Origin of the sequence: Paenibacillus qinlingensis (genome assembly GCF_013204845.1) — a bacterium.
Taxonomy (GTDB): Bacteria; Bacillota; Bacilli; order Paenibacillales; family NBRC-103111; genus Paenibacillus_E; species Paenibacillus_E qinlingensis.
Genome location: NZ_JABMKY010000014.1, coordinates 1 through 115,343 on the forward strand (window position 1 = coordinate 1; position 115,343 = coordinate 115,343).

104 protein-coding genes and 1 pseudogene (1 of these 105 running past the window's edge) are annotated in these 115,343 nt (G+C 45.8%); 42 read left to right on the top strand and 63 right to left on the bottom strand.

The window, feature by feature from the left end; all coding sequences use genetic code 11:
- Positions 1 to 221, top strand: a 221-nt coding sequence (locus tag HQN88_RS22515) for a transposase (protein WP_173116741.1), incomplete at its 5' end; no start/stop codon positions are given.
- Between the two features lie 492 nt (positions 222 to 713).
- On the top strand, positions 714 to 836 hold the full coding sequence (locus HQN88_RS38150) for a hypothetical protein (protein ID WP_276510218.1): 123 nt from the start codon (positions 714 to 716) through the stop codon (positions 834 to 836).
- Positions 837 to 920: 84 nt separating this feature from the next.
- On the opposite strand, the gene HQN88_RS22525 is transcribed toward HQN88_RS38150, so the two are convergent.
- Complete coding sequence (locus HQN88_RS22525; protein ID WP_173116743.1) at positions 921 to 1,289, bottom strand: DUF4180 domain-containing protein; 369 nt, start codon at positions 1,287 to 1,289, stop codon at positions 921 to 923.
- Between the two features lie 26 nt (positions 1,290 to 1,315).
- Positions 1,316 to 1,702 carry a winged helix-turn-helix transcriptional regulator gene (locus HQN88_RS22530; protein WP_173116745.1) on the bottom strand — a complete coding sequence of 129 codons (387 nt, stop codon included), beginning with the start codon at positions 1,700 to 1,702 and terminating at the stop codon, positions 1,316 to 1,318.
- 137 nt (positions 1,703 to 1,839) lie between these two features.
- Between HQN88_RS22530 and HQN88_RS22535 the strand changes: the two genes are divergently transcribed.
- From HQN88_RS22535 to HQN88_RS22545, 3 genes are all read left to right on the top strand, one after another.
- Positions 1,840 to 3,072 (top strand): MFS transporter, encoded by a 1,233-nt coding sequence (locus HQN88_RS22535; protein ID WP_173116747.1) that lies wholly within the window; start codon positions 1,840 to 1,842, stop codon positions 3,070 to 3,072.
- 20 nt (positions 3,073 to 3,092) lie between these two features.
- Positions 3,093 to 3,935: an aldo/keto reductase gene (locus HQN88_RS22540; protein WP_173117078.1), complete on the top strand. Its 843-nt coding sequence runs from the start codon at positions 3,093 to 3,095 to the stop codon at positions 3,933 to 3,935.
- Between the two features lie 145 nt (positions 3,936 to 4,080).
- Complete coding sequence (locus HQN88_RS22545) at positions 4,081 to 5,673, top strand: catalase (protein ID WP_173116749.1); 1,593 nt, start codon at positions 4,081 to 4,083, stop codon at positions 5,671 to 5,673.
- A 90-nt stretch (positions 5,674 to 5,763) separates the two neighbouring features.
- Here the strand turns inward: HQN88_RS22545 and HQN88_RS22550 are convergent, their stop codons facing one another.
- On the bottom strand, positions 5,764 to 6,720 hold the full coding sequence (locus tag HQN88_RS22550; RefSeq protein WP_173116751.1) for an NAD-dependent epimerase/dehydratase family protein: 957 nt from the start codon (positions 6,718 to 6,720) through the stop codon (positions 5,764 to 5,766).
- A 95-nt stretch (positions 6,721 to 6,815) separates the two neighbouring features.
- Positions 6,816 to 7,661 (bottom strand): MerR family transcriptional regulator, encoded by an 846-nt coding sequence (locus HQN88_RS22555; protein WP_173116753.1) that lies wholly within the window; start codon positions 7,659 to 7,661, stop codon positions 6,816 to 6,818.
- A 211-nt stretch (positions 7,662 to 7,872) separates the two neighbouring features.
- Between HQN88_RS22555 and HQN88_RS22560 the strand changes: the two genes are divergently transcribed.
- On the top strand, positions 7,873 to 8,232 hold the full coding sequence (locus HQN88_RS22560; RefSeq protein ID WP_216855790.1) for a FlxA-like family protein: 360 nt from the start codon (positions 7,873 to 7,875) through the stop codon (positions 8,230 to 8,232).
- A gap of 474 nt (positions 8,233 to 8,706) precedes the next feature.
- Here HQN88_RS22560 and HQN88_RS22565 read toward each other — a convergent pair whose 3' ends face one another.
- The 6 genes from HQN88_RS22565 to HQN88_RS22590 form a co-directional block, all read right to left on the bottom strand.
- On the bottom strand, positions 8,707 to 9,723 hold the full coding sequence (locus HQN88_RS22565; RefSeq protein ID WP_173116755.1) for an SDR family oxidoreductase: 1,017 nt from the start codon (positions 9,721 to 9,723) through the stop codon (positions 8,707 to 8,709).
- A 47-nt stretch (positions 9,724 to 9,770) separates the two neighbouring features.
- A complete protein-coding gene (locus HQN88_RS22570; protein ID WP_173116757.1) occupies positions 9,771 to 10,262 on the bottom strand; it encodes an SRPBCC family protein in 492 nt (163 codons plus the stop codon).
- 167 nt (positions 10,263 to 10,429) lie between these two features.
- Positions 10,430 to 11,812, bottom strand: a complete 1,383-nt coding sequence (locus HQN88_RS22575) for a sugar porter family MFS transporter (protein ID WP_173116759.1) — start codon at positions 11,810 to 11,812, stop codon at positions 10,430 to 10,432.
- A 244-nt stretch (positions 11,813 to 12,056) separates the two neighbouring features.
- On the bottom strand, positions 12,057 to 13,424 hold the full coding sequence (locus HQN88_RS22580; protein WP_173116761.1) for a response regulator transcription factor: 1,368 nt from the start codon (positions 13,422 to 13,424) through the stop codon (positions 12,057 to 12,059).
- The gene (locus HQN88_RS22585) at positions 13,399 to 14,859 is read right to left on the bottom strand and encodes a sensor histidine kinase (protein ID WP_173116763.1); all 1,461 of its coding nucleotides are present in this window, start codon (positions 14,857 to 14,859) and stop codon (positions 13,399 to 13,401) included. Before HQN88_RS22585 ends, HQN88_RS22580 begins: the two co-directional genes overlap by 26 nt.
- On the bottom strand, positions 14,856 to 15,845 hold the full coding sequence (locus HQN88_RS22590; RefSeq protein ID WP_173117082.1) for a substrate-binding domain-containing protein: 990 nt from the start codon (positions 15,843 to 15,845) through the stop codon (positions 14,856 to 14,858). Before HQN88_RS22590 ends, HQN88_RS22585 begins: the two co-directional genes overlap by 4 nt.
- A gap of 484 nt (positions 15,846 to 16,329) precedes the next feature.
- Between HQN88_RS22590 and HQN88_RS22595 the strand changes: the two are divergent.
- The 6 genes and pseudogenes from HQN88_RS22595 to HQN88_RS22620 form a co-directional block, all read left to right on the top strand.
- Positions 16,330 to 16,962 (top strand): annotated as a pseudogene (locus HQN88_RS22595) (ABC transporter ATP-binding protein); the annotation flags it as partial.
- A 159-nt stretch (positions 16,963 to 17,121) separates the two neighbouring features.
- Positions 17,122 to 17,847 carry an ABC transporter permease gene (locus tag HQN88_RS22600; protein WP_173116767.1) on the top strand — a complete coding sequence of 242 codons (726 nt, stop codon included), beginning with the start codon at positions 17,122 to 17,124 and terminating at the stop codon, positions 17,845 to 17,847.
- Positions 17,848 to 17,917: 70 nt separating this feature from the next.
- Entirely contained in the window at positions 17,918 to 18,619 is a 702-nt protein-coding gene (locus HQN88_RS22605) for a response regulator transcription factor (RefSeq protein WP_274319750.1), read from the top strand.
- A gap of 1 nt (position 18,620) precedes the next feature.
- Positions 18,621 to 19,556, top strand: coding sequence for a sensor histidine kinase (locus tag HQN88_RS22610; protein ID WP_173116769.1), 936 nt, complete (start codon positions 18,621 to 18,623; stop codon positions 19,554 to 19,556).
- A 15-nt stretch (positions 19,557 to 19,571) separates the two neighbouring features.
- A complete protein-coding gene (locus HQN88_RS22615; RefSeq protein ID WP_173116771.1) occupies positions 19,572 to 20,507 on the top strand; it encodes an ABC transporter ATP-binding protein in 936 nt (311 codons plus the stop codon).
- Positions 20,488 to 21,168 carry an ABC transporter permease gene (locus HQN88_RS22620; protein ID WP_173116773.1) on the top strand — a complete coding sequence of 227 codons (681 nt, stop codon included), beginning with the start codon at positions 20,488 to 20,490 and terminating at the stop codon, positions 21,166 to 21,168. Before HQN88_RS22615 ends, HQN88_RS22620 begins: the two co-directional genes overlap by 20 nt.
- A gap of 83 nt (positions 21,169 to 21,251) precedes the next feature.
- Here the strand turns inward: HQN88_RS22620 and HQN88_RS22625 are convergent, their stop codons facing one another.
- On the bottom strand, positions 21,252 to 26,636 hold the full coding sequence (locus HQN88_RS22625) for an Ig-like domain-containing protein (RefSeq protein WP_173116775.1): 5,385 nt from the start codon (positions 26,634 to 26,636) through the stop codon (positions 21,252 to 21,254).
- A 325-nt stretch (positions 26,637 to 26,961) separates the two neighbouring features.
- Here HQN88_RS22625 and HQN88_RS22630 point away from each other — a divergent pair, with 325 nt between their 5' ends.
- Positions 26,962 to 27,423 (top strand): MarR family winged helix-turn-helix transcriptional regulator, encoded by a 462-nt coding sequence (locus tag HQN88_RS22630; protein ID WP_173116777.1) that lies wholly within the window; start codon positions 26,962 to 26,964, stop codon positions 27,421 to 27,423.
- Positions 27,416 to 28,888: a DHA2 family efflux MFS transporter permease subunit gene (locus HQN88_RS22635; protein ID WP_173116779.1), complete on the top strand. Its 1,473-nt coding sequence runs from the start codon at positions 27,416 to 27,418 to the stop codon at positions 28,886 to 28,888. The genes HQN88_RS22630 and HQN88_RS22635 overlap by 8 nt, the downstream gene beginning before the upstream one ends.
- Before the next feature lie 73 nt (positions 28,889 to 28,961).
- On the opposite strand, the gene HQN88_RS38465 is transcribed toward HQN88_RS22635, so the two are convergent.
- The 4 genes from HQN88_RS38465 to HQN88_RS22655 form a co-directional block, all read right to left on the bottom strand.
- A complete protein-coding gene (locus HQN88_RS38465) occupies positions 28,962 to 30,644 on the bottom strand; it encodes an S-layer homology domain-containing protein (RefSeq protein WP_173116781.1) in 1,683 nt (560 codons plus the stop codon).
- Between the two features lie 70 nt (positions 30,645 to 30,714).
- Positions 30,715 to 33,405 (bottom strand): hemoblobin-interacting domain-containing protein, encoded by a 2,691-nt coding sequence (locus HQN88_RS22645; RefSeq protein WP_173116783.1) that lies wholly within the window; start codon positions 33,403 to 33,405, stop codon positions 30,715 to 30,717.
- 169 nt (positions 33,406 to 33,574) lie between these two features.
- Positions 33,575 to 34,171 carry a response regulator transcription factor gene (locus HQN88_RS22650; protein ID WP_173116785.1) on the bottom strand — a complete coding sequence of 199 codons (597 nt, stop codon included), beginning with the start codon at positions 34,169 to 34,171 and terminating at the stop codon, positions 33,575 to 33,577.
- Positions 34,168 to 35,970 carry a sensor histidine kinase gene (locus HQN88_RS22655; protein WP_173116787.1) on the bottom strand — a complete coding sequence of 601 codons (1,803 nt, stop codon included), beginning with the start codon at positions 35,968 to 35,970 and terminating at the stop codon, positions 34,168 to 34,170. The genes HQN88_RS22650 and HQN88_RS22655 overlap by 4 nt, the downstream gene beginning before the upstream one ends.
- 268 nt (positions 35,971 to 36,238) lie before the next feature.
- Here HQN88_RS22655 and HQN88_RS22660 point away from each other — a divergent pair, with 268 nt between their 5' ends.
- Entirely contained in the window at positions 36,239 to 37,417 is a 1,179-nt protein-coding gene (locus HQN88_RS22660; protein WP_173116789.1) for a beta-ketoacyl synthase N-terminal-like domain-containing protein, read from the top strand.
- An 11-nt stretch (positions 37,418 to 37,428) separates the two neighbouring features.
- Positions 37,429 to 39,426: a putative bifunctional diguanylate cyclase/phosphodiesterase gene (locus HQN88_RS22665; RefSeq protein WP_173116791.1), complete on the top strand. Its 1,998-nt coding sequence runs from the start codon at positions 37,429 to 37,431 to the stop codon at positions 39,424 to 39,426.
- Positions 39,427 to 39,514: 88 nt separating this feature from the next.
- Here the strand turns inward: HQN88_RS22665 and HQN88_RS22670 are convergent, their stop codons facing one another.
- The 6 genes from HQN88_RS22670 to HQN88_RS22695 are packed head-to-tail and all read right to left on the bottom strand — an operon-like array spanning position 39,515 to position 44,325.
- The gene (locus HQN88_RS22670; protein WP_173116793.1) at positions 39,515 to 40,459 is read right to left on the bottom strand and encodes an ABC transporter permease; all 945 of its coding nucleotides are present in this window, start codon (positions 40,457 to 40,459) and stop codon (positions 39,515 to 39,517) included.
- The gene (locus tag HQN88_RS22675) at positions 40,452 to 41,384 is read right to left on the bottom strand and encodes an ABC transporter ATP-binding protein (protein ID WP_173116795.1); all 933 of its coding nucleotides are present in this window, start codon (positions 41,382 to 41,384) and stop codon (positions 40,452 to 40,454) included. Before HQN88_RS22675 ends, HQN88_RS22670 begins: the two co-directional genes overlap by 8 nt.
- A gap of 20 nt (positions 41,385 to 41,404) precedes the next feature.
- The gene (locus tag HQN88_RS22680) at positions 41,405 to 42,484 is read right to left on the bottom strand and encodes a DUF4097 family beta strand repeat-containing protein (RefSeq protein ID WP_173116804.1); all 1,080 of its coding nucleotides are present in this window, start codon (positions 42,482 to 42,484) and stop codon (positions 41,405 to 41,407) included.
- A 2-nt stretch (positions 42,485 to 42,486) separates the two neighbouring features.
- Positions 42,487 to 43,230, bottom strand: a complete 744-nt coding sequence (locus tag HQN88_RS22685; RefSeq protein WP_173116806.1) for a hypothetical protein — start codon at positions 43,228 to 43,230, stop codon at positions 42,487 to 42,489.
- The gene (locus HQN88_RS22690) at positions 43,231 to 43,944 is read right to left on the bottom strand and encodes an ABC transporter ATP-binding protein (protein ID WP_173116808.1); all 714 of its coding nucleotides are present in this window, start codon (positions 43,942 to 43,944) and stop codon (positions 43,231 to 43,233) included.
- A 3-nt stretch (positions 43,945 to 43,947) separates the two neighbouring features.
- The gene (locus tag HQN88_RS22695; RefSeq protein WP_216855791.1) at positions 43,948 to 44,325 is read right to left on the bottom strand and encodes a GntR family transcriptional regulator; all 378 of its coding nucleotides are present in this window, start codon (positions 44,323 to 44,325) and stop codon (positions 43,948 to 43,950) included.
- 474 nt (positions 44,326 to 44,799) lie between these two features.
- On the opposite strand from HQN88_RS22695, the gene HQN88_RS22700 reads away from it, so the two are divergent.
- Positions 44,800 to 44,952, top strand: a complete 153-nt coding sequence (locus HQN88_RS22700; protein WP_173116810.1) for a hypothetical protein — start codon at positions 44,800 to 44,802, stop codon at positions 44,950 to 44,952.
- Positions 44,953 to 45,977: 1,025 nt separating this feature from the next.
- On the opposite strand, the gene HQN88_RS22705 is transcribed toward HQN88_RS22700, so the two are convergent.
- From HQN88_RS22705 to HQN88_RS22715, 3 genes are read right to left on the bottom strand one after another with little or no spacing between them, the layout of a single operon-like run.
- Entirely contained in the window at positions 45,978 to 47,831 is a 1,854-nt protein-coding gene (locus HQN88_RS22705; RefSeq protein ID WP_173116812.1) for a carbohydrate-binding domain-containing protein, read from the bottom strand.
- Positions 47,832 to 47,863: 32 nt separating this feature from the next.
- A complete protein-coding gene (locus HQN88_RS22710) occupies positions 47,864 to 48,544 on the bottom strand; it encodes a DUF4956 domain-containing protein (RefSeq protein ID WP_173116814.1) in 681 nt (226 codons plus the stop codon).
- Entirely contained in the window at positions 48,541 to 49,278 is a 738-nt protein-coding gene (locus HQN88_RS22715; RefSeq protein ID WP_173116816.1) for a polyphosphate polymerase domain-containing protein, read from the bottom strand. The genes HQN88_RS22710 and HQN88_RS22715 overlap by 4 nt, the downstream gene beginning before the upstream one ends.
- 221 nt (positions 49,279 to 49,499) lie before the next feature.
- Between HQN88_RS22715 and HQN88_RS22720 the strand changes: the two genes are divergently transcribed.
- The 6 genes from HQN88_RS22720 (at position 49,500) to HQN88_RS22745 (ending at position 56,177) form a co-directional block, all read left to right on the top strand.
- Positions 49,500 to 50,180 (top strand): response regulator transcription factor, encoded by a 681-nt coding sequence (locus tag HQN88_RS22720; RefSeq protein WP_171633466.1) that lies wholly within the window; start codon positions 49,500 to 49,502, stop codon positions 50,178 to 50,180.
- Positions 50,180 to 51,448: a sensor histidine kinase gene (locus HQN88_RS22725; protein ID WP_173116818.1), complete on the top strand. Its 1,269-nt coding sequence runs from the start codon at positions 50,180 to 50,182 to the stop codon at positions 51,446 to 51,448. Before HQN88_RS22720 ends, HQN88_RS22725 begins: the two co-directional genes overlap by 1 nt.
- 658 nt (positions 51,449 to 52,106) lie before the next feature.
- Positions 52,107 to 52,658 (top strand): response regulator transcription factor, encoded by a 552-nt coding sequence (locus tag HQN88_RS22730; protein ID WP_173116820.1) that lies wholly within the window; start codon positions 52,107 to 52,109, stop codon positions 52,656 to 52,658.
- A gap of 19 nt (positions 52,659 to 52,677) precedes the next feature.
- Positions 52,678 to 53,538: an ABC transporter ATP-binding protein gene (locus tag HQN88_RS22735; protein ID WP_246320411.1), complete on the top strand. Its 861-nt coding sequence runs from the start codon at positions 52,678 to 52,680 to the stop codon at positions 53,536 to 53,538.
- A gap of 78 nt (positions 53,539 to 53,616) precedes the next feature.
- A complete protein-coding gene (locus HQN88_RS22740) occupies positions 53,617 to 54,630 on the top strand; it encodes an extracellular solute-binding protein (RefSeq protein WP_173116822.1) in 1,014 nt (337 codons plus the stop codon).
- A 77-nt stretch (positions 54,631 to 54,707) separates the two neighbouring features.
- On the top strand, positions 54,708 to 56,177 hold the full coding sequence (locus tag HQN88_RS22745) for a methyl-accepting chemotaxis protein (RefSeq protein ID WP_246320405.1): 1,470 nt from the start codon (positions 54,708 to 54,710) through the stop codon (positions 56,175 to 56,177).
- Positions 56,178 to 56,639: 462 nt separating this feature from the next.
- On the opposite strand, the gene HQN88_RS22750 is transcribed toward HQN88_RS22745, so the two are convergent.
- The 6 genes from HQN88_RS22750 to HQN88_RS22775 form a co-directional block, all read right to left on the bottom strand.
- Positions 56,640 to 57,590, bottom strand: coding sequence for an NAD(P)H-binding protein (locus tag HQN88_RS22750; protein ID WP_173116824.1), 951 nt, complete (start codon positions 57,588 to 57,590; stop codon positions 56,640 to 56,642).
- Positions 57,591 to 57,698: 108 nt separating this feature from the next.
- Positions 57,699 to 58,220: a TetR/AcrR family transcriptional regulator gene (locus HQN88_RS22755; RefSeq protein ID WP_173116826.1), complete on the bottom strand. Its 522-nt coding sequence runs from the start codon at positions 58,218 to 58,220 to the stop codon at positions 57,699 to 57,701.
- Between the two features lie 122 nt (positions 58,221 to 58,342).
- Positions 58,343 to 58,519 (bottom strand): hypothetical protein, encoded by a 177-nt coding sequence (locus tag HQN88_RS22760; RefSeq protein WP_173116828.1) that lies wholly within the window; start codon positions 58,517 to 58,519, stop codon positions 58,343 to 58,345.
- 95 nt (positions 58,520 to 58,614) lie between these two features.
- A complete protein-coding gene (locus HQN88_RS22765) occupies positions 58,615 to 59,073 on the bottom strand; it encodes a hypothetical protein (protein WP_173116830.1) in 459 nt (152 codons plus the stop codon).
- A 52-nt stretch (positions 59,074 to 59,125) separates the two neighbouring features.
- Complete coding sequence (locus tag HQN88_RS22770) at positions 59,126 to 59,488, bottom strand: hypothetical protein (RefSeq protein ID WP_173116832.1); 363 nt, start codon at positions 59,486 to 59,488, stop codon at positions 59,126 to 59,128.
- The gene (locus tag HQN88_RS22775; protein ID WP_173116834.1) at positions 59,485 to 60,681 is read right to left on the bottom strand and encodes a ParM/StbA family protein; all 1,197 of its coding nucleotides are present in this window, start codon (positions 60,679 to 60,681) and stop codon (positions 59,485 to 59,487) included. The genes HQN88_RS22770 and HQN88_RS22775 overlap by 4 nt, the downstream gene beginning before the upstream one ends.
- 311 nt (positions 60,682 to 60,992) lie before the next feature.
- Here HQN88_RS22775 and HQN88_RS22780 point away from each other — a divergent pair, with 311 nt between their 5' ends.
- The 6 genes from HQN88_RS22780 to HQN88_RS22805 all read left to right on the top strand — a co-directional run bounded on the left by HQN88_RS22780 (position 60,993) and on the right by HQN88_RS22805 (position 67,236).
- Positions 60,993 to 61,937 carry a phosphodiester glycosidase family protein gene (locus tag HQN88_RS22780; RefSeq protein ID WP_274319781.1) on the top strand — a complete coding sequence of 315 codons (945 nt, stop codon included), beginning with the start codon at positions 60,993 to 60,995 and terminating at the stop codon, positions 61,935 to 61,937.
- Positions 61,938 to 61,955: 18 nt separating this feature from the next.
- Positions 61,956 to 62,966 carry a bifunctional glycosyltransferase family 2/GtrA family protein gene (locus HQN88_RS22785; RefSeq protein ID WP_173116836.1) on the top strand — a complete coding sequence of 337 codons (1,011 nt, stop codon included), beginning with the start codon at positions 61,956 to 61,958 and terminating at the stop codon, positions 62,964 to 62,966.
- A gap of 320 nt (positions 62,967 to 63,286) precedes the next feature.
- On the top strand, positions 63,287 to 64,357 hold the full coding sequence (locus HQN88_RS22790) for an iron-siderophore ABC transporter substrate-binding protein (protein ID WP_173116838.1): 1,071 nt from the start codon (positions 63,287 to 63,289) through the stop codon (positions 64,355 to 64,357).
- 4 nt (positions 64,358 to 64,361) lie between these two features.
- Positions 64,362 to 65,402, top strand: a complete 1,041-nt coding sequence (locus HQN88_RS22795; RefSeq protein WP_173116840.1) for a FecCD family ABC transporter permease — start codon at positions 64,362 to 64,364, stop codon at positions 65,400 to 65,402.
- On the top strand, positions 65,399 to 66,430 hold the full coding sequence (locus HQN88_RS22800; RefSeq protein ID WP_173116842.1) for a FecCD family ABC transporter permease: 1,032 nt from the start codon (positions 65,399 to 65,401) through the stop codon (positions 66,428 to 66,430). The genes HQN88_RS22795 and HQN88_RS22800 overlap by 4 nt, the downstream gene beginning before the upstream one ends.
- Positions 66,430 to 67,236: an ABC transporter ATP-binding protein gene (locus HQN88_RS22805; protein WP_173116844.1), complete on the top strand. Its 807-nt coding sequence runs from the start codon at positions 66,430 to 66,432 to the stop codon at positions 67,234 to 67,236. The genes HQN88_RS22800 and HQN88_RS22805 overlap by 1 nt, the downstream gene beginning before the upstream one ends.
- A gap of 104 nt (positions 67,237 to 67,340) precedes the next feature.
- Here HQN88_RS22805 and HQN88_RS22810 read toward each other — a convergent pair whose 3' ends face one another.
- Together HQN88_RS22810 and HQN88_RS22815 are read right to left on the bottom strand one after the other, a co-directional pair.
- Positions 67,341 to 69,467 carry a discoidin domain-containing protein gene (locus tag HQN88_RS22810; protein WP_173116846.1) on the bottom strand — a complete coding sequence of 709 codons (2,127 nt, stop codon included), beginning with the start codon at positions 69,465 to 69,467 and terminating at the stop codon, positions 67,341 to 67,343.
- 299 nt (positions 69,468 to 69,766) lie between these two features.
- A complete protein-coding gene (locus HQN88_RS22815) occupies positions 69,767 to 70,108 on the bottom strand; it encodes a winged helix-turn-helix transcriptional regulator (protein ID WP_173116847.1) in 342 nt (113 codons plus the stop codon).
- A gap of 135 nt (positions 70,109 to 70,243) precedes the next feature.
- Between HQN88_RS22815 and HQN88_RS22820 the strand changes: the two genes are divergently transcribed.
- Positions 70,244 to 70,597 (top strand): DoxX family protein, encoded by a 354-nt coding sequence (locus HQN88_RS22820; RefSeq protein ID WP_173116850.1) that lies wholly within the window; start codon positions 70,244 to 70,246, stop codon positions 70,595 to 70,597.
- Positions 70,598 to 70,655: 58 nt separating this feature from the next.
- Here HQN88_RS22820 and HQN88_RS22825 read toward each other — a convergent pair whose 3' ends face one another.
- The 6 genes from HQN88_RS22825 to HQN88_RS22850 form a co-directional block, all read right to left on the bottom strand.
- Positions 70,656 to 72,197, bottom strand: coding sequence for a lytic polysaccharide monooxygenase (locus HQN88_RS22825; RefSeq protein WP_173116852.1), 1,542 nt, complete (start codon positions 72,195 to 72,197; stop codon positions 70,656 to 70,658).
- Between the two features lie 264 nt (positions 72,198 to 72,461).
- Positions 72,462 to 74,111, bottom strand: a complete 1,650-nt coding sequence (locus tag HQN88_RS22830; RefSeq protein WP_173116854.1) for a stalk domain-containing protein — start codon at positions 74,109 to 74,111, stop codon at positions 72,462 to 72,464.
- Between the two features lie 141 nt (positions 74,112 to 74,252).
- Positions 74,253 to 74,714 (bottom strand): phage tail protein, encoded by a 462-nt coding sequence (locus HQN88_RS22835; protein WP_173116856.1) that lies wholly within the window; start codon positions 74,712 to 74,714, stop codon positions 74,253 to 74,255.
- Between the two features lie 138 nt (positions 74,715 to 74,852).
- On the bottom strand, positions 74,853 to 75,455 hold the full coding sequence (locus tag HQN88_RS22840) for a class I SAM-dependent methyltransferase (RefSeq protein WP_173116858.1): 603 nt from the start codon (positions 75,453 to 75,455) through the stop codon (positions 74,853 to 74,855).
- Positions 75,456 to 75,528: 73 nt separating this feature from the next.
- Positions 75,529 to 76,191, bottom strand: a complete 663-nt coding sequence (locus HQN88_RS22845) for a serine/threonine protein kinase (RefSeq protein WP_274319791.1) — start codon at positions 76,189 to 76,191, stop codon at positions 75,529 to 75,531.
- A 100-nt stretch (positions 76,192 to 76,291) separates the two neighbouring features.
- The gene (locus tag HQN88_RS22850; RefSeq protein WP_173116860.1) at positions 76,292 to 76,870 is read right to left on the bottom strand and encodes a TetR/AcrR family transcriptional regulator; all 579 of its coding nucleotides are present in this window, start codon (positions 76,868 to 76,870) and stop codon (positions 76,292 to 76,294) included.
- A 166-nt stretch (positions 76,871 to 77,036) separates the two neighbouring features.
- Here HQN88_RS22850 and HQN88_RS22855 point away from each other — a divergent pair, with 166 nt between their 5' ends.
- Positions 77,037 to 77,984 (top strand): ketopantoate reductase family protein, encoded by a 948-nt coding sequence (locus HQN88_RS22855; protein WP_173116862.1) that lies wholly within the window; start codon positions 77,037 to 77,039, stop codon positions 77,982 to 77,984.
- Between the two features lie 408 nt (positions 77,985 to 78,392).
- Here the strand turns inward: HQN88_RS22855 and HQN88_RS22860 are convergent, their stop codons facing one another.
- From HQN88_RS22860 to HQN88_RS22870, 3 genes are read right to left on the bottom strand one after another with little or no spacing between them, the layout of a single operon-like run.
- Positions 78,393 to 79,937: an extracellular solute-binding protein gene (locus tag HQN88_RS22860; protein WP_173116864.1), complete on the bottom strand. Its 1,545-nt coding sequence runs from the start codon at positions 79,935 to 79,937 to the stop codon at positions 78,393 to 78,395.
- A 59-nt stretch (positions 79,938 to 79,996) separates the two neighbouring features.
- Entirely contained in the window at positions 79,997 to 80,863 is an 867-nt protein-coding gene (locus tag HQN88_RS22865; RefSeq protein ID WP_173116866.1) for a carbohydrate ABC transporter permease, read from the bottom strand.
- Positions 80,864 to 80,879: 16 nt separating this feature from the next.
- Positions 80,880 to 81,773: an ABC transporter permease gene (locus tag HQN88_RS22870; protein ID WP_246320412.1), complete on the bottom strand. Its 894-nt coding sequence runs from the start codon at positions 81,771 to 81,773 to the stop codon at positions 80,880 to 80,882.
- Between the two features lie 333 nt (positions 81,774 to 82,106).
- Here HQN88_RS22870 and HQN88_RS22875 point away from each other — a divergent pair, with 333 nt between their 5' ends.
- Complete coding sequence (locus tag HQN88_RS22875) at positions 82,107 to 84,374, top strand: helix-turn-helix domain-containing protein (RefSeq protein ID WP_173116870.1); 2,268 nt, start codon at positions 82,107 to 82,109, stop codon at positions 84,372 to 84,374.
- 68 nt (positions 84,375 to 84,442) lie between these two features.
- On the opposite strand, the gene HQN88_RS22880 is transcribed toward HQN88_RS22875, so the two are convergent.
- Together HQN88_RS22880 and HQN88_RS22885 are read right to left on the bottom strand one after the other, a co-directional pair.
- Positions 84,443 to 85,276 carry a LamG domain-containing protein gene (locus tag HQN88_RS22880; protein ID WP_173116872.1) on the bottom strand — a complete coding sequence of 278 codons (834 nt, stop codon included), beginning with the start codon at positions 85,274 to 85,276 and terminating at the stop codon, positions 84,443 to 84,445.
- A gap of 444 nt (positions 85,277 to 85,720) precedes the next feature.
- Entirely contained in the window at positions 85,721 to 86,551 is an 831-nt protein-coding gene (locus HQN88_RS22885) for an SDR family oxidoreductase (protein ID WP_173116874.1), read from the bottom strand.
- 94 nt (positions 86,552 to 86,645) lie between these two features.
- Between HQN88_RS22885 and HQN88_RS22890 the strand changes: the two genes are divergently transcribed.
- Positions 86,646 to 87,059: a MerR family transcriptional regulator gene (locus tag HQN88_RS22890; protein ID WP_173116876.1), complete on the top strand. Its 414-nt coding sequence runs from the start codon at positions 86,646 to 86,648 to the stop codon at positions 87,057 to 87,059.
- 12 nt (positions 87,060 to 87,071) lie between these two features.
- Here the strand turns inward: HQN88_RS22890 and HQN88_RS22895 are convergent, their stop codons facing one another.
- Positions 87,072 to 87,695, bottom strand: a complete 624-nt coding sequence (locus HQN88_RS22895; protein ID WP_173116878.1) for a TetR/AcrR family transcriptional regulator — start codon at positions 87,693 to 87,695, stop codon at positions 87,072 to 87,074.
- A 145-nt stretch (positions 87,696 to 87,840) separates the two neighbouring features.
- Between HQN88_RS22895 and HQN88_RS22900 the strand changes: the two genes are divergently transcribed.
- Positions 87,841 to 89,262, top strand: a complete 1,422-nt coding sequence (locus HQN88_RS22900; protein ID WP_173116880.1) for an MDR family MFS transporter — start codon at positions 87,841 to 87,843, stop codon at positions 89,260 to 89,262.
- Positions 89,263 to 89,363: 101 nt separating this feature from the next.
- Here HQN88_RS22900 and HQN88_RS22905 read toward each other — a convergent pair whose 3' ends face one another.
- The 5 genes from HQN88_RS22905 to HQN88_RS22925 form a co-directional block, all read right to left on the bottom strand.
- Positions 89,364 to 90,584: a Fic family protein gene (locus HQN88_RS22905; protein ID WP_173116882.1), complete on the bottom strand. Its 1,221-nt coding sequence runs from the start codon at positions 90,582 to 90,584 to the stop codon at positions 89,364 to 89,366.
- A 483-nt stretch (positions 90,585 to 91,067) separates the two neighbouring features.
- Positions 91,068 to 91,535, bottom strand: coding sequence for a phage tail protein (locus HQN88_RS22910; RefSeq protein ID WP_173116884.1), 468 nt, complete (start codon positions 91,533 to 91,535; stop codon positions 91,068 to 91,070).
- A 23-nt stretch (positions 91,536 to 91,558) separates the two neighbouring features.
- Positions 91,559 to 92,038, bottom strand: a complete 480-nt coding sequence (locus HQN88_RS22915) for a GyrI-like domain-containing protein (protein ID WP_173116886.1) — start codon at positions 92,036 to 92,038, stop codon at positions 91,559 to 91,561.
- Positions 92,039 to 92,098: 60 nt separating this feature from the next.
- On the bottom strand, positions 92,099 to 92,521 hold the full coding sequence (locus tag HQN88_RS22920; protein WP_173116888.1) for a DoxX family protein: 423 nt from the start codon (positions 92,519 to 92,521) through the stop codon (positions 92,099 to 92,101).
- 22 nt (positions 92,522 to 92,543) lie between these two features.
- Positions 92,544 to 93,023 (bottom strand): GyrI-like domain-containing protein, encoded by a 480-nt coding sequence (locus HQN88_RS22925; protein ID WP_173116890.1) that lies wholly within the window; start codon positions 93,021 to 93,023, stop codon positions 92,544 to 92,546.
- A gap of 102 nt (positions 93,024 to 93,125) precedes the next feature.
- Here HQN88_RS22925 and HQN88_RS22930 point away from each other — a divergent pair, with 102 nt between their 5' ends.
- The 4 genes from HQN88_RS22930 to HQN88_RS22945 all read left to right on the top strand — a co-directional run bounded on the left by HQN88_RS22930 (position 93,126) and on the right by HQN88_RS22945 (position 98,989).
- A complete protein-coding gene (locus HQN88_RS22930) occupies positions 93,126 to 94,088 on the top strand; it encodes a helix-turn-helix transcriptional regulator (RefSeq protein ID WP_173116892.1) in 963 nt (320 codons plus the stop codon).
- 95 nt (positions 94,089 to 94,183) lie between these two features.
- Positions 94,184 to 95,830, top strand: coding sequence for a helix-turn-helix domain-containing protein (locus HQN88_RS22935; RefSeq protein ID WP_173116894.1), 1,647 nt, complete (start codon positions 94,184 to 94,186; stop codon positions 95,828 to 95,830).
- Positions 95,831 to 95,906: 76 nt separating this feature from the next.
- The gene (locus tag HQN88_RS22940; RefSeq protein WP_173116896.1) at positions 95,907 to 96,893 is read left to right on the top strand and encodes an ABC transporter substrate-binding protein; all 987 of its coding nucleotides are present in this window, start codon (positions 95,907 to 95,909) and stop codon (positions 96,891 to 96,893) included.
- A 182-nt stretch (positions 96,894 to 97,075) separates the two neighbouring features.
- Positions 97,076 to 98,989, top strand: coding sequence for a sensor histidine kinase (locus tag HQN88_RS22945; RefSeq protein WP_173116898.1), 1,914 nt, complete (start codon positions 97,076 to 97,078; stop codon positions 98,987 to 98,989).
- Here HQN88_RS22945 and HQN88_RS22950 read toward each other — a convergent pair.
- The 7 genes from HQN88_RS22950 to HQN88_RS22980 form a co-directional block, all read right to left on the bottom strand.
- A complete protein-coding gene (locus HQN88_RS22950) occupies positions 98,961 to 99,203 on the bottom strand; it encodes an NHLP leader peptide family RiPP precursor (RefSeq protein ID WP_173116900.1) in 243 nt (80 codons plus the stop codon). The genes HQN88_RS22945 and HQN88_RS22950 overlap by 29 nt on opposite strands.
- 250 nt (positions 99,204 to 99,453) lie before the next feature.
- Positions 99,454 to 99,705 (bottom strand): NHLP leader peptide family RiPP precursor, encoded by a 252-nt coding sequence (locus tag HQN88_RS22955; protein WP_173116902.1) that lies wholly within the window; start codon positions 99,703 to 99,705, stop codon positions 99,454 to 99,456.
- Between the two features lie 53 nt (positions 99,706 to 99,758).
- Complete coding sequence (locus tag HQN88_RS22960) at positions 99,759 to 100,010, bottom strand: NHLP leader peptide family RiPP precursor (protein WP_173116904.1); 252 nt, start codon at positions 100,008 to 100,010, stop codon at positions 99,759 to 99,761.
- A gap of 114 nt (positions 100,011 to 100,124) precedes the next feature.
- A complete protein-coding gene (locus tag HQN88_RS22965; RefSeq protein ID WP_173116906.1) occupies positions 100,125 to 100,376 on the bottom strand; it encodes an NHLP leader peptide family RiPP precursor in 252 nt (83 codons plus the stop codon).
- A gap of 76 nt (positions 100,377 to 100,452) precedes the next feature.
- Entirely contained in the window at positions 100,453 to 101,394 is a 942-nt protein-coding gene (locus HQN88_RS22970) for a hypothetical protein (protein ID WP_173116908.1), read from the bottom strand.
- A gap of 257 nt (positions 101,395 to 101,651) precedes the next feature.
- On the bottom strand, positions 101,652 to 103,424 hold the full coding sequence (locus tag HQN88_RS22975) for a diguanylate cyclase domain-containing protein (protein WP_173116917.1): 1,773 nt from the start codon (positions 103,422 to 103,424) through the stop codon (positions 101,652 to 101,654).
- Positions 103,425 to 103,633: 209 nt separating this feature from the next.
- The gene (locus HQN88_RS22980) at positions 103,634 to 103,996 is read right to left on the bottom strand and encodes a helix-turn-helix domain-containing protein (protein ID WP_173116919.1); all 363 of its coding nucleotides are present in this window, start codon (positions 103,994 to 103,996) and stop codon (positions 103,634 to 103,636) included.
- Positions 103,997 to 104,130: 134 nt separating this feature from the next.
- Between HQN88_RS22980 and HQN88_RS22985 the strand changes: the two genes are divergently transcribed.
- The gene (locus tag HQN88_RS22985) at positions 104,131 to 104,769 is read left to right on the top strand and encodes a nitroreductase family protein (protein WP_173116921.1); all 639 of its coding nucleotides are present in this window, start codon (positions 104,131 to 104,133) and stop codon (positions 104,767 to 104,769) included.
- A gap of 69 nt (positions 104,770 to 104,838) precedes the next feature.
- Here HQN88_RS22985 and HQN88_RS22990 read toward each other — a convergent pair whose 3' ends face one another.
- Both HQN88_RS22990 and HQN88_RS22995 read right to left on the bottom strand, forming a co-directional pair.
- Entirely contained in the window at positions 104,839 to 105,939 is a 1,101-nt protein-coding gene (locus HQN88_RS22990; RefSeq protein WP_216855794.1) for an FAD-dependent monooxygenase, read from the bottom strand.
- A gap of 120 nt (positions 105,940 to 106,059) precedes the next feature.
- Positions 106,060 to 107,253 carry an MFS transporter gene (locus tag HQN88_RS22995; protein ID WP_173116925.1) on the bottom strand — a complete coding sequence of 398 codons (1,194 nt, stop codon included), beginning with the start codon at positions 107,251 to 107,253 and terminating at the stop codon, positions 106,060 to 106,062.
- A 253-nt stretch (positions 107,254 to 107,506) separates the two neighbouring features.
- Here HQN88_RS22995 and HQN88_RS23000 point away from each other — a divergent pair, with 253 nt between their 5' ends.
- Positions 107,507 to 108,082 carry a TetR/AcrR family transcriptional regulator gene (locus HQN88_RS23000; protein WP_173116927.1) on the top strand — a complete coding sequence of 192 codons (576 nt, stop codon included), beginning with the start codon at positions 107,507 to 107,509 and terminating at the stop codon, positions 108,080 to 108,082.
- 66 nt (positions 108,083 to 108,148) lie between these two features.
- Here HQN88_RS23000 and HQN88_RS23005 read toward each other — a convergent pair whose 3' ends face one another.
- A complete protein-coding gene (locus HQN88_RS23005; RefSeq protein WP_173116929.1) occupies positions 108,149 to 109,888 on the bottom strand; it encodes an ABC-F family ATP-binding cassette domain-containing protein in 1,740 nt (579 codons plus the stop codon).
- A 454-nt stretch (positions 109,889 to 110,342) separates the two neighbouring features.
- On the opposite strand from HQN88_RS23005, the gene HQN88_RS23010 reads away from it, so the two are divergent.
- Together HQN88_RS23010 and HQN88_RS23015 are read left to right on the top strand one after the other, a co-directional pair.
- Positions 110,343 to 110,582: a hypothetical protein gene (locus HQN88_RS23010; RefSeq protein ID WP_173116931.1), complete on the top strand. Its 240-nt coding sequence runs from the start codon at positions 110,343 to 110,345 to the stop codon at positions 110,580 to 110,582.
- 75 nt (positions 110,583 to 110,657) lie between these two features.
- On the top strand, positions 110,658 to 112,115 hold the full coding sequence (locus tag HQN88_RS23015) for an MDR family MFS transporter (RefSeq protein ID WP_173116933.1): 1,458 nt from the start codon (positions 110,658 to 110,660) through the stop codon (positions 112,113 to 112,115).
- Between the two features lie 98 nt (positions 112,116 to 112,213).
- Here HQN88_RS23015 and HQN88_RS23020 read toward each other — a convergent pair whose 3' ends face one another.
- From HQN88_RS23020 to HQN88_RS23035, 4 genes are all read right to left on the bottom strand, one after another.
- Entirely contained in the window at positions 112,214 to 112,678 is a 465-nt protein-coding gene (locus HQN88_RS23020; protein WP_173116935.1) for an EVE domain-containing protein, read from the bottom strand.
- Positions 112,665 to 113,213, bottom strand: coding sequence for a DinB family protein (locus HQN88_RS23025; RefSeq protein WP_173117094.1), 549 nt, complete (start codon positions 113,211 to 113,213; stop codon positions 112,665 to 112,667). Before HQN88_RS23025 ends, HQN88_RS23020 begins: the two co-directional genes overlap by 14 nt.
- Positions 113,214 to 113,275: 62 nt before the next feature.
- Positions 113,276 to 114,223, bottom strand: a complete 948-nt coding sequence (locus HQN88_RS23030; protein WP_173116937.1) for a helix-turn-helix transcriptional regulator — start codon at positions 114,221 to 114,223, stop codon at positions 113,276 to 113,278.
- Between the two features lie 220 nt (positions 114,224 to 114,443).
- Positions 114,444 to 115,343, bottom strand: partial view of an InlB B-repeat-containing protein gene (locus HQN88_RS23035; RefSeq protein WP_173116939.1) — the 3' end only. Its footprint extends 4,131 nt past the window's final position; the window shows 900 of its 5,031 coding nt (coding positions 4,132–5,031); its start codon lies off the right edge, out of view; its stop codon occupies positions 114,444 to 114,446.

The window sequence follows — 115,343 nt, forward strand, 5'->3', positions numbered from 1 at the left end:
TTAAATCCGATGAACACTCCGAACAAAAGGCATTTCAGGAAAGCGAGTATTTCAAGGAGAAATCTAAGGAACGCTACAAGATTGAAGCGAAGAACAGTGAACTCAAACACGGGCACGGGTACGATGTCGCCACATCCTCGGGTCTGCTTGCCATGCAATTGCAAGGTGCAATGACCATTTTCGCAGTAAATCTGAAGCGGATCTTAAAGTTAGCGGATTAAAAATACCGAATGAAACAGCGGTCTTAGGAGTAAAAAGAAGACATCCGACCCCAAAGAGGGAACGGATGTCTTCTTTTTTGATACGTAAAGGCCACTGAAAAATGCGTAAGTTTTTCAGTGGCCTCGGGGTATCCTGCGCTGCTTTTTTGTTGGTTGGAAGGGGCACTCGCGGCAGCGCGGGGCAGAAACACAACGCCCAAAACATTGCATTGTCACCATCCATCAATAGCGTACACTTTTGCGCGCATCGATGCCAGCAGCAATTAGATGTAAAAAGTACAGCTAAATCAGCTGATTCCGCGGTAAAAATAAGATTAACTGGATTTCCTACAGCTAATTTCAGCGTTTCGAACTCATCCAGCTTGAAGCCGCCAAATTAGCTACATGTTTTCCAGTTAAATCATGTTTCGGCGAGAAAAAGGCAGGATTAGCTGTAGTTTTTCCAGTTATTCGTTGCCGCGGGGCGTGGAGCTTACGTTAGGGGCAGGGACATTGATATTCAGCTCTGGTGCTGGTGCTGGTGCTGGTGCTGGTGCTGGTGCTGGTGCTGGTGCTGGTGCTGGTGCTGGTGCTGGTGCTGGTGCTGGTGCTGGTGCTGGTGCTGGTGCTGACTAAGTATGCGTTCGAACCAATTAGTTGAGTAGCTAAATTTGTTGGTGTTAATTGGTGCGTGTTAGATGTTTGGCGTCAGCTAAGCACTTACTTCACGCCATGCAAAGCATCCAAAGCAGCCTGCTCGTCTGCGACGAAGAAGAATTGCTTGCCATGATTGCATTCGTAGATGAAATCGCGGAGGCTTTTGCTGTCATATTGATCGAATTCGCCGATTACGGCCATCTTTATCTGATAGTTCGTGTATTTCTGGAGAACATCACCTGCTAGCTTTGTTTTCAGCTCAAAAAAATCCTCCGTCAAATTCCACTGATTAATAATAAACTTATTGCAACCTGTCAAGTATTGGATCGATGCCATCAAATCTAGCGCATCTTGCTCATTGCTGATGAGAATGTCCGTGCTCTCCACGATAGCTACTTGGGAATCGCCCTTCTGATTGATCGATGTATTCATGTCATTTCTACCTCTTTCTCCATAAGTTAATCAACTAGGACCTCTTCGTCCCGTTTATTCAGCACATTTTCCTCCAGAACAACGAATTTATCTCCGTATTCTTTGATGATATGTGTTTCTCCCCAATTGCAGAGCGAATCCAAGATTGGTTTCAGGCTTGCACCATACTCGCTGAGCGCGTACTCCACTTTAGGCGGCACTTGATTGTACACGATCCGATCCACGATCCCATCGTCTTCGAGCTCTCTAAGCTGTTGTGTCAGCATTTTCTGAGTGATTCTAGGCATCAATCGCTTGAGGTCACTCGTTCTCCGTTTGCCATGAGTCAAATGGCAGAGAATGACGCATTTCCACTTCCCGCCAATCACTTCCAGCGTGGCTTCTACAGAGATGTTGTACAGTTTTTTTGCCATCTGATGATTTCCCTCCATCCCTTGCTATAGGCACTGAAAAGTACCTACCGTACTAAAAAGTACGTACTGGTCAATCTAACTATTATGTCTGATAATAGCACTTACCGGCCGGGACATACAAGTTTGGAGTGATAGCTATGAAACAAGAAACCAAAGGAAATACACTAGCGCTGCTTGCCCTTGCAGTTAGCGCCTTCGCCATTGGCACAACCGAGTTTATCAGTGTCGGACTGCTTCCGCTCATTGCTGAAGACCTTCATATATCCATCACAGGTGCAGGCCTAACCGTTACGTTATATGCGTTAGGGGTTACTTTAGGAGCCCCGATCTTAACTTCACTAACCTCGACCGTCTCACGCAAAACGCTGCTGCTCTGGATTATGCTCGTGTTCATCGCGGGTAATCTATTGGCTGCCACAGCAAGTGGCATCGTTGTGCTGTTGATCGCCCGCGTCATATCTTCCCTGGCGCACGGTATCTTCATGTCGATTGGTTCGACCATCGCCGCCGATCTCGTGCCCGAGAACCGCAGAGCCAGCGCCATTGCGCTGATGTTCTCGGGACTTACCGTCGCCACCGTAACTGGTGTGCCGATCGGAACTTATCTCGGTCAGCAGCTTGGCTGGCGCGCTGCGTTCTTCGCCATTGTCGCCGTTGGCGTGGTGGCCCTAATCGCAAACCTGATCTTGGTGTCCTCCGATTTACGCAAAGGAATCCGGACACCGCTTGGTACACAGCTGAAGCTAGTCACTAATGGCCGACTGCTGCTTGCATTCTCCATTACAGCCTTAGGCTATGGCGGCACATTCGTGGTATTCACGTATTTATCTCCATTGTTACATGAGATTACAGGATTTGCAGAACATACAGTAGCGCTAATACTACTCCTATATGGAGTTGCCATTGCGATCGGCAATATCATTGGAGGTCGCGCCGCGAACCGTAACGCAAGCAAAGCCTTGCTCATCATGTTTCTTTTACAATCTGTCGTACTGTTTCTCTTTATGTTCACAGCGCCATTTAAAGCTGCAGGCTTAATCACCATCTTTTTCATGGGATTGCTTGCATTCATGAATGTCCCTGGCTTGCAAATCTACGTCGTACAGCTTGCGGAACGATTCGCCCCAGAGGCCAAAGATGTCGCATCTGCCTTTAACATTGCGGCTTTCAACGCTGGTATTGCCGGAGGAGCATTCCTCGGTGGCATCATTACCGATTCCATCGGCCTCATCCATACCACATGGGTAGGCGGAGCGATGGTTTTCGGTGCCGTCATTCTCACGGTTTGGAGTCGCAAGCTTGAAAAATCAGATCAAAGAAAAACATCACAACCAACACAGGCAACTATTTTAGGAGGAATACCACAATGACAACTCATTCGCACAACACTATGCATAACAACCTACAAGCTATAACTACTCTTCATAACGGCGTAACTATGCCATGGCTAGGGCTCGGCGTATTTAAGGTAGAGGACGGCCCAGAGGTCGTGCAAGCCGTGAAATCAGCCATGAAACTCGGCTATCGCAGCATCGATACCGCGGCTATCTATGGCAATGAGGCCAGCGTAGGCCAAGGGATTCGCGAAGGCATGGCGGAGCATGGTCTAACAAGAGATCAACTTTTCGTAACTTCAAAAGTCTGGAATGCCGATCTCGGCTATGAGTCCACGATTGCTGCCTATGAAGCGAGCTTGGAGAAACTGGGCTTGGACTATCTCGATCTTTACCTCATTCATTGGCCTGTTCAAGGTAAATATGTAGAGGCGTGGCGCGCGCTTGAGACGCTCTACAAAGAAGGACGCGTTAAAGCAATCGGCGTGAGCAACTTCCAAATTCATCATTTGGAGGATGTAATGGGGTCTGGATCAATTAAACCAATGGTCAACCAAGTGGAGCTTCATCCTCTTCTCGCTCAAACGGACTTGCATGATTTCTGCAAAAAGCATGGCATCCAGTTGGAAGCTTGGTCACCGCTCATGCAGGGTCAGCTTTTAGAAAATCCCGTGCTCAGCGAGATCGCTGCTCAATATGGTAAATCCATCGCACAAGTCATCCTACGTTGGGATCTCCAGCGCGGTATCGTTACCATTCCTAAATCGACCAAAGAACATCGCATCTTGGAAAATGGTTCGATCTTTGATTTCGAGCTCACGAACGAGGATATGGCGGCGATCAGTGGGATGAATCAGAATCTGCGTGTCGGCCCGGATCCAGATAATTTTGACTTTTAAGCCATGTAAGATGATGAAACTATCGCGTAAATTTGCAAGCCCTCGCTCCTTCTTCGGAAGGTGATTGAGGGCTTTTTACTAGGAATAATTTCCCTCCTATTGGTAAAAGTTACTTGTAACTGCTGCTAGGAGGATGCTTAACGACATGAGCAAAGACAAAATTGATCCGAATCATGTATCTGATCCAACCAATATGACTCTAACGAACCGCCAAGGCCATCCGATATCGGATAACCAGAACATCCGCACAATTGGCAATCGCGGGCCGTCAACACTCGAGAATTACCATTACATCGAGAAGATTTCCCATTTTGATCGGGAGCGAATTCCAGAGCGTGTGGTGCATGCGCGCGGCGCTGGGGCCCACGGGTATTTTGAGGCGTATGGGACGGTCGGCGACGAGCCGGTCTCTACGTATACGCGGGCTAAGCTATTTCAAGAGAAGGGGAAGCGTACCCCTGTGTTTGTTCGGTTCTCGACCGTGATACATGGTACATACTCGCCAGAAACATTGCGGGATCCGCGCGGCTTCGCGACGAAATTTTATACCGAGGATGGCAATTGGGACTTAGTCGGCAATAATTTAAAAATCTTTTTCATCCGCGATCCATTGAAATTCCCAGACATGGTGCACGCGTTCAAGCCAGACCCGGTCACAAACCTGCAGAACCCGGAGAAAATGTTCGACTTCGTCTCGAATTCGCCGGAAGCGACGCACATGATTACTTTCCTCTTCTCGCCATGGGGCATTCCAGCCAACTATCGGCAGATGCAGGGTTCTGGCGTCAATACGTACAAATGGGTCAATCAGAACGGGGATGCCGTGCTTGTGAAATACCATTGGGAGCCGTTGAAGCAAGGGATGAAGAACCTGAAACAGTCAGAAGCCGAGGCGATCCAGGGCAAAAACATCAGCCATGCCACGCAGGACCTCTATGAAGCAATTGCGCGGGAGGATTATCCGGAGTGGGAGCTTTGTGTGCAGATTTTGAGTGACGACGAGCACCCTGAACTCGATTTCGATCCGCTCGATCCGACGAAGTTGTGGGATCATGAGAAGATACCTTTCCGTAAAGTTGGCAAAATGGTACTAGATCGCAATCCGGAGAACTATTTCGCTGAGGTAGAGCAGGTCGCTTTCGGGACGGGGGTTCTCGTCGATGGCCTCGATTTCTCGGACGATAAGCTGCTGCAGGGGCGGACCTTCTCTTACTCGGATACACAGCGCTATCGTGTGGGAACGAACTACCTCCAGCTGCCGATCAATGCGCCGAAGTCGCCAGTTGCCACGAACCAGCGGGATGGGCAGATGACGCTGATGGTGGACAAAGCTCCCGGGCAAAACCCGCATGTCAACTACGAGCCCTCTTCGCTCGGCGGGTTGCAGGAAGCGGCGCCTTCGGGTAAAGAGCATCAGCCGATGTATAATGATCGCTTAGTTCGCGAGAAGATAAGCCGCACTAATGATTTTGGGCAGGCTGGCGATACGTACCGCAAGTTCGAGGATTGGGAGCGCGATGAGTTGATCGCGAATTTGGTGGATGCTTTGAAGATCTGTAAGCCTGTGATACAGGCGAACATGATCAGCTATTTCGAGCAGGCCGATCCGGATTACGGACGGCGTGTGTCTGAGGGTCTCGCTCAAGCGAAGATTGAGCTGGAGCACTTGGGTTCAGCCGCCGCAAAGGCTGGAGCTGAATTGGCGGAGTCCGCTGGGCAGCGGACGGACGGTTATTAAAGAGGAAGGCACCCGGAATGGGTGCCTTCTTGGGTTGTGGGAGGCTCCGAGTTGTGTGCGAAGTGGGAACATGGCACCCAGTGCTATGCCCTACCCAACCCGCTCCTCCTGCATCCTATCCTTATACCATCGCACGGTATGCCTGATAGCTTCCTCATGCGGAGTCGTCGTTTGCGGGCCAAAGACCGCCTCAAATTTGCTGTGATCCACGATGAAGGGATGTTCAAACTCGTAGAGAACCTCTTTGAGCTCCCTCAACATGGGATGAAAGAGTCCGATCATCGTCACCATACCTCGAGATAATGCGCTAATTTTGCTTGCTGTACCTAGTTCATCGAAAATCAACTCGAGCATCTGCCGGGTTGTGTGCGTCTTCGCGCTTGGTAGATGCCAGACCTCACCCAGCGCACGTTCCTCATGACCAAGCGTCACGAGGCCTCTGGCGAAGTCGTCAATGTACGTGTAGGTATGCGGAACATCCAAGTTACCTAACAAACCTACAGGCTTGCCGCTCAAGGCGAAGCCAAAGACGCGCTCCCCTAGGGAGGACTGCTTAACCCCAGGCCCATAGAAATCCGATGCGCGGCCAATCGCCACGCGGACCTTCCCCGATTGATGCGCTAGCAGCAACTCCTCCGCCATCTGGGCGCGTGTTTGCCCTTTTTTGCCAGTAGCTAGGTGTGGTAGGTTCTCAGTCAGAGGTTGATTTGCTTGGCCATACATATACAGGTTGTCACCATAGATCAGCTTCGCACCAGCGGCAGCAGCACCTGCCATAATCCCTCGGGTAAGGCCGGGGAATTGGGTCGGCCAGTTCGTATAGCCCGGATGAGCACAGTGATAGACCACAGCAGCATCCTTACACAGCGCCACTGCATCAGCAAGTTGGGAAGCATCCCCTTTGGCTACTTCCACCGCTGCCGTCTCAGACAATCTCCCACTGCGATTTACCATGCGTATACGTTCAACCCCGCGCCGCTTTAACTCCCGCATGACCGCCATCCCTAGTGGCCCCGTTCCAACAATCACATGCACTTGATTACTCATTCATCATGCCCCCTCGTTTTCGATACCCTAACGATATTGTCTACCGTAACGAGAGAGTCAAGAGATATCTACAAATTGTTGGACCGTTTATTGTTTTATTGGGATATAGGCACTTGAAGTTCCACGACTACATTGTTGTAATCGTGAAGATGGTTTTCTCTTCCGAATAGGTGCAGCTCCCGAACCGGGCCGGTTTGTGCATAGCCATTTGCTCCAAGCCATGTAAAAAGCGCCAGAATCCCCTCGCCAACACCCATGAAAGGCCCTTTGTAAATAAGGCTTGCTACCATGGGCTCAGCTGGAATTTCATATACGGTGAGGGGGCTAGTTGGGCGTAGGCGGGCTAATGAATCAAAGCTAAATCCCACTTCAATGTCGAAATTCTCCTCGATAAACTCCGTCATATGATACAGAACGTACTCTTGCTGCATATGCCCGATCCATGCCTGACCCCCCAGCCCTTCTTCAAGCTCCTCGAACATCTGACAGCGGTAGACGGGCATATCCTGTACGCGAGGTACGATTCGGCGAAGCCCGGCTATATAGAGCGCTGGTACCTGCTTAATCCCAACCTCATACGCAGGTTTCTCACCCAGTCGTTCTAGTTGGTGCAATCTAGACTCAATACGCGCCATTTGTTGTGCAGCTTCCTCTATTTGATTCGCTAGCTCCGCTTTCTTCTTGTGCATCATTTGCTTCATGTCGTCCATGGTGATTGCTTGATCGATCATCGTCACGATCTCATCTAACGAAAACCCCGTCTCTTTCAGCACCACGATATGATGAATTCGAGTTAGCTGCTCATACGTGTAATACCGATAGCTGGTCGCGTTATCGATATAAGCAGGCTTTAATAAGCCGCGCTCATCGTAATGGCGAAGGGTGCGTATGGTCACCTGTGCAATTTTGGAAAAGAGTCCGATTCTAATCAAATTCGACATCGTTATCCGCCTTTCAAATCCATGTCCTTATATATCCATTATACGGATTCCACTTCAAATAAGGTGAGTAAGTTACCGATTGCCACATCCGATCTCAATTTTAAGCAAATCCTCAGTCCACCTTCAGCGTTTCCTCAATTTGGTATGTCACAGTCGCCTGTGGGCTTCCCAACATGTCCAAACTGAACCTAGAAAGGAGGCTCAAAACATCATGTCGATATCCATAGCCTCAACGACATCCACTAGCAGTTCGTATTCCTTCACTTCCAGCTCAACGGATTCAGCTGCCCTTGAAAAACAAAAAGCCAAGCTGCAAGCCGAACTAACGAAGGAACAGCAGAGCAAGGACGATCAAAAGACGAAAGAGCGTAAGGTACAGCTCATCCAGCAACAGATCCAGCAAATTGATCAGCAGATCGCGCAGATGAGCTCGAAATCCAACAGCAGCAGCGGTAGCTCTAGCCAACACGATTCCGGCGCTAGGAACTCGAACAACCCTTCCGGCCCGAACAGCGCTGCCAGCAAAAAAGTGAACACGAATCCCAACGGAACGTTGGATATTCTGATTTAGATAAACGCCTCCGCCGTCCTTCAAGGACGGGAGCGTTTATGGAGAATACACAAAAAGGGACTGTACTTGAGAAGTACGTCCCTTTTTGTATACGGCAGCATCCTTGAACCCATTCTTGCTGGCATCCTCCGGCCGAACAAAAGATTAACTGTAATTTATACAGCTAATTTCAACTCTTATTCGTCTTTCAGTAAAATAACTGGAAATTATCCATCTAATTTGAAGAATTCGAGAGGAAATTGATGAAAACGGGTGATTTAACTACATATTTTACATCTAATCGTTGATTTCGGAAGAATTCGCAAGATTTAACTGTATGTTTTCCATTTAGTCGGATCGGCGCGGTGGGCAGGGGCAGCGAACGGTGGGCGGGAAATCACGTGAAGTGTGATTTCCTAGGCGCACATATTGGGTAAGCATCGCTGACCCAAACCCCATAACATATAAAAAGGCACCCTCAGGGTGCCTCTTCTTTTACGCAAGAATCGCTTTCTTCGCAGACTCTAGCGCTCCTATGACCTTGTCGCACCACACATCGAATTCCGGATCTTCCCGCTGCAGCTCAGGGTTAGCCAAAATCGTAGCAATCGTCCGTTTTACCCCTTGATCAAATCGCGTTGTAGCCACGAATTCAGGCACAAGCCGCTTCAACTTCGCGTTGTCGAAAACAACGGAGTTCGCTTTATCTCCAAGCAAGCCTCCACGGTAGTCTTGAGCACTGCTAGCATCGAGGAATTCAGACGCCACATGCACCGCGTGAAGCTTCACGCCAAGCGCATCAGCGATCGCTTCGTAAATCTGATTCCACGTCAATGTCTCATCGGATGTGATATGAACAGATTCCCCAATGGCATGAAGATTGCCCATGAGTCCAATGAACCCTTTGGCAAAATCACTGTTGTGGGTCATCGTCCATAAGGATGTTCCGTCGCCGTGGATGATCACAGGCTTATTCGCCAGCATGCGCTTAGCTACCTGCCAGCTCCCCTTTGTACCATGTACACCAAGAGGGATGGAGCGCTCATCGTACGTATGACTCGGTCTAATAATTGTAATCGGGAATCCTTGTTCCCTATACTGCTTCACTAAGTACTCTTCACAAGCGATTTTGTTTCTGGAGTAAGCCCATAAGGGGTTGGATAATGGCGTTCCTTCCGTGATTCGGTAATCAGATAAAGGTGTCTGATACGCAGAAGCCGAGCTGATAAAGATGAACTGCTTCGTTTTGCCTTGAAAAAGTCGGTAATCCCGCTCCAGCTGGGACGGCTCGAATGCGATAAAATCCGCGACAACATCAAACGATAAGTCCGCGATCAGCTTTGCCACGCGCTCCTCGTCGTTAATGTCCGCTTGCAGGATACGTGCACCTTCTGGTAAGTCCGCATTGCGCGTCCCTCTGTTCAACAAATATAGTTCACAACCTGCGGCTAGCAATTGTCTCGTAATCGCCGAGCTGATAGTGCCGGTGCCGCCAATAAATAATGCCTTCATGATTTCGCCTCCGTTATCCCCATATTCAAGTATGTATTACTTATGTATTACGCCTGATTCGTCAGAACTGCGTCTGTTAACTGCTTATACTTCACATACCAACCATTCCACATATCCTTACGTGAGGGAATCGTTCTACCCGCTAGTAACGCCTCAATCACATCTAAACACACGTGCCACCCAGCCAAATCTCTTGGCGTGTGTTCCGTTATTTGATGTAAGTACTCACTGAACACGAGATGACATCCACCGTCTGACTCCGCATGAAGTTCGAAACGAACGCGATCCTTATCCCATGTAAAAGCCAACACCTGGTCTTGGCTAAACTCCAGAATGTCCATAGGAATAACTGTCCCGTCAGGCATATTGAACTTTATCACTCCGCCTTCACGGAGTTCGCCCACCTCTAACTCGGGAAACCACTGCGTGAGCTTGTCATTTTCCGTCAACCATGACCAGACTTCCTTCACATCATGCTGCCAATGACGCTCATAACGAGCCAAATATCCTCCTTGAGCGGATTGCAGATCAGCTATCATATGATGCCTCCTCCATTTTGTCCTATCAAAAAGTACAACCGAGTGTCCTAGCTTCATCTTACCTGTAGATGCGGGTTTAAATCAAGAAATAGCACCAAATGGAGGAGTTCCTTCGCATGCATAGCAAAAAAGCCGAGGTTAGGGCCCCGGCCTTTCTGTTCATGCTTTTATGCTTTTTTCGCGGACCATAGGGACTCGATTTCTTCCAGTGATCTGCCCTTCGTTTCAGGCACAACTCGCATGGTGAAGACGAACGTCACCAAGGAAAGGATGCCGAAGATCCAGAAGGTTATCGCTGGACCAGCAGAGCTAAGCAGTGGAGGGAACGTCTGCGAGACGACATAATCTGCGATCCACAGTGCCATCGATGCGATAGCTGTTGCTTTGCCGCGAATACGATTCGGGAAAATTTCGGACATGATCACCCATACAACAGGCCCTAAGGACACCGCGAAGGAAGCTACGTAAAGTAGGATAAAGACGAGTACAAGATTACCTGATGTGTGACCCGTGTGGAACGCGATGCCAATCACCGCCAAGCAGATCGTCATGGAAGCCGAACCGACCAGCAGCAGTACCTTCCTGCCCACTTTATCGATGAGCCATATCGCAAGGATTGTGAAGAGAAAGTTGATTAATCCGACTAGAATTGTCTGCGTCAGCGCGGCATTCGTGCCTGTGCCCGTTTGTTTGAAAATCTCAGGCGCATAGTACATAACGGCGTTGATGCCCGTCACTTGCTGGAGAATGGCCAAACCCACACCGACGATTAACGCAAGCCGCAGTGCCGGGCTGAACAGTTGGCGAATGGAGCCATTTTCTTGTTTAAAAGATTCCTTGATCTCCATTACTTCTTTTTTGGCTAGTTCTTCCCCATGAATGCGCAGCAAGATTGGAAGTGACTCGGCAGCTCTTCCTTGCTTGATTAACCATCTTGGGCTTTCGGGTACGAAGAATAGCAGTACTAAGAATATTAAGCCAGGAAATGCCCCGAAACCGAACATCCAACGCCAGCCCGACGCAATATTCCAGGCCTCATCGGAATGATTCGCAATGCTGGTATTGATGAAATACACGAGGAATATCCCTGTCACCGTAGCAAATTGGTTCAATGCCACCAGTCGGCCGCGATATTTCGCAGGTGCGATTTCCGCGTTATACAGCGGGCAAAGCGTTGAGGTGATCCCAATGCCAAGTCCGCCAATGATACGGGCAATAATATACCCCGTAAACGTATCAGGGATTGCAGAGCCGATAGAGCCAATGATAAACAGCAGTGCAGCTGCAATGAGCACCCTTTTCCGACCGAAACGATCACTTAGGATACCAGATGCCGCTGCACCTACGATGCACCCAATAATTAAACTGGAAACCGCCCAGCCTACCTCCACTTCACTAAGCGTAAAGCGCTCTTTCATGAAACCAACAGCACCTGATACGACGGCTGTATCGAAGCCGAACAAAAGCCCGCCGAGCGCAGCAACGATGGAGACGAGTGTGACGAATTTTATGCTAACATGTTGACTTGAATTGTCTATTTGTGCACTCATAATGATGGTCCCTTCTGACGTCTACCGCATCTTCATGCGAGTCTTTGATCTTACCTTTTGTGTGAAGCGAGACTCATTATAGCATGGGTTTTCTGACAGCTGGGGAACCTTTCCCTGCACTAATTTGTGATATACCAGCATAAAAATAATCCGTCTCAGACTCACGCCTCTCCCAGGCCTCCGGCTAGCATAATCTTGTCTGGAAATAGCAAAATAGTCCTTGCCCAGCATGGAATATTTTTCCTTATAGCCCCGTGCGGTACTCCGTCGGGGTAACACCTGTCACCTTTTTGAACACGCGGCTGAAATAATTCGGATCCTTATATCCGACCAAATAGCAAACTTCCTTCAGGCTAAAATGACCCTCGCTAATAAGCTCCTTGGCCCTCTCAATGCGCAGCCGTGTCACATAATCGATGAAAGTCTCGCCAGTTTGCTGTTTGAACACTTTGCTAAAATAGTGGGGATTCAAGTGAACAAGCTCAGCAACATCCTCGAGTGAAATGTCCTCCTGAAGCTTCTCATGAATGTAAGTCAGCGCACGATCTAGCACCGTCCATGTTTGCTGTTCACGCTCCTCGCGGATTCGCCGAATGGCTAACTCTACGTAAGTGCGCTCCGATGTATTGTCGGCGGTACGCGGTTCGGCCAAGCCTCGCTGCCCTTCCGCAGGGAGCCCTTTCAGTTCCTCGAAGGACCGCGCGTTGCCCCACTTTTTATCATACGTCGCTGCAAATACGGCTTCAAAGTAGGACGTGCGGATTCCCTCTAACTCATATCGAATCGAACCGATGCCGATATTGACGTCAATGCCGCGTGCCTGACGCAGATGTTCCACGAGCTTCGCGCCTAAGGATGCAGCTTCTTCCCGCAGAACCTCAGCAGTCAACGGAGCACGGTCCACGAGAAAGATGGCCATATGCCAATGCACCATCGAGCTAACGACACATCCGACGCGATTCTTGAGATAACCTTTTGTGAAAGTTTTGACGGTTTCGTAGATTTTCTTCTTCGTGGTGCCCACTTCCTTATCGGATATAGGCCCAAGCTCTGGCAGAGCAAGGACTAGTGCACATCCCTGTTCCGTGGATATCTCCAAAATATCCGCCAAATACCCGGCATCCGTTTCATTCACAGGATCGGACATAATGACTAGCGCCATTTCCGTCTCAGCCAGTGGAAGCAGCTGAAAATAGTTATCCCGCATCGCGAGCTCACCCTCCCGCTTCCGCCCTTCTTGCTCAATTTCCGCAACTAAGCGCTGTAGGAGCTCAACAATCTGATCCCGTTTGGCAGGTTTGACTAGATAGTCCTTGACCCCTAAAGAAAGGGCTTCTCTGGCATACTCGAATTGCTCGTAGGCGGTCACTAGCACCATTTTCGTCTGAGGATGTCCCGCTTTGATTTCTCTCAATGCTTCCAACCCCTGAATACCCGGCATTCGGATGTCCATGAGGATGATGTGGGGGCGGTGCTCGTCCGCTTGTTGAATCGCAATGCGGCCATTCTCCGCATGAATGACCTCGAATGTATCTGGCATCATGCGGCCCACGATCCATTCGATGCCTTCTCTCTCTAACGCTTCATCATCGGCGATCAGTAAACGATACATCTCCAACCCCCTTTCCTTCGGCCGGCAGCCGCAAGACGACCTTCGTCCCTCGGCCAGGATCACTTTCAATGCGCACGAGATCCTTTTGGCCATAAAATAAAGCTAATCGTTTGAACACATTTCGTGTTCCTAAACCTGTGGACTGGCCATTGGCGCGGGAAACCTGAGGTTCCCCGTCCACATCCAGCAGCGCTTCGCGAATCTCCGCGCTCATCCCCACCCCATTGTCCGAGATCGCGACTAGCGTTTCGTCGTCTCCTTGTGTAATCGTGAGCTGTATGACAGCTCCTGCCTCCATCCCCTCTATACCGTGCACGAACACATTTTCGAGAATAGGCTGCAGCGTCAGCATCGGTACGGGAACGTCCAGTCCGCCCTCATCAATCTCCATCACAAACTGAATGCGATTGCGGAACCGAGCTTGCTGAATGGTAAAATATTGTTTGGCATGCTCTACCTCATCCCTAAGCCGCACAGGTCGATCTAGCTTTCGCAAATTATAGCGGAGCAAATTCGACATCGTGACCGTCAAATCACTCGTTTGCTCAGCACCCTCCAATAGGGCAAGCTTGGACAACACATTCAAGGAATTGAAGAGAAAGTGCGGGTTCATTTGATTTTGCAACACCTCGAGCTCCATTTCTTTCAACTGCTTGTCCTTCTCCAATCCTTCCGTTTCCTTCACAATAAGCGCTTTGAGATTATCCTGCATATGTCCAAACGCTCGTGCTAAGACGCCAAACTCATGGTCTTCCGGCAATGGAGGGATCGGAGCATGCAGATCACCGTCCGACATTCGCTGCGCCACGTGTGCTAGCTGTCTGATTGGGCGCGAGATACCGAGTGAAATGCGATAGGCCAGCACGATACTGATCAAGGTAGTAAGGATGAAAATAACGACACCCCAGTGATTCATCCCCTCCGTTTGGATCAGAATTTGCCGATAGAGCGGCTGATAGTAGCTCAACTCCAAATCAATCAGTTGGTAGCCTTCCTCCTGTATGAAAGTCGCTGTCCGTTCTGCTTCTTCATAAAAGGCCGTATACGCTAGCGGATCTGGACTGCTGGTTGCTTGGATCACGCCTGCTTCTTGTGTCATGAAGGTATAGACCATATGGGTATAGCTGCGGAACGTGAGGTCGGTCGCTGGAATCGTGTTTTGTGAAGCTATTTTCTGCTGCAATACCTCCAACGCCTCCTTCTGGCGTAAAAAGGCCAACCTGCTGTCCTCGCTTCGGTCCACGATGTATCCGTTCATAGCACGAAGATTGTCCTGCGTTTGCCCGGCAATTTGTTTGTACAATAATACCCGATTGAGCATAACATTATAGCTTTCCTGTACGGATCTGCCACTATGAAAGATGAAATAAGCCACGGCGTTATTCAAAATAAACAGCGCAGGCAGCACGATAAACAACATGCGACGTATATTCACGGGGAACTCGCAGGCGTTAGCGTCGTCGCATCGAGGATGTACGTGCCTGTAACCTCCTGCGGAGGTAATGCGCTACCTAGGAAATGAGAAGCTAGTAGCTGTACGGCTAGCGAACCGATTTCATACGGTTGCTGCACAATGGAAGCCTTGATGCTTCCTTGGCTGATTCCCTGCTTCGTCGCTGCCACATCATCGAAGCCGAACACGAGCGTGCCATCCCGATGCGCTGCTTTCACCCCTTCCGCGATGCCTGCCGCGTCTAAAGAGCTGAAGCCCACCATCGTCTGTATGGCGGGATATTGCTTGAGCATCGCCTCCGCCTGTTTGGCCGCCTGAATCCGAGATATATGCGATGAGCGAATATCTATAATTTCAAAATGCGGCATATCCGCAATACCATCGCGGAATCCCTCTAAACGCTGCTGTTGATTCTCCGCCTGCTCACTTCCAATAATGACACCGATTCGCCCCTTGCCGGTTGCGGCTCCCGCTACGAGTTCCCCCATCCGTCTACCGGCTTCCCGATTATCCGTGCCCACATAGGTCAATCTTCGGCTGTTCGGTTCATCGGCATCTAACGTAATCACTGGAATGCCTTGATCGATCGCTTTGCTGATCAACAGATCATACTGCGGCTCCTTGATCCCTTGCACAAGAAGGGCATCGGGCTTAGCTGCTATCGACTTCTCCAGCAGACTCATCTGCTCCTCTGGATTGATACGAATTGGACCCAAGTAATCAATCTTCATACCACGGCTTGCTGCGGCTTCGCTCGCGCCCTTCTCCACCGTTCGCCAGAATGGGTTGTCCAACTCTTGCGCGATGAGCACAATGTGTTTGAACAGCGGCTTCTCAGCCTCGCTATGTGGCTCCATCTGTCCCACTAGCTGTCCAATATGCATCGTGGATATGAGAAATTGCAGCATCACATAGCAAAAAACAAGAAATAAGCCCAGCAGGCCGAACGTCCAGCCTTTATTCCGCATTCGCACGGTGTCACCTCCTGATCAGCGCATTCGTCCGTTACCGTACCGCTAGGAGGAACGCTTTTTGATTAGTATGAACCCAGCGGGGGATGCACATGCAATGTTTACCACGGGGAGGAACGTTGAGGGCTAGCTTGTGAAGATGATTAGCTGGAAAACCTCCAGCTATTTTCGCCCTTGTAGCCTCGAATGGATGATTAGATGGATTTCATACAGGTAATTCCTTTGTTTTTGGCTCAAATGGAGCATATGGCATCGAATTAGCTGTAGGTTTTCCAGTAAATCGGAGAAATGGGCTGAATTCAGCGGAAATAGCTGTATGTTTTCCAGTAAATTGCGTTTGGGGAGCGCTCCAAGCGTGTAGCGAGAATGTTGATCCACTTCGAAAGACTTTCGTAAGGTTTAGGAAAGAGTCTTGCATGATGTGTCTAGTAAGATAAGCGTATGAAACTTATTGGAGGTAACGCATATGAACAAGTTGAACATACAACCCGTTGTCGAAGTACGTAATCTGACGAAGCGGATTCGACATAAGAACATCGTGGATCAGATTAGTTTTGAACTTTTTCCTGGCGAAGTATTCGGCTTCCTCGGGCCCAATGGCGCAGGAAAAACAACGACCATCCGCATGATGGTCGGCCTCATCGGCATGAGCGACGGTGATGTCGCGATTAACGGCCTCAGCATTCGCACAAGCTTCCGGGAAGCGATTCGACACGTTGGTGCGATTATCGAGAATCCCGAGCTCTACAAGCATCTCACCGGGATGCAAAATCTAAAGCAATTCGCTCGCATGGATGGCAATATCCCGCAGAGCCGCATCGACCAGATCGTGCACCTCGTCGGGCTCACCGCCCGTATCCACGATAAGGTGAAGACGTACTCGCTCGGCATGCGCCAGCGGCTAGGAATCGCCCAGGCCCTGCTCCACGAGCCCGCCGTGCTCATCCTCGATGAGCCGACCAACGGTCTCGACCCGGCAGGCATCCGTGAAATGCGCCAGCTCGTCCGCAAGCTAGCCGCTGAAGAGGGCATCGCAGTGATGGTGTCCTCTCATCTGCTCGCGGAAATGGAGCAAATGTGCGACCGCTTCGGCGTCGTGACCGAAGGACAATTGCGTACGACCTTTGCGCTGGCAGATTTTCAGACGCAGACGAACACACAAACACTCGAAGAAAAATATATCGAGCTTACGGAGGTTGCCCACTATGCTTAACTTCACCAAACTCGTCAAAATGAAGGTATTAAAATCTTCACCAAAATCGGAACCTGGGTCATGATTGCCTTCATTCCGATACTTGTTATTGCGGTAGCCCTGCTTTGTAAATATGCAGACCAAGATGAGCTTGCCGTGAACAATGTGTGGGAGTTCTTAGATTTGTGCCTTTCCGCCATTCCCAATCTCATGGATATTGTCACACTGTTTACGATTATCGTTGCCGCGGGCATTGTTGCCTCCGAGTTCTCCGGCGGTACGATTAAATTACTGCTGATCCGCCCCTTCAGCCGCTCAACGATCTTACTTTCCAAGTTCGCGACCGTACTATTGTTCGGGTTGGGTCTTATGCTGTTGCTTTTATTCACCACTATTCTTATGGGTGGCATGTTTTTCGGATTTGGCGGCGCTTCTGAGCTTCATGATGGGGCTGCATTCACAAATGCCGTTTATTCTTGGAAGGCTATCGGCTACAGCGGCATCGAAATGATCGTTATGGTCACACTGGCCTTCATGTTCTCTTCTGTGTTTCGTGCAAGCTCCATGGCCATCGGGATTTCCTTGTTTTTCTTACTAACCAGCGGTCAGTTAGCCTATGTTCTCAAGCCTTTTGAATGGTCCAAATTTCTGATTTTCGCCAACACGAATTTGTTGAGTTATGTGGACGGCAGGCCGCTAATGAGCAGTATGTCCTTATCTTTTTCATTAGTGATGTTGGCCTGTTATCAACTGCTATTCCTCGCTCTGTCTTGGTATGTGTTCGCGAAGCGCGACGTTTCGATATAAACCGCATCTGTTTCATTATGAGTGGACAAAGCAGTATACTTGAAGCATATGACATAAAGGTGGAACTAATATGCCTAATCACATTTTGCTTGTAGAAGATGACCCGGCAATTGCTGAAATGGTCCTGGGCCATTTAACCAAAGAGAGTCTCACCGTTCGACATGCCCCTGATGGGGAGGCGGCGCTGCGGCTCTTTGCCGAGGAAGCTTTTGATATGATTCTGCTGGATCTGATGCTGCCTGGCGTCGATGGCATGGAGGTACTGCGCAGAGTGCGGAGCGGAAGTACGGTGCCTGTTCTCATTTTGTCCGCGAAGGATAGTGATGTTGAGAAAGCATTGGGTCTCGGCTTTGGGGCAGATGACTATTTGGCGAAGCCATTCTCCCTTATTGAGTTGTCAGCACGTGTAAAAGCCATTTTGCGGCGGGCCTCGCAATATGCCAGTCCTTCTGCACCAGCTGCTGAGCAAGCCCTGTTGCGTATTCATGAGCTGACGCTTCATCCCGATGAGCATCTCGTGACCAAAAACGACTCGCCCCTCAACCTCACGGCCAAGGAGCTTCTGATCTTAAAGCTGTTAATGTCTCATCCCAAACGCGCCTTCTCCAAGGAACAAATCTATCGCTCGGTATGGAATGACGCTTATTATGACGATGTGAATGCGATTCAGGTCCATATTTCCCGCTTACGAGAAAAGATTGAGGACGATCCTGCACACCCGCGGTACATCAAGACCGTATGGGGGATTGGTTACAAAATGGGGGATTTCTGATATGGACATCGTGTGGCCCATCCTGTGTATCCTTCTTGGGATCATAATCTTCATTCAATTGAAGATCAGAATCGACCAATCGCGTCATCTTCGTTATTTGCAAACGAAACTGACCGATATTCTCGATCAGGAATCCTCAGAGAAAGTTCATATCCATACCAATTCTACCCAGCTCCAGCGCTTACTCATTGCCATAAACCGACTCCTCGATGCCAATCGCAAAGTGGAAGCCGACTATACCCGCATGGAAAATGCGATCAAGAAAATGGTTGCGAACATGTCCCATGACTTAAAAACACCGCTTACGGTTGTGCTGGGTCTGACAGAGACCCTTGCACATGATCTAACGGCCAGCGAAGAGGAGCGGAAGCGACTCTCCCTCAAGGTTCACGAGAGAACGCTCGATATTTTGAATCTGACGAATCAATTTTTCGATCTGGCACGACTGGAATCCGGCGATCGCCCCCTCCCTTTATCCAAAATTAATCTGAGCGAGGCCTGCCGGAACGGCATTCTTTTCTACTACGAAATGATTGAGTCACAGGGACTGGAAGTTGAAGTAACGATTCCAGAGAAGCCGATCTATGCCTATGGTAATTCGGAAGCAATCGGACGAGTGCTGCAAAATCTACTCTCCAACGCCATTCGTTATGGAAACGACGGGGGCATGATTGGCATCACGCTGCGACAGGATGAGACTAACGTCTATATCGATGTGTGGGATCAAGGTAAGGGGATTCATGAGCGCGATCGCTTGAATGTCTTCGAGCGGCTTTACACGCTGGAGGATTCCAGAAACCAGGCCTATCAGGGCAGCGGCTTAGGTCTCACGATTACGAAGCGGTTAGTTGAACTCATGGAAGGGAGTATTTCCCTGCATAGTATTCCCCATGTGAAAACCGTATTTACGGTCCGTTTTCCCATTATCCGCTTTTGAAAGGAATCCCATGTGATGAGCTTTATTCTGCAAACGAAACAATTGTCTAAACGGTACAAAAAAGCCGATGTTGTCTCCGGTGTCAACATGCGCGTGCGTCGTGGCGAAATCTACGGTTTCCTCGGCCCGAATGGTGCTGGCAAAACAACGGTCATGCGTATGCTTACGAATCTCATCCCACCAACTAGCGGAGAAATTGAATTATTCGGGGCTCCACTAACCCCCCACTCTTACGAAACCATGAAACGGATGGGCAGCATCATTGAGTATCCGATCTTCTATGACCATCTGACTGCACGCGCTAATTTGGAGCTGCACTGCGAATATATGGGCTACTATGATAAAAATGCTATCCGCGAAACACTGGATCTCGTTGGACTACCCGACATTGGCAATAAGCCCGTGAAGGATTTCTCACTAGGTATGAAGCAGCGTCTTGGCATTGGCCGGGCCATCTGCACGAAGCCCGAACTGCTCATCCTCGATGAGCCTGTGAATGGCATGGATCCATCGGGGATTCGTGAAATCCGCGATCTATTTCGCATGTTAAGCAAGGAATTTGGCATGACATTGCTCATATCTAGCCATATTTTACAGGAAATTGAGCAATTGGCCGATACGATTGGTGTCATCAACCATGGCAAGCTGCTCGAAGAGGTCTCCATGGAACAGGTTCGTGGAAGACATAACGAATATACAGAGATTGTCGTGACCGATGTACCGCGTGCTGTACTTGTCCTGGAGGATAAGCTTGCTATCGTTAATTATAAAATCATGGACCACAGCGCCATACGAATCTATGATTCCCGCCTTGCACCTGTAGAGCTGAATCGCCTACTCGTGCAGCATGAGATAGGCGTCGAGGCGCTGAACAAAAAGACCCGCTCGCTCGAAGACTATTTCCTCGGGGTCATCGAAGGAGGCAGCCGTAATGCTTTGGAAGCTCATTAAGCTGGAACTGAAGAAAACGAAGTGGCGAGGGCTATTGTTTGGCGCCGTAATCACCAATCTCCTAGTAGCACTATGGGTCATTGGCAGCGACGTGCCGAATAATGAAGTGCGAACCTATGACCGCGTTTTCCAGAGTATTATGAACTACTCCGGCATTACCTTTATCATTTTCGCTTCCGTCCTCATGTCCCGAATGATCATTGACGAGTACCGGAATAAAACGATTACTCTCCTCTTCGCTTACCCCGTGCCTCGAAATATGATTTTCTTGGCCAAGTTGATCATTATCGGAGCTTGGACCTTCGCCACAGAGTTATTTAACAATATTTTCGTGGTGATCTCACTCCTGATTGCCAATTCACATTTTCATTACATGACCGATACGCTGACGCATGATCGGCTGATGGCAGAGGCGATTCGCATGGTCATCTTCGCCTTCACCTGTGCAAGTGTGTCCTTAATCCCACTGTACTTCGGCATGTTTCGGAAGACGATGCCTGCTTTGATCGTGAGCGCATTCGTTCTCGCTAACTCTTCGATGGTGATTGTCAATAACCTCTCTGTCGAAGATGGTTATGGTGTCTTTATGCTAGCAGCCCTGGTATGCTTCACGATCGGGATCCTTATGGCCTACGCGGGTGTGCGTAGGAGTCAATTGTAGGGAGCTGTGCCACGATTCCTCCTAACACAAAAGGCTGGGCCTCCGTAGAATGATCTACGTGCGGCCCAGCCTTCTATTCGTTGTTAGTTAATATGATCTGCCTTAGCTTCTACATAGCTTTCGCTACCATCTGCTTTACGTGTAGATACGTGAGAATGTGTCGCTTCCTCGACTTGCCCGAAGCCCCACGACTGCTTAGTCACATCCGGGAAAGATGGTGTGGCATTATCAAGTGTTCCACGGAAAAGCAGCTGGTTAATCAATGTGACTGCTTCAAGTCGAATAATAGGACTATTCGGTTTGAAACTGCCATCCTCATACCCATTCACTAGCGCATTACGGAATAATCCTTCAATCGCAGCGGCGGACCAGCGTCCTTGCGCATCCGCAAAATGCGGCGTGATTGGGCGAGAAACTTCTAGTTTCAAGAACCGCGTCATCACAACTGCGAGTTCTTCACGTGACACAGCTATATCTGGGCGGAATGTGCCATCATCATATCCAGTAAAGATACCTTGTGTGGTTACAATGTGAATATAACCACTCGCCCAATGGCTCGTTGGAACATCCTTCGCCTGCGCCTTCTGATTCGTTTCTCCACCATTAACTAGTCGCGCAATAATAGCTGCAAGTTCTGCACGCGATAGCGTTTTGCTAGGTTTGAACTGTCCATCAGGGAAGCCAAGAATGAATCTCGTATGATCTAAGTGCTCTCCACGAGTAGAGAATAGCAATAACTGTAGGGATGTTTGCGCCGTGTCAGGATCAAGCAGATCTTTATCAGCGGACTTCCCTGCAACTTTAATTTTCACCAATACTTCGGACTCTTTAATCGCTGGGTATTTCACTTGAACATTAAATGCGCCTTGATCCCCAACTTTTAAATCTCCAACATTCCACACCACAATATGGCCATTCACTACTCCGCCGGCTGCATTCGTAACGACTGCACCCTCTGGGAGTGTTAATGTAACGGTGGCGTTATTCGCCTTTGAAGTACCATCGTTCTTGTATTCTACTTTGACAAATCCTGTACTGTTCTCTTCCTGTCTGCTCTGCGTTATGGATGCATTCACAATCACATTCGGCTTGCCTGTCTCAGGTTTTACATAAACACTGCCAGAGGATGAGGATGTATCCGCTGGAATTGGCGTCATCGCAATATCATGACGTACGATCGTATATTCCACCGAAATAGTCGGACTTGTATAAGTCAGATAACCAGGTGCTGTTACGACCAGATAATAATCGCTTGTCGGGTAAACCATGTATGCGTACTGCCCGCCATCCTTACTTGTTTGCGGATTCGCATTATCATTCGGAGCGAAGCCGGGAATCCCTGGAAGTACAACCTGTGTATTCGGTACGATATGATTGGTCACGTTTCTCGGTGTATTCGCATAGTAGAGAATAACATGTGCGCCATCAATCAAAGCGTGCGTTTCTGCATTGGTAATGTCCCCGTAAGGATCAATTAACTCGTCCAAAATGTTCAATTCACCATCAGAGGAAACCTTCACTGTAGGCAATGTGCCTGTATTATCAAGCACATTAATAATAATTTCCTTGTCAGCACCATGATTTTCTTCATCTGGAATCATATAAACAATGGCAAGTTCGTACACCTTGTCTCTTGTCAGACCCGGGACGTTAAAAACACCCTGATTAGTTAAAGCGAATGAGCTTGCACCGTCTACCGTAACGTAAGTATTGGTAACGGGATCCCTTAGTTTAATGCGGATCTGTCTAGCATAATTTTGATCATCTACGTTGTTCTCATCTATCGTTTTCTTCTGTCCATTCGTTTGTTGCGTCACTAGGATACCCGTTAGTGTTTTATTGGATTCAAACACCTCACTACCATTACCCGTGACAGCACCAACATCAACTTTTTGCTTGAAGGAGAAATCCTTGGTCTCATTCCCTATTTGAACAGACTTAACAACCTCGATGTCGTACTGTACGTCACCTCTAGGAACAGCAATGCTGTAGCTACCGTTCTCATCTGTCACGGCTTCTGCAGCGAAATCGATCGTGCCATCACCGTTAAAATCCTTTGTCACTTTGACACGTGTACCAGGGACAATAGAGCGCACGCCATCTTTCGTTGTGGCAATAATACCAGATATGGAAGCTGGTTCAAAAGTAACGATAATTTGCTCCTGTGCATAAATTTCGCGGGCTTCATCGTTCGCAGTTGCTGTTACTGGAATATTCTGCGAAAGGATCCCTTCAATTTTAACAGATTGGTATTGGATTGTTGCTTTGCCATTTACATCCGTGAGCACAATTGGCGAGCCAATAAATGTGCCAAATTCAGCCGTGAAAGTCACCGGCACGCCTTGGAGCGGATTGCCATCCTTATCTGTCAGAACCGCTGAAAGCGTTGATTTTGTATGGCCATCTCCAACAATGGAGCTAGGGTTTGCTTTTAGTTTAAGAATATATTTTACAAGTTCAAAATCTGCTGTAACTGTCGTTTGACCTGCAACTGTCGGAAGCGCATCAATAATTCGGTTCCTTGCTGCATAACCATCCTTCTCTACGACAACGCGATAGTGTGCGGTCGGTACATCCGTAAACTGATAGTGCCCGTTCACATCGGTGTCAATCGAACCTTTTAGAATTGTGCCCGTAGGGTCGTAAAGTGACACTTTACCACCTACGATAGGCGCATGCGTATCGCGGTCTGTGACCGTCCCAGCGATCGTTACCGCACTCACAACTTCAAACTGGTTGTTCGCCAGTTTCGCTTCCGGCTCTGCCGGTAAATCAAGACCATTCTTCTTGGAAACAAAGATTGCGTTATGGGTGCCTGAAGTTACCGTTGAAGGTAAACGATATGTGACTGCTTCCCACAACTTATAACCATCCGTATTGAAGCTCGTCGGATTCGCTAATACGAGCGTTACTTTATCGTTGAGGGCAAAATCAAATGTAGCTTCCACCGAGGTGGCTTCTAAGGCTGTAATTGCAGACAACTTTAATGGACTATTTGGTGCCACGACCCATTTCGATGAGGATTCTAAGACGCTTCGCCCACCTACCCAGCCTTCAAGTAATGTGACATTCAGTGTCACCGTTGCTGGTTCAGAATCGACACGACCATCATTTACTTTATAACTAAAACTATCCGGACCGTTATACCCCGCTGTCGGTGTATAGGTAAATCCGTTCCCATCGAGTGTTAGCGTTCCATGGGTTGGCTGGGTAACGATAATATACGTTAACTGGTTACCATCCGCATCATGCCCTCCCAGCGTTTTAATCAGCGAGGTACCAGCTTCAACGGAATAGGTTGCGCTTGTTGCCGTTGGGGCATTGTTAGCTGGAGTTACGGTAAGTGTCACCGTTGCTGGTGCAGAGTCCACACGACCATCATTTACCTTATAACTAAAACTATCTGGACCGCTATATCCTGCTGTCGGTGTATAAGTATAACCGTTCCCATCGAGCGATAGTGTTCCATGGGTTGGCTGGGTAACGACACTATACGTTAACTGGTCGCCATCCGCATCATATCCTCCAAGCGTTCCGGTCAGCGCGGTACCAGCTTCAACGGAATAGGTTGCGCTCGTTGCCGTTGGGACCGTGTTCTCTGGGGTTACCGTCAATGTCACGGTTGCTGGTGCAGAATCTGTAGAACCGTCATTCACTTTATAACTAAAACTATCTGGACCGCTATATCCCGCTGTCGGTGTATAAGTATAACCGTTCCCATCAAGCGTTAGAGTTCCATGGGTTGGCTGAGTAACGACACTATAAGTTAATGGGTCGCCATCCGCATCATATCCTCCAAGCGTTCCGGTCAGCACATGATTAGCTTCAACAGAATAGGTTGCACTCGTTGCCGTTGGGACCGTGTTAGCTCGTGTCACGGTAAGTGTCACTGTTGCTGGTGCAGAATCTACTTGACCATCATTCACTTTATAACTAAAACTATCCGGACCGCTATATCCTGCTGTCGGTGTATAAGTATAACCGTTCCCATCAAGCGTTAGAGTTCCATGGGTTGGCTGAGTAACGACACTATAAGTTAAAGAATCGCCATCTCCATCATAGCCTCCCAACGTTCCTGTCAGCACATGATTAGCTTCAACGGAATATGTTGCGCTCGTTGCCGTTGGAACCGTGTTACCTAATGTTACGGTAAGTGTCACGGTTGCAGGGTCGGAATCGAGAAGTCCATCATTCGCTTTAAATGTAAAGCTGTCAGAACCTGTATAACCTGCTGTCGGTGTATAGGTGTAGCCTCCATTGGTTTGCATCACGACTGAACCATGGGTAGGTTGTGTAACAACCGTATACGTTAACGCTTGTCCCTCAGCATCCGTTGCACTCACTGTACCACTGACCGGGATGCCCACTTGCGTTGCATTGTTGCTGCCCGAAGCCACTGGTTTCGTGTTGGTTCGGATCGTCGTATCCGTTGCCGTCGTTGCAGGATTACCAAAGCTATCCGTTACATCCGCATTGACGGTAATGGTACCGTAGGCATACGATGACAAGTCCAATGGCAACGTGTAAGTACCAGTGTTAGTAACCGTTGTTGTGTAATAGCCTACTTTATTTGACGAATCTTTAACTGTAAGTGTAACGGTCCTACCGTTTCCGGCTGTTGTAGATCCAGATACTTGTACAGCTGATACTTCGCTAGGTGATAATTTGCCATCTCCGCCATCATCGATGCTCAGGCTAATCGTGGGAGCAGCGGTATTGCTAGTCGTTTTATCTGTTGTAAAAGTTCCGCCCTTAGCACCAAAATTAATGGAGAACTGTCTGTTAGATACTGTACCAATATTGCCTATGACAACATTCATTGTGCTAATTGGTGCGGTATAGTTAAGAATGACTGAAGCGGTGTTCTCAAATTCTCTACCATCCAAAGAAGTACTAATTCCTGTAAATCTTGTTCTGCCACCAGTACTAGCACTGACTGTTAATCCTGTTGGATTATTGACCGTGTAGCTGGCGAAACCACTTAATTCTACAAATTCCTTTTGCGTAGAGCTATTACCGTCAATATCAATTACAGTCACAAAAAAGTTCTTGAGCTGGATAGAATTTCCTGAACTATGCTCGAAAAAATCGAACTTCAGGGTCAAGCTTCCAGTGCCCTCACTTGTCGTAACGTTAGGATTCAAGCGATTATTTAGCACACCTGTATCTGGACTATCCAGAACATTGCTAGCAAGTGAGGCTCCATTCTTTTCCTCAATCGTTACCTTCGCATCAATCTGCACACCACCCACTGTAATGACATTCGTGTACAGATACACGGCCCCTTGCGCGCCATCCGTGCCTGAAACTTTAGTTGGTGTTCCAAAGTTCATTGCATTACTGTTAATGTCGACCACATTGGTTGTTACCGCTGCCTCTGCAGCAGGGACGAACATTCCTGCCAGAAAAATTAGTAAAACAAACAGCACTCCTAATTTTTTATAACTCCTACTTCCAACTTTAAACATCTTTCTGAACGCTCCTCTCACTATTAAATTCAAATTTATATAAATAGATCTCAAGACCTAAAAAACGAAAAGAAAACGATGGTGATCCTTGTCGAAGAATAGTTCTTTATAACTATACAACAATGTTTATAGGAATATCTAGAAAAATTATTTAAATGATTACGCGGGATTTCCCACTAAATATTGACTGCATGATGTCCATCTCACTGCTCAAACTAGGACAAACAACCATATTTATCAGTTTGACAGTACTTTATTTGTGCTTCTATAATAGTTCGTATACGAATTATTCGCCCACGAAATTTAATTGAAGGAATGAATGAACATGGACGATCAGCAGCAACAGCGTACACTCGAAATCATTCACTCCGCACGAGAGGTCAAACAAGCCTTTCATCAGGTGATGAGTAAAGCTTACCAGCATTTGAATATCACACCGATTCAATCATTCGTCCTTCGCAAGCTGAGTGAGAAACCTGGCATAACGCTATCGGAGTTAGCCGAATACATTCAATTGGGCAAAAGCACGACGAGCGGCATTATCGATCGCATGGTCAGAGATCAACTGGTATCCCGCGAACAATCCAGCACAGACCGCCGGTCAGTCATCCTTAAGCTGCTAGACAAGGGCGAACTGTTGCTTCAGCGTGTCCGAGAAAACCAAGTGGAGCGTATGTCCCCGCTTTTACAAATGTCCGACGATGAAATCGACAGTTTGCTTCGTATTCATCAAAAAATTGTGCGCATCCTGAACCAAGAACTGGAGGAAGATTCTACGTATGAGTAATGCAGTTACGAACACCCTACGAAGAGGCCCGATTGTCGCATCCTTGCTGATCGCGGCGTTTGTTGCCCTATTAGCTCAAACCTTATTGAATGTTGCCTTGCCGAGCATGATGAAGGACTTAAATGTCAATGAAAACACCATTCAATGGTTGATCAATGGTTATATGCTTGTGAACGGTGTTCTCGTTCCTGTCAGCGCATTTTTAATCTCTCGCTTTACAACCCGAAACCTGTTCTTATTAGCAGCTGGGTTTTTCGCACTTGGTACGATTATTTGTGCCTTCGCTCCAGGCTTCAGCCTTCTGTTAACTGGGCGGCTCGTTCAAGCCGTGGGGGCAGGTATTCTCATGCCTCTGATGAGTATTGTATTCCTGACGATTTTCCCCGTTGCAGAACGTGGGAAAGCCATGGGGCTTATGGGCCTTGCGATGATTTGTGCACCTGCAATCGGCCCTACGCTGTCTGGCTGGGTAGTTGAGCATCATTCTTGGCGCGTTCTGTTTTATATCATCCTGCCATTATCTTTAATTGCTTTCATCTTTGGCGCTGTTTCTATGAAAAATGTCATCAAAACATCTACGCCTAAATTTGATGTGCTGGGTGTTATCTTCTCCACACTTGGCTTTGGCGGTTTGTTATACGGATTTAGTGATGCTGGATCTGATGGCTGGGGCAGCACAACTGTCGTGACTTGCTTGATCGTCGGTACAATTTCCTTAATTCTGTTCGTGTGGCGGGAACTTACTGCTGAGAAGCCTCTTCTAGAGCTTCGCGTTTTCAAGTACAGCATGTTTTCCTTAACTACTGTCATTAATGTCATTATTACGATGGCGATGTTTTCTGCTATGGTCTTGCTGCCGATCTTCTTGCAAAATATCCGTGGATTCTCACCATTGGATTCTGGGCTACTACTTCTGCCGGGTGCCATTCTGATGGGCATTATGTCCCCTGTGACGGGTATTATTTTCGACAAAATCGGAGGACGCTGGCTCGCAGTCATCGGTTTGACGATTACAACGATTACAACTTACGAATTCAGTCACCTTACTGTTGATTCTACGTATTCCCATCTCATGCTGATCTACACGCTTCGAATGTTCGGGATGTCCATGCTGATGATGCCTATTCAAACAGCGGGCTTGAATCAACTGCCAAGACGTTTGAACGCGCATGGTTCGGCAATGTCCCAGACACTGCGGAATGTCGCGGGTGCGCTAGGTACAGCGTTGCTGGTTACAATTATGACGAACACAGCAACTTCTCGCGCGAAAGACCTTGTTGTATCAGGCAAAATCGATCCAAAAGACGCGGCAGCTATGGCCGACGTTACGCATCATGCCACGGTATATGGGATCAATTTCTCCTTCGAAATCGCAACGTGGATGACGCTAATTGCGCTAGTGCTTGCCTTCTTTATCAGGAAGACTTCACCGACCGAGGAACCTACTGTTGAGAAAGTAGCGTAACGAAGCGAGGTTTCTAGCCAAATAGAACGACAAAAAGGTCATCTGCGAAGATGACCTTTTTGTCTATGTCTGATTAGTTAATGAATTGCGCGTATTGCAGCAATCTCTTCAGCATAACAACCGCTTGTGCACGGCTAGCATTTGCTGATGGAACGAATGTGCTATCCGTCATACCGGAGATAATTCCCGCTTTCACGGATTGTGAAACGGACGTCTTCGCCCAATTACTGATTTGTGAGTTATCATTAAATTTGTTCAATAATTCCGCTTGGCCTTCAACTGTTTTACCAGCTGCGCTTAATGCTTTCGCCACCATAACCGCCATTTGCTCACGCGTGATCGGCGCGTTAGGTTGGAAAGAACCATCTTCAAAACCGCTCACTAGCTTAGCCTCCACAGCAGCACCAACGGCACCTGCGTACCAATCCGCCGCACCCACATCATTGAATGAGGCTGCTCCTGCATTTGACGTCAGAGCCAACGCACGTACGAGCAATGTTGCAAATTCAGCGCGAGTGATATTCGCTTCCGGAGCAAATCCTGTATCGGTTGCACCACTAACGACCAGCTTGGAAGCCAGCAATTCGATGTCCGACTTTGCCCAATGCCCTTTGATATCATCAAAGGATTTGAACGATGTAATCACGGCATAAATACTGTTTCCGTTTCTTTTGATATTCGCATCTGTTGTTCCATCCGAATTCACCGTTAACACGGTAGGTACGAAAGAAATTTCCCCCGTAATTGGATCATACAGGACACCCGTTGCATTTTCAGGCTTAATTGTTCCTGAATACACAATTTGTCTCTCTACGTAGACGCTGCCAAAGTTGTTCACATCGACTTTTTTATTGTTACTTTCAGCTGTAATACTGAAATCAACAGAATGCCCTAACGAGGTAGCGCCTTCTTCTGCCGCACTCTCTTGAATCTTCTTCTCAATGTCCGTCCCCATTACCGAAATATTAAGGTGAAGAATCACACTTGAACTGTCGGTACCTAGGGATTTAGCAAGGTTTGCAAGATCTAGCACGGATAGAGGAAGTAAATAAGATTCCTTACCGGAATAAATGCGGATTAGAGCATCAGGCGCACTCTTCAAGCCTTCTAAAAGTACAGAAGCTGGAATATCAATCGTTGTCTTACCGTTTGCTTCAACCGCACCGATTTTGATCGCGATAATTTGCTTGTCTTCAGTCTTACCTTGATTTTTAAGCTGCACAAACGCATCGCCTAAAAATTTGTTATCAATCGTCACGGTTGTCGTAGACTTCCCGTCAGGACCTGTCACTTTGTTCGATTTAATGGCATCGGAATGGATTTCGACATTGTTAGGAGTTACCGTGTTGCTGGCAACTGGGCCACCACCGCCTCCGCCTCCGCCAACAACGACTGGTGGCGCTTTAACAATAAATTCTTCGGTATCTACCGTATCTCCATATCCCGCAACCACTTTATATGTGCCTGCCAGTTCGCCGGTTCCCACAATGAACGAGTCGGTGAAAGTGCCATTCGTCACCTTAGGCGTATCGAAGAAGAACACACTTCCCGTTGGACCAATCACCTTCAAGATAACTTCCGCATTCACGGATGTACCAGAAATCGTTACTGTTCCGCCTAGGGTTATCGCTGTAATTGGCGCGATGGTGACTTGTGACACTGGGTTTGCGAGTGCAGATATAGGCGCTATGGCTGTACTTGCGAGTGCTATGGATAGAGCTATCGATGAGCTCAGAATCAGCTTTAAGGGTTTCACTGTTTTAATTCCTCACTTTCTGTAACTGTTGAAACTGCCCGAGAGGGCAGTTTCAATGTGGTTATATTTACTATGGCAAATTAATGGGGTTACTCACATAATCAAATTCCAAATCCGAAATTTGCGTAGCCAAGTTAGCTCCAACGCTTAACGGACTATTGCTGTATTCACTAACAATGAAAGCACGTACTGTGTAATTCGGGTTGGTCGCAAAGTCAGCTACGTTAAAGTTGGCTTTAAACGTCCCTTTTTCACCGAAAAACTCGGATTCTGCAGCAACAATACTGCTTGCCGTTTGACCATTCATTAATTGGAAAATCACGTTCAATGGACCATGTGATCGATTGCTAGCAATCTTAACTGTTGCTGTAATTCCGCTAGTTTTGTCCAGAGCAACTGGTGTTATAAAATAGGCATCTTTACTTTTAATTGCTAGCATAGTGTCATTGGTACTTCTATCATCATAACCATCCGAATATACGTACACATTGTATTCAACTCTTTCATCAAATACACCTTGATGAATCGTCAGTTTCCCTGCACTCACCGTATATTCACTAGGTAGTAATGCTCTGGATACGTAGTAGCAATTATTAACAACTTCTTCGATTACCACTTTCTGAATCTTACTTCTCCAAGCGGCATTGTCATCGAAAGTCAGAACAGTCGGTACATCGCTGAACAAAGATCCCACTAAATTTGGCGTAACATAGGCACTAGTCGTATCGATTGTCTCTGTTTCCACAACGGTTGTAATAACATTGCCAAATGTATCTTTGAGGTTATTTGCTGCAATTTTTATTACAAGGTTACCTTGAATAACCTTATCGAAATAGATAAATAATGAACCCTCTAGAATTGACACGCCATCATTGGCACCAAGAGCAGAGAAGGTATTACCTCCATCTGTTGAATACGTCAAAGCAGCTTTTAATTGGGAAATTGTTGTGTTTGTCGTGATACTTTGACTAAAATTCATCTCAAGTGTGTGGCTAGTTCTAAGAAAATGACCACTGTATTGCGGTTGGCTGAAACCATTTGGTGTTAATTCATCCAATGGGATTTCATCTGTAAGGACATTGTTATTCTCATTGGTAATTGCATTCTCAGGAAAGTCAATTTTAATATACTGGTCAACAAAAGGGTTATCAAAATGAAGTACAACTTTATTATCAGTAAAAGTGACTGTGGTCGATAACGGTATTGATGTTACAACCCCATTCAGATATAGAATACTGTCCGACAATAGATTCCCCGTATACAAAGAATTGCGTTTTACATTTTTGTCGAAATTGAATGTCCAATCATGATTCAGATTATCAATCACCGAATACATGTATTGCGGCGGTGTCGTTGTCGTTACATCAATGAAATTCGTTATAATATCGTTGTTCAGATGATTACCAGCGTTATCCCATAGAACGCTAGCGGGTATTTTTATTTTATTCTGCGATCCAACGAGCGGCGTATTTAGTGTGATCACTACGGTTTTATCGACGATTGCAACCGTTCCATCAAACCAATTATAATTAGATCCATTTCTACTAAGCTGAATATAGTTTGCTAGATTTCCAGTAGATGTTATGCCAACATTGTGCTCATAGACATTCTCATTAAAAGCCAATGTAACCACGTTACGATCCGCATTTACGCTAAAACCTTGGTACACAGGACCATCATGATCACCAACATTAATATCACCTGAGACGATATCGCTATCTACTAGGAGACCACTAATATTTTTCAGCGTATTAGCTGCAATCTTCACCTGATATTTGCCTGGCGTCAACGAATCGAAGAAATGAACGAGAAGATACGTACAACGTCCGTTATTCTCAATAGTAACGGTATCATTCGGAGCTAATGCTGTATACGTATTATACCCACCATTATCTCTTGAAATGGTTACAGCCGCTTTTAAAGCATCTGTGTTCCCCGTACTAAATGCATCCTGTGAAAGATATAACTTCAATTCTGAATTCGTTATGACATCTCCATCGTATAAGGCATTTCGCTCAAATTCGATCGGATTTGCATTCAATCGGATACATAGATCTCTTGGGTTTGTCTTTAAATTTCCACCAACAAATTGCAATGACTCTTCTGCAATTCGAATCGTTGTCTTTCCATCTATCCCCTCAGGGAAGTGGATTGTCAATGTATTCCCAGTTAATTCAACTTCATTTAAAGCAGTTAAAGGCGTGTATGAACCACGACCTATTTTATAATCGATAGTTTCATATACAAATTCCGTTACGGATTGAACATTCCCATTGAATGTCACCGTGACATCCTTACGATCACTGCTAATCGCTGTGCTAATATAGCTTGGAGTACTTAAATCATGTGCAGCAAATACTGTGCTGATGATATCGGAGGTCTGCCCTCCAAAAGCACCATTTTTAATTCGAATTTGGTTTTTATCTCCAACTAAATCAGAGTGTAAGTTTAAGGTTACCGTATTCTCATTAACTGTTGCATAACAAAAATCATCAAAAAAGTAACCATCATATGTTCCTTTTAACTCGATCTTGTCCGACCAACCGTCTTCTTGTGACACAGCCCTATTGAATTGTAGCACTACCTGTGAATTGTCATCACTGGCAATTGTGCTCACCAAGGCAAGTTCTGTCTCTACATCGGCATACGCCGTACCCGCAAAACTCGCACTAAACGGCGAAATGACCACCGCTAAAACTAGCAGAAAAGATAATAATCTTCCCCAAACTAGCTTCCTAAACCCCTGATTCTTCTTTAACATGGAACAACCTCACTCCTATCAATTTTTGTCGAAACTCTATTTCTACTGGCAATTATAGACTTTACTCCCATAAATAAAATGTAACTAAAGTTATAGTTATTAAAATAAATGTCGAAAAACCCATACTTATGGCAGGTATGGGCGCTTTATTTCTATGTAGTTGGACCTATCAAGGTAGCATTCTCAACTCTTTCATTCTAGCGACCGTTTGTACGCGTCGTTTGATGCCTAACTTCCCATATAAACGATTGATGTGTCCTTTTACCGTACCTTCCGTGAGTCCGAACCGTTTGGCAATTTCCATATTAGACAACCCATCTATGATGGCTAATGCGATATCTAGTTCTCGATTCGTCAGTGGATCGATTAGAGATTCGGATGAAGTAACCATCCTATCTATGTCTGGAACTATCTCCGCACGAGCCCGCTCCACAGTTTTAAACAATCTCTCCTGTACAACAGGCTTCACGATGTAATCGAAGGCATAGACATCAAAGGCAGATAAGGCGTATTCCTTGTGAGAGGTAATGAACACGATTTTGGTTGCTCGCCCACTAGCCCGCACACGCTCGGCAAACTCCAAGCCATTTTCCCGCGGCATACTAATATCTACGAAAACCATATCCACCTCGTGCGTGGTTAGGTAAGCGTAAGCTTCCTTCGCATTTAAAAAACAACCCACAACTTCGATGTCTGACATTTTGGCGAGCATCCGCTTCATGATGAGATGCATGGCCTTCTCGTCGTCAATCAGGATGACTTTCATCTCTCTCGCCCTCCCTCATGAATTGCTAGTTTTGTTGACGCCTCAGGCCGTGTTGGCATGGTGAAATAAAACGTAGTTCCTTCCAAGGGTACACTCTCAAACCAGATTTCCCCACCGTTTAAGTGCACGAACTCCTTGCATAGGGTAAGCCCAAGTCCGACGCCTCGTTCTCCAGCGGTTCCCATTGATGAAGCTGGATAGGCCTCTTTCAACAACGTACTTGCCTGATCGGATGTCATACCTGCCCCTGTATCGCTCACCGAAACAACGACGATATCTGCTTTGTAGGCTACTCTTAACCGGATCGTGCCACCGATAGCCGTAAACTTAATGGCATTCGACAACAGATTACGGATAATTAGCTCAAGCATTTCTTTATCTGCATACACAAATGTATCCATAGGAATGTCATTGATCATCACCAATTGCTTACTCTCACTGCGGATCTGCATCATGCGTAGGTTTGTCTGTACGGTGTGGGCCAAGTCTCGCTCAACTGGGTTGAAAATCATGCCACCCCTCTGACTCCGAAACCAGTCTAGTAAACTCTCTACCAACGTAAACGTATTCTGAATCTGTTGGCTCATTTCAAATACAATCTCTTCATAATCCCCCTCGACATCCTGTAAATCGTCTTCCATAATTTCTACTAAATTGATAAGAACAGCTAATGGATCACGAATATCATGCGCCACGACGTTAAACATTTTGTCCTTGAAGGTATTGAGTTCGCTTAATTGCCTAGCATTATCGCGCAGAATCTCTTCAGAACGCACCATTTCTGAGACATCGCTTAACAAGAGCATTTTACCGGCAGGCTTGTGTGCATGATCATGAATATAGGACATGTGGACATTATAAAATCGCTGATCAGCCTTACTCGAAATTTGGATTTTACTTTCTATTGTTGGACCTTGTAATACCCTTTCAAGCAACACCGGGTATTGAGAGAAGACCTGAACAGCAGGTTGCCCGATCCAACTCGGATCAATACCAGCAATGACACGCTTAGTGGATTGGTTAAAGCTAGTTAGTATGTTATCCAGATCAAACACCATAACCGCATCCTGCATGGATGCGAACACCTTTTGCAGCGCTAGGGGAGCTATTCTTAACATATTGAATTGATAAATACCCCATAGGAAGAAAACACCCGAGAAAATAAATCCGAACGGTGAAATATCAATTGGCATATAAATAATGCCGCTTAAGTAAATCAGAGTAAAGCCGTACGGACCCCATGACCCAATAATCATAAACGCGATTTGTTTCTTCATTCGAGGTGTTGCTTTACGGAACATTTGGATCAACATTCCCATACCGACTACGAAGAATGAATACGAGTAAGCAACATGCAGTTTGTATAAAGGTCCTTTTTCCATGATAACGAGGGGGAATCCTTCGGAGTAATCTAATGTCATGCTTGAATAAAATAAATGATGCCACTCATTCGTATTATGGGAAATAAATGTGATCATCGGTACAATCATGAGAAGAGCAACAACCCATTTTCTTACAAATTTTTGTCGACCCGTGTACTGTAGAACGAGTAAAAACCACAGGATGGTGCCAAATGGAATCCCGATATATTCAATGCGCAGCCAGAACTGTATTTGCTCTATCGATGTACTAACGACTTCGAAAGCGTAGCCAAAGGTATAAAACGCACCCGTTAACACACCTAAACCATAGCTGATGGCAATGGGAAGTTCTCTTCTTTTCCAACAAAGGTAGGCAATGACCAATGAACAGCAGGTCGCGGCAATCAGGAGTACGGATAAATACGCATTATAACTCATTGCTCTAGCCTCCATATAGGAATCATCTTTCCTTCCGCTTGCTCTATGTTATCAAACTTACCATGATATTTGTTGATTATTGGCGAAATAATCTATCCTGTTAACTTATTACCTTTTTGAGTACATTCGAAGCGAAAAAATAGGTACTAAGCACCATATTTAATATGAAGTAGGATTCTGTAGAAATCTATCGAATTTTATTAAGGAAAGCAAATTTTACTAGAAGAAAGCAAATGTTTACTAATAGAAGCTTCATGGAGGATTCATTGTGGATAATGTAGTCATCACGGGTTTTGGTATCAAAGCCCCTCATATTGATAACAAGATGCAGTTCAAGACGGTCTTGGAACACGGGATATGCACGCATCGCGTGATAAAGAGTCAAATAAACGATCTAAACTTCGTTTGCGGCGTTATTGATAACGACTTCAAAATCGTTCGAGGCAAAAATCTGAAGCGATATCCACGGATGGCTCGATTTGCTATGGCAGCCGCTGATGATGCGATGGAGATGGCCAGTATTGACGATAGAGGTTCTCTGCGTATTGCCGTAATTTTGGGAACATCCGCAGCGGGTATTTCTGAAATGGAAGAATATTCTGCAGGCGGGGCTGTATATGAGAAATTGCCTATTCATAGTGTAGCATTAGCTAATGCGCACAGTTTATCTGCAGCGGTGGCTCATCATTTGGACATAAGGGGGCAAGTTTATACAATAACTACAGGCTGTACATCAAGCTCGGACGCAATCTCCATGGGCAAACTCCTCCTAGAAAGTGGAATGGCGGATGTTTGCGTGGTGGGTGGTTCCGATGCTGCCATTACGAATTGGACGATGAAAGGTTTTTTGAAAATCCAAGGTATCACGCCCGATGTTGATATTATGGAAACTGGCGTTCCTTTTTCCAATGCTCATCAAGGATTTGTATTAGCTGAAGGCGCAGGTGTTCTAATTCTAGAACGTGAGAAAGAAGCTAAAGCAAGAGGCGCGTCCCTATATGGTGCTATCAAAGGGGTTGCCTCGTACAATGAAGGCACTTCCATTCTGCAAAGCGACGAAACAGGACAAAATATGTTACAAGCCCTTCGAACCGCTGTAGGCGAACATATTCCGACCTATTTGAACAGCCAGGCTCTCGGTTTGAAAGTGAATGACCGAGTCGAAAGTATCATTCATGGCACCTTATTTAGTCCATCTGTTCCGATCACTTCGATTAAAGGGATGACAGGTCACACGCTTGGGTCTATGGGTGTCATACAAGTCATCTCTTCCCTTATTAGCATGGAATACGGTTTTATACCTCCGACGATTAAAACCAGTGCCGAAGGATTCGAGAATCTGCCCATCGTGCTTGAAACTCGGTATCAGAACATCCAGAGTGTGGCTATTACCACACATGGATACGGAGGCAACAACACTTGTTTATTTGTCACCAAGATTGACTGAGAGGTGATTTTATGTTTTTGCTATTGCTATTGATCATTACATTTATTCCGCTTTTCGTTGGACTAACCATCTTATTTATGTTTGAGAAAACCAAGATGGCTAGAGCCATATTCTTATTTTTATTTTTTGCTTCCATGTGGGAGTTAGACACCGCTGTTTTATATGCCCACCATGTGCTGTCTGAATCGACTGTTGAATTTTTATTTCGTCTATTCCGTTTTGGGCCTATTATGCTTACACCAGCTTTGATCTATGTAGCATATAGCATGGCGAGCGAAGTTGAGGAGAGCCAGAAATCCCGGTGGCTTCGCGTAGCAGTGAGCAAAACCATGGTGATATTTGTATTTGCCTGGAGCCTATTCGTCTATTTGATCGGATGGACCAAGCTAGGGATCGAGGATCTTTATCTGGTCAAGTTGGACAGCCTTACTGACTTCATGTTTCCAACGAACGGACCTTGGGGTGGGATTTTCCATCTCAATGTTGTGTTGCTTATTATCAGCTTGTTATTCTCATTCGTTGTCAGCCTTAAAATAACGGAAAAAGATAAACGTACTTTCTTACTTGTCTTCACGTCTGTCATAGCTGTTGGTTATAGCATTGGTATTCTGAATTTATTTGAAAAATACAGATTATATCCAAGCGCTATTGCTGTTATGCTTTTCGCGATTACGACATTCATTGCCTTTACTCGCATGCATACAAAAATCGTGAAATACATGGCTTATCATGATGCGCTGACGGGCCTGCCGAACCAACGATTGTTCAAAAATCGACTTAATCTTGCACTAGACGCTGCAAAGAAGAACAATAGCAGCATTGCCGTTCTCTATATGGATCTGGATCGATTCAAGCTTATTAACGATACGCTGGGACATAATGTCGGCGATGTGCTGCTGCAGAATGTCGCTGTGCGAATCACGGAATGTTTGAGCAAACAGGCTACCATTTCGCGGCAAGGCGGCGATGAATTTACGATTATTCTGTCGGGCCTTACCCAGGAAGAACTTGAACATGCCATTCACGATATTTTATATGCCTTCAGTAAGCCATTTACTCTACAAGAGTATCAGTTATATGTCACACCTAGCATCGGCATCAGCTTATATCCATCTTGCGGTGATAACGCGGATCTCTTAATTAAGAATGCGGATACGGCGATGTACCGTGCCAAAGATAAAGGAAAAAACACTTATCAATTCTTTAACGAAACGATGGGCATTCAAATTCATCAAAAGCTTAGTATGGAGAATGCTCTGCGCAAAGCTTTGGAAGAAAATCAATTCGTTGTACATTATCAACCCAAGGTTGATGTACTCACAGGGAAAATTACGGGAGCTGAGGCCTTAATTCGTTGGCAGCACCCTGAACTGGGGTTCATTGCTCCTTCGGAGTTCATCCCTCTGGCAGAAGAAACCGGACTTATCGTTCCTATCGGTCAATGGGTACTTCACACCGCTTGTAAGCAATTCAAAGCGTGGCAAACCCAAGAAATGCTACACATGTCGGTTGCCGTTAATCTGTCGATGTTGCAATTAAGACAGGAAAATTTCATTGAAATGGTGGAGCAAGTGTTGGATGAAACCGGACTCGCACCGCAGGATCTGGAGTTCGAGATCACGGAAAGTAACGCCATGAACAACGTCGATCTTTTCATACAGAAATTAATCGCCTTGAAGAAGTTAGGGGTCGGCATTTCCATTGATGATTTTGGGACAGGCTACTCCTCATTTGGCTATTTAAAACAATTGCCTATTGATACCCTAAAGATCGACAGGTCTTTTATTAACGACATCACGAATTCGGAAGAAGACGCAGCGATCGTGCAGGCGATTATTGCTATGGCCCATATTCTAAAGTTGAAAGTCGTAGCTGAAGGCGTTGAAACAGCCAGTCAACTCACGTTGTTAGAGCAATTTCAGTGCAACGCTGTACAGGGCTACTATTTGAGTCGACCATTAGCCGCTGATGCTTATGTGAAAATGCTTAGAAGCCAAGTTGTATGTTGAAGTAGACAACCCGTCCCGCAAAAAAAAGGCTGTTAGGTAACGTAGATACTTCTACACGACCTAACAGCCTCTTCTATTTACAAACCAATTACGCCGCCACATCTCGCTTTGTGAATACTAGCCAAGCCACTACATTGAAAGTGAAGAAATAGATGCTCAATACGATAATCGAGAATTGAAGCGTCATCCCCGTCTGATACGGGCGACCGCTCAAATACTGAGACAGATCAATATTAGCAAATAGCAAATATTTACTCCAATCGTAAGGCTGCAAGAGCTCCAAGAAAATCGCTCCCGCAAATAAAGCAAAGATGGAGAAGCCAATCGCCATAATACTGCTGCGGAAAGCAGAAGAAATCATGAAGGCCATGGTGACGAAAATTATCGTAGACACACCATTGAGCAGATAAGTTTTCCATAGGTTAGCAACCATGCTTTTCTCTACAACCTGCCCGGCTGCATCGGTCGTTACTAGGGGTAGGTCAATCAACCCAAACTTATATAGAATCCCGTTTATTAGAATAGACACAACGAACAGAATAATTAACAAGAACAAACCAAAAGCAATCATGGATAAATATTTGGACACTAGAATTTTCGTTCGATTCGCAGGTCGAATCAAGAGTAACTTGATGGTCCCTGTCGTGAATTCACCAGCCAAGCTGTCCCCTGCAACAATAACGGTGAACAAGGTGATTAAGATAATTAAGTGCGCCGAATCGTTAATTCCGCTCCACATGGTCCCCCCTTCCGGGTGAATATTATGCTCGAGATGGTAATCGTATCTAGCAATCTGCTTTTCGATGCTTGCTTTGCTCTCAGCACTCCGTTTCGGCTCCTTCATCGCATCTGAGAGCTCCTGCTTCTGCTCGATCACGTGATCCCGCCAAGCATCGACCTCGCCCGATTTATCATCATAATACCAATCCATGAAACTGCCTAAGAAAACGGCGCCAATCATGATGGCGACCATGATCCATGTACGTACACGACGGTAGAGTTTCATATTTTCGTTCAGAAACAAATTAACCAACTTGCTCACCTCCTGTCATTTCCAAGAACCGATCTTCGAGGGATTGTCGCAGTACCTGGACACCATAGATTCGGATATCTCTGCGCATCAGATCTGCCAAGATATCAGGAATACAATCTCTCTCTGTCACAACCTCTACGCCTTGTGGAACGATCTTTACATTTTTCACACCTGTCCTACCAACAATAGCTGAGTGTACCAGCTCCGCAGGTGTAGCTTCGATCAAGTAAGTTTGCGTCCCATCCTGCGAATCTGCCATGAAATCTTGAATCGTCTTCACATCAACTAGTTTGCCTTGTTGAAGAATGGCAACACGATCACACATCAGCTCCATCTCGCTCAGCAAATGACTGGAAACAATCACGGTGATGCCTTCCGATCGCGTCAGATAACGCAGGTAATCACGCAGTTCACGTATCCCTGCAGGGTCTAGGCCATTCGTCGGCTCATCCAGAATGAGCAGTGACGGCCTATGCAGCAACGCCTGAGCGACACCTAGTCGCTGGCGCATACCGAGCGAATACTTTTTCACCTTGTCATGTATCCGCGTCTCCAACTTTACCAGCTTGACCACTTCGTCAATGCGTTCCTTCGTAACTCCGGGAACCATGCGCGCATAATGAATAAGGTTATGATAGCCACTTAAATACTTATACATTTCCGGATTCTCAACAATTGCTCCCACATGGCGAATGGCTTGCTCAAAGTCATGCTTAATGTTCTTCCCTTTAATCACAATTTCGCCCTGCGTGATAGCCATTAATCCAACCATCATACGGATCGTTGTCGTCTTCCCTGCACCATTGGGCCCGAGGAATCCGAAGATCTCACCTTGCGGCACGTCAAACGTTAGATTATCAATAATGGTTGTTCGCCCGATACGCTTCGTAACCCCGCGCAGACTTACAATAGGTTCACTGCTCATGGATAAGCCTCCTTCTCGATTTAGTTAACTTGGAAAATGATATCGCCTGAGGCCACCTTGGCCTCTATTTTTCTTGTCCCTTTGCCTAAGACACCGTTCATGCGGGTTCCAATTTCGTTGTCGGTCCCCTTTTGGATAGGTAAAGGAAGTAAGGATTGAATGCGTCCCTCACTCACCGCAGCATCCAACGTATACCCCTCATCTTTGGACAAAATGAATGTCAGATTACCGCCCTTGTTCGACACTACTTGCATGTCTCCCTGGATATGGTCCAATTTCATATTGGAACCATGTCCTACAACGGATACAGCACCTTTTATTTCCCGAAAGTGCACGGATCCGTATTTCGCATTTCCTGTAACTTCCCCAGTAATGTCTGTTAGACCGGTATCACCTGATTGATGATCGAGGACCAGATTACCTTGCATACGATCCATATTAGCATTACTAGATCGGTTCACCAATTCCACATTTCCCTTAATGTCGGCCATGTATAGACTTCCATAGGAGGATTTCACTTTGAGATCTCCCTTTACATTGACAATTTCCATGAGCCCACTGGTAGATGTAGCCGTAACATTCCCGTTAATCCCGCTGATTCGCACAGCGCCATCTTCATTCTCAATCGTCGACTTCATCATTTCGGGGATAGCAAGTACATAATCGATAGATACATATTCGGGAGCAATGGCCTTTCCATTCGCTGTCGTAACAAACATGAGTTGTCCATTCTGGAGTTCTTGTTCGACCTTAATAGCGTCTCGCCTGCGATTAGCCACCTCTGTATTCGCGGCAGTTACTGTCACCGTAGCCTGTAACCGAATCGTAGACGTCTCCGAACGTTGTACGGATATTTTGCCTTTTTGACTTGTTAGCAGTACTTCCTTGATCTCTGGCTTGTTCATTTCTGATTGAAGCTGCGCGGTTGCCGTTACAGCTCGCCTCTCGTCGATATAGGTCTCTGTCTTCTCTTCATTGACGAATTGCTCGACGAACGCTTGAAAAACATCTTCCTTACGGATGAACACATCCAGAATGGAGAGTAGGAACAGCATCACAACGGAGATGAGAAGAACACTTCTTTTTTGCCGGAACGACATCCTCATACCTCCACTTCTTTCTCGAAAATGAAACCATTCAGCGCTATTAACCCTATACAGAGTAAGCCGAGGACAATAAAAGGTCCCGAATGCAAGAAAGCCATATCTGAATCCTTATGTCCAATCACGATCTCAGGTGTCCAGACCAGCAGGTTCGATAGCAGCGGGCTGATAAGCAGTGACAGCCAGATGATGCCAAAAAATGCGCTAACCATCACAAACCATTTGAATTTTGCTACGAGCTGCCCGCATAGGAACGTGAACTGCACGACAATTAATAAGAACAACATAACGAAAAGGCAGATCCAGTAGAGATTGAGCACTAGACTCATAAGGCTGGGCCCTAGCTCGGACCAATCCTCGCTTGTGCTTACTTCCTCCCACATCACACGGAGTAACAAGCTCGCAAAGCTTGCTGCAATCACGATGGACGTTGCAATTAGCAAGGATAGCACTGCCGCTAGCTTGGCCGCTAACACCTTCCACCCCCGAATAGGCAAGGAAAGGAGGAGGTAAATCGAGTTCGTTCTCCACTCCGCATGGAGTTGATAGTAGCCCGTTCCTATCGCTAAGGCGACTAAGAATAAGTAAGGTATAATGAGTGCCAATACCATCCTCGCATCCATTTGGAAATCAGCGCTTTTGTACAAAACAATTACGTGCAGCGCAACCACACCCACTGTGAAAAAACCGAATAAGGGGGAAATACTTTTTATTTCTTTCTTAAATAGGTTCCAGAGTGCCATCTACCCGTACACCTTCTCCCAAATGTTCTCTAACGAGCAGCCGTACGTCTCGCGCAAATTCTCCGTTGAGTCGAATATCGTAACCTGCCCATTCTGTAGAAAAATAACGTCATCAAACATAGGCTCAGATTCATTCACCGAATGGGTGGAAAGCACAATCGTCTGCTCATCCGATTGGAACTCGCTGATGATGGAGCGAATAATCTTCGCTCGCGACGACGGGTCAATACCAGAGAACGGCTCGTCCAGCAAGATCAGCGGCACTTTCCGGGATAACGCTGCAATTAATTTCAAGCGCGCCCGCATCCCTTTGGACAGATTCCGAACCTTCTGGTTCTCATCCAGATCCATTTTGACAACCATTTCCGCCGCTCTGTCTGCCTGCCAATCCTTGTAGAACCCCGAGATAAATTGCAGCGTCTCCTTCACCGTCATCCACCCATATAGATGATCAATCTCAGGTAAATAAGCCACATGCTGCTTATTATGAACATCCGGCTTCCTCCCACCTACGAGAATCGTACCCGAAGTTGGATAGATGAGACCGGCCATCATCTTGAGCAATGTCGATTTGCCACTCCCGTTCGGCCCCAGTAAGCCGACAATCGTCCCCTTCTTAACCTGAAGGTCGATGCCTTTTATGGCTTGCTTTAATAAATACTTCTTCTGAATGCCTTTGAGCTCAATCATGTACGGATTCTCTTCGCTCGACACGGTCTATCCCTCCTTACGTTCCATATGTAAAGTATCGCGGAGCATATCCGCCATTTCGTCCGCTTTAATGCCCAAACCGCGCATTTCTTCAATGAATTGATGAACCGCAGCCTGCGCCATTTCAGAACGAATCGATAGAAGCATCTCCGGATCATTCTTGATAAAAGTACCCTGCCCACGCAACGTCTCCGTCAAACCCACCCGCTCCATCTCTTGGTAAGCCCTCATCACCGTATTAGGATTCACTTGTGATATTTGTGCCCGTTCCTTGTGGGACGGGATTTTATCACCTGGGGATAGCTCACCCCTAGCCAATGCTTTCTTAACCTCATCGACCATCTGCAAATAAATCGGTTTCGGGCTATTAAAATTAAGTTGCACCGTCCTACCCTCCTCTTCACCGCAAACCAGTGCACTATTGAACTAGTGCACTATAAGAATATTTGCATACTTATAAATTGTCAATGGCTTTTTCTGCACAGGGGGAACGGGTGGGTACGTAAGCTTAATCTTGGAGAAGGGGACTAGGGGGCGCTAGTGACCGTGAAATATGGGAAAAAGACATCCCAGGGAATAGGGAACGTGGGTGTCTTTTTTGTTCGAAAATTGCGAAAAGTGCCCTCCAGGGGAACGTGAGTGTCCTATTTCCTCGAAAATTGCGAAAAACATCAAAAATCGCTCACTTAGCGCACTCTCGTTCCTCTCGACGCAAAGAACAGCCGATTTTGGCGTATTAGCGCATCTAGGTTCCCTTTCATCTGGTTGCAACCTCAATTGAGCGGGAACTTGAACGGTGACGGTATGACGTGAGGTCAGCGGTGGCATTTCGGACGAGATGCTGCTGGTGTGGGCGAGATGCTGTGGACATGGTGGAGAGAGGGGTGTTTGCAGTCGCAGTGGGGCAACACGGGCAACGGCAGAGTAGGTGCAGCAATGCGGGCTTGTGGGCCAACTTGCACCGGCAAACTGTGGGTAGGCAGGCTTTTCGGTGGCGGCGAGGCTGCGTAGAGTGTTGGAGTGATCACCCTCTCCACTTCCTCTCCCTCCTCTCAAAAATGCAAAAATACAACTTTTTCCACTAATTTACGGTGGAAATTAGTAAATGCGCGCAAATAGGCAACCTTTTTAACGTATTTCATAATAATCTCCTAAATTCGCTGAGAATTGATGCCTTTTTGCATCAATTTCAAATAACGGAAGAGAATCCCGTTCGAAAAGTGCTCTTTTGCATTTTTGACAGGGAGGGGGGACTCGAGGACTCGAGGACTTTTAAGATTTGAAAATCATCAAAAACCTTACTCCATCAGTCATTACATTTGTCGCCTCCACTTCCTTGCTGCTCCATACTCCCCCTACTACTTCTCTTTACTCCATACTCCCCTACTGCTTCTCATTACTCCATACTCTTCTACTACTTCTCTTTACTCCGTACTCCTCTACTACTTCTCATTACTACATACTCCCCTACTACTTCTATTTACTCCAAACTACCCTACTGCTTCTCATTACTCCATACTCTTCTACTACTTCTCATTACTCCAAACTACCCTACTGCTTCTCATTACTCCATACTCTTCTACTACTTCTCATTACTCCAAACTACCCTACTGCTTCTCTTTACTCCAAACTACCCTACTGCTTCTCATTACTCCATACTCTTCTACTACTTCTCTTTACTCCATACTCTTCTACTACTTCTCTTTACTCCATACTCTTCTACTACTCCAACTTACTCCAAGCTCCCCTACTACTTCTCTTTACTCCGTACTCCTCTACTACTTCTCTTCACTCCACTTTTCCAACATTCTTCTCTTTATCCTAACTACTTCTCACTACTCAAATTGAGGAATCCGCGGAGAGGTTACCCCAATATGAGCCCAAACATGCGAAATGAACGCTGCTCATTCCTCTTAAAATGAGTGCATTTCCAGTTATGGTACTTCCTATGAAACAATTAAACTAACACAAAAAGCTGCCCTCACATAGATAATCTACGTGAGAGCAGCTTCATAAACATGTACAATTCGTTCGATTTACTGTGCTGTTCGCTGTGGGCGCTGTCCACCACCTTGTGGTGGCATGCCGCCTCCACCTCCGCCTTGTCTACCACCGCCAGGACCGCCCATCATCCCGCTTCTAGCTTCGGTTACACCCGTTTCGGACAACCACGTGATCAAGGTAGCTGTCTTGAAGTCGACAACTTTCGTCCCGCCTTGATAGGTACCACCTTCAAACAGCCCTTTCGTCGCGGTGCCGGTTGAAGATCCGCCCGAGCTAAGCGTGTACGAAGCGTCTTGCTTCAGGTTCGGTGAGCTGACGAACACCGACTGATAGTTCTTCGCTGGCGCAAACGTAATAATGGTGTTGCCTGCGCTATCTTCGAGATGAACCAGCGCACCCGCTTGCTGGGTCTTGGTGTACGTCATCAAGACGCCGGCTTGCGTCGACTTGTCGGACGTGGCTTGCACCATGCCGGAGCTTCCCGCGGCAACCAGGAAACCGCCTGTCATGACGAATGTGCCGTCATAGTCAAGTGAGCCGTTGTTGTTCTCGATCGGCCCGTTGACCACCACCGTACCACCACTCATCGTGATGGAGCCGTTCGAGTCCAACCCGTCGCCTTTCGAGTCGACGGATAAGAAGCCGCCGGTAATCGTCAGCATATTGCTCGAATTCGCGCCGGATGCGCCCGGTGCACCTCCTGGTGCACCGCCAGGCCCTCCAGCAGGAGCTGCCCCGGCCTGGCCAGCTCCTGCTCCTGCACCGCCAGCGCCTGCCTTCGGAGCAGCGCCACCCTCAGCGGACTCAGCGTCGCCGCTGGAGATGTTCACACCGTCGTCCGTAGAAACGACATTGGTTTTACCCCCCGAGATCAGAACCGCTGGCGCCTCGATCCCTTCATTGCTTTGCGTGATGTCGATGGTACCACCGGCGATAGCAAGTGATACCTCGGCGTGTATGCCATCATCGCCAGCATTAATGTGAAGATCTCCACCACTCACATCAAGGCCGCCGCTACTGTGCAACGCATCCTCGCCGGATTTGATTGTAAATGTTCCACCAGCCAGGCTGATATACCCTTCCTCACCCTCTTTATCGTTTGAAGTTTTAATGCCATGTCCACCTGCATCAATCGTCAAGGTACCTGCTTGGATAGCGACCAAGTCGCGCCCCATCACGCCATCATCAACAGCCTTAACATCCAGCGTGCCTCCGGTGATTTTGAGCTTATCCTTGCTGGTAATCCCGTTGTTGTAGTTCCCTTTCACGACTAACTTCCCAAATCCATTAATCGTCAGATCGTCCTTACTGAAGATCGCCGAGTTCGGCTCATCAGTCGTAGCATCCGGATACACATACTTCGTCCCATCAGAAACGATGTTCTCCGTCCCTTCTTGTAAGGAGATAATCGCCTTACCCGCTTCTTCGATGAAAATCGCGGAAGACGTGCTGTTCGTAATCTCCACGCCGTTTAAAACTAAACGAACTACACCCTTATCCTTCACATTCACTGTTATTTGACCATCTGTTAATTTTCCGCTCAAGACATACGTTCCAGCCTTCGTGATCGCAATCTTACCGTCCTTCACCGCTGCGCCCTGACCCTCAATCGTTGCACCAGTACCTGTTAACGAGATCTTTGTCGGATTGGTAGACGCCCAGTCTGTATAAGCATCGTCCGCCGTATACTCCACCTTCTGGATGATATCTGTAGTCACTGCTTTTCCGCTTACAGCAACAGCAGCCGCAGCCGTTCCCGTCGTTGTTGTAGCCGGTGTAGCCTCCGTAGAAGTCGAAGCTAGATCCGTCGTTTCATTGCATGCTGCTAACACAACAGCGCATAATAGTAGGACACCTGCGCCTTTCATATTCAATGGTTTTTTCATAGAAATCTCTTCCTCTCTCATTTGCATTATTTTTAAAATTCAGCCGCTGTAGGGCTCATTGTTAATGTGATATCTAAGTTCCCATTTCGGCATCTAATAGCGTCTAGGAACTCTTTCTGACTCGTCAAATGATCAATCGTCACGACGTAAACTAACTCATATAAGCTGCCTAACTCAGTTGTACGTACTTTTTTCAACTCATAGGCAATGTCGAACATATTGAACACTTCAGCAAACGCTTCTTCATACCCCAGACTCTCGGGAATCGTCACTTTCAATAGCTTCTGTGCTGCCTTCTTAGCACCAAAATTAGTCACTTTCAGGACAAACATCAATGCGCAAAGGATAAGTGTAAAAAGTACCGCATAACCAAACGATCCTACGCCGCAGGCAAGTCCTGCCGCCATTGTGAACAAGACGAAGGCAATATCCTTCGGATCTCCAGGCGCGCTTCGGAATCGAATAATGGAGAAGGCCCCTGCAAGGCTGAACGCTCTAGCGATGTTACTGCCGATTAATAGAATAATAATGGCTACAATAACTGGCAGAACAATCATGGTTAACGTGAAGCTTTGTGTGTAGTTGGTTTGTGTTTTCATATAAGTAACGCTGATCAAGGCGCCTAGTACAATGGCAGTAATAATGGTTAATAAAGCATTCATGAGCGTTAATTCTGTGCCTGCTGTGACTTGTGCAAAAATCGAATCGATCATACTTGAATCCTCTCCCCCGTTAGTTGTTCATTTCGCATTTTTTTGTATTCGTTGCCGTACTTTGAGAAGCTCGTTCGAAACATGTCATGCTCCGACAGCATCTTCGACAACCAGAGCGGGATCGTTTTCTCCGCCTTCACTTCCATGAGCCATTGCCCGCGGTCCATCAGCTGATCTCCATGATCGCCACTTTCGAGCTTGAGATCATACCGTCTGGAACGGATATTCGTGTCAAAGGTGATCCGCAAATCTCGATTATTTTTGCAAAACATCGCAATCCGGTCATACGCCAGATATACCTTCGGCTCCAGATCATATCGGCCTAAGAAATATTTAATCTCTTGGATCACTTGCTTGTTCATATATGGCTGCAACTCAGGCTCTACCTTCGTTCGTACAAAGTCGTACGACTCGTTCAGCTTCAGCGCTGTTCTTCTTTTATTCACAAGGCCGAACACCTTCTTCTTCAGCTCTAGATACACCTTCGCATCTGCGTTTGGCACCCCGTACGCTCTTATTCGCAGCTTCTCTCGATATTTCGGCTTCGCCAACGAATTTCGAATTAATGAATCATGCTCGGTATCAAAGTAGATGTTACTGATCGAGTAGAATTGTTCATTCTTGTTGTAGGCGTCCATTTCCATATATTCGAGCAGTCGATTATAGATCGTGTAAAAGGCTTTCGTATCCATCAGATACTTATTTTCATACCGATTAAATACTTCAATCGCCATTGTGATGCGCCTCCTTCTTGTTCATGCTGCGTATTGCTCGCCGCTTCCATGACTGTATCTTAGCCCCCCAACCTTTAGTGAAACTTAAATGCGAGATGGATTATGTTTTTTTCGTAAATCTGCACATGGAGTGCTACTATTAAGGTTGATTAAAGGTTCGCAGGCCTATAATGAAGCCATGCCATTGCAGAGCATCTTGAGGCACTAAGGGGGAAACGACCATGAGAATTCTAATCGTGGAAGACGAAGTACATTTAGCTGAAGCTTTAACTCAAATTTTGAAAAAACACCATTACTCCGTTGACGCTGTTCACGATGGACAGTCCGGACTGGATAATGCGTTAAGCGGTATATATGATCTTCTATTGCTCGATATCATGCTGCCCGAAATGGACGGGATCACGATCCTTAAGACACTGCGTGCCAAAGGGATTTCAACACCTGTGATTCTGCTTACAGCCAAGGGAGAAATTTCAGATAAAATCGCGGGATTGGATTACGGTGCCGATGATTATGTCGCCAAACCGTTCTCAACCGAAGAGCTCTTAGCTCGGATACGCGCAGCGTTAAGACGCAAGGGCGAGGTCGTGCCGGAAGATGCTTTGAAGTTCGGGGACATCGAATTGCATACAGGAAACCTTAAGCTCACTTGTAAGGGGAAGGAATTGAAACTGATTTTAAAAGAAAGCGAGCTCCTGGAGCTGTTAATGACGAGAAAGCAGGCCGTAACATCGAAGGAACAGATCATCGAGAAGCTATGGGGCTTCGATTCTGAGGTGGAGCATAACAACGTGGAAGTTTACATCTCTTTTTTACGCAAAAAACTAACTTTCCTGCACGCGGCTGTCCGTATCTCGACCCTTAGAGGCGTCGGATATGTGCTGGAGGAGGTGACCTCTTAATGTTTAACAAGCTTCGCAACCGATTTCTGATCGTAAATCTAGTCATCATATCCTGCATCATGGTCTTGTCTTTCGCGACGATTTATTTCATTACCTATCAGAATGTGAAGGCTGACATCGATATGGAACTGCATGGTGTAGCTAATTTCAATCTCAAACCTGACGGGAAAAAGGGGAATATGAAACTCGGACCTGATGGCGGGCATCACCCGCAAGAACCTCAGGGGTACAATGATTCACCACCCGAGCGATCGGTTTCCTTCGTGCTGCAAGCGGATTCCCAGTGGAACATCACATCGACGAATTCCCGTTTTGATATGGATACCGTGTTCTACGAAACTGCGATTAAAGAAGCTTCCTTGGGCAGGTCGGATATCGGCCAGTTCACGCTGGATGGCAATCAATGGGCGTATATGGTGCAAAAGAATGACACCGGGTATAGCGTCGTTTATCTCGACGTTACGGCTCAGAAGACCATTCTGACGAATCTCGTCTATACCTTCTCGCTCGTCGGCTTGGTGATGCTGATCGTCATCTTCTTTACGAGCCGTTATTTTGCGAATCGTTCCATCGCGCCGGTCCGCGAGGCCTTTCAGAAGCAGAAACAATTCATCGCGGATGCTTCCCACGAGCTGAAAACACCGCTAGCCGTCATCAATACTAATGCGGATGTGCTCTTAGCGAATAGCGAAGATACCATCGAAAGCCAATCGAAATGGCTGCATCGCATCAAATCGGAGACGGAACGCATGAAGACCCTTACCAACGATCTCCTCTATCTGACGGAAATGGATGATACTAGGGCGGGAATCTTGTACAGCGAATTTAACGTGAGTGAATCTGTGGAGAGTGTTCTCCTCACGATGGAAGCCGTCGTGTTCGAGAAGGATATTACGCTGGATTACGAGATTCAGCCCGACCTCACCTTGCATGGCAATAGTGAACAAATCAAGCAAGTTGTCATGATTCTTATGGACAATGCGATCAAATACACGCCACCGAAGGGGGCTATTACGCTCAGCTTCAAGAAGCATCATAGCGATACGCTTCTCACTGTGACCAATACCGGCGAAGGCATCTCGCCTGAGCATGTGGAGCGGATCTTCGACCGCTTCTACCGCGCGGATACATCGCGTTCACGCAAGCATGGCGGCTACGGGCTTGGATTAGCCATAGCCAAGTCCATTGTGGAGCAGCATAAGGGCAAAATTCATGCAAAAAGTGTGCAGCAGGAGACCACGTCGTTTTATGTGCAGCTCCCTTCATAGCAGTTTTTCTAAGAGCTAAGCGGCTTGATGCGTTTAGCTCTTTTGTGTTTTTTGCGTATACCTCTTTGCTGTAAGACCCAAAAAGGGCCTTATCCTGCGGCTATTCGGCCCTGACCACTATAGTAGCGCCCTTTTTGGGCGCTACACCTGCCTCTAACCCGCCGCAGCTCCGGCTCGCGGGGCTGTAAGACCCAAAAAGGGCCTTACCCTGCGGCTATTCGGCCCTGACCACTACAGTAGCGCCCTTTTTGGGCGCTACACCTGCCCCTAAACCGCCGCAGCTCCGGCTCGCGGGGCTGTAAGACCCAAAAAGGGCCTTACCCTGCGGCTATTCGGCCCTGACCACTACAGTAGCGCACTTTTTGGGCGCTACACCTGCCCCTAAACCGCCGCAGCTCCGGCTCGCGGGGCTGTAAGACCCAAAAAGGGCCTTACCCTGCGGCTACTTGGCCCTGAGCACTACAGTAGCGCCCAAAAAGGGCGCTATTCCTCACTCCACCCCGCCGCACCCCCGGCGGGCTTACCCTTTTCGGAGAGCCACATTTCATTCACGTATTTACATGTTGTAATCCTTGTGTAGAATGGATACACAAGGAACATGCTCATAAGTAGTGAATGAGGTAAGCAAAATGCGACCGGAAAGGAAGGAACTTTTCCTATGAATATTTTAATTATTGAAGACGATTCCAGCATCCAAATGCTGCTCAAATTAAGCCTTGAAGTAGAGGGGTTTCATCCTGTTGTAGCTGGCACTGTCGCTTCTAGTCTTGAGATACTCGCCTCAGAGCCTATCGATTTCATCTTGCTGGATCTGATGCTGCCTGATCAGTCAGGTTTTGAGCTCCTGAAGACACTCCAACAAATTCATAAAGAAATACCTGTGATTGTACTCACGGCCAAGAATGAAATGAATGATAAAATACTAGGCTTCCAGCTGGGAGCCGACGATTATTTAACTAAACCGTTTGAGACACGTGAACTTATTATGCGGATTCGCGCTGTCATGCGCCGTGTAACATCGGATACAACCGCACAAACTGCTGAGGTCCTTCAAGTTGGCATGATCGAAATTGATAGAAATGAACGATCCTTCAAGCTGGCTGGCAAACCTATTAAAACGACAAGCAAAGAGTTCGATTTCCTCTGGCTGCTGTGCAAAAATCCTAAGAAAGTTTTTTCCGAGAGCACATTCTGGACCAATCAAGATTGATGGCCAGCTCGTCAACGATCTGCCCCCCTATAAGCGCGGAACACCGATGGTATTCCAGGAATACGCCCTATTCCCGCACATGACGGTATTCGATAATGTCGCTTACGGGCTGGATATTCAAAAGCGCCCTGAGGCAGAAATACAGGATCGCGTGAAGTCCGCGATGGCGAAAGTGAAACTGACCGGACTTGAGGAGCGGTATCCGCATGAAATGTCCGGAGGACAACAACAACGGGTCGCTATGGCGCGTGCCCTCGTCATGAACTCACCGATCATTCTGCTCGACGAGCCGCTAAGTAATTTGGACGCGAAGCTCCGCGAAGAAGTCCGTGTCGAGCTGCGCACCATTCAACAAGAGCTTGGTTTAACGGTTATCTACGTCACCCATGACCAACTAGAAGCCTTATCGATGTCCGATCACATCGTTGTTTTCAACAAGGGAGCGATTGATCAGTACGGCACTCCGCATGAGATTTATTACAAGCCTCGTACGCCTTACGTCGCCGACTTTATCGGGACAACGAACTTCGTTGATGCCGTTGTACTTAACTCTGCCAATGGCAAAGCCACTGTGGAATACGGCACGAGTAAACGTACGGCAAGCGTAACGATTGATGAAGCTGTGACGACAGGTGAGAAAGTGCTGCTCAGTATTCGTCCTGAGTCCATGCGTATCAATGCTACCAGTGCCAGCGAATTTGTGGTGAGCGGCTTCGTGAAATCTTCCATGTTCCTCGGCGAGAAGGAACGATACTTCATTTTAGATGATGATATGAAAGAATGGATTGTCGATGCATACGATATCGGTTTGACAAGATATCAGGGGAATGTCACGATTAGTGCAGCCGATGATAAAATTCATTTAATTAAACTAAGTTAGTTGGACATATCAAATAGCAGGAAGTTAAAAAGGGAAACTTTGGTTTCCTTTTTTGGCTGTTCAGAAGGGAGTTTCGCCATGTGGAAAAAAGGATTACTCGTACTCATAATCGGTATCGGAGTGTATCTTGGATATCTCGTCTTCGGGGAAAAGAAGAGTAACCAGCCTCTTAAGGTGTACGTCATCTTCCAGGAGGATGCTGGGAAAATTCTGCTTGAGACGTTCAAGGAAAAAACAGACCAACCGTATGATATCATCCGGATGTCCAGTGGCGAAGCGAGCTACCACCTGCTGACGCTGGGGAAGACGGGTATTGATGTCGTGCTCGGTGGCCCTGCCGATCTGCACGAGCAGCTCAAAAACAAGAGTAAATCGCTTCGCTACTCATCTGCTTCCGCTAGCAGCATCCCTACCAAGTACAAAGATGCGGATGGTTATTGGACTGGCATTTACATGGGGGCACTGGCCATTGGCGTTAACCAAACCATCTGGCAGCAGGATCCACAGCTGGCGAATCTCCCGCTGCCACAGCGGTACGAGGATCTGCTGCGCCCTGAGCTTAAGGGCAAGATCGAGATTCCCGACCCCGAGACGTCGGGGACAGGCTACACGCTGCTCGCATCGGTTGCTCAGCAGCGCGGAGATAGCGCAGCAATTGATCTCATGCAAGCATTGAAGAAGCAAAGCGCCTCCATGACATTCGCCGGCAACACAAGCGCACAGCATTTAGCTGAAGGCGAAGTGGCAGCAGCCGTCTCCTTCCTAAGCGACCAGCTGCGTTTTAAAAACTCGGGCTATAACATAAGTTCGTTTATTCCACCACAAGCAGGCTGGGAGATTGGTGCTGTCTCTATCCTTAAGGGAGGCAACAATCCTGCTGCAGCCAAACAGCTTGTTGATTTCATGCTCTCCAAAGAGGTTCAAACCGATTATATGAACACGGCTTTTTCCTTCCCGGTAGCGCCCAATATTCCTGTGAATCCGCTTCTTACACCAGTGAAGCTAGAGAATCTCCTTGCTACGTACCGCTTTGATTTAGCTGCTCAGTTGCATGAAAAATTGCTAAACCAATGGCGGGGAGCTTCGGAGTAGTACTCTTGATATTTATGTAAAAATTTGTCGTTTCATGTTATCATCTTAACGTAACACTATATGGAAAAGGTGGACGGATGATGAATTATATGGAGACATTGCACCGCCGCAACAAACTGCTTGTGAATATTATTTGGGGTATGCTGGTTCTGGGCATAGCCGTTGATTTCCTGACTGCTGCAGGTATGGATTCGATCATCGTCCTTCTCGTTGTCGGCACATTGACTAGCGGATTGGCAACCGTTCTTACGTACAAACGTTGGCTTACCGCCTACATCATGTATATTATATCCGCCATTATCACCCTACTGACATGGTTACTCATACTGACGGGTCCCATCTTCACAACCTATCTCCTCGTCTACGTGAATTTAGCTATTATGACGTTGTATGGCAGCTCGCGCGCTATTGCATTCTCCGGCTTCATGGGGGTGGTTCTAACAGCCTACTTCTTCATAAGCCCCTATAAAACTGAGATTTTCGGCGACAACGATATGGTCAATATGTACATGTACCTTGCGTTAATCGCTGTGCCATTATTCGTATCTACGAAATTCAGTGAGAAATTGCAAAAGGATATCTTTTCTGAGCGGGAGCAAGCCGTTCTAGAGAAAAACAAATCCGTCGATTTGGTTAATCTCGTCTCCTCATCCCTAGTCTCACTTACTCAGTTCAGCTCGGATCTCAGGCAGAATGCGACAGCAACGGGGTCTATTTCTAGAGAAGTCACCTTAGCTTTCGGGGAAATTACCGCAAGCACTGAAACGCAAACGTCCAGCATTAGTGATATCAGCGAATCCATTCGTCATATCGAGCAATCCGTCACTTCCTTGGCTGACCGCTCAACGGAAATGAGAGATCTGTCTGTAAGTTCCGCCCAACTGACCAAGGTTGGGAGTGAAGAAGCCGAATCCTTGGAGACACAGATGAAAAGCGCCCACGAAACCATGGATTCTTCCGTTCAGTTGATGAACGATCTGGACAGTCAGAATTCGCGGATCAGTGATATTGTTGCAACAATTAAGCATATTTCCACGCAGACGAATTTGCTTGCGCTGAACGCAGCCATTGAAGCCGCACGTGCAGGTGAACACGGTCGAGGATTCGGTGTTGTTTCTCACGAGATTCGTAAATTGGCCGAAACCTCGCAGCAATCTACCGAGCAGATCGAGCAAATTCTCGAGGATATTCGCTCGAAGACAACGCAAGCCGCCGCGCAAGTCTTACACGGGCAGCAATCCGTAGCGAATGGCAGTGACGCCGCGCAGAAAGTTGTACAAGTCATGCATGCACTAGCGACCGATGCGGGCCACCTGGAAAGTCAGTCCGCACACGTGGAACAATCCGCGGAGAGTCTCCACCAACAGTACACGCGAATTACGGACCAGATCGTCACGATTGCTGGTATTACCGAAGAAAACATGGCGTCCATCCAAGAGATGTCCGCAAGTATGACGACACAAGACAGCCGAATTCGTGACATCTTGGAGAGTTTCCTTCAGCTCGACAAACTCACTTCCGATCTCAATCGGATGACCAAGGGTTAAACTTAAAAAGGTCCACGCCTCTGAAAGTAGAGGTATGGACCTTTTTCGATATTTAGGGTTATGTCATGCGTGATGGGGCAGCCTGCTTTATTTGCCGCCCTTGTTGCTGCTCTGGTCCTGTGTACGTGTGGTTGTATTTTTTCTGGATTGCCCTTGCTGTTTATGACCTGACATGCTGCTCACGCTCCTTGAAATAGAGATTTTAGGTAGTGCGAGTTTATTATGAGCAGTCCGCTGAATTTGATACGACCAAAAAATAAAAGCCTTACAACCGATTTGAATCGTTCGAAGGCTACTTGGCCCTCTACTTGAAAGAATAACTGGATTTTCCGTATCTAAATTCAGCTTTTTTTCCATTTTTGTACGAATACACGGATTTCCTCACGTTAATTTCCACCGATTCCTCTATATCGTACGATTAGAACTAAGTTAGATGTAGTCGGAATGGGTGAATAGTCCCGCCTACCTCTTCAACTGATGAATCGTAGCCGTAATGCCCTCCTCGAAGCTAATGGCTGGGACAGGCCCTATCCAACGTTCGTACTTCTCAGCACTAAGGCGAAGCGGCTCCGTCGTTAAATACAGCATCTCCACGACTTCTTTCATGACGGGAACGAATAATCCCATCAAGGAAAGGCCAATTCTCCCTAGGGAGAGCACAGGTTTGGAAGTGCCGCTAGCACGGCGAGCGATGCGCACAATTTCATGGCCAGCAATCGTTCCCCCACCGGGAATGTTCCACTCTTGACCAAAGGCATGCTCATTCAACGCAAGTTCCACAAGCATTTTAGCCGCATCTGGCAAATACACGTACTCACGTGGCACTTGCATGTTCCCGATGAAGAAACTCATCTTGTCAGCTGCGATGGCTTCTAAAGTAGAACCTAGATACGAGGCTTGATTGGCCGTTGGGCCATAATAATCGGGTAGACGGGCAATCAATGGGCGTGCTTGCTTCCATCGCTTGTCGAAAACCATCTGTTCAAATTGCAGCCTAATTTGTCCTTTACGCGTGTGTGGCTGTTTGGGGTGATTCTCTGTAACTACGTCCATTTGTCTTCTTCCATAGGGATAGATACCATCGACTGCGACCACTTTGAGACTCAATCGGTCAGCTGCCTGCATAATAGCTTCCCCCAGCGGAAGCAGCCGCTTAGCCATCTCATGATAAGGAACGTTTGCGCAATGGAACAGGACATCGGCATCTACGGCCGCGGCTGCCACATCATCTGCCAAGAAGGCATCCCCTACGGCAAGTGTCAGATGTGCTGGCTGGCCCATCCGAGCAGCGAATTGCTCTAGCTTCGCGGGCGAACGCCCGAATGCAATGACAGGAATCCCTCTATTCACTAATTCCTCCGTGACAGCAGCACCAGTTCCGCCAGTTGCTCCAATAACAATTGCTTTTTTCATATCAGCATCTCCTCTGTATTGTAATTGATCAATCACTAACCTAATGTTGTCACTATACCAAATAGTTAGTGATTGATCAATAACTAAATGTTTCGGCTTTGCAGCCTCTTAACTCTTCATCAGCTCTGGTAGGCCCAATGCCATAGAAATATTGCAAAGCATGCCCCGCGCAAGAAAGAGCAGCGTCCTCTCCTCCGAATTCGGAATCGCATTCTTCTGAAAGGCTTCGAGCACAATGCTTCGAATCTCTCGAAAACCAGCCTGCATCGCCTCGCGGATCGGTTCCTCCTGCATGGTTTGAGCCTGCATCTGAAGCAGCATCTCCGGCTTGTGAGCAGTCAGAATTTCCTCATAGGCAGCAATCAGCTCCTGCTCCAATCCACTCGGTGAAGCAGTGGCGATGACTTGGCAGAAGGATTCTGCAATTCTTGCCCAAGAGGCTTCCAGTGCCGCGAGCATCAACGCTTCTTTGGTTGCAAAAAAGCGGAACACATACGGCTGTGAAATGCCTGCTCGCTGCGCTACCTGCGCTGTTGTCGTGCGATAATAGCCTGTTTCCGCAAAAACCTCAATTGCGGCCGATATAATGTCAGTTCGGCGATTGACCGAAATGGTGTCGTCTTTTGCCATGTGAAAAGCTCCCCTCACCTGTAATGAGTGATTAATCAATCATAAACGTAGTGTAACAAGAAACAAACAAAAGCGCCACCCGAATGGATAGCGCCCTCTGCTTTAACGAACCTTTATTAGTGCTAGTGCGTTTGCCCCTGCTCGCTCAAATCCTCTGTAGAGGAAATCTCGCATGCCTGATTGGCCGCAGCTTCAAACTCTGCCTCATTGCTCGATCCCAGCTTATCACCATACTGATCAAGCCTACCTGGCTTCCCTGCTGGGCCGTCATTATCCGGCTTATTATTTCTTCCGCTCACATGATCACCTCTTAGCGTTAATGGTTCGATTGCCTAGACGCGTTGGTCTTGGCATACGCTTTAGTGTGTCTCATTTGGCACTAAACCATCCTCGCTCAGTTCGCGATTTGCTGCCATTGGGGGTATTCATCCAAGTAGCCATTTTGACTCAACTCTCGTAACGAATTGCGAATGCTAAGCTCATCCTCGCCCGATTGACTCGTCAATTCCAGCAAGTCATGTAACTCAATATGCGGGTTCTCTTTGCAAAAGATAAGTAAACCCTTAGCCGCCCATGAGAGGCGGTCATCTTGGAAATCTCCAACCATCCGGCGGAACAGTTTGTGCGGAAGGATTTTAAGATTGACGAGATCTTGCAGTGCCTTCATCGTCTGCTTGTCTGTCATTCTCGCAAGAATCCCGATCTCCGAAAGGCCAGGGAAATTGGACTCCGAGCCAAAACTTTTCAAAATAATATAGACCATTTGAGAGTAAAGATCTAACCCTGGTTGACGAAAAATATCATCCGATAGCGCAAAACTCCGTGTCCCTTCGTTCGTTTCTCCATTAGACATGTCGATGTCCTCCTTTTCATTATGATTGGAGTTCACCCCACCCAGTTACATCCTACATAAGCTTGCCGGCATTCCGACCAGCTTGCCGAAATATATCTTCTAAACTAAAGTTCTTCTGTCTGTTAGAAACCGGGATATCCACAGATTCCTGGTGTTCTATGGGTGCGGTAAAGAAATGATCATCCTCTACGAATGATTCAATTGCATGATTTGGGTTCTCTTCACCAACCAACGTTGCTAGCGATTGTTCACGAAGAATATGTGTTGTCAAAATCTCCATAATGCCATGACTAAACATGCCTTCTGCTTTCAATTGGTTCATATACGCAATGACCTCTGGCGGTGTTTCTGTCGGAATGTATAGGGTTACATCCTTACCCGGACTCACCAAAACAGTCGATCTCCGTTTCTTCAATCCGCTCCGCTCCCAGCCTCAGTTTCCTTCTCGATTTCCCTGCTTGCCGCAGCTTCATTGTTCGTATGTTTCAAGGCATGCTCCAGCAAAAAGAAAGTACCGCGCACATTACGGAATTGACTGTACTCTGACTTATCAAATCGGATCGGCAAGCCTAACTCGGCATTTAATTTCTCGATCCAAGGTTGAAGTACGATGGCACCGCCACCGATAAACCAGAACTCATTCGCATAGCGAACATGTTTCCAAGAGTTGCGGGCGTATTTCAACACCTTTTCGGCTAAAATTCGCATGTGACGGTTTACGAGGTTCGTCATGTCAAAAGCGACTTTACCCTCAGCGTAAATTTCATACTCCTTGTTGACTAGCATGATTGTCAGTTCCGCTGTGCTTGAGATTAACTCTTCTCCTTGGGCGTTGATTTCATTCCTTATGCTTTCCAACGCATCGTTTAAGTAGATTTTAGCCCCCGTTGAATGCCTTTGATCCAGATCAAGCCCTGGTCTGAAGAAAGCAATGTCCATATCGACACCACCAACATCTGCAATCCCGAAGCCCTTATGTGACAGCTGCGACTTGGATGTAGCCTCCATATCATAGACGCCTGATACATCATCAATACTAATATCCGATGGCAGCATAAACTCCATTTCTACCGTTACACCTTTAAATATCGGTGTCGTAACAAACGTAATGGAATGAACGCCTCCTGTAATCTTCTGTGCAAATTCTTCGCTAAATTTCGTAATTTCTCTAATTGGCAGTCCTGTTCCTAGCTGCACCGTAGCTTTAATGCGATTCTTACCGCGTTTAATCGCATCCTCATGTTTCGTAGCAATAGCATATGCCGCAGCGGTTAAGAGCGTAACCATTGTTTCGGGCCGCTGGGCCTTCTTTTGTACCGCTTTATCTCCTACAATTTCATGAACAATGCCTTCATCACCGATAGCCAAGTTCCCAACATAGACATGACGATATTGCTCTGTATCAATCGCTGGCGATGTGATTTGCACATCTAAGAAATCCAGGGGATCCCCTTGTTCCATCAGCAAAAATCGCTCCCCAAAAGGTTGTGCCACAACGTTAGGGAAAATAAAATTGTTGTTCAAATCGTCATAAATGCCTTTAATATGACTGCTGCCGTTATCAATGGATAAGTGAATAGTTGTGGTAAGAATATCATGTTTTGCCATGTCTATTTCCTCTCCCAACCTTAATAGATACTATAAATAGATTCGGTTGCTAGAGGTGATTTAAGACGGTTACTAGGAATTTTTAACAATTTTGTTTTGGGGAGGAAATGAAGTTTAACATGTAAAGTTTGGAGCTTAAAGTTCAAAATTTAACGTTTAAACTTTAAACTTTAGTGTTTAAATCTTAGACTTTGAACTTTATGCAAATGTGCTAACAGTCACTCACTCGCCTATCCGTCTGACTTAAAGTTTTCCATTTAAGATTCACTAAAGGTTGCTGCAATAAGATAGTTTTATGAACCCCGACAGGAGTGATCATCATCATCCGCCATCGAAAGAAAACCAAAATTATCACCATTATAGCTATATGCCTGCTTATCATCGCTGCGATTCTCTATTGGTTTGCTAATCGTTATTTATTCGAGCACGTGGAGGTTGTCGTCTCCCCGAATAACGTTGTAACGCAAGATGAAACCGCCAAACCACTAACGACGAAAGCGCAATACGATGACTGGAATTATAAGGACGATAACCAATCGATTCATATCGAGCAGGTGCAAACAGGCTCCGGATCCAGTGCAATCACCTATTTCGTCGCTGACGTGACTTTCAATAATTCGACTAACCTGCTAACAGCTTTCGCTAAAAACGCCTTCGGCACAAACATCATCGAAAACACTTCGACGATCGCGGCCAGCAACAATGCCCTATTTGCGATTAATGGCGATTATTATGGCTTTCGCAACGACGGCGTCATCATCCGAGGCGGCACCGTCTACCGCGATGATCCAGCTCGTGATGGCTTAGCCCTGCTCAAGAATGGCACGCTACTGCCATATAACGAAGAAGAAAAATCTTCACAAGATTTGCTCGCTGAGGGGACTACGAATACCTTTTCTTTCGGTCCTACCCTCGTCAAAGATGGCGAGATCGCCGGAGATTTCTCCGCCGTGCAAATAGACAAAAACTTCGGAAACCGTTCGATTCAAGATGCTAATCCGCGCACCGGCATTGGTATGATCTCGCCGAATCACTTCTTGTTTATCGTGGTCGACGGGCGCTCAGCCAACTATAGCCGTGGCATGACGTTAACTGAATTCGCAAATCTATTCCATGAACTTGGGGCTACCGAAGCTTATAATCTCGATGGCGGCGGCTCTTCCACGATGTACTTCATGGGCAGAGTCGTGAATAACCCGCTTGGCAAAGGCAATGAACGAGGCGTAAGCGACATTATCTATATTCCTAAATCTTAAACAAGGAGGACTGATACCATGACCATCCTTATCCCCTCCTATGAGCCGGACGAAAGGTTAATTTCTCTTATCTATAAACTAAAAGAAGTTAGCGACGCTGCGATCCTTGTCGTTGACGATGGCAGCGGTGAAGATTACCGCCCTATTTTTGATTCGGCGAAGCAAGCAGGTTGCACCGTGCTAACGCATAAGATGAACCAAGGCAAAGGAAGCGCATTGAAAACGGGCTTTGATTATGTGAGACAGCACGGTGGAAGTGATGGCGTTGTCTGCGCCGACAGTGATGGACAGCATCTGCCGGAAGATATTCTAAGACTCACGCAAGCCGTTCGCGAGCACCGTAATCATATCGTACTGGGCAGCAGACAATTCACGGGCAAAGTCCCCATGCGCAGCCGTATCGGGAATTCGGCGACGAGGATGGTTTACGCATTGGCGACGGGAAAGCCCATACAAGATACGCAAACTGGCCTGCGGGGCTATTCCTCTGAAATGTTGGATTGGCTATGCCAAATTCCAGGAAATCGCTTTGAGTATGAAATGAATATGCTTCTCGAAGCTCCTAATGTGGGATACGACTTGGTTGAGGTTCCGATCGACACCGTCTATTTGGACGATAATAAATCATCTCATTTTCGCCCTTTGGCCGATTCCGCCAGAGTTTACTTTCCTTTTCTAAAATTCTGTGCGTCCTCGGGATTCGCAGCAATCATGGATTTCATTCTGCTGCTCGTGCTGCAATGGATGACCTCCGATTTGCTCTTATCCATCATGGGATCACGACTAGTCAGTTCCATGATCAATTACACAATGAATCGCAAATTTGTTTTCGCCAAAAGGAACGGAGCGGCTATCGGCAAATCATTGCCCCGGTATTTCTCTCTCGTTATCCTTATCATGTTATTGAATTATGGTAGCATGTACCTCTTTCACGAAAACATTGGCATACCTCTTATAGCTGCAAAGCTCATAACGGAAACCCTCTTATTTTCATTCAGCTATTGGGCACAGCGAAAGATCGTATATTAACGCGCAAAGAGCCACTTCCATTATGGAAGTGGCTTTTATCTCATCGTTCAAATCGGAACCATCCGAAATCAAATTGACTTCCCGGAAGAAACATGAAGGTCACTAATATTATATAGCAAGAAAGACCCTTGAAAGAGAATTTACTCGTTCAACTTTCTTCTTTTTGACTATCAATTAAATGACCTCCCTTGGTACATAGGACATCGTTTTTGCAAACTTTTTATTGACAACCTACTGACTAGGATATAAATTAATATGATACTGATAATCATTATCAAATAGTAAACAAATAAAATTAAGAATAAGGATGGGTCTACACAATGAATAAAACACCAAAAACCGCATTAAAAACACTAACTATTTCGGCTGCGCTTATGATCGCACTCGTTGGTTGTTCTTCAGGCAAGCAATCCAGTTCAACACCAGCACCAACGCCGGCCGTGAGTGCCGCCCCGACAGCTGCTGCAACTGCTGCCCCAGATGCTACGAAATACCCGATCGTGATCAAGCATGCTTTTGGCGAAACGACGATTCCAAGCAAGCCGAAACGAGTGGCTACGATTCAATGGGCTAACCATGATGTTGTACTTGCGCTAGGCGTTGTACCTGTTGGTTTCTCAGCGGCAAATTACGGCGTTCAGGATAAAAGCGGACTTCTGCCTTGGACAGCGAAAAAGCTTAAGGAACTTAACGTAGATAAACCTAATGTTTTCCAAGATACAGATGGACTTAATTTTGAAGCTATTTCAGCATCCAAGCCGGATGTCATTCTTGCTGCTTATTCTGGAATCACGCAAAAAGACTACGAAACGCTTAGCAAAATCGCTCCGGTTGTCGCTTATGAAAAAAGCCCTTGGGTAACGACATGGCGTGAACAAGTCCTGTTTAATGCAACAGGGATGGGGATGAAAGCCGAAGGCGAGAAACTGATTAAGGACACCGAAGAGCTGATTAAGAAAAAAGCAAGCGAGTATCCACAGTTGAAAGGCAAAAAAGTTGCATTCACTAACTTCTCAGCCAAAGATTTATCCAAAATTAATATCTATACAGCTGCTGACCCACGCGGCGCTTTCTTGATTGAGCTAGGTATGGTTTATTCGGAAGGTGTTACGAAAAAGATTACGGACCCTACCGCTTACAACTTGAAATTAAGCTCTGAAAATGCTGACGCTCTTAACGATGCGGATATCTTAGTCGGGTATGGAGATGACGCCTTATTGCAAGCTGTTAAAGCAGATCCTATTCTTGGTAAAATTCCAGCTGTTCAAAAAGGTGCTGTAGTGCTGATCGGTAACGGTACACCTCTTGCGGCTTCTGGTAACCCTAACCCACTTTCAATTTCTTATACGATTGATGAATACTTGAAATTAATCGCAGGAGCTATTAAGTAGATCCATGAATCGTTCATCGGTTTCAGACAGCACGCCACTAAACTCGCATATTCCGAAGCATTTTATGATCGTTCTACTAATCTGTCTGGTCTTGCTCGTCGTTTGCGTAATTGCATCCCTGGCCTTTGGCTCTCGATCGGTGAGATTACAAGATGTACTAGACGGTTTATTTCACCCGAATGTCGACTCCTACGGGGCAAGCATAGTTCAAAAACGGTTCTCACGAACCGTTTTTGGTTTGTTTTGCGGGGCAGCACTCGGTGTTTCTGGCGCGCTTATGCAAGCGGTCACCCGGAACCCGATTGCTGATCCGAGTATACTTGGGGTTAACACAGGCGCATCGTTATTCGTCGTCTGTGGTATTGCCTTCTTGAACATCACGACGGCTAATCAATATATTTGGTTGGCTTTAGCTGGAGCCGCAATTACTGCGATTTTCGTATTTGGAATCGGCTCAATGGGGCGTGGCGGTGCCACGCCCATTAAGCTTCTATTGGCTGGTGCTGCCACAAGTGCCGCCCTATCTTCGTTAGTCAGTGCGATCATGGTGCCACGCTCTTATGTCATGGATCAATTCAGGTTTTGGTCAGTTGGTAGCGTAGGCTCGGCTACTTGGGACGCTGTCGCTATCTTTACCCCGTTTCTGATCATCGGCATATTGATCGGCATTATTTCTGGCCCCGCACTCAATGCGTTAGCACTGGGAGACGAGCTCGCGACAGGGCTAGGCATTCGAACAGGTACATTACGTTTTATTGCAGCTTTTGCAGGGGTTATTTTGTGCGGCGCAACGACTGCTCTCGCAGGGCCCATCGGCTTTATTGGGCTCATCTCGACTCATGTCATTCGCCTCATACTTGGTCCCGACTTGCGCTTTGTTATTCCGATGTCAGCCCTCTCAGGAGCCGTCATTCTGACGATATCCGATGTCATCGGCCGGCTTGTCGGCAGCCCTGGAGAGCTCGAAGTCGGTGTCGTTACTGCATTTATTGGCGCCCCCATACTAATCATTCTAGCGATGAAATCGAAAGTGCGTTCATTATGACAAATACATCTATTGCATTTATTATGGCGGGAAGACGTCGAAGACACCGCCGATGGCTGCTTGTTACCAGCATACTTGCCTTACTCTCCTGCGCCCTTTGCTGTGCGATGCTTTTAATGGGAACCACTTATTACCCCGTTAAAGATGTCATCCGTGTGCTAATGGGGGAACAGGTCCAAGGTGCATCCTTTGCAATAAATACCGTACGTTTACCGAGGATGTTAGCAGGACTATTTGCCGGATTTGCTTTCGGTATTGCCGGGAACACCTTCCAGACGATGTTACGTAACCCCCTCGCTAACCCGAATGTCATCGGGATTACCGCTGGCTCAAGCGCGGCAGCTGTTTTTTGCATACTCATCCTTCACGCTAGCACCACCGTTGTTTCCGTTGCTTCTGTGATTGCCGGACTTGCTACTGTGCTGTTCATTTATTTATTATCCAGGGGAAAAACATTCTCGATCGGGCGATTAATCCTCATCGGCATAGGCATTCAAGCCATGCTAGACTCTGTCATATCCTATCTGCTACTAGTAGGCGCACAGCAAGATATCCCAGCAGCGTTCAGATGGCTTACCGGCAGTCTCAATGGCGTCCAATTGTATGAGCTTCCGCCACTGGTCATAACGGTTCTGATCTTCTCGCCTCTCATTGTCGTGCTCGGCAAACATTTGAGTCTATTAGAGCTTGGCGAACAATCGGCCACTACACTCGGTGTAAACACAGACATGACAAGAATTGCACTCATTGTGAGTGCCGTCTTCTTGGTTGCTCTTGCTACGGCAACAACGGGTCCAATCGCCTTTGTCGCTTTCCTTTCGGGACCGATCGCAAAAAGATTAGTCGGGGTTGGTTTCTCAAACGCAATTCCGGCGGGTCTAGTTGGCGTTAGTTTAGTTTTAGCATCAGACCTCATCGGGCAATTCGCTTTCGAAACCAGATTCCCTGTGGGCATCATAACTGGAATACTCGGAGCACCGTATCTGATCTTCTTGCTAATCCGAATGAATCGAAAGGGAGATTTATAATGAAGCCGACGCATCATTTTCAAGCTCAACAAACCGTTGCTGGTTATGATAATAAAACGATTATCCAAGGCGTCAGCCTGGTTATACCCAGTAATAAAATAAGCGTTATTATTGGCGCGAACGCGTGTGGGAAGTCTACGCTTCTGAAAACACTGTCAAGGCTTATAAAGCCGGAATCTGGAAGCATCACCCTCGATGGAAAGCAAATCGATAAGATACCGCCGAAACAATTGGCTCGCGTTTTAGGACTGCTGCCGCAATCTCCGATTGTACCGGAAGGCATCTCCGTCGCCGATTTAGTCGGACGCGGAAGATTTCCACATCAAGCGTTATTTAGTGGTTGGACCAAGAAAGATTATGAAGCGGTAGCCGAAGCCATGGAAATTATGAAAATTACTGAACTTGCCAACGCTAACATTGACGAGCTTTCAGGTGGTCAAAGGCAACGTGTTTGGATTGCGATGGCGCTAGCACAACAAACCGACATTTTATTTCTGGATGAACCAACTACCTTCCTAGATATCACTTATCAGGTTGAGATCCTTGACCTCCTCACCGATCTTAACCGGAAACACGGAACTACGATTGTCATGGTTCTTCATGATATTAATTTGTCGGCACGATATGCAGACCATATTTTTGCGCTTTATCAAGGTAAGCTTGTCTCTGAGGGCGAGCCCTCGAAGGTAATCACTAGCACATTAGTCAAAGATATTTTCGGCCTTGATTGCGCGGTCATTGAAGACCCCGTCTCAGGTTCTCCTTTGGTCATACCAAAGGGGCGCTATCATGTTAATCAAGCGTAGTTTCTTAGCCGGATATAAAGTAGGTAAAGAAAAACCCACCCCGTCTGCTAACGGGAGTGGGTTTTTCTTATCTCTCAAAAACGATATTAATCAAAATGTTCTGTTTAATCTGCTACTCTATGAATTTGACTTAATAGACTCTTCACATCGTCACTATTAAAGACTCCATCTCTATTAACATCTATATGCCATTCTGGACGACTAGCGATTGCAGCTATATCTTCGATAGTAATCTGATCATCCACTATTACATCTACTGACTTAAACGTAATGATTTGCCTGTCTAGGATCGCATTGTTTAATTTAAATAGAGTTGTCCACAATGCTCCACGCTGTATGTCTACAGAAACTGCTGTTGCATTTCGCTGTATAGGTGAGGAGAGCATGAGTTTAATTGTTCGATAACTCCAATCACTGTAATCAAAGTAAGCTTCTGTAACTATCATTTCTTCATCATCTGCACGAATGTGAAAGAGATTCGTTTCCAATGTATAGTTAATATCCAACGGGGACGCTACTTTGATCGTGACTTCATTTCCCGCTCCATTGCTAAAGGCAGACTCCACTGATAGATCTGTTAGCATCGCTTCCTGCTCATGTAGAGCCGTTTCTGCTTGGACTAAGTGATCTAAACGGGTCACTAAAGCTTTCTGAGTCTCTGTAAGAGCTTCGAAAGCGGCACGCGCTGCTTGAATAGCTTCACTATCTGATAATTTGACAGCATCTCGATTAGGTAAATTGTCGATAGCTACTACAACGGGCGCTGCGGCTTGTGTATCGGCTGTTGTTGAATTAAGGAACATTTCCAGCTCAACAAAACCGGTAGAAGCACTACCATTATTCATAGTTATCTTGATTTGGTTTGTTGAGATGAGATTAAAGTTAACCGTATTCAAGGTGTTTACCTTGGTAGCTCCATCCTTATTACTAGTACCCGTGGGAGTTAAAGGAGCTTTAACTTGATTCGGCAGGTCAATCCACTGGTTATTCATCCAATATTGCACATTATAACTGGATGGGAGCTTGACACCTCCGCCATCGTTAAAGAGGTATAACTTGATTTGGTTAAGTATTTTAGACTCGCCTAAGTCATAAATTACCGAATCGGATGCATTGCCTCCGTAATTGGTCCATCTATCGTGCGCACCATCGGAGTAGTCGAATAAACCATTTACCGTCCTCTGTCCATCGTCTTCACCATGTCCACAACAAGTATACGAGGCAGTCACCTGGGGATAACCCGTCATACTCGAATATAAGGCCAGATTAATCTCTTCATTCGAGGCCAGTAAGGTAATCGACACAGGATATGCTTCGCTAAGGTTACCTGCAGCATCTCTGACCCTAACATAGATGGTCTTCATTCCCGCGCCTGACGGTAACGTATATGGTTTGAACGAATTGAATGATTCCCATTCAGACCAGTTTTCATTGTCATCTGAGAATTGCATGTCTCTAACGTCCGTAGATTGGCCCGTCATTTCCAGCTTAACCACATTTGAATAGGTTGCTTGTACACTTCCTTTAATTTTAGCCTGTACGCTTGGTGGCGTTGTATCAATATTAATGATTCCTACTACAGTCTCCGATGAGTTGCCTGCCGTATCCACGGCATACGCCGAAATCGTTCGATTAGACGTCAAAACGAAGGGGCCATTGTATATGGCAGGATTATCTCCCCACATCTGATATCTCTCATCTACCGTATCTGACGGATAGCTAATGCTCACAGTTACTTCATGCGTTGGTCCTGTCTCCGATAACGTAATAACTGGCTTCTCGGGTGCAACCGTGTCGATTACAAGGTCCTTAACAGCGCCTAGCGCGGGTAATACAGTTGAAAGATTGGCAGGTGAGGCATTCGAAGAATCCGTGATCGTGCCGTCATTTAACGTAAGGGCATTTCCGTTTGACCAGTCCAAATCGGTTGAATTTTCACCAGATTGGGGAGCATAATTAAATACAAGTGTGTCTGTGCCACTTCCTGATGCATAATTGGCTGTTCCTCCGCTATTCAGCGCGATAGATGGAACACCCTCTACCGTTACTGCCCCATTAAACTTCACTGAAATCATAATGGTAGTGCCAGCTTTATAGGAACCATCAGGTGTTGTCGATTCTACCGACATAATCTGCGGTATTGTAATCGCGTTGGAACTGTGTGGTATCTTAAGTAGCAAACCAACTACTACGCATGCAACTAGAAGGGCCTTACCTCGATATTTCTTCAACGTACTCACCTTACTCCCTGTCCAAATTTACCCAAATTATAACATGAAGACACCTAAGGGAATAGGTCTTTATTCCTATGACATATTTCTCATTCGGCGGACGCTCTGCGGGGTTAAAACACAAGCTTTATTTGCGCTTACCAAATTAATCCAACAAGTGCAATTCTCTGGCGGCCTTAATCGCTTGTCCGCGTCTCTTCACTTGAAGTTTGTGCTCTCCCTCTTCTAGCCGCCGCCATCTAGTTCAATAAGTTCCTCTTCGTTTATCATTGTTTCTGTTAGACAGAGAGGTTTTAAATTTAACTCTGGCGCTCTTCTCCGTATAATTTATTCATATGCTCAATATGAGCTGCACCCCAATCGTTCAATGGCTGTAGGACCTTACTTAAGCCCTTACCGTAATCGGAAATTGAATATTCGACTTTCGGAGGTACTTGGTTATACACCTCACGATGTACGATATCGTTATACGCGAGTTCTCTTAATTGTTGGGTCAGCATCTTTTTATTGATATCAGGTATCGCTTTTTGAAGCTCGCTGAATCTCATGGTGCCATTTGAAATAAGCTGCAGTAGAATAACAGGCTTCCATTTTCCTACTAAAATATCCAGTGCCGATTCAAATTTACAATACTCTTTCATAGAAACCCCCTGCGTTCCTTTGTTAGGTAACTTTTTATTTACTCTGTTTAGAATTAGTGCCTACTTCCTTAATTGAATACTTGCGTTTATTATACCTGTAGAGATGTCGAAAAGTAATAAGGAGGTACACCATTCATGAATATCGCACTATGGATCATTCAAGGTCTTGCAGCAATAGGTTTTATCTATTCTGGCTGGTTGAAGGCATTTCAGTATGAACAAGCGAAGTCTTCTTGGGGTTGGGTAAAAGACGTTCCAAAAGCGTTCGTTGTCTTTATCGGAATCGTTGAATTAATAGGGGCAATTGGACTTATTCTGCCTCAGGTGACGAATATTGCACCTATTCTGACACCAATTGCTGCAACTGGACTTGCCGCAATCGTTCTTCTTGGCGCCTTATTCCATATTTCACGCAAGGAATATCGGGAAATCGGCGTGAACATTGTGTTCTTCGCGTTAGCTGCATTTATTGCAATCTGTCGGTTGTAAGCCGGCGTACACCTATAGAAAAACCTCTATCCACATGTGGATAGAGGTTTTCTTGCTTCTATTCGTTGTTGATAAGTGTCCACACTCCAGCCTTGCCTGGGATCTCTCCTTTGGTCCACCACTTCGCTTGGTAGGTATGCCCTGCATACACGACTTTATCGCCTCCATTGTATGCTTTCACATTGTTCCAAGTTGGCGCAGCATCTTTGGCAACAGCTTTCCAAACATCGGAGGTATCAGGCTGCTCACCTTTTGTCCACCAGCCTGCTGTATATGCAATGCCGTTAAAAGTGACTTTGTCACCAGCCAAATAGATCTTGGCGTTATCCCAAGCCGCGACCGTTCCCGGTTCAGGCGTAACCACGACAGACTTCGTCGTAACGGTCAGCGCAGCGCTTGCTGTAGAACGGTTATTAGCCGCATCGACGGCAATAACCGTGTAGGCGTACGCAGTAGAAGCGTTCAAGCCACTATCTGAATACGTTCTTAAAGCCGTTGTGCCAATTAACTTGGCATCTCGATATACCTCGTATTTCGTGACCCCAATATTGTCACTGGCAGCCGCCCAATTCAGGGTAGCAGTCGATTCTGTCACGTTACTGGAGGTTAATCCTGTAGGTCGTGTGGGCGCCTGTGTATCCGGCACTGGTACTACCACCGCAGGCAATGTGCTTGCTGATACAGGCGTGCTAGAACCCGAACGATTGCCCTTGTTATCCACTGCTACCAACGTATACGTAAACGTGGTGTTCGCTGGCAAACCGCTGTCGGTATATTCAATTTGTGTCGTTGTACCAATTACATTGCCGTTTCGACTAACTTCATATTGCTTAATCCCTGCTGAGCCCGTTGAAGCCGTCCATTGCAACGTTATGCTGCTGTCCGTATGTGTAGAGCACCAAGCGCTTGCTGGGAAGTTTGGCAGCACAAATGGTGGCTCTGGGTCTGGCGTCGTCGTTCCGCCTTGTGTTAAGTTCACGTCAATCGCCTGGTAAAAGGCATTACCCGTGTCGCCGATCTCCCACACACCTAGAATGATATAATAACCAGTCCGGTCTGTCGGCACATTGCATGTATGTGTAACTGTCATATCAGGCTTCATATTGCCGCCGTCAACTGTGCAGAAAGGCTTCGATTCCAGTTGATCGCGGGTAAGCGGCTTATTAGGATCCCAGCCAACTTTCGTTATGTAGTACTTCCATTCCTTCGTCAAATGATTTGCTGTGAACTTCCAAGTGAACGAATTTTCGCCACCCTTCATCTCAACCTTCTTCCAGCGGTCGGACGTTTGGGCATCCAATTCAAAATACTTGCCCGCTCCCGCAATCTGACCGTCCGCCGGTCCTGACGCTGGGAATCCCCCTTTGCCTTCCACACTTTGTGGTTCATACTGAATAGCGCCGCAGGCTTTGTTTGCCCCTTGTTGGCACAGCAGCGACCGGCTAGTTGGCGATTCTATGTAGCCATGAGCAGAAGCTTTACCTGAAAAGGCAAATGTGCAAACCAGCGCTGCTACCATGAATCCAAGTAAAAGGGCCAGCTTCAATAGGCGGGAATCTACAGTTCGTTTCTCCCATACGGATTGTTGTGTTATGACCATGTCGATTCTCCTCGCATTTTGTAATAGGATTATAGTTTCCAATGTTAACCAGTTAGTAAGCATTTAGCCAGTCTCCAAAGTCCTAGGGGGATAATGAGTCCGCTATCCTATCATTTTGATCTACCTGCTCCCACGATCCAAGCATTATCTATGCCAATGGTCACTCCTACCCTTCGGGAGATAGCGAGGACAAAAGAAAAGAGACCGTCAACGATCAACGATCTCTTTCGTATGAGTTTTCTAGGATTTGTAACGGTAGTTGCGTTAATAACTAATTCTAACCGTTCGTGTTTGGTCCTCATAATCTACCTTAGCGCCAAGCACTTCAGATAACAGTCTCACTGGGATAATCGTAGAATCGTTGTCCAAAATGGCTGGAGAATCTGTCGCAACTTCCACACCATTTAGCGCATAAGCATTTTTGGTCGTAAAGAGGGTAATGATTCTGCCCTGTTTCGTGTATATCGCTGCCTTCTGTTTATCGTCCCATTCTACGGATGCCCCGAGCGCTCCTGCTAAATCTCTGATCCAAAGGTAGGAGCTTCCCTCTTTAATGATGGGCTTTTGTTTCATCGGAACCTTAATATCATCCAAGATGAATTTAGTATCCGCTAGTCCAAAAGACACCACATGCTGTACCTTAGCAGGTTCGCTCATTTTCTTCAAATACTGTGTAGAATCACTATGCAATTTACTTTTCCCTAAATTCACAATAGGTTCGGTACGAAAACTCCACTTCTTCTCATACATTTTGGGCTGATTATCTTCAATGACTGACAATTTAACGTATGCCGTGTAAACGGTATCTGGAGAGAGTGGCTTGGTCGGAATCAACATAACCTCGGTCTGCAGATGATCATCGTCTTTCGGCGTATTCAGCAATAGATCAAGCTCCTTGCCTGTACTGTCCGTCAGCTTGGATTCTATTAATTTCACATCTCTAACAAACCTTCCTGATAGTTGCGCCATGATGGGATAACCGACAGGGTACTTGGTACCAGCATGGTTTCGTATCGGGTCTGGTGATTCATGACCATCAAAACCAATTGGAACATAGGGATCACCCGGAGCCGGAGAAACGACTAATCGCGAGTTCCATTCATTCGTTAATCCAAATTCAATAACCGTATAATCGCCTTGTTTATCAAGACCAATTTCGATGGCATCAAGCGTTAAGAACGGCGTACGGTGATACGGAGCATCGAAAAGGCCATCGATCGCTTGTGTAATCGTTGCTAGCGAGCTTCCATTGTATGACACATCTTCCGAGAAATTACCCGCATACGACGCGTACATACCGCGCTCATACAGCTTACTTCCGATATAGCCAGGGAGCTTGCTACTTTCTTCGTGCATAGATACACCAGATTCACTGACCTTGTTCGTTTCTAAATATTGGGCATGAAGTTTTGCAGCATATGTTAGGTTTTTATTGAAAGTAAGGGGGTTCAACCCATGCATAACCCTATAATCATTTATTGCCTTAATGCCTTCTAATTGCTGGGCCGTAGGTGCCCCAGGCAGATCAGAAACAGCTTTTTCGTCTACACGAAATGTCCAGCTCTTCTCAAGCGGCAAGTAGCCATCATCTTTTAGCTCCAATACAATATTAACAGTATGCTCTCCCGCTTTTAAATCCGTCGTTGGCGTATAAGACAGGATCATTCTACCAATGTCCCATTGCGCATCTACTTTGACTTGATCGATTTTCATCGTATAACTTTTGAACTCTGGAGTAATATCACTTTTGACAAATTCAAACACGATCGTTGGCTTCATCAATCCAACTTTTCCTTGCGGATACCAATAGGAAGAATAAGATGCCGCCTCCACTTGTGGCTGAGCTAAGAATAATCCTGAAACTGCGATAAAGAGTCCGAGCAGCACTTTTAAAAGCTTATTTCCGTATACCATGGATGCGTTCCCCCTATATAAATCTACCAGATATTAACATTCTGTATTTTTCGACTCGTTTCCTTCTTTTTTGCAAAATAAAGGTAGATATCTCACATGCACTGTGAAATATCTACCTTTATTGGCATGCATGTTGAAAATCTAATATTGCCCTTTAATTACAAAAAACGAACCCCGAATCGTTCCAGCTAGTTTTGACTTCTGTCTAGCAAACTTAAACTTTGTTTCTAACTCCTTGGGAATTTCCATCCCCTCGGAAAGCTTAAAACCAACGGCCCGCTTCTTTGGATCATCAACCGTATACATAACATTAACGCTAAGACCATCCTCATAGAAGACGTAGGTAAACTGGATATTTTCCACTTGAAAACGCGACGTTTCTAACGGTTTGGCCGCGAAGGCAATATCACGTTCTTTCAAAATGAGGTTCACATAATCAAGGTTCTCTTGACTCTCGCTAGCGGGTACAACCGTAAATTCATGCTCATATTTGTTCATAAAGTATCGGGCTTCATTCGCACGTAAACCAGCAAGCGCCTCTACGACAGGTGAAGACTCTAAACCAACCGTAGACACATGTTTAAAATCAACGATATACGACATGTCCATCCCTCGTTTTCTCTTACTATTTCCTATTATTATACCAAAAATGGATTTAATATAAACGTTTACGATTGGTGAAAATTTACTCACATCATAGTTTGTGTCACATTTAAGATAATGCTCTCCGCGCTGTAACGATTACTTTTGAGAAGCAAGAATAAACATGGATGCATCTTGTCCCATGAATATGTTATTTCCCTGATAAAACGTTTTCGATTGCATATTCCTGTAACCTATCTTAGTCATAACGTCAGTTAGCTTTTCTTGATTGAAACCGTTATGAACCATATCGGAAACTACTTTTTCGTTTTTATCAAAGTCCACGATTAGCAAATGTCCACCATCATTGAGCACATCGAATAATCTGGATAAAACGAATTCAACATCCGGAATATGGAGTAGAACCTGCGCCATAAAAATATAATCCGCATGCAAATCCGATAAATCTTCCTTTTCAAAATCAAAACATAATGTATCTGCATTCTGAATATGTAAATCAGACATTTTCTGCTTGAGTTGGTTAATCATGTTTGGTGAAGTGTCCAGAAACAGCACCGAGTTAAACTCGCTTAACAAATTCATACCGACAAGACCGGTTCCACACCCGAAATCAATCGCATTCTTACTCTTTGCGTCAATGACATATTCACGAATAGCATCCGATGATACCTTGGCAATTTGAATTCTTTCAGGCGTGTCATACACATTAGCTATCATTTCAAACTTATCCGTATTTCCCACTATTATCTCTCCTATCTTAATGGTACACATACAAAAGGAGCTGGCCGCGGCAAGCTCCTGCAATTATACCATTTTACATGCCCTTCTTGTGCAACTCACCTGAAGGTCGCGCCCATCTGCGGTATTTCCGGTAACCTCTCCGTACGAGGTGTAGCAAGAACTCCGGTAATGGTATCCTGCGCAGCCATGGGAAATAGAAGCGATTGTAGGCGCGCTTTAAATCGTCCCACATCGAGCAATTGTCTTCTTTTAAGAAGTCCGATACGTCGACGACCAAGCCTCGACCGTTGTTTTGCATCACATTTTTGCCATGTACATCATGCGGCGTCAGTCCTCGGCTAACTGCGTACTTCAGCGCTTCATCGATATCGTTCAGTACTTGACGCTTAATCGGGATGCCGCGCAACAAACTTTGATACAGCGTTACACCAGTTAATCGACGCAGTGCAAGATACGTATCACCCGCATACAGGCATTCGGAATAAGCTGGGTGCTTGCCCAGCCGTCGATATATTTCTTTCTCATCCTCAATGCCCGGCCGCCCAGGTGCGTACACCTTTACTACCATATCGGGATAGCTTGGATGCATCAGCACAGCCGCATAATTACCCGCTCCAACTAGCTGCCACGGCTCAGGGACACGATACACGACGATTGGGTCATAAGGCCGCTCACTGGCAATCTGTAAATTGGGAAGCAACTGTGCTTCAATTACTTCGATCCAGTGTTTCTGCACGCACCTGTCACCCCCATCTATTATTTGGTGGTATTATATAAAAATATGAAACAATATGCCAGAAAAATTATTTGTACATGACCTCACTCTCCCCATGCCTTCAACGCCCGATCAGTCCATATAGCATAAGCTTATACAATTCACCGACTTTTGCCCTATATTCGGAAGCAGTTCCCCATTGACTCTGCATGCCACCCACGGCCTGTAGAAACGCCAACACCGTCTCTGTAGAAATAGAGGCATCGATCGCCCCTTCCTCCCTGCCGCTTTCAATGAATGCGCCTAGTATATCCATTCGAATCTCGCCCGCGCTTTTGCTAAATAATTCGACAAATACCTGATCGTCTATCGCTTCCTTCGAGAAATAGTGCTCCATTAGTTTATTCGGCATCTCGGCACAAAGCGCCACGGCCTGCATCAACTTCTCTTTGAAGCCAATGCCCTCGCTCAGCAAACGTTCCACTGCTTCTGTCGTTTCCCGCAATAGAATTCGGGCACATTCCTTAACCAATCCCTCTTTGCTTCCAAAATAGTTGTAAATCGACACAGACGACACTCCCGAGGTGGCTGCCAACTCATTAATGCTGACATTCGTATAACCTTTCTCTCGGAAAAGCTCGAGCGCCGATTGAATAATCGCCTCTTTCTTCTGATTCGTTCTGATTTCATATTTGTTCACACGGATACCCCTTTTAAGAATGATACATGTATTATCTCACAAATTCATAAGTTTTTAAACTTAATGGAATATATTTAAAAACTTATTGACTTACTGCGACGCCTCAAGATATATTAGTTTTTAAATACATGCATTAAAATTTAAAAACTATTCGAGGAGCCTACCTATGAAAATATTAATGTTTGGTCGCGGCGTCATTTCTGCACAGTATGGATGGGCATTTGAAAAAGCGGGGCACGAAGTGGAATTTTATGTCCGACCAGGGCGTAAAGAGCAATTCGGTCCTTTTATCGATCTAGATATACTGGATGGCCGCACAAGCTTCAAAGGCGTTCCTGTTAAGGAACGATGGCCGATTCGAATGCGTGAGGAGCTTACCTCTGATCATGACTATGATCTGATCGTGCTTAGCGTCAACCATAATCAGTTTCAGGATGTAGGGAAAGTCATTGGCCCACATGTAGGAAAGGCTACCATCCTACTTTTCAATAATGTCTGGAAAGATCTACCTATCTTTGCTAAAGGACTGCCAATGGAGCAGATCATATGGGGCTTCCCTGGTGGTGGCGGGGGGTTTAGCAGCCATAATAAGTTAGAAGGCGGTTTTATGAAATCCATCTATTTGCAAACCGAAGCAACGGCGGCATCTGTAACGAGGCATCAACGTGTCGTGGCGCTTTTCCGACAGGCGGGATTTTCTTTTTCCTGGCAAAAAGATATACGCGTCTGGTACTGGTTCCACTTCATCCTGAATGCAGGAATGGCAGCGCAAGCGTTGAAAGAAGGCAGCTATAGCAACCTGTATCAGTCTCCGAAAAAGGTCGCAAATGCGATATTGCTCATGCGGGAGATGCTTCCGTTGATCGCAGCCAAGGGCGGCAAACTCGGTCTAGGCAGTTCGCTAGCGATGCGACTCCCCGCGGGGTTGAGCGGTTATGCCGCGTTCAAATTATTAAAAGGCAACTCCGTGCCCGCGGCCATCATGGACAGAATGGAGCGCACAGCCTATATCTCACGCGAATCGTTCGCTCACTTCCCTAACGACGTTCTGGCAGAAGCCCGTAAGCTCGGCGTTCCGCTCCCTCGGCTTGAGGCTATGGCGCACTATTTTTAACTAAGCAAGCTCTACACAACAGGCTAACGATTCGGTGCCACGGCACTTCGAAAAAGTCAAAAAAAAAGAGGCTGTCCCAAAAGAAAACACTGACAAAAGGGAACGAGGATACGCTATTTATGGAGTAATGAACAAATTGGTCATCGAAGGGGAACGACAGTGCCTTATATAGCAAAATTACGCCAAAAATCACGAAAATAAGGCGAATAGCGTATCTACGGTCCCCTTTCGAGTCAATTTCACCCGACACCGGGTAAATAGCGCATCTACGTTCCCTTTTGAACAATGTTATGCACCTCAGATTTCGGGTGCCACAGTGGATTTGAATTAGGGTTGCCCATCGATGATTAACGAAAAGAGGCTGTCCCAAAGGTCTAAATTCACCTACGAGACAGCCTCACTCTAATTTTATTTTTTCAAAGCACGATCATACGCTTTTTTGTAAATGTCCACCATTTTATCAACGCCTAGCGCTTTCATGTCGCTCACATATTTCGGCCAATCTTCCAGACTGCGCTCACCAACAATGAACTTGGAAATATTCTCATCGCGTTTCTTCATAATTGTATCCCCGGAAAGTGAGAGGGTTTCCATCTCTGCGCTTGTAAATGCTGGGCGAGGCTGCTGCAGACTATCATATTTCGGCGCTTCTTGATAAGCCTTCTGCAGCTCGGGCGAAGACAGGGAAAGATGAGCATCATAATCGAACCACGCATAGGTACCGTCTGTAGAAATACCCGTCTTCTTTCTCATGTCCGCTACATCCGCATATTTCTCAATAAACTGCTTCTTGCCATTCTCCGTTTTATAAGTGACGCCTTCTTTCCCCCAGCTGGCCAGCGTTTTGCCTTCCTCACTGTAGAAGAAATCCATGAACTTCATAATCTCTTTGATTTTTTTCGAAGATGTTGCGATCATGAAGCCTTCGTCCAAATATTGCGTGAACGCATTTTTGGCAGGCGCACCTGCAAATCCGGTCGGCGCTCCCATGAAAGCCAGATTAAATTCCGGTTTATCCTTGCGCAATGCCGAGTTAAAGAAGTCAATCCGTCCGATGTAATCAATGGTGACGAACCCTCGCTCCGTAGACATGAGGTCCTGCCACAGCTTCGTATCTGCCGACAAGAAATCAGGAGGAATGAGGCCTTCTTTATAAAATTTATTTAAATACACAATCATTTGCTTGTAGTTGTCTTCCAGCGGACCATAGCGCCATTCTTTTTTGTCAAAGTCATAGTACACGTCCGAACCGGTGCCAAAGGCTGGAGCAAAATTCAAGAGACGTTGCAAGCCGTTTCGGAATGAAAGTGGATAGCTCTTCGGATACGCTTCTTTTATTTTCTTAAGCGCTGCATACAATTCATCCCACGTTTTTGGCTCGGAAATCCCCAGCTTCTTAAAAACATCATCGCGATACATCCAAATCATGCGATTCGTTTCCCCGATTCCCGCATTCGGGAACATATACATTTTTCCATCTGATGAAATCGTGTTTTGCGTATCGACGGGATACTTTTCCATCCACTTCTTCAAATTCGGCATCTCGTTTACGTAATCCAAAATATTGACTAGCGCACCTTGCTGTCCGTACTTATCCGCCAGCTTTTTGTCCTGCGTCATCATCATATCCGGCAAATTGCCCGAAGCAATTGTAACGCTAAGCGCGTCATCCAGCTTCCCGGACGGCAGCTGCACATTCAAGGAGACGCCTGTTTTCTCTTCGATTAATTTCCAGGAAATATTATCTTTATTATAAGGCCAGCTTGGATTCGAATAATTGAGCACGTTAAAGGTTTGTTTGACCACTTGCGCAGGAGCTGAAGCTGTTGTCCCCGTACTGGCAGAAGGCGCTGCCGTCGATGTCTCGTTCGTACTTGTTGAACAACCGGCGATTGCCGTCATAGATAGTCCCAAAGCTAAACACATTGACAACCCTTTTACTGTTTTATTCATAGAACCCATCTCCCTTTTCATTTGTTTAGACCCACAGCCTTGTTATTACTGAATATGAACTAACCTTTCACCGAGCCGATCATCACCCCCTTGACGAAGTATTTTTGCAGAAACGGATACACAAGGAGGATCGGTACGGTGGAAACAAGGATTGTTGTAAATTTCAAGGCATCATCAACGACCAAATTATCGCCGCCTACGCTGGATACGTTAGCTGAGTTGATCTGCCCCTGCAAGACGATATTGCGTAGAACAACTTGCAGTGGGAACATATCTTGATTGCGCAGGTAGAGTAAGGCGGAATAAAAGTTATTCCAGATACCAACGGCATAGAAAAGCCCGATAGTGGCAAGCACCGCTTTGGAAAGTGGCAGCACGAGCCGAAAGAAAATACCGATATCGGTCAATCCGTCAATTTTACCCGATTCCTCTAACTCTTTGGGCATTGCCGAGAAAAAAGTTCGCATCACGATGAGATTCCACGTACTGACGGCCGTAGGCAGCACCATGGACCACAGGCTATCTACCAAACCGTAGCTTTTGACCACCAGAAAAGTTGGAATCATACCGCCGCTGAAAAACATCGTAAACACAATGAGCAGTGTAAACAGCTTGTGATGCGGCAGCTCCTTCTTGGAGATCGCGAATGCACCCATGGATGTCATAATTAGCGAGACCAAGGTCCCGACTAGTACATATCGAATGGTATTGATATAGGCGGAGGAAATACGCGGATCGTGTAAGACGATTTTGTACATTTCCACGTTAAATCCTTTTGGCCAGAGCGTAATCTCGCCTTTTAAAATGTGCGTACTATCGCTGAACGAGACCGCCAACATATAAACAAAGGGGTACAGCGTTGCAGCAACAACCCCAAACAGTATAAGGATGATCAGTAGGTCAGCCACGCCAAATTTTGTTTTCATCAAGCCTACCTCCTTTCTACCACAAGCTGGTCTCGCCGACTCTACGGCTGATCCAATTGGCCGAATATATGAACACTAAACTGACGATCCCTGTAAAGAAATCAATGGCTGTCGCATAGCTGTAATTGCCCTGACCGATCCCTGTCCGGTACACATAAGTGCTAATAATATCGGCCGTTTCATAGATGGCAGGATTATAGAGCAGAAACACTTTTTCGAAACCAATATCGAGGACATGCCCGACATTCAGAATGAAGACGATGACGATAGCCGGCGCAATGCCAGGGAGCGTGACATTCGCTATTTTCCTCCATCTGCCTGCCCCATCCATTTCTGCCGCTTCATACAACTGAGGATCAATCGACGTCAAAGCTGCCAGATAAATGATGGTCTCCCAGCCGACATGCTGCCAGATTTCCGAAATCACATAGACCGAGCGGAACATCCCGGGCATCACCATGAAGTTAATCGGCTCAAAGCCGAAAACTTGAATCAGGTGGTTGACGATACCACTGGAGGGCGAAAGGAACATGAGTACCATGCTCGCTGCCACGACATTAGATATAAAATGGGGCAAATAACTGACCGTTTGTACGAATCGTTTGAAGAATGCGTGCCTCGCTTCATTCAGGAGCAACGCCAATAGAATTGGTGCAAGAAAGCCAAAGATTAGCCTGTAAATCCCGAGCATAAACGTGTTGTAGATGAGCTTAAAGAAGTCGGGATTTTCCCAAAACAGCTTATAATACTTGAATCCGACCCATTCACTTGCCCAGACGCCCTTAAACAAATTGTAATTTTTTAAAGAAATGACCAAGCCAAACATAGGAACGTACTTAAAAAGTAAATAAAACAGCAAGGTAGGCAGGAAGAGGAGAAATAAGTATTTCCCTCGTTTCCACTGCTTCAGATAGGTACTTCTTTTCGACCGGAGATTCGCTTGCGAAACAGATGTCTGTGTCGTGGCGGCCGATGGGTGCGTACGCAATAGTCATCTCTCCTTTTTCTCAATGTGGGTTGCCCCCTTGGTTATGAAGGCTCTGTATCGACAAGCCCATCGTATCGGAAAAACACCATATCGACTATCCACTTCCTTATCGACTCATTCGCAAATTTCTGAAAATCCAGAATAATAATAAGAATCATAAAAATTCATATAAGGAATTGTAAATTTTTTTCTCACACCATGAATTTCACCATGCTATAATTTCCACATACTACAGGCTAGCGAAAGGAGACGACAATGCAAACCACCTATGTCCCTAGAAAAAGATACAGCAGTTCCTTGTTCTACCGACTATTGATCAGTTTCATTATCATCATTTTGCTGCTCGTATCCTTTAATGTGGCCTCTTTTACCTTCTTTCGAAGCAGCATTCGCGAAGAAATTATTAAGAACAGTTCTCTGAACCTCGACACAACCGTAGCCAGCTATGAAAAAAACATTTCGTTAATTAAAAGCCTGCTTGTCAGCTTATACTTCAACACCCATACTGAAGCGCTTAAAAATAATCCGCAGAAGCTCGACTTTTATGTTTCAAGTCAGGTTCAACGCGAACTGCAAAATGTCTTAGCGAACAATCAACTTTCTTTATATAACATCATCTATTACTTCCCGAACCGCGACTTTGTTATCGATAAAGATGGGTCCCGAGATGCGCAAATGATGTTCAGCAAATTTTATACGTCCCCCACCTATCCAGAGCAGTTCTGGTCAACGGAAACCGGAAAATCTTCGCTCTCCTTCCGGGTGTATCCTTCTGCGGAATTCCAAGAACGTACAAGCTTCTCTACTAGAAGCTTTGGGAAGTTTAATCCCGTTCTTTTCAAAAGCGCCGCAACAGACGGCTTCGCCATTATAGCCTTGCTAGACAGCGATCAAATGTTTGAGGCCTTCAGCCATTTTCAAGCAGATTCCGGCTTCTACATTCTGGATGACGCTGGGGGCACAACGTACGCCGTATCCAGTCGGAAGGATCCACTGCAATTGAAGCCGCATACGGGCAGCTCCGGTTACTATTTGGAAGGCACTAATTATTATTTCTACAAGCAAGGGGCGGTGACCGGTAACACCTATGTGCTGATCGTGCCTTTTGCTACGATTTCCGAACAGTTTTTCAAACTGAATGTTTTTATGGTTGGACTGATATTGCTTTCCATTATCATCGGAGTCGGCATTTCAATTGTTTTTGCCAAACGGTTTAACAACCCGCTCACCACCATCATCAGTTCCATTCAACAGATAGAAGGTCACCAAAGTGCTCCCTTTGTCAGTCCCATTCGCGAGTTCAATGTCATTAGCCAGAAGCTGCATGATTTATTTCTGACCAATGAAACGATTAACCGGGACTTACTGAGCAAGAATTCCCTGCTCAAGCACTACGCCTACTTAAATAAGGTGAAAATGATTCACACCGATATTGAGGACGCGAAAATATCCATTGATTCCGACAAACCCTATGTCATCGTTCTCTACCAGCTCATGTATATCGATAACCAGTTAGCCGCCATGGACATGGATCCTAATCGCGCCTCGTATTACATTAAGGAATTCGTTCAATCGCAGTTTATTCAGGCCTACAAAGATGCCTTGACCTTTCAAATTGAGAAGGATCAAATTCTGACGATTATTTTTACAAACGATTCCGAGCTTTCCGTATTAGACAATCTACTGCTTGATATTAAAAAAATATTTGAGCTGGATGCTTCCTATTGCTCCGTCACCATTGCCGTGAGTCCTGTCCATGACAATGCGTTTATTTTCAACGAAGCTTTTGAGAACACGCTGCTGTTAGCTAAACAACGGAAGCTTGGGGAAGGTGTTCAAATTATTCGCGACAAAGAGATTCTCCCCCCAGATCTCTGGTTCTCACCGGCTAATATGAAAGAATTTACGGCTAATTTGAATTCCGGTAACCACGCGATCACCATTCCTATCGTTACAAAAACGTTAGAGCTCGCCGTCAAACGAGGCGCTTCCTACGCGCAAATCCATGACCTTGCCAAGGAAATCGTCAACCTGATTATTAAAACGCTCTATTCCAGCCATAATCCGATCTCCTTGCTGGATGATAAGAGGAGCCCGGCGGATATTCTCAGGAATTGCCGCACACTTGAACAATTCCAGCAGTTTTTCAAGGAAATCCTGACACAGTCCGCCTCCGATATTCGTCAGAAGAAAGAAGCGACCGACCACATTACCAGTTTCGTAACGAACTACGTTAATGAGCATTTCGGCAGCGATCTATCGCTAGACTTGTTAGCGGATAAGCTCAACATTACAGGTGCTTATTTATCGACCTATTTTAAGGAAAAGACCGAGATTAATTTCAGCGATTACGTCAATACGGTGCGTATGAATAAAGCAATGGAGCTACTGGAGAAGACGGATCTCAAAATTCAGGACGTCTCAACGCTTGTCGGCTATTACACGATTGCTTCCTTCAACCGCATGTTTAAAAAGCATACTGGCATTACGCCGAGCGAGTTCAGACGCGCTCGTATGAACTAAAAAAAGGACGACCCTGACCGAATCGCTTCGGAGGATCGTCCTTTTCACTTTCTAAGCTGCTATGTAGCTTAGTTGGTCATCGAGCTGTAATGCGCAGCCAGCTGGGTAGGCGTCAGCTCATAATCGTACACGGCAACTTTGCCGATCGCACCTTGGAAGTACGATGCGAAATCTCGCGTGGCGATCCGCATCGGAGCCGTGCCGTTTCCGGGTACGATGCTGTAGTCAGACAGTTTGTCTTGGTCGCGCAGGACACCGTTTTTAAATACCTTGGTGTAACCCGTTGTGTATGTGGAGCTCGTATTTACGGTATTAATCACCAAGGTGTAGTGAATCCATTGACCTGCGGTCAACGTATCCTGGAAGTAGGAACCTGCCCCAAGGCCGCCGCTTAAATTAAACGAATACCCGCTGATGCGGTTTGGACGGTTTTCGGTGTTGGTCTGATTGTACATTCTAGCCACCCAAGAATGCTGTCCAGACGTCCCTTTGCCCATCCAATGCACATAGCCGCTGCTCTCATAGTTCGTAAATTGCAGCGTATCCGGCCGCATCCAAGCTTCGACGGTCAAGATGCCTGTGCGCGTAACCTCCAGATAATCGTTGTCAGGGATCGTAAAGTATTGATTCGTTCCATTGAATACCGGGGCTGCATCCCCATTCGGCATCGTCGTGTCGGTCGGGCTTCCGGTGAACGTACCGTTCATACCGTTCCCCGATTGATCCGACGTTACCGCGGAGGATAAGGGCCAATATCCAACGGGGTTATCAGCCAGTACGGCCGTGTCGTAGGTGGATGTTGCCTGTACGGCTGAAGAAAAATTGAAGCAGGCGGAAAGCAGAATAGCCGTCATCATCGTTGCTGTAAGCTTGGACATTCGGAGTGAAAAAGGGTTTCTCATTGTCAATCGTCTCCTCTCCTATTGGCAAATCACTTGCTTGGTCGCACCTGCGCTAGTTATACCCGTTTCGCTTAACTCGGTCGTCAGCCGTTCCACTCCCCCCTTCTCCGTCGTTATTTTCATCTTATCGGGAAGGGGCTTATTACAAAATGGCATCGTTTTGGGAAGATGATGAAATCTTAATCCAGCCAAACAATTCGTCATAATCGATAAATATGTGAAGCATGGGTGCTCATGTCAAACCTTATTAATCGTATAGAAAAAAGCGTCCATTGCCCCTGTGATCCACTCGGCCTTCGATAACCCGAGAAACGAGGAAAGGACGCCCAATTGGACGTCCTTTCCCCGGGTAATCAAGGCCTGCCGCGATCGAATAGGTCTTCTTCGGTTGGCCTTCTTCGTGATTTTCCTGAGTCTTCACCAAGGAGACCTGTAACTGTCCGATCACACTGTAAAATAGTGTCCCTGCTCAAGGTCCTGCATAAGCGAGACTTGGACTGGACGCCACTCTAGAAGAGCCTGTGTATCTACGCTCGACCTAGGGATATCGAGTGCCGCAAGAGTGCCCAGGAAGCCGAAGTGCGCATTCGCGTCTTCACGTGAAATACTCACCACTGGCAGGTTGAGTTGCTTACCAATGACACCTGCGATGTCGCGAAATGGTACGCCTTCATCGTCCACACCGTCCAGGCGTGATCCTGCCGGGGCTGACTCCAGCGCCAAGCGGAACAAAGACGCTGCATCTAAACGATGTACAGCCGGCCAGCGATTAGTTCCGTCGCCGATATAAGCGGACACACCTTTTTCCCGCGCGATTTGGATCAATCTCGGCACAAATCCCTTATCACCTTCGTCGTGTACGGTTGGTGCTAGCGAAACGATCGATGTGCGCACGCCTTGCTGCCCGAACGCAATCGCGGCATTCTCTGACGCTTCGCCATTGGCGTGAGCCGTTATCACGAAAGGCTTGCCTGAGCCTTTCAGCGCTTCGCCCATCGTTTCGATGGCACGAAGATCGGTCCTAAGCGCACCAGCGAAATCCGCGAAGTTATGCTCAAACGCCAGGTGAATGACGCCGTCTGCAGCGGCTGCTCCACTGCGCAGGCTCTCGAGGTCGTCAAGCGACCCGACATGCACATGGGCCCCTGCTTGCTCTAATTTTGCAGCACCACGATCTGAGCGAGTTAAGCCGACCACCTGATGACCAGCTTGGATAAGTTCATGAACGACAGCGGAACCAATATATCCTGTTGCTCCTGTTACGAAAATACGCATCCTATATTCCTCCTAAGCCTTTTTGAAAAACCACAACTCTAATGTAAACTATAGAGTGAACTCTAAGGCAAGCGTTCAGAAGGAGGCATTCTCAATGAAAATACAGGAACTAGCTGAAAAAATAGGATTATCGGTCCACACCATTCGTTACTATGAGAAGGAAGGATTACTAGATGAGCGACATGTCCAGAGGGAAAAAAATAACTACCGCACCTATTCGGACGAAGCGATCGAGCGTTTAAAACTCATTAAAAAGTTCCAGGGCATCGGTTGTTCACTTATTGAACTGAAGGATATTTTACAGGATCACGATACAAACACACGTACCAATCAGCAAGTCATCGAATGGATTTTACAGAAAATAAACGAGATCGAACGTAAGAAAGAGGAATTTGATCGGATGCTAGAAACACTTAACTTTATGTTAACGTACCGAGTAACACTAGAGACCGACCCGGAGAAAGCTCGTTCGTTATTAGCGGCAGCCAAGTTAAACAGCGGTAAGTGAGTGCGCTTTATCCTACTTCCTGCTTGTTGAATGAGATCGATCCTCGGCATTCAAGTATATCGGCAGCAACACCTCATCAACCAATAAACGTAAGTAGGAATCGGTCAACTTGCCACCTTGAATCATAAATTCATATCTCATCATGTTAAAAGGTATCTGTAACTGCATAGGCGTGAAATCATCCGTTATTTCTCCGCGCTTCTGTGCGAATTCCCCAATCTTTTGTATGATTTGCACGTTTTTTTCGTGCGCATGAAGCAAGACTTCCTTCCAACTTTCCTGGTTTCGACTCAGTTCCAACAAGACAGTACCGATCAGTTCGGGGCCAATCGCATCCAAGAAACGTTGATACACATGTACAGCCGCGAGTAGATCTGCGCGCAAGCTTCCATGATCTTCAATGAGATCAAGTAACGTAGACTCCCCGAACACTTGTGATATGCGATAATGCGCCATGGCATGTAGTAGATGCATTTGGCTTTCATACTGACGATATAAGACCGTGCGACTTGTTTGCGCCTTTTTTGCGACATTTTGGAATGTCATTTCTGGATAGCCAGACGTTTGAAAAATCTCAAATGCTGCTTCCAATATGGCGCTTTCAAGCTCTTTCCCTCGTTTTCTTATACTTGGCATTTCAAAACTCCTCATCAATTCTATGTAATCAGTATAGCATGAATTTAAGATACATATTGTACCTTGCAACTTCTTTCAAAGCGATGTATAGTTCAATATGTAAATAAGGTTCAAATTGTACCTTATATAGAGAGGAGCTCGTATCATGGCTACAAAAGAAGATGAAAAAATACCCCGACCCTTGTTAACTATGGCATTTGTACTTGTCCTTGGTGCGATTGCCCCCATGTTGGATGGAACCATGGTGAACATCGCACTGAATGATTTTGCCAAGGCTTTCGGTGCCTCACTTGATAACATTCAATGGATCGTGACAGGCTATGTATTAGCTACAGGAATAGCTGTTCCCTTTTCGGGATGGCTTATTCAGCGATTTGATGGAAAAAAGGTGTATATCGCCGCTCAGATCGTTTTTCTGATTGGTTCGGTTACCTCAGGACTTTCATGGAATTTAGCTAGTATGATTGCTTTCCGGCTTATTCAAGGCTTTAGCGCAGGTTTGATCATGCCACTGTTAACAACGCTTCTAATACAAGCAGCCGGCCAAAAAGTACTTGGTCGATTAATGTCTATTGTAGGTCTCCCCATGGTTCTAGGGCCAATTCTGGGACCCGTCATTGGCGGAGTCCTTGTCGATTATCTTTCATGGCATTGGATCTTCTTCATCAATGTTCCAGTCGTGTTCATAACGCTATACTTTATTCATAAAAAGCTGCCCAGCTTCCCCCCCGCCAACCAACAAGCAAAGCTTGATTGGCTAGGGATCTTATTGCTCGGTGGTATTTCGGTTAGTTTTATTTACGGTATCACTGCAGCAGCGGAGATGGCGGGTTTTACTAATACGAAAACCATAACGTTCATCCTTATTGGTGCCTTGTTAACCATCTTTTACATGATGTACGCACTTCGGAATGAGAAAACAGTCATTATGCCCTTAAACTTATTTAAGTTTAGAAGCTTTAGCGCATCCTTCTGCGGTTTATTCCTAGCTGGGATCGGCACAATGGGTCCAATGCTACTGCTGCCGCTATTATTTCAGAATGTGCGCAATGACTCCATCATCGTAGCTTCATTATCTTTAATCCCTCAGGGGGTCGGCATGTTGCTTGTAAGGCCCCTAATCGGGAAAATGATTGATCGCATCGGTGCCAAGATTGTTGTCATCATCTCAATCGTAATTTCTTTAGTCGGAACAATTCCTTTTATTGGATTCGATCAAAATACGAGTTATTGGATGATTGCGATTGTACTCCTTATTCGCGGCATCGGCGTTGGCGGCGTAGCAATCCCATTAATGAGTGATGCCTATACAGGTTTAGCCAAGACGCAAATTCCACAAGCCAGTATCGCCACCCGCATTGTTCAAAATATCGGCGGCGCCTTCGGTTCAGCCGTATTAGCAACCATTGTCGTCAATCAGTTGAAAGTTGCGACTCCGGATGTTTCCCATTTGGCATCTGCCTATCAAGCCGGTTTCTTAACAGCGAGCATCCTCATGGTCATCATGATCGTTCCTTCCCTATTCTTAACCAGTAAGGTGGGCTCCAAGGTTGCTGCGAAGCAGTAAAGTGACTAATCTAATTACGGCTATCTCAAAAGAAAATGGCGTACGGCCTCATTTCTGGGATCGTACGCCATTTGATGGCCCTGTATTTAGTAAGCAGCTGTTCATTCCTCGAAGTATTTATGTCTAATACAGAAATATGCCGGCCTTTCTCCTTTTTGTTCCACTAGTGTGAAGTCGAGTAACTCTTTAACTATTTTCCTTATTGTTACTGCAGACTTTTCAAATATTTCAGTTAAGTCACTCACTGTCAGGCCACTACTAGAATCAAAGAAATGATTTTGGGCCAAAACGAACATAATATCTTTATGATTTTTCGTTAAACCCTGTAACTTTGGCTCACCGTCTAACTTTTTCAATGCCAAATTTAGCAACAGACTTTTTTCTTTCAATTCTGTATTCATCTGCTTAAGAGCTTCAATAATAATTTCTAGAAACGTTTCAATAAAACTATTCATTTCCCCTCTGCTTCTAATACTATTAGAAATTTCAAAAGCCTCAAGGTATTTAGTTTTATACTTATTACACCCTCTCGATAACGATAATGTAGAGATATTTCCTAGATCCTTTGACAAGTACATACTACTAATAAATCTAGAAGTCCTTCCGTTTCCGTCATAAAAAGGATGTATGTAACCAAAATAATAATGGCTTACTGCCACTTTTATTAAATTAGGTATGTCAGAATCATTATTTATGAAGTTTAATAATCTCTCGGTCAGACTTATTATTTCTGATTCTGGTGTAATTCCTTGATGAACAACCTTACCACTACCTGATTTTTTCAAAATATAAGTAGTTTCTTTTCTAAAAATCTCCCCATCAGGAAGTTCCTGCGAGTCAATTTCTCCTTGAGTAATATCATCATATATTTTTCTAATATCTTTTGAGGTTTGAGGAAACTCAAAATCGTCGAGCAGACGGAAGTATGATTTTATCATACTCTCGAATCTCTTCTTTGACTTTTTGTTAAATATTACGTCCTTAGTGCTTCTAACGATTTGTTCTCTACTACTTCTTATTCCCTCTAACTGGTTTGTATTATACAATTCCTCCGAGATGCACTCGATAATAAATTGTTTCTGTGCTACTTTCGGCAGATTTCCAAAGGTAGTGTTAAAATCTCTCGAAATTATGCAAAGATCACTAATCATCCTAATCATTTTGTTTGTCGGTACATAATATAATTCATAATAAGTAGACTGATCCATAGGTTTGATATGCATTCCAAACCTCACGGTAGAATGATAGTTAAATCTCTCCTCATAAACTTTATTAAATTCACTAGCACTAGTTTCATGGAAGACCTTATGTACATGTCTCATCTAACTCACCGCCGATTTACTATTTACAAGTAATATTTACACATTAAATCGGTGCTGTCTAGTCCTATGTATAAAAATATGTTATTTTTTACACATAGATTCTACTTATTAGATAGAATTAATCCAATACTTTTATATTTGCACCACAAATACAACGTCCATTCCCATTCATCTTAACTGTCACATCTCTCTTGCACGAAGGACATACAACCTTCATCTTTAACACCTCTGAATTAAAAGTGTTATTAGTCTTAACATAAGAAGAAATCTATATACCCCAAATAATAGCTCTCCCCACATAGGGGAATTTACTTTATACATATGCATGATTGTGGAAATTATTTATAAGAAGCTACTTGCGGATTAGTTCCAAACATGTAAAAGTTTCAATAAAAGTACAAAAGGACTGCCTCTCGGCAGTCCTTTACACGGTTATATTTATTCAAAACCACAATTTGTCCATATCTTATCACACTTGAAACCTTAATATTGTCCTTTAATCACAAAGAATGAACCTCGAATTGTTCCAGCCAGCTTCGACTTCTGTCTAGCAAACTTAAACTTCTTCTCTTCCAATTCCTTAGGTACTTCCATTCCCTCAGAGAGCTTGAAACCAACAGCCCTCTTCTTAGGGTCATCAACCGTATACATGACATTGATTCCAAGACCATCCTCATAAAAGACGTAGGTATATTGGATGTTTTCCACTTGAAAACGCGATGTTTCTAACGGTTTGGCTGCAAACGCAATACCACGTTCTTCTTTCAGAACTCGGTTCGCATACGCAAGGGCCTCCTGGCTTTCGCCAGCGGGTACAACCGTAAATTCATGCTTGTATTTATTCATAAAGTAACGGGCTTCATTAGCTCGTAGACCTGCAAGCGCTTCTGCTACTGGTGAAGATTCTAAACCTACCATAGATACATTTTTAAAATCAACAATCTGAGACACGCTCATCCCTCCCATGACCTCGCTTATTTCCCAACAACAGGAATCCAAACTTCACCATAGACGAGGCCGTCACGCTGCCCCATCTCAACCGTTGCATTTGGCCCGCCAACATAGGCGAAATTTTGGGCTTCTGGCAGAACTTGACCAAAGGCAATGCCAGTGAGCCTATTACTCAACTCTTCCGCCGTCTTCCCTTCGCCTTTAACGACGAGGTATTGTCCCTTAGGGAATTGAATAACTCTGTGTTCTTCCGGAACCGATGCTCCTGTCATAACGCCAGCATAATACATCATCTTGTGATTCACCGCTTCGTTCACAGCAAAAATGTAATCGTTCGTGGCAATCGCCTTTAAAGTGTCAAGCCTTCCATCTTGCTCTACGGCCCGCCAAAAGTTTTCTTTCTCCTTGTTGATACCAACATAATCCGTGTAATTGCTCTTCAGCTCCGTACCAATACCTAGAACGATAAAGCTGTCTTTTTCCTCAAGGGCATACATTGCCATGATCAATTCTCCTTTTTATATATGAATTTTACCTTTATTTTACACTAGATCCTACACGCATTAAAGTTTGCGGCTATTCGGGCGAAGTGCCCAAGAAGCGATGCCAAGAGCAGCATAGAAAAGCGGAAGAATAATATGAAATCCGTAATCCCCATAATCGTTAGCGAACGCATGAGATAAAGCCGCACCCGTCATTAGAAAAAAGATACCGCTATAACCCCATTCCTTGAGCCGCGGGAAACCTGGCATTACGATCGCAATGACGCCAAGTAATTTCCAAGCTCCGAGAATATTCGTGATATACAACGGGAAACCAATATCGGTCACTAAATCAACATTCCCCCCATATCGCATTAGCTGCCCGATACCGCTTAGTGCAATCGAGAATGCAAGGATGATGGTGACGCTCCAATAAACGGTTATCCTTCCAATAGGCCGGGATGCTACTTTCGCCATTTTCTCATTACCTAGGATCGTACTCATATTCATTCCTCCTCTATTCTTATTACTTCTTAATAACTGGAATCCACATTTCTCCAGATACAAACCCGTTATGATGTCCCATCTCCACTGTTGCATTAGGACCGCCAACATAGGCAAAATCGTCCGCTGCCGGCAACACTTGACCAAAAGCAATGCCCGTAAGCATACTGCTCAATTCATTCGCCGTCTTCCCTTCACCTGTAATAACGAGGTATTGTCCCTTAGGGAATTGAATCACCCTGTGTTCTTGCGATGTCGATGCACCTGTCATAACGCCCGCATAATACATCCGCTTGTGATTTACCGCCTCGTTCACTGCAAAGATATAATTGTTCGTAGCGACTGCCTTTAAAGCGTCTAACCTTCCATCTTGCTCGACTTCCCGCCAGAAGTTTTCTTTCTCCTTGTTCATGCCCACATAGTCCGTGTAATCACTCTTCAACTCTGTTCCAATTCCAAGAACGATAAAGCTTTCTTTTTCCTCAAGCGTATACTTTGTCATCGTCTAAGCTCCTTTTCTATTGATTGCATATTTGTGTTTTCACTTCATACGTTTATAATAACTATTAATCATGTCAAAATATGATACTGTTTAGGGGGCCCGATGCGAAAAGTCGAACGCATTAATATCATCATGCGGTATATTAACAACCGCGCCCATTTTACCATTTCTGAAATCATGCAGGAATTTCATATTTCTCGTTCTACAGCTATCCGCGATATCAGAGAAATTGAGACCATGGGAATGCCGCTTGTCGCTGAAGTTGGGAGAGACGGGGGCTATTTTGTTATGAAAAATTCCGTTCTTCCGACTGTCCGCTTTACCGATAATGAGATTAAAGCGCTTTTTATCGCCTTCATGGCCACAAGAAATCTGCAGCTCCCCTATCTCAAGAGTCGTCAATCTTTAGCTGAAAAACTACTTGGACTTATCTCGGCAAATCAACAAGATGATCTTGTATTGTTAAATCAAATCTTGCTGTTTGAAGGAACCAACCCTCATAATCCCGACTTGCTCGATCTATCAGATATCCCTCTTCCTATGTTAGAACAGCTCATCCAACTCATTCTATCGGACAGCTACTTAGTCGTTTCCGTCGAGGAAGGCAGCATAATAAGGTCTTATTCCATTTATGTATTGCACTTATATCGGGAGAAAAGCTCTTGGCAAATTGAAGGCTTTGACCTAGAGGAAGAGAAGAGACGAATTATTCCTGTCGACAATCTCACCGATGTTACACCCTACTCTGGGAAAAAAAGAACAACTAAGAAGAAGATTATAGAACTATTAAGCAAGCAGGAAAAAGCCATTAACCTTGTTCTTGAACTAGGTCCAAAGGCGATAGCTCAGTACAAAAAGTATCATCCGTTAGACATTTCAATTTCATATACGAATCCTTATCAGAGTACGGCTATTTTAAAAACGTTCATTAATGTTCATCATTCGGAGGAATTGAGCGAAATCGCAAATTGGCTGCTTTTCTTAGGTGGGGATATGAAGATTAGGGAAGTGCCGAAAGAAGTTGTGGAAGGTTTACAGGAGCGACTGTCCGTTTATAGGGAATAAATAAAATGATCTCGCTAGGTGCTCTTTGCGTCAACCCCTCCATCATTTATACTAATAATGAAGAAGACGCATCATAGAAGGAGCTGACACTCGTTATGGAGCATTCAGGACTTCCTGTTCTCAAAAACATGTCAATGTACACAGAAGCTGGGCACAACGAGGGCTTTCACTATCATCGGGACGCCTATAGTTTATTATTTATACATGCACGTTCCGTTATACTTACGATTAACAACCACACACATAAGTTTGAGGGGATCGGTTGTGTAAACCTACCGCCTCGTACGTCCATTCATATACAAAGTGAGGATCTACTAGAGAACCTTCCATCATCGACCGAGCAGCTTCGTTTCTATGCCTGCAACTACGAATGGATCTGCGAGGATTCGTCCACAGACGCTTCGTTCATGCCAATGCTGGCAAAACTGAGCCATTCGGTTCTGCTAGATCAAGTGTCCTCCCTATACGATTCCTACGAAAATCGGCTGTATAACAGCCTATCACAGCGTCTCCCTCTACAGGCTCAATTCCTTTCCCTATTCGCTGATGCATGCTGGGCACTCGAACAGCCCGATTCTCTTTCTTTTACTCAGCCGCTGGATGGTATTAGTCAGGTTATTTCTTATTTGCATACGCATTATGAGCGCAAAATTAAACGAGAAGATGTAGTATGCCTATCCGGTTTAAGCCTTCGACAATTCACCTTAAGCTTTAAGCAGCGCACGGGTACTACTTTTACCGAGTATCTTAATCGTATACGCATCGACAAGGTCAAGACTATTTTATTGCAAACCCCGCAATCGTTAAACGAAGTTGCCCGCGAAGTGGGTTATGCCGATGAGTTCTATTTAAGCCGTAAATTCAAGCAAGTCACAGGGGTATCCCCCACCATCTATTTACGTAAACCGCATACCATTGCATCCCTAGACCATGCCTTTACCCTGGACTTGCTCTCGCTTGGCGTTAAGCCTACTGCAGCCATTACAGATACTTGGGTGAATGATCAGTTTCAGCAATTGCAAGGCTCACGTTCGTTTCAACCGCTCTATTGGGAAACCGAGCATGCGAGACGGCTGCAGGTACTTCAGAACGTCAAGCCTGATATCATTTTGCTGCCTCTAATAGAAGGCGATGAATACGAACAAATGGAACACTATCACCAATCTGGGCTGGTTATACAGATTCCGTGGCGCGGTGTGACTTGGAAACAGCACTTTATGAATGTTGCCCAGATAACGGGTACGGAGCAACACGCACGCGACTGGTTGGATTCTTTCGATCATCGAGCAGGACAAGTACGGGAAGCCTTGTGTCGACTACTAGGTCCGCACGCGACAGTTGCCATCATTAATGTGCGAAGCAATCGATCACTCATCTATGCTTACGGGTACATGGGGGCTGATTTACTTTATGACATTTTGCAGTTGACTCGCCCTCGCGTTGTTGCTTCTATGTACGCTCAAGGGTTAGAGCACCCTGAGTTTTCTATCCCTGATTTAACCCGTTACGATGCCGATCATTACTTTGTATCCATTGAGAATAATCAAGCAGCCAAGCAACGTGCAGTAACCATGATGAGAAGCCCCGAGTGGCTTGCCTTAACTGCTGGGAAGCAACAATGTGTATATCCCGTGGAGATGACCAAATGGTACGGATACGGGCCCGCTGCATTAGATGCCCAACTAAATGATGTCATCCATTACCTTCTGCCCAATTATCCAAAGAAACAGAGAATAATCTGACATGTACATAGATGAATGATCTTGTTATCATTGTAAATGAGAATGAGAATCATTATATATGGGAGGGCACTAGGTAATGGGTAGAAAGAGAATCATGTTAATTTGTTTCATCATCATCATGATGGTTGGGGGGACTGTCGCTTGCAGTAATGCGAAGGAATCCGGCAGTGCCGCGGGAACACCAACGGCCACTAATCAAGCAGTAGACGCTACGAAAGAAACGGGTAAGCCGAGTACAGAAGCGAAAACTCGATCCTATAAACATATGTCAGGTACTTCTGAAATTCCTGTCAAACCAGAACGTGTAGTCACTGACTGGTACTATGGCCAACTCGTTGCCCTCGGGCTTAAGCCTGTTGGGACAGATGATTATGTACTTAAGAATCATCCGTTCATTAAGAAAGACGGCACGGAGAGCATTGGGCAATCACTGGAGAAGATCGTTGAGTTGCAGCCCGATCTCATTATTTCCTGGGGAGCTTCGAAATACGATAATTTCTCCAAAATCGCTCCAACTGTTCCGTTAGAACTAAGTGGCGGACCTAAGGATTCTGTACGCATCTTCGGAGACATTCTGGGGCGTAAAGCTGAAGCGGAACAATGGATTACGCAATTTGATGCGAAAGTAGAAACAGCTCGTAAGAAGGTTTCCAGTAAAATTAACAAGGATGAAACATTCACCATCTTCAACATTTGGAAAAATAAACTTCGCGTATATGGGTTCGTTAACATGGGCGGCTACGCGTTGTATGAAGGTCTGCAAGTGACACCTGCTCCTAATGTAGATAAAGAATTCCGTAATGCCAAAGAGTGGTATCGTGAGATCTCTTACGAAGTGCTTCCGGAATTTGCAGGCGATCACATTATCTTGACGACCTATGACCCTGACGGTACTTCGACTGTTCTCAAAGAGCTGGAGAGCAGCCCTCTCTGGAAAAATCTAAAAGCGGTCAAAAACGGAAACGTCCACGTAGTTAACTATAACTACTTGTATAACGATGATCCGATTGCCGTCGAGAATCAAATCGATATCTTGGCTGATGCCATTCTGGCTGGCAGATAGCTTGTAATGCTGTAATCTGAATACAGACCCACTTCTATCCGTTCGTATACGGTTGTAAAGTGGGTCTTTTGGCGTGTCGATGGATTTGTAAAATTTTGTCGGCAAACTAAAGGGTTATATACGATTTTGTCGAATTGATAGGCATACATGAAAATACTGGGTTATTCCTACGAGGTGCACAAATGAAGCGTTTTCACTTAATCTTGTTACTACTCACATTTGGCGGCGCTGCCTTCTTGGCATTGCTCTTGTATCCCTATATAGCTTCATCGGAGGATTCCGCCAATACTCCAATAACCACCTGGAGAGTACAATGGATTCCAGTTGGAGCTCCAGAAGACGCCCCACCTGACATGGACGGAGAGTGGCTGTCTGCCAGGGCAGAAGACCCGTTTAATACGATTCCCAAAGGGAAGGTCGGCGCATGGATTCACCTGACTGTCCCTCCGACGTCCAACTTATCCAAACCTGGCCTATATATTGAACGCTTGTTCGCAATGGACATAACAGTTTATGAGAACGGCAAGCCCGTCTATCAGGTCGATCGTAGCTTTGACTTCGAGCGCACCCTTCTCCAACTGCCGCTTGACCATACTGAGATAGCCAGCGATCTCTATCTGCGGCTCACAGCAAAGGAACGGGCAGGCATCAGCAGTGATATCCATCTTGGCGAGCTTCCCGAAATATCCCAGCAAGTCATCCGCAAGGAACTTCCTGACCTGTTGCTAGGGGGAGGCTTCATTTTCCTGTCGCTCCTAATGTTTCTCTGCTCTTGGTACTTGAACCGGGCCCAACGCAGTACCGCCCTGGCGCTTACCTTATTCGTCATGTGCAGCGGCATTCTAATCATGGCCTACTCAGATATACCCTACTACTATTTTCCTGAGCTTGGGCACATTTTTGTATTTATATTTGATACGTCTATTTACATTTTGTTTCCAGCCTTGCTGTACTTCGTCACCCACATATTCGAAGGCCGGTATCCATGGATCAAGCGGGTATTCCGCTGGCTTGTCGTCTACTATATGATTAACTTCTGCGTTATGGTAGGGTATAAGATTATTGGAACTCCCTTGTATTCTCTTTACGGATTTCTAACCTTCTGGCTGGGTGCACCGCTCATTATCGGACAATTGATTCTCATTAGCTTCCTCGCCTTTCGGAACGCCATGCAGAATCCCAATTCCCTGATCCTCTCTTTGGGAATATTGAGCCTTGCCCTTTGCGGTGTAACAGATCTCTTGCTGATGTACGCGATAGATACCCCCCATATATTCAGTTTATGGAAACTTGGCATCATCATTCTGATTGCCTCTTTGGTAATGATCCTAAACCGCCGCATTGCATTTGACTATGCCCGGCTCCTATCCTACTCCAAAGAATTGGAACTTTACAATCACCAACTGCAGCGGACGGAGAAAATGCAGATCATTAGCGAACTAGCCGCATCCATTGCCCATGAGGTGCGCAATCCGCTTCAAGTCACAAGAGGTTTCTTGCAGCTGCTCTCGGGAAAATCAATGGAGCACGACAAGTCCTACTTTTCCTTGGCCATTCAGGAGCTGGATCGGGCATCAGGCATTATAACGGACTTCCTAACCTTTGCGAAACCAGAGCTGGATACATTGGTAGAGCTAAATTTGCAGCAGGAGCTAGCACAGATCGAAACGATGATGACGCCGCTGGTCTTGCTGAACAATGGGGAGCTGGAGGTCCACGTGCCCGAACCCCAAATTATTTTGGGCAACTCATCCAAGTTCAAGCAGGCATTGATCAACATCATCAAGAATAGCATCGAATCCCTTCACGAAGAAGGTCACATTACCATCACCGCTTGGGACGATGGAAGAACCGCTGTCATCCGCATTGCAGACAACGGCGAAGGCATGGAGCCGGAGCAGATCGCGAAACTAGGAGAACCATACTTCTCAACGAAAACCAAAGGAACTGGCCTAGGCCTGATGGTTACCTTCCGTATCATTGAAGTGATGGAGGGCACCTTGGAATTCCATAGTGAAAAAGGAAAAGGAACCGAAGCCATCGTCCGGTTCCCTCTCGTTTCCAACCCTAGGTCCAAGTATACTGCACCTCATTAGATTTCAATTGATCCACTTCCTCCGGTTGCGGGGGAATGACCAACGCATAATGAGCTGGTGTTTCTGCCAGCACACTCAACTCAATATCTTCAGGAACTTCAATTCCGAAATCCTGTTTCAGCGCACTACGGGGATCTGCCAACAAGCGTGCCTTGAAATCCGCGTCTTCCCAAGCTTTCTTAATGATCTTCACTTTCAATGTATCCATGGACATGACAACACAACCCTTCAAAATATTAGGATATCTGCATTCTCATAATACCACGGAACTAGATCTTTTGTACCATTATTAACCATTAATCGACAAATAAATTTTAAATCCGCCACCATTCAACAAAACATCGTAGTAATCTCTGATCTTGTTAGCCTTGCGCTGAAAGTTTTCAGCGATAGAGGGTACTCTTTGGAATTAGCGAAAAAGGAAAGGAACCGAGGCCATCGCCCGGTTCCTCTCGTTTCCAACCCTAGTTCCAAGTAGCCATCTGTGGTTGTAACCCAGTAGCTGTCAAACCATCCAATTCTTCTGGTTTCGGTGGAATTATAAGCGCGTACTTAGTAGGTGTTACCGCCATCACTTGCAGCTCAATACCTTCAGGAATACTGTGTCCAAAGTCCTGCTCCAACGCACTACGGGGATCTGCCAGCAAACGTGCCTTAAAATCCTCGTCCTCCCAAGCTTTCTTGATGATATTCACTTTCAACGTATCCATGGTCATGACAACACTACCTTTCAAATATTAGGATATAATGCATCTTCATATTACCAATCCTAGTTCCAAGAAAGCATCTGCGGTTGTCCCTCAGTAGCTGTCAAGCCATCTAACTCCTCCGGTTTAGGGGGAATGATTAGCGCATACTTAGTGGGTGTTACCGCCATCACATGTAGCTCAATACCTTCAGGAATATGATGTCCGAAGTCCTGCTCCAACGCACTACGGGGATCTGCCAGCAAACGCGCCTTGAAATCTGCGTCCTCCCAAGCTTTCTTGATGATATTCACTTTCAACGTATCGATGGACATGACAACACAACCCTCCCAAATATTGGAATAATTTACATCTTCATAATGCCTTAGAACTAAATATGTTGTACCCAGGAACCGAAGCCATCGTCTGGTTCCCTCTCGTTTCCAACCCTAGCTCCAAGCAATCATCTGTGGTTGTACCCCAGTAGCTTTCAATCCATCCAATTCTTCCGGCTTCGGAGGAATAATCAGCGCATACTTAGTAGGTGTTACCGCCATCACTTGCAACTCAATACCTTCAGGAATACTGTGTCCGAAGTCCTGCTCCAACGCACTACGGGGATCTGCCAGCAAACGTGCCTTAAAATCCTCGTCCTCCCAAGCTTTCTTGATGATATTCACTTTCAACGTATCCATGGACATGACAACACAACCTTCCCAAATATTAGGATAATTTGCATCTTCATAATACCATAGAAATAGACATGTTGTACCATTATTAACCATTTACCGTCAGATAAACTGAAAATCCACCATCATTTAACAAACTATCGTAACGATCTCTGATCTCGTTTGCCTTGCTCTGCAAGCTTTGAGCGATGGAGGATGTGAAAATCTGGAGTGATGCAGGAGCATCCTTCATAGCGCTCAGTTGATCCGCATAACTGCTTGCAAGGGCCGCAAATTCTCCTAAGGCCATCTCACGATAAATACTACGTTTCACCATACTCTCATCCAAAACTTCGCCTGCCTCTAGCTGAAGGTTCTCCCGCAACAAGACTAGGAAAGCGTTGCAGGAGGCTGTCGGTAAATCCTCCAGCCAATCTGTCCAATCATCGGAGAGTTGGAGTACCGCAAGAGCCAAATCGATGGCTGTTTCCATAACCCGAATCTCTTGGGCCCGTCCGGCTTGGAGCAACAATGCCGCGGCGCACAGCTTCACTGGGGCAGCCTTGCGGGCCAACCTGCCAGGATCCCGCGGGTCCATAGGCTCGTCCACCTCACGGTACATAGCATCTGCCCATTCCGCCAAATAGCGATTATAACAAGCCCACAGTTGAGAGTCTCCTGAGAAACACCGCTGATAAGCCTCCAAGAACCGTTGATTCAAAAGCGTGCTTAGGGCCAGCGAACGCCGAACCTCCCTCTTCTCATCCATGACATCGTCCAAGAGAAAGAAGGACACCATCCCGTACAAATTCCCCACCGCTAATTCGCGACACAGCTCGATCGGACTCCCCAAGGTCTCTCCAACCCAATATGGGAGCAGGTAGCTGATCATATTAGGTCCCTCGTTGTCCTTCCTGTTCAAAGGATGGCACTTGCCCAGAAGCGCCAAAGCTTGCTCCTTCAATTCCTCCGGTAGCATCTGCAATTGAGCCGAGGCTTCCCCGAAGATCCGGACAATCTCTTCGCTATATTGATCTATTAATCGGTTCATGTCTGGGAATCAATTCCTTTCTTATTGTGAAAATGGTTTATCTAGGCTGGGTCGCATATTTTCCATAATTATACTTCTGATCCATCTAGGCGTAAACCTTGCGTCATTTATGATACGGTTCACCACGCTATCTCTAACCGGCGAATTGGGCTCAACGGTTACTTCGAAGTCAAAATATTAATTTTGCAAATTCAAACATAATTGAAAAGCGAAAGCGTAATTGCTAAACGCAAAAAAGCCCCTTAACAGGGCTAATCCTACGCTATTTTGCTATAAAAGCAGTAACGATTTTTCCCGTTCGACTTGGCCTCGTACATCGCTTGATCCGCCTGATGCAGAATTGTCTTAGCATCCATATCGGCCTCATTACCCAATGCGATCCCTATGCTGCCGGAGATGGTCACTGGGTAGCCCTTGATTTCTTTAATTTGCCGTACGGCAGCAATAACACTATTGGCTAACTGATCCAAATTAACATAATGCTCGACCCGTTCCACCAGGATTACAAATTCATCTCCGGCCCAACGGGCTGCAATGCACTGCTCGTCGGTACACCGTTTGAGCACGGCGGACACTTCCTGCAAGAGTCTGTCGCCAATTTCATGCCCCAGCGTATCGTTCACTTGTTTGAACCCGTCCAGATCCAGGAACAGCACCGCATAAGGGGCCTCTCCCGTTTCCTGTAAGGACACTCGGCGTTCAAGCCACTCCCCAATATACCGACGGTTTGGCAGTCCGGTCAATTCATCATTGTGTGCCTTATGTACGGTTTCAGTGCGGTTTCCAAAGGCGATCAAGTGCCCATAGAATGTCGTGGTTTCCTCATCCCTGATTGGAGTGACATGACACTCATAATAGTACGTCTCTCCATCCGACGCCCGGTGGGTAACGAATTCCCGGAAGGCAGCCTGCGTTTTCTCAAAATAAATGAGCATCTCTTCGGTAAGCACGCCTCCATTTAACAGCCTCATTCCCTGAAAATAAGTTATTAAGGAATCCCCTGTAGACAAAGCTCGTCCAAACAGTTCCTCAAACCTCCCATTGGTAAACACAACCACTCCCCGATTGTCGCACATCGTAACCGCTTCATGGCTCGATGCCATCATACGTTCAATAATCTTGTTTTGCTCCGAAATCTTACGTTCCTTCTTCAGGCTTTGGTCATATAGCCCCGTCATCTTCACGTACATTTGAATAAATTCATAAATGATTGCGGCAAGCACGATATTTGAGAAAATAAACGTATCGAATTTGGACACATACCATCCCAGGCTGAATCGGTTGCCGCCACACAAGACGATCCCCACGTCCAATACATTTGCAAGCAATGCGACGCAGAACCAGGACGAAGTCACCGTGCTTGCCCGGGTCAGTCTGTAGTAGAATGCGAAGGCTGCACAGCTAAGTACCATAATTGGCAGAGCAAAGCCAAACGTAAATAACCTCGACACAAGGCCGAAGTTCATCAAATGAGGCAGCCGATTTTCAAAAACGACCGAACTATATACGATGCAAGCCACGATGCAGGCAACTCCCACACCTAGTAGAACGGTTCCCCGCAGGGCTTGTTTTTCGCTCCATCGAACTTCTTTGAACCAACGTTCCATGACGGTATAGACCAATATGGCCAAAGGGAATCCGGCGTGCCAGAAGACATACAAATACTCGGCCGTCTGATTGCCCGGACGATAGTATGTCGGCGGAAAATACCCCGGAAATAGTAGTAGATAGGCCAATGTCATCAGAGAAGTGTACGCATATCCTGCGCACAGGACCAAGATCTGTGGGGAGCGGTGAATGCGAAACTGATTGTAGAACACGAAGATGGTCATCCACTCAAAACAGATCACCGTGCCTAACAAAGTCGGTAGGAATGTATTGCTTTTAGGTAAATCCAATCGAGCAAACGGAACGCACATCAACGTAATAATGGCAATGATCAGGCCAATGACAAAAGCGGACCGCCGCTGCAAACGGTTGGACGGCATTGTAAAGAGGGTATAGGCCGGAATTTCGTCATGCTTCGACATAACACACCTCCATGAATTGAATGGTCTACAAAACATTTCATTTTCGCTCTCTAAAAGCGAAGATTTCTATTATTTTCAACATATTTCTTCGTCATCGATAAGTATAACACGCAAATTAAGTCCTATCCTATAGCGATTTAACTCAATTAGTCTATACCAGCACACCGAGTTCGCTGAATACAAATATGATTTGTAATTTCATGCCACGGTTAATGCTCATAGTTGCACCGGGTCTGAAAATTAGCCTTACCCTCTAGCACATTCGTTAAGAATGTTTTGGATGCTTCCAATTTGGCCTCTAGCTCCTGGATATATGCAATTTTCTCCGTAACCAATACTTTCTTCTCGATATCGGAACTCTCATTAATGAGTAAAATTAATTCCTGAATAGTAAAACCTAAGGTAAGCAGCATTCTTACATCCTGCAAATATTCAACCACCTCTTTATCGTATACGCGATAGTTATTTTCATCCCTCGACAACAACTGCTCCGGAATCAATTGTTTGCGTTCATAGAATCGCAAGGTGGATATGGGCAGCCCTGTCAGCTTAGAAACCTCATTTGCTTTCATAACCGTCCCCCTTCATATACTACTAATAATTTATACTTGCTATGAACCAAGGTTCATAGTTCATACTAAACAACATGATAACCAATGACATCACAACTGTCAAAACAATTGGTGACATCCAAAGGAGAGATTACATGCTGGAACATATTCAAAATAACGATTTTGTCAACATTATTACCGGCCGTCGTTCCGTACGACTATATGATGAGAACATTCCCATTCCAAAAGAAGAATTGCAAGCTATCATTCAAGAAGCAAGTCTAGCACCTTCATCTGCGAATATACAGCCTTGGCGTGTCATCGTCGTTCACTCCCCTGAAGGGAAAAACAAACTTCGGCCTCTTGTGCAATTCAATACGCAACAAAATGATACATCAGCAGCGATGCTCGTTATTGTGGGCGATACTCAGAGTGAATTATATGTAGAAGAGATTTATAATTCTGCTGTGGAACAAGGAAAAATGCCTAAAGAAGTACGCGACAAGCAGGTCACACAAATTATGAGCATGTTTCCTCACATACCTAGGGATTTAAAGATCGAAATTGCCAAAATTGATGCAAGCTTATTTGCCATGCAACTGATGCTAGTAGCCCGTGCGCATGGGTATGACACCAATCCTATGGCAGGCTTTGAACGTGATCAGGTTATTCGTACATTTGATCTGGACGACGAACGTTATGTACCGGTCATGATCCTTTCCATCGGGAAAGCAAAAGAAGAGGGTCATGAATCTGTGCGTTTGCCTAGTGAGCGAATTACCTTTTGGCGGTAATACCAATTCACATTCCCCATTGAACAGAAAAAGTCGGACCGCTAACCGGCCCGACTTTCCTCAATAGCTTTACAACTCGTACCCTGCTTGCGAATTTCTTGCGCGAATGGCTTCTTCTGTTCGTGGAACAAGAAATTCTACAAATAGTGCCGCGTTTGCTTGCACTTCCTCGATGAAAGGACGGAAACTCTTGTTGTATGATTGGAATGCAAGTTCATAATCACCATCGCATTTTTGGAAAGCATCCGCCAACGCGGCCGCACCATCTATGGCGAGTGATCCACCCATGCCAGCAGCCGGTGAGGCGCAGTATCCAGCATCCCCGACAAGTGCTACCCTGCCTTTTGTCCACGATGGCATTTTCATTTGGCACAGCTTGTCAAAGTAAAAAGTCTTCGAGTTCATTACTTCTTCCAGCAATTCCGGTGTCCACCAGCCTAGTCCGGCAAACTGATTCCTAATGATAGTCCGCTGCCCTTCTTCGTTTCGGTAGTCGTAAGGAATTTCCTTCTCCGATGAGAAGCAGAGAACAATATCCGTTTTATTGTTGTAGGAGTTCAACATGACCGCTTTGCCCGGCTCATTGTACATCTGTGTCGTATTCTCCCGAATCAACAACTTATCCACGATCGTGATAGAGAAATAAGTTTCAAGAAATTGCGAGTATTCAGCTTCCTCCCCAAAGTATAATTTCCTGACAGCCGAATGAATACCATCACAACCGAATACCAGGTCATACGAGCCCTTTTGGCCCCCTTTGAAAGCTACGTCGACGCCGTTACTTTCTTCCTTTAATGAAACGATGCTATCGCCGAAAATAAACTCCACATCATCCTTGACAGCATCGAACATGAGATTGAGCAATACATCTCGCTCGATTTCATATTCATCTTCTGCGAGATCCACGCGTAATTCCACTTTTTCGGTGACATCATCTGAATTTTTGAATTCCGTTAATTCCATATTTATTTTGTTAGACTTAATTTGGTCGAGCAGCCCCATACGTTTCACAATGTCGACGGTATTTTCGCGGATATTTACAGGTGTTCCGCCTTTTTTGAGACCTTCGGCGATCTCAACAACTGTCACATTGTAGCCCGACTGATTCATCCAATAGGCAGTTGAGATACCGGCGAAACTCGCTCCACTCACTAGAACATTTTTCTTCATATTCGTTCCCCCTGTAATCCATTCCATGTTTAATGGTGTGATTACAGAATAAAATAACCTTATAAACTGAATATAAACAATTATACCGATGGTCCACCTGCATTAATCAGTGGAATAGAATTATTTCTTCTCTGTCACAAAATAAAGGACGGCTGCGACCGGAAAAGCTATGCCAATCCATAACACGGCGCTCCAGCCTCCTGTCGCATATGCCCATCCACCAATTGCGGATCCGATGGCACCGCCAAAAAAGAAGATAGCCATAAAAAGGCCATTCAGCCGACTGCGAATTTCTGGACTCAGTGAGAAGAGCGCACGCTGTCCTAGCACAAGATTTGCGGATACGCCAGCATCCAATAAAATAGCTGAAACGACGAGAATAACGATTCCAGTAATGGAACCCGTGCGGATCATGAGCGGTATCAACATCGAAATGATGACAGTGCCGAGTGCAATCCCTGTTGCGGGTTTAGTCCAGCCTCGGTCCGCCAACCTTCCAGCCGCAGGCGCAGCTATAGCCCCCGCAACCCCTACAAGCGCGAACAGCGCAATATCTATCTGTGAAAAATGAAAGACCGGCCCGGATAACAATAACGGAACTGTTGTCCAAAATAAGCTGAAAGTAGCAAAAACAAATGCATGGTAAGCAGCCCGGCGGCGTAAGATCGGAGTTGTGCGCAGCAAGCCCCACATCGATCCGAGCAGAGCGGTATATCGTGTAGCCGTTGTGGGCTTTCTTTCAGGCAGCACCTTTGACAATACGATCGCCAAAATAATAATCGCTGCGGCAGACAAAGCGAATACAGCATGCCAGCCCAGCAAGTCGGCCACGACGCTAGACAACGGGCGCGAGAGCATAATGCCAAGCAACAAACCGCTCATGACATTGCCGACAACACGACCGCGTGAAGAATCCGATGCAAGGTATGAAGCAAAAGGCACGAGCACCTGCGCCGCGACTGACCCTATTCCGATGACAAACGATGCTGCCAAGAATGGCACAGCTTGCTTCGATACTGCCGTAACCGCAAGAGCAACACCTGTAAGAACTAAAGATGCGACAACCAACCTTCGATTTTCAACGATATCTCCCAAAGGCACAATAAATAACAACCCGACTACATAACCTATCTGTGTTAACGTCACGATTAAGCCAGAACTGCTTGCAGACAGCCCGATGGAAGAGCTGATGACCCCAACCAAAGGCTGCGCATAGTAAAGATTAGCTACAATGACACCGCATGCGGCAGCCAGAAGCAGGATCAGCCATGAGGGGATATTTTTCTCGTTCGTTTGTTTTTTTAAAGTAGTCATTTTAGACAGCTCCTTATATAAAAATATAATGTTCTACAGACAATACATTCATGTTTGCATATCAACTCCAATTCTATCCTTTCTCATCTATCTTTAAATACTGAACGTATAGTTTACTAAATGCATAACAAATAATATACTGAACGTATAGTTTTGTAAATAGGTAATTGCAACTTTATTTCTTAATAATAATTGGTATACTGGACGTATAGTTTATTTAAATGATATGTATGGATGAAAGAGGATGATGACGATGAATGGAAAAAGAGGCAGGCCGCGGAATATGGAATCTCAAAAGTCTATCCTTTCCGCATCATACGAATTATTGCTGGAAAATGGCTTTCAATCTGTCACAGTGGATAAAATTGCTGATCGTGCCCAAGTTAGCAAAGCCACGATATATAAATGGTGGCCTAACAAGGCTGCCGTGGTTATGGATGGTTTTATGCATGCCGCCACGGACAGACTACCCATCCCTGATACAGGTACAACATTTAATGATATTCTCATTCACGCCACAAATTTAACGGGATTTTTGACAAGCCGCGAGGGAGTAATTATTACACAGTTATTAGGCGAAGGGCAGTTTGATTCAGGATTGGCGGAGGCTTATCGTGCTCGGTTTTTCCGTCCCCGCCGACTGGAGGCCAGAGGTCTTTTGGAACAAGGGGTTCAACGCGGGGAATTGAAAAATAATCTCGACATTGGCATATGCATTGATCTCATTTACGGGCCGATTTTCTATCGTTTGCTGGTGACAGGCGAAACCTTAGACAAAGCTTATGTGGAGAGTTTAGTAAAAAACGCATTTGAAGGAATCCGTTATTAATCGAACCAAAAAGCCCTAGCTCATCGAGCAAGGGCTTTTTCGAACCACCTAACACGGTGTTATCATTTAAAGTAACTTAATCAGCTCTTCTAGCTCTTCAACCAATACTTTTGCAAGTTCAAAATTGGTATCTTTTAAAGCCAATTCTATTTTCATTTCAACAGATTTTTTATTTTGTTCCTTTTCTAGATAGTCTCTATCGAAATGGCTCGCATAAATCATCTGTCTAAATTTTCGCATACTCATTTTTCTAATCGTCTTATCTTCAATGATTAACACATAATCCATCCCATTTACAACAGAGTAGAAATCATGAGAAATCATGAGAATCGCACCTTTGTAGTCTTCAATGGCTTTCTCTAGAGCTATTTGTGTATAGGTATCCAAATGACTTGTCGGTTCATCAAGAAGCAATACGTTTGCTTTACTGGCAGAAACTTTAGCCAATTGAAGCATATTCTTTTCTCCACCGGATAAAGAGGCTATCTTTTGATTAACGATCTCTCCTTCAAAGCCATAGTTCGAAATATATGATCTAACCTCATCATACGTTTTAAATCCAGCATCGATGAATTCTTCTAGTATTGTATTAGAATCCTTTAGCACTTCACCTTGATTCTGAGATAAATAAGCCACTTTAACATCAGTACTTATTTCAATTGAAGCATGATTATTTGTAAAGATATCTCGAAGTAAAGTCGTTTTCCCGGTACCGTTTGGACCAATAATGGCTACTTTATCCGTAGAATTTATCTCAAAATTAACATTGTCTAAAAGCAACTCATCAAAAGTAACACTGTAATTATTTACATTTACAACAATGGTGTCTTCCATCTCATTTTCAATACCAAAACTAATTGTAGGTTGCTTAATATCAACAAATGGTGCCTTAATTCTACGCGCTTCCAATCTCTCTTGAAATCTAACTCTAGCTTTTAACGCTCTACCCCTAGATGCTTCTGAATTATATGTTGCGATAGCTCTAAGATTATCAATAATGTTATCGTATCTCTCAATTTCTTCTTGTTCAGCGACTGCGATTTCTTGCAACTCAATTTTTGTCTGAAGTAAGGAGAAGTTGTATTCGATATATCGCCCATCAAACTCTTGGATCTCCCTATTTTCTAGGTGTAGAATTTTGTTGAAACAGTGATTCAATAGATATCGGTTGTGCGTAACAACTAGCAGCATTCCTTTGTGAGAATTAATCAGATTTTTAAGCGCATTTAGGTTTTCAAAGTCTAAAAATACATCGGGTTCATCCATAATCATTAAATCTGGACTACTAAGCATTTCCTTCATCACTTGAATCAGTTTGAATTCCCCGCCACTCAGGTCGGATACCCTTAGATCTTTTAGCTTCATGAGGTTTGCTAGATTTAGTTTCTTATTAATGTTACTTTCAAAATCAGCCCCACCGATTGTATCAAATGTGTCTAACGCTACTTGATACTTTTCTAATAACGCATCCAAATCCGATGATGTTTCCATCTCCGTACAAATAGCTGTTATTTCATCTTGTACCTTAATAAATTCTTCCCCTATATATTCAAAAACGGTAGTTTCTTTCGTTTTGTCAAATTGTGGGAATTGACTTACATGCCTAATATTGCAATTCGGGTCTATTTCTAACTTGCCCTCAAACAAATATCTTTCTGGATCCATCAATATATCGATCAATGTACTTTTCCCACTGCCACTTGTTCCTATAAAAGCGCAATGTTGTGCCTCTTCAAGCGTAAATGAAATGTTGTTATATAGTTCTTTTTGCGGAAATGAGAAGGATAAGTTTTCAACTTTTATCATAGTATTACCTTTCTTTATAACTAAAATGGGGACTATTTATTAGAGATAATGCAAATTATAGATTATGAGTTTACCGTTGTAAGAGTAACACTGTTTTCAACCAACTTCAATGGGGTCAAGTTTCCATACTACCAGGGCATGTCCTTAGTTGATGCTCTTATAGGTTTAATCTCATGATCTACACGAAAGGCTGACGATTCGGTGCCACCACACTCGAAAAGTCAGCCTTTTTTTGATTTACCTTGTTCAATTAACCGGCACGTTATCATAATCCCCAAATCGCATCTCGTCAAGAGATAATGTGCAAATGAGCGACATAGCGGGAGATCCCCCCTTATGCTTTCTAAATTAGAATTAAATTGCGAGTATGCAGGGCGATATCGCTTTTTCCAATTCATCCGGTGTCACGTAAAATATTATTCAGATTGTTGGGTAATAAGGAAAGGAGAACTGCATGAATAGCCTAGACAAAATCAGATTTTTGCTCTTATACGACAAACCGCCCGCGTCAACTTGTTACGGGTATCTGGAGCTGAATCGGGATGGCAATATGATCGCGCTCTACAATAGTTTCGGCGAGGAAATCGACATGTTTGGCGGACATGAATTTGTCAGGGTACGGGCGCTTGGCAAATTCGATGATGAAGAGGGCGACAATTTTTACTCCTTATTGGAAAGTGATGGTGTAGGATGACCTGCACGACAGGCAGGTGAAGATTCAGTGTCAAGACACTACGGTGGCATACAGCCTATTCTCTGGAGGTAGAAGATGAGCAAACGGGTTCAAGAGGCAAGCGAAATAAAAAAAGGGCCGATGTTAACCACTCTCCTCATCGGTGCATTTGTTGCATTTCTTAACGAAAATTTGCTTGCCAATGCGCTTCCTGGATTGATGCGAGAATTCAATGTTGCTGCCGCGACCATACAGTGGTTATCGACCGGCTATATGCTCGTGATCGGCGTACTGGTGCCAGTGACCGCGTTGCTACAGCAGTGGTTCACGACTCGCCGGATGTTTATGTCCGCGATGGCTTTGTTTTTAGCAGGTACCTGCTTATGTGCAGTATCTCCTGGATTCGAAGTCTTGCTGATAGGCAGGGTCGTTCAAGCTTGCGGGACAGGATTATTAATTCCGTTGATGATGAATACGATTCTTACCCTTTATCCACCCGAACGCAGGGGGGCCGCCATGGGTCTCATGGGGCTTGTCATCATGGTCGCCCCTATCATCGGGCCAGCTTTGTCAGGGTTAGTTATCGATACCTTACACTGGCGATGGCTATTCTACATGGTGATTCCTGTCGCATTGTTTTCAATTATTTATGCATTCATTTACTTAAAAAATGTTACAGAAATAACCAAGCCCAGGGTAGATCTTCTATCCATTGTTATGTCAACCGTCGGGTTTGGTTGTGTCACCTACGGTTTCAGTCAAACTGGTGTCTGGGCCGGTTCTTCGAGTTACAGTTGGATTGCCATAGGCGGCCTCTTTGTGCTCTTGCTTATTTGGCGGCAGCTCAAGATTAAAGAGCCTCTAATTGATCTTTCCGTATTCCGGTATCCTGCTTTCTCTTTGGTAGCGGTATTGGTGGTCGTGCTGATGATGGTTTTATTCGCCACCACGACATTGTTGCCAATCTATATGCAAGATGTGATGCAGTTGACAGCATTCGCTACAGGTTTACTTCTGATGCCAGGCTGCTTTTTAAACGCAATGATGATGCCTGTGACAGGAAAATTATTTGATAAATTCGGGCCGAGATTCGTCATAATGCCCGGACTAGTCATGATCGTCTTATCGCTGTGGCTGTTTGCCGGTATCGACAGCGATACAACCCGAGGCTCCGTTCTGTTCGATCATGTCCTCCTATTCTTAGGCATATCGTTTGTCGTCATGCCGGCTCAGACGGCAGGAATGAATCAACTTCCGCATCACCTGGTCCCCCATGGCACAGCCATATACAATACGCTCCAACAGATTGCTGGAGGCATTGGCATCGCTTTGTTCGTCGGCATCATGTCGTCCGGAGCCAATCATTATCTTCACCAATCGCTCGATCCCGCTGCGTTTCACAATAAAACACAAAGTATCGTTGCCGGTTTGCAAACGGTCTTTCGGATTGAATTTATTCTCGTAATACCTGTTTTGATACTGGGGTGGTTTATAAATGGTCGTCTTTATGCCGATTTTTCTGAAAAGGAAAAAGCCAAAAACTTGTTGCCTTAGGAGCTTGAAACGCATATAGCTATTGAACATACCCCGACAAGCAGAGAATCGGACCTAGAATCAACTTGATTCCACCGCGATGACTGAAGCAGCAAGTTTTAAAAATATTCTATCTCCACACTTTGCTCAAGCATCGCTCTGGCAATGATCAGAAAGTCCTTCCGTCCGATTTCAAAATGACCGTAGCGAAAGGAATATCCCCAATTTCGGTTCCCTCTCGTAAAGCTAAGCTGTTCTAATAGATCTCTAATCTTTACTTCCCGGCATGATATATAGTTAATATTTCTGCGGAATGGCACAAACGATTCGGACATCTGAAACTCGTAGACTTGATCATCAGCCACTTCCCCGAACGCTGTGAACGCCTGAAGTGGTTCCCCTATCGTCATTTCTGTGCGCGGGGAATAGTAGATCAACCAATCGCCTTGACGCATCTTACGTAAATACGCTGACTTGCCGTGACAGAGCTGGGCGAATCCGCCCAGTTCTCCACCTTTCACATGGGATGCGGACACGACACCAATCCAGAAGCGGCTTTGTTCACTTATATCATCTAATTTCATAACTTGAAATTCCTTCTTTTAAGCGGCCCAACTGTAGAAGATGATGACGGTAGTGCATTTCAACAAGTAGAAACCATTCTTCCGCACACAGTCCACCGAATCGCGGATGGGATACTGTATTTTGTTTAGACGCTTTATCAAGAGTGGGTTCAATCTCCTGCATCCTCTGGATGACAGTGTGTAACCCTTGAATGAGTTGCTCTTTGCTTTCCGGCTGCTCTGGCGTATATTGGGCAGAAGGCGGAACGTGAATTCGGATAGGTGGGAAACTCCCTTGAGCAAATACAGCCCCACCATCCACGGTTTTTTCCTCTCTAGATACCGAGGGATCTTGGCTTGCCATCAGGCATTGGTCCACATTACGAAGCTGCATATAAAGAGCTGAGCTAATGAGATGTTGAACCATCTGTCCGATTGACCACTCATTGTCACTTGGCTTTTGCTTTAACTGCTCCAGACTGAATTTATCCAACTCATGAATATAATGGGCCGCAGTTTCCTCGAATCGTTGTAATGCTTCTTTTGTTATGCTCATCATTCAACAGCTCCTTCGTCATCTTTATCTAAATATACAAAAACGCTACTGACACCATTATGTCAGTAGCGTTTTAGCATTTTTTCCACTTCGTTCCTAACCCTCAGTCGGAAGAATTCCGGCTCCAGCACAACCACTTCGCCTCCCCAGCCGAGCACCCACTGCAGTAACTCCTCAGGCTGACGAACGCGAAAGGTGACCAGGAGCCCTTCGGGATGATCCTCCATAGTCTCCATATAGAAGTTGTTCGATTCCCTTACCTTATCGGCAATATCAGATTGGACCTGGATACGCACACGGACGTTGCGATCATCTGGGGGCTGATATACATCCAAATGAAAATCTGATGGCAGTTGAAAACTATCCTCCAGATCAATAAGCTCATTCATCCGGGACAACCGGAAATGACGGATGTCTTGCCGTAAGTCGCAACGTGCGATGAGTACCCATGACTCATGAAGAATCACAAGTCCGTAAGGAGCAACTGTACGAATACTGTGACGGTTCCCATCGGCTTCGGCAATTCTTTTGGAATAACGGAATCTTATTTTTCTTTCCTCCAATATTGCTTGACGAATCGCTTCCATATAAGCCTTCTCTTGTATTCGTGCTACATCTTCAGCAGAAGCACGCAAACGAAAGCTCTTGCGAATCCGTGATGCCTCACTGCGGATCGGTTCTGGTAGGATGGCTTCAATCTTACCTCGTGAAGTCCGAGACTTGTTGGCATAGTCGGCATCAAACCACTTCTCGATAAAATCACTCCCGATGAGTAAAGTCACTGCTTCTTCCACCGTAAAACTGACTGGCGGAAGGAAATATCCATCCATTAAGGAGTATCCCTGTCCTGGCGCCCCGATCACGGGTACGCCGGCTTCACTCAAGGCCTGAATATCCCTGTAGATGGTTCTCACGCTTGTTTCAAATGTAGCAGCCAAATCCTCTGCTCGTAACACTTCGTTACGTTGCAACTCAAGCACTATGGCTAACAAACGATCTGTTTTGTTCATACTGCCGCACCTTTCCCCAAAAAAATATTTTATACTATACTTGCTGCTATCATGCTTCTTGAAAGGGAAAATCGGGATCATCTCGACCACCGCAAAAACTTGCCGTTATTTATGATACGGTTCACCTTAACATTACTAACCATTTAGGGTAAACGCAACAATCTTGAATCCGCCTTTCGGAGAAATAGAAAAGCACCCAATTGGGTGCCATTCTATGACCTTATTTCTGAAGGGCTATCGCTTTAAAAATGACGACAGCGGCCTCTGCGCGAGTGGTATTGATTTTTGCTCTAAAAGTACCATCCTCATAACCGTTAATTAACCCGTTTTCGGCTGCAGAAGCTATAGCTTCCGTTGCCCAACTGGAAACAGCCGAATTGTCCAAAAAGCTGACGGACTTACTTGAAAAATCCAGCCTCAACGCGCGGAATACAATCACTGCCATTTGCTCACGAGTAATCAGATCGTTCGGACGGAAGGTATGATCTTCAAAACCGGAAACAATCCCCAAAGCTGCGGCCGTACTGATCGAATCCTTAGCCCAATGATCGGTTGTATCGTTAAAGCCGCTGCTATCCGGTGCTGTCAACCTGAGAGCCTTTACCAAGATGGAGACGAACTCAGCTCTTGTAATAGAGTCATTCGGTTTAAAGACCATATCCGGGTATCCGTTGATTGCCCCTGTTTGAAACAAATCTCGAATGCTGACTTCCGCCCAGTGGCCCTTGATATCGGTCAAGTTCGTTTCGCTTATCGACGGTAAGGGGGGCTGAACTCGTTCTGAAACGAGCACAGCGAACTTCCCGAAATGGGTGACAGAGCCGGATACGGTGCCGCTATCTTGATCGACCTTCGCATTGTCCAGTACTACCCATTTGTTTGTTTGTTCATTCAGCCAGTAGACTGCTGCATTACTCTTATTGAAGTCTAGCTTCGACTTGTCGAAAGCAAGTACTATCGTAACCGGCTTTATAAATTCGCCATTGCTGTTTTTCTTTATATCGTAAACATCCCCAAGCCACTGAAGGGAAACATCTTTAGGCAATTTTGAGATGTCGGCCAATTTATCCACGGTTACTTGAATGGTTTTGTCCGTAGCCCCTTCTGGAATGGAAAACTT

What these genes read in the sequence shown, in the direction of transcription:
- HQN88_RS22525 (WP_173116743.1), bottom strand. Translation starts at nt 1,289, where the DNA reads ATGAATACATCGATCAATCAGAAGGGCGATTCCCAAGTAGCTATCGTG.
- HQN88_RS22530 (WP_173116745.1), bottom strand. Translation starts at nt 1,702, where the DNA reads ATGGCAAAAAAACTGTACAACATCTCTGTAGAAGCCACGCTGGAAGTG.
- HQN88_RS22535 (WP_173116747.1), top strand. Translation starts at nt 1,840, where the DNA reads ATGAAACAAGAAACCAAAGGAAATACACTAGCGCTGCTTGCCCTTGCA.
- HQN88_RS22540 (WP_173117078.1), top strand. Translation starts at nt 3,093, where the DNA reads ATGCATAACAACCTACAAGCTATAACTACTCTTCATAACGGCGTAACT.
- HQN88_RS22545 (WP_173116749.1), top strand. Translation starts at nt 4,081, where the DNA reads ATGAGCAAAGACAAAATTGATCCGAATCATGTATCTGATCCAACCAAT.
- HQN88_RS22550 (WP_173116751.1), bottom strand. Translation starts at nt 6,720, where the DNA reads ATGAGTAATCAAGTGCATGTGATTGTTGGAACGGGGCCACTAGGGATG.
- HQN88_RS22555 (WP_173116753.1), bottom strand. Translation starts at nt 7,661, where the DNA reads ATGTCGAATTTGATTAGAATCGGACTCTTTTCCAAAATTGCACAGGTG.
- HQN88_RS22560 (WP_216855790.1), top strand. Translation starts at nt 7,873, where the DNA reads ATGTCGATATCCATAGCCTCAACGACATCCACTAGCAGTTCGTATTCC.
- HQN88_RS22565 (WP_173116755.1), bottom strand. Translation starts at nt 9,723, where the DNA reads ATGAAGGCATTATTTATTGGCGGCACCGGCACTATCAGCTCGGCGATT.
- HQN88_RS22570 (WP_173116757.1), bottom strand. Translation starts at nt 10,262, where the DNA reads ATGATAGCTGATCTGCAATCCGCTCAAGGAGGATATTTGGCTCGTTAT.
- HQN88_RS22575 (WP_173116759.1), bottom strand. Translation starts at nt 11,812, where the DNA reads ATGAGTGCACAAATAGACAATTCAAGTCAACATGTTAGCATAAAATTC.
- HQN88_RS22580 (WP_173116761.1), bottom strand. Translation starts at nt 13,424, where the DNA reads ATGTATCGTTTACTGATCGCCGATGATGAAGCGTTAGAGAGAGAAGGC.
- HQN88_RS22590 (WP_173117082.1), bottom strand. Translation starts at nt 15,845, where the DNA reads ATGCGGAATAAAGGCTGGACGTTCGGCCTGCTGGGCTTATTTCTTGTT.
- HQN88_RS22600 (WP_173116767.1), top strand. Translation starts at nt 17,122, where the DNA reads ATGATTGCCTTCATTCCGATACTTGTTATTGCGGTAGCCCTGCTTTGT.
- HQN88_RS22605 (WP_274319750.1), top strand. Translation starts at nt 17,918, where the DNA reads ATGCCTAATCACATTTTGCTTGTAGAAGATGACCCGGCAATTGCTGAA.
- HQN88_RS22610 (WP_173116769.1), top strand. Translation starts at nt 18,621, where the DNA reads ATGGACATCGTGTGGCCCATCCTGTGTATCCTTCTTGGGATCATAATC.
- HQN88_RS22615 (WP_173116771.1), top strand. Translation starts at nt 19,572, where the DNA reads ATGAGCTTTATTCTGCAAACGAAACAATTGTCTAAACGGTACAAAAAA.
- HQN88_RS22620 (WP_173116773.1), top strand. Translation starts at nt 20,488, where the DNA reads ATGCTTTGGAAGCTCATTAAGCTGGAACTGAAGAAAACGAAGTGGCGA.
- HQN88_RS22625 (WP_173116775.1), bottom strand. Translation starts at nt 26,636, where the DNA reads ATGTTTAAAGTTGGAAGTAGGAGTTATAAAAAATTAGGAGTGCTGTTT.
- HQN88_RS22630 (WP_173116777.1), top strand. Translation starts at nt 26,962, where the DNA reads ATGGACGATCAGCAGCAACAGCGTACACTCGAAATCATTCACTCCGCA.
- HQN88_RS22635 (WP_173116779.1), top strand. Translation starts at nt 27,416, where the DNA reads ATGAGTAATGCAGTTACGAACACCCTACGAAGAGGCCCGATTGTCGCA.
- HQN88_RS22645 (WP_173116783.1), bottom strand. Translation starts at nt 33,405, where the DNA reads ATGTTAAAGAAGAATCAGGGGTTTAGGAAGCTAGTTTGGGGAAGATTA.
- HQN88_RS22650 (WP_173116785.1), bottom strand. Translation starts at nt 34,171, where the DNA reads ATGAAAGTCATCCTGATTGACGACGAGAAGGCCATGCATCTCATCATG.
- HQN88_RS22655 (WP_173116787.1), bottom strand. Translation starts at nt 35,970, where the DNA reads ATGAGTTATAATGCGTATTTATCCGTACTCCTGATTGCCGCGACCTGC.
- HQN88_RS22665 (WP_173116791.1), top strand. Translation starts at nt 37,429, where the DNA reads ATGTTTTTGCTATTGCTATTGATCATTACATTTATTCCGCTTTTCGTT.
- HQN88_RS22675 (WP_173116795.1), bottom strand. Translation starts at nt 41,384, where the DNA reads ATGAGCAGTGAACCTATTGTAAGTCTGCGCGGGGTTACGAAGCGTATC.
- HQN88_RS22680 (WP_173116804.1), bottom strand. Translation starts at nt 42,484, where the DNA reads ATGTCGTTCCGGCAAAAAAGAAGTGTTCTTCTCATCTCCGTTGTGATG.
- HQN88_RS22685 (WP_173116806.1), bottom strand. Translation starts at nt 43,230, where the DNA reads ATGGCACTCTGGAACCTATTTAAGAAAGAAATAAAAAGTATTTCCCCC.
- HQN88_RS22700 (WP_173116810.1), top strand. Translation starts at nt 44,800, where the DNA reads ATGCTGTGGACATGGTGGAGAGAGGGGTGTTTGCAGTCGCAGTGGGGC.
- HQN88_RS22705 (WP_173116812.1), bottom strand. Translation starts at nt 47,831, where the DNA reads ATGAAAAAACCATTGAATATGAAAGGCGCAGGTGTCCTACTATTATGC.
- HQN88_RS22710 (WP_173116814.1), bottom strand. Translation starts at nt 48,544, where the DNA reads ATGATCGATTCGATTTTTGCACAAGTCACAGCAGGCACAGAATTAACG.
- HQN88_RS22715 (WP_173116816.1), bottom strand. Translation starts at nt 49,278, where the DNA reads ATGGCGATTGAAGTATTTAATCGGTATGAAAATAAGTATCTGATGGAT.
- HQN88_RS22720 (WP_171633466.1), top strand. Translation starts at nt 49,500, where the DNA reads ATGAGAATTCTAATCGTGGAAGACGAAGTACATTTAGCTGAAGCTTTA.
- HQN88_RS22725 (WP_173116818.1), top strand. Translation starts at nt 50,180, where the DNA reads ATGTTTAACAAGCTTCGCAACCGATTTCTGATCGTAAATCTAGTCATC.
- HQN88_RS22730 (WP_173116820.1), top strand. Translation starts at nt 52,107, where the DNA reads ATGAATATTTTAATTATTGAAGACGATTCCAGCATCCAAATGCTGCTC.
- HQN88_RS22740 (WP_173116822.1), top strand. Translation starts at nt 53,617, where the DNA reads ATGTGGAAAAAAGGATTACTCGTACTCATAATCGGTATCGGAGTGTAT.
- HQN88_RS22745 (WP_246320405.1), top strand. Translation starts at nt 54,708, where the DNA reads ATGATGAATTATATGGAGACATTGCACCGCCGCAACAAACTGCTTGTG.
- HQN88_RS22750 (WP_173116824.1), bottom strand. Translation starts at nt 57,590, where the DNA reads ATGAAAAAAGCAATTGTTATTGGAGCAACTGGCGGAACTGGTGCTGCT.
- HQN88_RS22755 (WP_173116826.1), bottom strand. Translation starts at nt 58,220, where the DNA reads ATGGCAAAAGACGACACCATTTCGGTCAATCGCCGAACTGACATTATA.
- HQN88_RS22765 (WP_173116830.1), bottom strand. Translation starts at nt 59,073, where the DNA reads ATGTCTAATGGAGAAACGAACGAAGGGACACGGAGTTTTGCGCTATCG.
- HQN88_RS22775 (WP_173116834.1), bottom strand. Translation starts at nt 60,681, where the DNA reads ATGGCAAAACATGATATTCTTACCACAACTATTCACTTATCCATTGAT.
- HQN88_RS22785 (WP_173116836.1), top strand. Translation starts at nt 61,956, where the DNA reads ATGACCATCCTTATCCCCTCCTATGAGCCGGACGAAAGGTTAATTTCT.
- HQN88_RS22790 (WP_173116838.1), top strand. Translation starts at nt 63,287, where the DNA reads ATGAATAAAACACCAAAAACCGCATTAAAAACACTAACTATTTCGGCT.
- HQN88_RS22795 (WP_173116840.1), top strand. Translation starts at nt 64,362, where the DNA reads ATGAATCGTTCATCGGTTTCAGACAGCACGCCACTAAACTCGCATATT.
- HQN88_RS22800 (WP_173116842.1), top strand. Translation starts at nt 65,399, where the DNA reads ATGACAAATACATCTATTGCATTTATTATGGCGGGAAGACGTCGAAGA.
- HQN88_RS22805 (WP_173116844.1), top strand. Translation starts at nt 66,430, where the DNA reads ATGAAGCCGACGCATCATTTTCAAGCTCAACAAACCGTTGCTGGTTAT.
- HQN88_RS22815 (WP_173116847.1), bottom strand. Translation starts at nt 70,108, where the DNA reads ATGAAAGAGTATTGTAAATTTGAATCGGCACTGGATATTTTAGTAGGA.
- HQN88_RS22820 (WP_173116850.1), top strand. Translation starts at nt 70,244, where the DNA reads ATGAATATCGCACTATGGATCATTCAAGGTCTTGCAGCAATAGGTTTT.
- HQN88_RS22825 (WP_173116852.1), bottom strand. Translation starts at nt 72,197, where the DNA reads ATGGTCATAACACAACAATCCGTATGGGAGAAACGAACTGTAGATTCC.
- HQN88_RS22830 (WP_173116854.1), bottom strand. Translation starts at nt 74,111, where the DNA reads ATGGTATACGGAAATAAGCTTTTAAAAGTGCTGCTCGGACTCTTTATC.
- HQN88_RS22835 (WP_173116856.1), bottom strand. Translation starts at nt 74,714, where the DNA reads ATGTCGTATATCGTTGATTTTAAACATGTGTCTACGGTTGGTTTAGAG.
- HQN88_RS22855 (WP_173116862.1), top strand. Translation starts at nt 77,037, where the DNA reads ATGAAAATATTAATGTTTGGTCGCGGCGTCATTTCTGCACAGTATGGA.
- HQN88_RS22860 (WP_173116864.1), bottom strand. Translation starts at nt 79,937, where the DNA reads ATGAATAAAACAGTAAAAGGGTTGTCAATGTGTTTAGCTTTGGGACTA.
- HQN88_RS22865 (WP_173116866.1), bottom strand. Translation starts at nt 80,863, where the DNA reads ATGAAAACAAAATTTGGCGTGGCTGACCTACTGATCATCCTTATACTG.
- HQN88_RS22875 (WP_173116870.1), top strand. Translation starts at nt 82,107, where the DNA reads ATGCAAACCACCTATGTCCCTAGAAAAAGATACAGCAGTTCCTTGTTC.
- HQN88_RS22880 (WP_173116872.1), bottom strand. Translation starts at nt 85,276, where the DNA reads ATGAGAAACCCTTTTTCACTCCGAATGTCCAAGCTTACAGCAACGATG.
- HQN88_RS22885 (WP_173116874.1), bottom strand. Translation starts at nt 86,551, where the DNA reads ATGCGTATTTTCGTAACAGGAGCAACAGGATATATTGGTTCCGCTGTC.
- HQN88_RS22890 (WP_173116876.1), top strand. Translation starts at nt 86,646, where the DNA reads ATGAAAATACAGGAACTAGCTGAAAAAATAGGATTATCGGTCCACACC.
- HQN88_RS22895 (WP_173116878.1), bottom strand. Translation starts at nt 87,695, where the DNA reads ATGCCAAGTATAAGAAAACGAGGGAAAGAGCTTGAAAGCGCCATATTG.
- HQN88_RS22900 (WP_173116880.1), top strand. Translation starts at nt 87,841, where the DNA reads ATGGCTACAAAAGAAGATGAAAAAATACCCCGACCCTTGTTAACTATG.
- HQN88_RS22905 (WP_173116882.1), bottom strand. Translation starts at nt 90,584, where the DNA reads ATGAGACATGTACATAAGGTCTTCCATGAAACTAGTGCTAGTGAATTT.
- HQN88_RS22915 (WP_173116886.1), bottom strand. Translation starts at nt 92,038, where the DNA reads ATGGCAATGTATGCCCTTGAGGAAAAAGACAGCTTTATCGTTCTAGGT.
- HQN88_RS22920 (WP_173116888.1), bottom strand. Translation starts at nt 92,521, where the DNA reads ATGAGTACGATCCTAGGTAATGAGAAAATGGCGAAAGTAGCATCCCGG.
- HQN88_RS22925 (WP_173116890.1), bottom strand. Translation starts at nt 93,023, where the DNA reads ATGACAAAGTATACGCTTGAGGAAAAAGAAAGCTTTATCGTTCTTGGA.
- HQN88_RS22930 (WP_173116892.1), top strand. Translation starts at nt 93,126, where the DNA reads ATGCGAAAAGTCGAACGCATTAATATCATCATGCGGTATATTAACAAC.
- HQN88_RS22935 (WP_173116894.1), top strand. Translation starts at nt 94,184, where the DNA reads ATGGAGCATTCAGGACTTCCTGTTCTCAAAAACATGTCAATGTACACA.
- HQN88_RS22940 (WP_173116896.1), top strand. Translation starts at nt 95,907, where the DNA reads ATGGGTAGAAAGAGAATCATGTTAATTTGTTTCATCATCATCATGATG.
- HQN88_RS22945 (WP_173116898.1), top strand. Translation starts at nt 97,076, where the DNA reads ATGAAGCGTTTTCACTTAATCTTGTTACTACTCACATTTGGCGGCGCT.
- HQN88_RS22950 (WP_173116900.1), bottom strand. Translation starts at nt 99,203, where the DNA reads ATGTCCATGGATACATTGAAAGTGAAGATCATTAAGAAAGCTTGGGAA.
- HQN88_RS22955 (WP_173116902.1), bottom strand. Translation starts at nt 99,705, where the DNA reads ATGACCATGGATACGTTGAAAGTGAATATCATCAAGAAAGCTTGGGAG.
- HQN88_RS22960 (WP_173116904.1), bottom strand. Translation starts at nt 100,010, where the DNA reads ATGTCCATCGATACGTTGAAAGTGAATATCATCAAGAAAGCTTGGGAG.
- HQN88_RS22965 (WP_173116906.1), bottom strand. Translation starts at nt 100,376, where the DNA reads ATGTCCATGGATACGTTGAAAGTGAATATCATCAAGAAAGCTTGGGAG.
- HQN88_RS22970 (WP_173116908.1), bottom strand. Translation starts at nt 101,394, where the DNA reads ATGAACCGATTAATAGATCAATATAGCGAAGAGATTGTCCGGATCTTC.
- HQN88_RS22975 (WP_173116917.1), bottom strand. Translation starts at nt 103,424, where the DNA reads ATGTCGAAGCATGACGAAATTCCGGCCTATACCCTCTTTACAATGCCG.
- HQN88_RS22980 (WP_173116919.1), bottom strand. Translation starts at nt 103,996, where the DNA reads ATGAAAGCAAATGAGGTTTCTAAGCTGACAGGGCTGCCCATATCCACC.
- HQN88_RS22985 (WP_173116921.1), top strand. Translation starts at nt 104,131, where the DNA reads ATGCTGGAACATATTCAAAATAACGATTTTGTCAACATTATTACCGGC.
- HQN88_RS22990 (WP_216855794.1), bottom strand. Translation starts at nt 105,939, where the DNA reads ATGAAGAAAAATGTTCTAGTGAGTGGAGCGAGTTTCGCCGGTATCTCA.
- HQN88_RS22995 (WP_173116925.1), bottom strand. Translation starts at nt 107,253, where the DNA reads ATGACTACTTTAAAAAAACAAACGAACGAGAAAAATATCCCCTCATGG.
- HQN88_RS23000 (WP_173116927.1), top strand. Translation starts at nt 107,507, where the DNA reads ATGAATGGAAAAAGAGGCAGGCCGCGGAATATGGAATCTCAAAAGTCT.
- HQN88_RS23005 (WP_173116929.1), bottom strand. Translation starts at nt 109,888, where the DNA reads ATGATAAAAGTTGAAAACTTATCCTTCTCATTTCCGCAAAAAGAACTA.
- HQN88_RS23010 (WP_173116931.1), top strand. Translation starts at nt 110,343, where the DNA reads ATGAATAGCCTAGACAAAATCAGATTTTTGCTCTTATACGACAAACCG.
- HQN88_RS23015 (WP_173116933.1), top strand. Translation starts at nt 110,658, where the DNA reads ATGAGCAAACGGGTTCAAGAGGCAAGCGAAATAAAAAAAGGGCCGATG.
- HQN88_RS23020 (WP_173116935.1), bottom strand. Translation starts at nt 112,678, where the DNA reads ATGAAATTAGATGATATAAGTGAACAAAGCCGCTTCTGGATTGGTGTC.
- HQN88_RS23025 (WP_173117094.1), bottom strand. Translation starts at nt 113,213, where the DNA reads ATGAGCATAACAAAAGAAGCATTACAACGATTCGAGGAAACTGCGGCC.
- HQN88_RS23030 (WP_173116937.1), bottom strand. Translation starts at nt 114,223, where the DNA reads ATGAACAAAACAGATCGTTTGTTAGCCATAGTGCTTGAGTTGCAACGT.